General features: G+C 41.4%; 96 protein-coding genes and 1 riboswitch (1 of these 97 running past the window's edge). Of the genes, 44 read left to right on the top strand and 52 right to left on the bottom strand.

The genetic code is table 11. The features are described from left to right. The 4 genes from J8M01_RS13350 to J8M01_RS13335 all read left to right on the top strand — a co-directional run. On the top strand, positions 1 to 2955 hold the 3' portion of the coding sequence (locus J8M01_RS13350; protein WP_211058332.1) for an efflux RND transporter permease subunit. Its footprint begins 147 nt before the window's first position; 2955 of the gene's 3102 nt are visible here — the last part of the coding sequence; its start codon lies beyond the left edge, outside the window; it ends in the stop codon at positions 2953 to 2955. After that, a complete protein-coding gene (gene msrA / locus J8M01_RS13345; protein WP_211048052.1) occupies positions 2948 to 3478 on the top strand; it encodes a peptide-methionine (S)-S-oxide reductase MsrA in 531 nt (176 codons plus the stop codon). Before J8M01_RS13350 ends, msrA begins: the two co-directional genes overlap by 8 nt. A gap of 195 nt (positions 3479 to 3673) precedes the next feature. Beyond that, positions 3674 to 3844: riboswitch (cobalamin riboswitch) on the top strand. 87 nt (positions 3845 to 3931) lie between these two features. Then, positions 3932 to 5923: a TonB-dependent receptor gene (locus J8M01_RS13340; RefSeq protein WP_211058330.1), complete on the top strand. Its 1992-nt coding sequence runs from the start codon at positions 3932 to 3934 to the stop codon at positions 5921 to 5923. A gap of 3 nt (positions 5924 to 5926) precedes the next feature. Further along, the gene (locus tag J8M01_RS13335) at positions 5927 to 7408 is read left to right on the top strand and encodes a cadherin repeat domain-containing protein (RefSeq protein WP_211058328.1); all 1482 of its coding nucleotides are present in this window, start codon (positions 5927 to 5929) and stop codon (positions 7406 to 7408) included. A 46-nt stretch (positions 7409 to 7454) separates the two neighbouring features. Here the strand turns inward: J8M01_RS13335 and J8M01_RS13330 are convergent, their stop codons facing one another. After that, positions 7455 to 7937 carry a YajQ family cyclic di-GMP-binding protein gene (locus tag J8M01_RS13330; protein WP_192505844.1) on the bottom strand — a complete coding sequence of 161 codons (483 nt, stop codon included), beginning with the start codon at positions 7935 to 7937 and terminating at the stop codon, positions 7455 to 7457. Between the two features lie 138 nt (positions 7938 to 8075). On the opposite strand from J8M01_RS13330, the gene J8M01_RS13325 reads away from it, so the two are divergent. Next, complete coding sequence (locus J8M01_RS13325; protein WP_192505845.1) at positions 8076 to 8426, top strand: VanZ family protein; 351 nt, start codon at positions 8076 to 8078, stop codon at positions 8424 to 8426. After that, a complete protein-coding gene (locus J8M01_RS13320; protein ID WP_211058320.1) occupies positions 8419 to 9321 on the top strand; it encodes a 2-dehydropantoate 2-reductase in 903 nt (300 codons plus the stop codon). The genes J8M01_RS13325 and J8M01_RS13320 overlap by 8 nt, the downstream gene beginning before the upstream one ends. 50 nt (positions 9322 to 9371) lie before the next feature. Here J8M01_RS13320 and thiI read toward each other — a convergent pair whose 3' ends face one another. After that, positions 9372 to 10832 (bottom strand): tRNA uracil 4-sulfurtransferase ThiI, encoded by a 1461-nt coding sequence (thiI, locus tag J8M01_RS13315; RefSeq protein ID WP_210996540.1) that lies wholly within the window; start codon positions 10830 to 10832, stop codon positions 9372 to 9374. A 106-nt stretch (positions 10833 to 10938) separates the two neighbouring features. Next, the gene (locus J8M01_RS13310) at positions 10939 to 11595 is read right to left on the bottom strand and encodes a TetR/AcrR family transcriptional regulator (RefSeq protein ID WP_192505848.1); all 657 of its coding nucleotides are present in this window, start codon (positions 11593 to 11595) and stop codon (positions 10939 to 10941) included. Between the two features lie 188 nt (positions 11596 to 11783). On the opposite strand from J8M01_RS13310, the gene coaD reads away from it, so the two are divergent. Both coaD and J8M01_RS13300 read left to right on the top strand, forming a co-directional pair. Then, positions 11784 to 12266 (top strand): pantetheine-phosphate adenylyltransferase, encoded by a 483-nt coding sequence (coaD, locus tag J8M01_RS13305; RefSeq protein ID WP_210996539.1) that lies wholly within the window; start codon positions 11784 to 11786, stop codon positions 12264 to 12266. After that, the gene (locus tag J8M01_RS13300; RefSeq protein WP_211058318.1) at positions 12263 to 13648 is read left to right on the top strand and encodes a capsule assembly Wzi family protein; all 1386 of its coding nucleotides are present in this window, start codon (positions 12263 to 12265) and stop codon (positions 13646 to 13648) included. Before coaD ends, J8M01_RS13300 begins: the two co-directional genes overlap by 4 nt. 1569 nt (positions 13649 to 15217) lie before the next feature. Here the strand turns inward: J8M01_RS13300 and J8M01_RS13295 are convergent. The 6 genes from J8M01_RS13295 to argC all read right to left on the bottom strand — a co-directional run bounded on the left by J8M01_RS13295 (position 15218) and on the right by argC (position 21394). After that, the gene (locus J8M01_RS13295) at positions 15218 to 15376 is read right to left on the bottom strand and encodes a hypothetical protein (RefSeq protein ID WP_192505851.1); all 159 of its coding nucleotides are present in this window, start codon (positions 15374 to 15376) and stop codon (positions 15218 to 15220) included. Positions 15377 to 15558: 182 nt separating this feature from the next. Next, positions 15559 to 17424 (bottom strand): argininosuccinate lyase, encoded by a 1866-nt coding sequence (gene argH, locus J8M01_RS13290; RefSeq protein WP_211058317.1) that lies wholly within the window; start codon positions 17422 to 17424, stop codon positions 15559 to 15561. Between the two features lie 34 nt (positions 17425 to 17458). Next, positions 17459 to 18667 (bottom strand): argininosuccinate synthase, encoded by a 1209-nt coding sequence (locus J8M01_RS13285; RefSeq protein ID WP_211058315.1) that lies wholly within the window; start codon positions 18665 to 18667, stop codon positions 17459 to 17461. An 8-nt stretch (positions 18668 to 18675) separates the two neighbouring features. After that, complete coding sequence (locus tag J8M01_RS13280) at positions 18676 to 19596, bottom strand: ornithine carbamoyltransferase (RefSeq protein ID WP_210996535.1); 921 nt, start codon at positions 19594 to 19596, stop codon at positions 18676 to 18678. Between the two features lie 11 nt (positions 19597 to 19607). After that, positions 19608 to 20381 carry an acetylglutamate kinase gene (gene argB, locus J8M01_RS13275; RefSeq protein ID WP_211048041.1) on the bottom strand — a complete coding sequence of 258 codons (774 nt, stop codon included), beginning with the start codon at positions 20379 to 20381 and terminating at the stop codon, positions 19608 to 19610. Next, the gene (gene argC / locus J8M01_RS13270) at positions 20378 to 21394 is read right to left on the bottom strand and encodes an N-acetyl-gamma-glutamyl-phosphate reductase (RefSeq protein WP_211058313.1); all 1017 of its coding nucleotides are present in this window, start codon (positions 21392 to 21394) and stop codon (positions 20378 to 20380) included. Before argC ends, argB begins: the two co-directional genes overlap by 4 nt. A gap of 181 nt (positions 21395 to 21575) precedes the next feature. Here argC and argE point away from each other — a divergent pair, with 181 nt between their 5' ends. Continuing rightward, the gene (argE, locus tag J8M01_RS13265; protein WP_211058311.1) at positions 21576 to 22724 is read left to right on the top strand and encodes an acetylornithine deacetylase; all 1149 of its coding nucleotides are present in this window, start codon (positions 21576 to 21578) and stop codon (positions 22722 to 22724) included. 52 nt (positions 22725 to 22776) lie between these two features. Here argE and J8M01_RS13260 read toward each other — a convergent pair whose 3' ends face one another. Beyond that, positions 22777 to 25206: a zinc-dependent metalloprotease gene (locus J8M01_RS13260; protein WP_211058309.1), complete on the bottom strand. Its 2430-nt coding sequence runs from the start codon at positions 25204 to 25206 to the stop codon at positions 22777 to 22779. A 157-nt stretch (positions 25207 to 25363) separates the two neighbouring features. On the opposite strand from J8M01_RS13260, the gene J8M01_RS13255 reads away from it, so the two are divergent. Further along, positions 25364 to 26332 (top strand): class 1 fructose-bisphosphatase, encoded by a 969-nt coding sequence (locus tag J8M01_RS13255; RefSeq protein WP_211058307.1) that lies wholly within the window; start codon positions 25364 to 25366, stop codon positions 26330 to 26332. 38 nt (positions 26333 to 26370) lie between these two features. Here J8M01_RS13255 and J8M01_RS13250 read toward each other — a convergent pair whose 3' ends face one another. Further along, positions 26371 to 26868: a hypothetical protein gene (locus J8M01_RS13250; RefSeq protein ID WP_211058305.1), complete on the bottom strand. Its 498-nt coding sequence runs from the start codon at positions 26866 to 26868 to the stop codon at positions 26371 to 26373. A gap of 29 nt (positions 26869 to 26897) precedes the next feature. Beyond that, on the bottom strand, positions 26898 to 27227 hold the full coding sequence (locus J8M01_RS13245) for a hypothetical protein (RefSeq protein ID WP_192505861.1): 330 nt from the start codon (positions 27225 to 27227) through the stop codon (positions 26898 to 26900). Between the two features lie 294 nt (positions 27228 to 27521). Here J8M01_RS13245 and J8M01_RS13240 point away from each other — a divergent pair, with 294 nt between their 5' ends. After that, entirely contained in the window at positions 27522 to 27707 is a 186-nt protein-coding gene (locus J8M01_RS13240; protein WP_211058303.1) for a DUF5522 domain-containing protein, read from the top strand. A gap of 20 nt (positions 27708 to 27727) precedes the next feature. Here J8M01_RS13240 and J8M01_RS13235 read toward each other — a convergent pair whose 3' ends face one another. Further along, positions 27728 to 28585 (bottom strand): sulfurtransferase, encoded by an 858-nt coding sequence (locus J8M01_RS13235; RefSeq protein WP_211058302.1) that lies wholly within the window; start codon positions 28583 to 28585, stop codon positions 27728 to 27730. Between the two features lie 87 nt (positions 28586 to 28672). Here J8M01_RS13235 and J8M01_RS13230 point away from each other — a divergent pair, with 87 nt between their 5' ends. Beyond that, entirely contained in the window at positions 28673 to 29680 is a 1008-nt protein-coding gene (locus J8M01_RS13230) for a glycosyltransferase family 9 protein (protein ID WP_211058301.1), read from the top strand. Between the two features lie 30 nt (positions 29681 to 29710). Next, positions 29711 to 30487: a glycosyltransferase family 25 protein gene (locus J8M01_RS13225; protein WP_247671131.1), complete on the top strand. Its 777-nt coding sequence runs from the start codon at positions 29711 to 29713 to the stop codon at positions 30485 to 30487. Here the strand turns inward: J8M01_RS13225 and J8M01_RS13220 are convergent. From J8M01_RS13220 to J8M01_RS13200, 5 genes are all read right to left on the bottom strand, one after another. After that, on the bottom strand, positions 30474 to 30908 hold the full coding sequence (locus J8M01_RS13220) for a group 1 truncated hemoglobin (RefSeq protein WP_211058300.1): 435 nt from the start codon (positions 30906 to 30908) through the stop codon (positions 30474 to 30476). The genes J8M01_RS13225 and J8M01_RS13220 overlap by 14 nt on opposite strands. Further along, a complete protein-coding gene (locus J8M01_RS13215; RefSeq protein WP_210996523.1) occupies positions 30908 to 31741 on the bottom strand; it encodes a DUF3034 family protein in 834 nt (277 codons plus the stop codon). Before J8M01_RS13215 ends, J8M01_RS13220 begins: the two co-directional genes overlap by 1 nt. Beyond that, positions 31728 to 34043: an EAL domain-containing protein gene (locus J8M01_RS13210; RefSeq protein WP_210996522.1), complete on the bottom strand. Its 2316-nt coding sequence runs from the start codon at positions 34041 to 34043 to the stop codon at positions 31728 to 31730. Before J8M01_RS13210 ends, J8M01_RS13215 begins: the two co-directional genes overlap by 14 nt. Then, on the bottom strand, positions 34033 to 34608 hold the full coding sequence (locus J8M01_RS13205; protein WP_247671130.1) for a methylamine utilization protein: 576 nt from the start codon (positions 34606 to 34608) through the stop codon (positions 34033 to 34035). Before J8M01_RS13205 ends, J8M01_RS13210 begins: the two co-directional genes overlap by 11 nt. A gap of 216 nt (positions 34609 to 34824) precedes the next feature. Continuing rightward, positions 34825 to 35925, bottom strand: a complete 1101-nt coding sequence (locus J8M01_RS13200; RefSeq protein WP_192505868.1) for a phosphoribosylaminoimidazolesuccinocarboxamide synthase — start codon at positions 35923 to 35925, stop codon at positions 34825 to 34827. A gap of 251 nt (positions 35926 to 36176) precedes the next feature. Here J8M01_RS13200 and J8M01_RS13195 point away from each other — a divergent pair, with 251 nt between their 5' ends. From J8M01_RS13195 to J8M01_RS13185, 3 genes are read left to right on the top strand one after another with little or no spacing between them, the layout of a single operon-like run. Further along, entirely contained in the window at positions 36177 to 36857 is a 681-nt protein-coding gene (locus J8M01_RS13195; protein WP_211058299.1) for an ABC transporter ATP-binding protein, read from the top strand. A gap of 1 nt (position 36858) precedes the next feature. Further along, positions 36859 to 38217 carry an ABC transporter permease gene (locus J8M01_RS13190; RefSeq protein ID WP_211058298.1) on the top strand — a complete coding sequence of 453 codons (1359 nt, stop codon included), beginning with the start codon at positions 36859 to 36861 and terminating at the stop codon, positions 38215 to 38217. A 16-nt stretch (positions 38218 to 38233) separates the two neighbouring features. Next, on the top strand, positions 38234 to 38713 hold the full coding sequence (locus J8M01_RS13185; protein WP_211058297.1) for a DUF3299 domain-containing protein: 480 nt from the start codon (positions 38234 to 38236) through the stop codon (positions 38711 to 38713). 66 nt (positions 38714 to 38779) lie between these two features. On the opposite strand, the gene J8M01_RS13180 is transcribed toward J8M01_RS13185, so the two are convergent. The 5 genes from J8M01_RS13180 to J8M01_RS13160 all read right to left on the bottom strand — a co-directional run bounded on the left by J8M01_RS13180 (position 38780) and on the right by J8M01_RS13160 (position 45663). Next, positions 38780 to 39394, bottom strand: coding sequence for a flavin reductase family protein (locus J8M01_RS13180; RefSeq protein ID WP_211058296.1), 615 nt, complete (start codon positions 39392 to 39394; stop codon positions 38780 to 38782). Between the two features lie 57 nt (positions 39395 to 39451). After that, the gene (locus J8M01_RS13175) at positions 39452 to 40312 is read right to left on the bottom strand and encodes a cupin domain-containing protein (protein WP_211058295.1); all 861 of its coding nucleotides are present in this window, start codon (positions 40310 to 40312) and stop codon (positions 39452 to 39454) included. Positions 40313 to 40700: 388 nt separating this feature from the next. After that, positions 40701 to 43292, bottom strand: a complete 2592-nt coding sequence (locus tag J8M01_RS13170; protein WP_211058294.1) for a M14 family zinc carboxypeptidase — start codon at positions 43290 to 43292, stop codon at positions 40701 to 40703. A gap of 43 nt (positions 43293 to 43335) precedes the next feature. Continuing rightward, positions 43336 to 44724 carry a hypothetical protein gene (locus J8M01_RS13165; RefSeq protein WP_211058293.1) on the bottom strand — a complete coding sequence of 463 codons (1389 nt, stop codon included), beginning with the start codon at positions 44722 to 44724 and terminating at the stop codon, positions 43336 to 43338. A gap of 3 nt (positions 44725 to 44727) precedes the next feature. Beyond that, positions 44728 to 45663 carry an ATP-grasp domain-containing protein gene (locus J8M01_RS13160; protein ID WP_192505876.1) on the bottom strand — a complete coding sequence of 312 codons (936 nt, stop codon included), beginning with the start codon at positions 45661 to 45663 and terminating at the stop codon, positions 44728 to 44730. Positions 45664 to 45833: 170 nt separating this feature from the next. Between J8M01_RS13160 and J8M01_RS13155 the strand changes: the two genes are divergently transcribed. Next, positions 45834 to 46976, top strand: a complete 1143-nt coding sequence (locus J8M01_RS13155; protein WP_192505877.1) for a M20 family metallopeptidase — start codon at positions 45834 to 45836, stop codon at positions 46974 to 46976. A 28-nt stretch (positions 46977 to 47004) separates the two neighbouring features. Here J8M01_RS13155 and mutM read toward each other — a convergent pair whose 3' ends face one another. From mutM to J8M01_RS13140, 3 genes are all read right to left on the bottom strand, one after another. Next, a complete protein-coding gene (gene mutM, locus J8M01_RS13150; protein WP_211058292.1) occupies positions 47005 to 47814 on the bottom strand; it encodes a bifunctional DNA-formamidopyrimidine glycosylase/DNA-(apurinic or apyrimidinic site) lyase in 810 nt (269 codons plus the stop codon). A gap of 17 nt (positions 47815 to 47831) precedes the next feature. Continuing rightward, positions 47832 to 48332, bottom strand: a complete 501-nt coding sequence (locus J8M01_RS13145) for a hypothetical protein (protein WP_192506072.1) — start codon at positions 48330 to 48332, stop codon at positions 47832 to 47834. Between the two features lie 83 nt (positions 48333 to 48415). After that, complete coding sequence (locus tag J8M01_RS13140; protein WP_211058290.1) at positions 48416 to 50263, bottom strand: peptide-N-glycosidase F-related protein; 1848 nt, start codon at positions 50261 to 50263, stop codon at positions 48416 to 48418. Between the two features lie 208 nt (positions 50264 to 50471). Here J8M01_RS13140 and J8M01_RS13135 point away from each other — a divergent pair, with 208 nt between their 5' ends. The 5 genes from J8M01_RS13135 (at position 50472) to J8M01_RS13115 (ending at position 54312) form a co-directional block, all read left to right on the top strand. Beyond that, positions 50472 to 51392 (top strand): manganese-dependent inorganic pyrophosphatase, encoded by a 921-nt coding sequence (locus J8M01_RS13135; protein WP_192505880.1) that lies wholly within the window; start codon positions 50472 to 50474, stop codon positions 51390 to 51392. A 59-nt stretch (positions 51393 to 51451) separates the two neighbouring features. Further along, positions 51452 to 52177: a helix-turn-helix domain-containing protein gene (locus tag J8M01_RS13130; RefSeq protein WP_211058288.1), complete on the top strand. Its 726-nt coding sequence runs from the start codon at positions 51452 to 51454 to the stop codon at positions 52175 to 52177. Positions 52178 to 52329: 152 nt separating this feature from the next. Continuing rightward, a complete protein-coding gene (locus tag J8M01_RS13125) occupies positions 52330 to 53121 on the top strand; it encodes a hypothetical protein (protein ID WP_211058287.1) in 792 nt (263 codons plus the stop codon). A 171-nt stretch (positions 53122 to 53292) separates the two neighbouring features. After that, entirely contained in the window at positions 53293 to 54015 is a 723-nt protein-coding gene (locus tag J8M01_RS13120; protein ID WP_211058286.1) for a transglutaminase-like domain-containing protein, read from the top strand. A gap of 18 nt (positions 54016 to 54033) precedes the next feature. Beyond that, the gene (locus tag J8M01_RS13115; protein WP_211058284.1) at positions 54034 to 54312 is read left to right on the top strand and encodes a hypothetical protein; all 279 of its coding nucleotides are present in this window, start codon (positions 54034 to 54036) and stop codon (positions 54310 to 54312) included. Between the two features lie 84 nt (positions 54313 to 54396). Here the strand turns inward: J8M01_RS13115 and der are convergent, their stop codons facing one another. The 9 genes from der to ndk all read right to left on the bottom strand — a co-directional run bounded on the left by der (position 54397) and on the right by ndk (position 64717). Beyond that, entirely contained in the window at positions 54397 to 55872 is a 1476-nt protein-coding gene (gene der / locus J8M01_RS13110) for a ribosome biogenesis GTPase Der (RefSeq protein WP_211058282.1), read from the bottom strand. Between the two features lie 72 nt (positions 55873 to 55944). Then, positions 55945 to 57126: an outer membrane protein assembly factor BamB gene (gene bamB / locus J8M01_RS13105; protein WP_192505886.1), complete on the bottom strand. Its 1182-nt coding sequence runs from the start codon at positions 57124 to 57126 to the stop codon at positions 55945 to 55947. Positions 57127 to 57135: 9 nt separating this feature from the next. Beyond that, complete coding sequence (locus tag J8M01_RS13100; RefSeq protein ID WP_192505887.1) at positions 57136 to 57756, bottom strand: tetratricopeptide repeat protein; 621 nt, start codon at positions 57754 to 57756, stop codon at positions 57136 to 57138. 9 nt (positions 57757 to 57765) lie between these two features. Further along, the gene (gene hisS, locus J8M01_RS13095) at positions 57766 to 59043 is read right to left on the bottom strand and encodes a histidine--tRNA ligase (RefSeq protein ID WP_211048013.1); all 1278 of its coding nucleotides are present in this window, start codon (positions 59041 to 59043) and stop codon (positions 57766 to 57768) included. Positions 59044 to 59194: 151 nt separating this feature from the next. Next, the gene (gene ispG / locus J8M01_RS13090; RefSeq protein WP_210996504.1) at positions 59195 to 60313 is read right to left on the bottom strand and encodes a flavodoxin-dependent (E)-4-hydroxy-3-methylbut-2-enyl-diphosphate synthase; all 1119 of its coding nucleotides are present in this window, start codon (positions 60311 to 60313) and stop codon (positions 59195 to 59197) included. A gap of 5 nt (positions 60314 to 60318) precedes the next feature. Next, positions 60319 to 61269, bottom strand: coding sequence for a RodZ domain-containing protein (locus J8M01_RS13085; protein ID WP_211058280.1), 951 nt, complete (start codon positions 61267 to 61269; stop codon positions 60319 to 60321). Beyond that, positions 61266 to 62846, bottom strand: coding sequence for a type IV pilus biogenesis/stability protein PilW (gene pilW / locus J8M01_RS13080; protein WP_211058278.1), 1581 nt, complete (start codon positions 62844 to 62846; stop codon positions 61266 to 61268). The genes J8M01_RS13085 and pilW overlap by 4 nt, the downstream gene beginning before the upstream one ends. 100 nt (positions 62847 to 62946) lie before the next feature. Next, a complete protein-coding gene (locus J8M01_RS13075; RefSeq protein WP_010364188.1) occupies positions 62947 to 64083 on the bottom strand; it encodes a bifunctional tRNA (adenosine(37)-C2)-methyltransferase TrmG/ribosomal RNA large subunit methyltransferase RlmN in 1137 nt (378 codons plus the stop codon). Positions 64084 to 64285: 202 nt separating this feature from the next. Continuing rightward, on the bottom strand, positions 64286 to 64717 hold the full coding sequence (gene ndk / locus J8M01_RS13070; RefSeq protein WP_192505892.1) for a nucleoside-diphosphate kinase: 432 nt from the start codon (positions 64715 to 64717) through the stop codon (positions 64286 to 64288). Between the two features lie 257 nt (positions 64718 to 64974). Between ndk and yegQ the strand changes: the two genes are divergently transcribed. Then, the gene (gene yegQ, locus J8M01_RS13065; protein WP_211058276.1) at positions 64975 to 66327 is read left to right on the top strand and encodes a tRNA 5-hydroxyuridine modification protein YegQ; all 1353 of its coding nucleotides are present in this window, start codon (positions 64975 to 64977) and stop codon (positions 66325 to 66327) included. 8 nt (positions 66328 to 66335) lie between these two features. Further along, complete coding sequence (locus J8M01_RS13060; RefSeq protein ID WP_211058274.1) at positions 66336 to 66587, top strand: YfhL family 4Fe-4S dicluster ferredoxin; 252 nt, start codon at positions 66336 to 66338, stop codon at positions 66585 to 66587. Positions 66588 to 66638: 51 nt separating this feature from the next. On the opposite strand, the gene J8M01_RS13055 is transcribed toward J8M01_RS13060, so the two are convergent. From J8M01_RS13055 to J8M01_RS13040, 4 genes are all read right to left on the bottom strand, one after another. Then, positions 66639 to 68597, bottom strand: coding sequence for a hypothetical protein (locus J8M01_RS13055; protein WP_211058269.1), 1959 nt, complete (start codon positions 68595 to 68597; stop codon positions 66639 to 66641). A gap of 5 nt (positions 68598 to 68602) precedes the next feature. Next, complete coding sequence (locus J8M01_RS13050; RefSeq protein ID WP_211048006.1) at positions 68603 to 69052, bottom strand: hypothetical protein; 450 nt, start codon at positions 69050 to 69052, stop codon at positions 68603 to 68605. A gap of 483 nt (positions 69053 to 69535) precedes the next feature. Continuing rightward, complete coding sequence (locus J8M01_RS13045; protein ID WP_211058268.1) at positions 69536 to 70465, bottom strand: porin; 930 nt, start codon at positions 70463 to 70465, stop codon at positions 69536 to 69538. 223 nt (positions 70466 to 70688) lie between these two features. After that, positions 70689 to 71534, bottom strand: a complete 846-nt coding sequence (locus J8M01_RS13040) for a LysR family transcriptional regulator (RefSeq protein WP_211058266.1) — start codon at positions 71532 to 71534, stop codon at positions 70689 to 70691. Positions 71535 to 72023: 489 nt separating this feature from the next. On the opposite strand from J8M01_RS13040, the gene J8M01_RS13035 reads away from it, so the two are divergent. Next, on the top strand, positions 72024 to 73259 hold the full coding sequence (locus J8M01_RS13035; RefSeq protein WP_211058264.1) for a response regulator: 1236 nt from the start codon (positions 72024 to 72026) through the stop codon (positions 73257 to 73259). Between the two features lie 30 nt (positions 73260 to 73289). On the opposite strand, the gene rarD is transcribed toward J8M01_RS13035, so the two are convergent. Together rarD and J8M01_RS13025 are read right to left on the bottom strand one after the other, a co-directional pair. Then, complete coding sequence (rarD, locus tag J8M01_RS13030) at positions 73290 to 74168, bottom strand: EamA family transporter RarD (protein ID WP_247671129.1); 879 nt, start codon at positions 74166 to 74168, stop codon at positions 73290 to 73292. A gap of 79 nt (positions 74169 to 74247) precedes the next feature. Then, positions 74248 to 74703 carry a thioesterase family protein gene (locus J8M01_RS13025; protein WP_192505901.1) on the bottom strand — a complete coding sequence of 152 codons (456 nt, stop codon included), beginning with the start codon at positions 74701 to 74703 and terminating at the stop codon, positions 74248 to 74250. 104 nt (positions 74704 to 74807) lie between these two features. Between J8M01_RS13025 and recQ the strand changes: the two genes are divergently transcribed. From recQ to J8M01_RS13005, 4 genes are all read left to right on the top strand, one after another. Next, positions 74808 to 76625 (top strand): DNA helicase RecQ, encoded by a 1818-nt coding sequence (recQ, locus tag J8M01_RS13020; RefSeq protein WP_210996493.1) that lies wholly within the window; start codon positions 74808 to 74810, stop codon positions 76623 to 76625. Positions 76626 to 76643: 18 nt separating this feature from the next. Beyond that, positions 76644 to 76940, top strand: a complete 297-nt coding sequence (locus J8M01_RS13015) for a DUF3630 family protein (RefSeq protein WP_192505902.1) — start codon at positions 76644 to 76646, stop codon at positions 76938 to 76940. Positions 76941 to 77017: 77 nt separating this feature from the next. Continuing rightward, positions 77018 to 78724 (top strand): hypothetical protein, encoded by a 1707-nt coding sequence (locus tag J8M01_RS13010; RefSeq protein ID WP_211058257.1) that lies wholly within the window; start codon positions 77018 to 77020, stop codon positions 78722 to 78724. 82 nt (positions 78725 to 78806) lie between these two features. Further along, positions 78807 to 79352 carry a mechanosensitive ion channel domain-containing protein gene (locus J8M01_RS13005; RefSeq protein WP_247671128.1) on the top strand — a complete coding sequence of 182 codons (546 nt, stop codon included), beginning with the start codon at positions 78807 to 78809 and terminating at the stop codon, positions 79350 to 79352. A 221-nt stretch (positions 79353 to 79573) separates the two neighbouring features. Here J8M01_RS13005 and J8M01_RS13000 read toward each other — a convergent pair whose 3' ends face one another. Then, positions 79574 to 79789, bottom strand: coding sequence for a hypothetical protein (locus J8M01_RS13000; protein WP_211058251.1), 216 nt, complete (start codon positions 79787 to 79789; stop codon positions 79574 to 79576). Between the two features lie 107 nt (positions 79790 to 79896). Here J8M01_RS13000 and J8M01_RS12995 point away from each other — a divergent pair, with 107 nt between their 5' ends. Next, positions 79897 to 80760: a hypothetical protein gene (locus J8M01_RS12995; protein ID WP_211058250.1), complete on the top strand. Its 864-nt coding sequence runs from the start codon at positions 79897 to 79899 to the stop codon at positions 80758 to 80760. Between the two features lie 292 nt (positions 80761 to 81052). Here the strand turns inward: J8M01_RS12995 and rpmG are convergent, their stop codons facing one another. The 3 genes from rpmG to radC all read right to left on the bottom strand — a co-directional run bounded on the left by rpmG (position 81053) and on the right by radC (position 82404). Next, positions 81053 to 81208: a 50S ribosomal protein L33 gene (rpmG, locus tag J8M01_RS12990; RefSeq protein WP_010364212.1), complete on the bottom strand. Its 156-nt coding sequence runs from the start codon at positions 81206 to 81208 to the stop codon at positions 81053 to 81055. 11 nt (positions 81209 to 81219) lie between these two features. Continuing rightward, positions 81220 to 81456 (bottom strand): 50S ribosomal protein L28, encoded by a 237-nt coding sequence (gene rpmB, locus J8M01_RS12985; protein WP_010364213.1) that lies wholly within the window; start codon positions 81454 to 81456, stop codon positions 81220 to 81222. 273 nt (positions 81457 to 81729) lie between these two features. Then, positions 81730 to 82404: a DNA repair protein RadC gene (gene radC, locus J8M01_RS12980; RefSeq protein ID WP_192505907.1), complete on the bottom strand. Its 675-nt coding sequence runs from the start codon at positions 82402 to 82404 to the stop codon at positions 81730 to 81732. A gap of 154 nt (positions 82405 to 82558) precedes the next feature. On the opposite strand from radC, the gene coaBC reads away from it, so the two are divergent. The 8 genes from coaBC (at position 82559) to J8M01_RS12940 (ending at position 93077) form a co-directional block, all read left to right on the top strand. After that, positions 82559 to 83752 (top strand): bifunctional phosphopantothenoylcysteine decarboxylase/phosphopantothenate--cysteine ligase CoaBC, encoded by a 1194-nt coding sequence (gene coaBC / locus J8M01_RS12975; RefSeq protein WP_211058248.1) that lies wholly within the window; start codon positions 82559 to 82561, stop codon positions 83750 to 83752. Positions 83753 to 83870: 118 nt separating this feature from the next. Beyond that, positions 83871 to 84461 carry a nucleoid occlusion factor SlmA gene (slmA, locus tag J8M01_RS12970; RefSeq protein WP_192505909.1) on the top strand — a complete coding sequence of 197 codons (591 nt, stop codon included), beginning with the start codon at positions 83871 to 83873 and terminating at the stop codon, positions 84459 to 84461. 215 nt (positions 84462 to 84676) lie between these two features. After that, a complete protein-coding gene (locus J8M01_RS12965) occupies positions 84677 to 87424 on the top strand; it encodes a prolyl oligopeptidase family serine peptidase (protein ID WP_211058246.1) in 2748 nt (915 codons plus the stop codon). Positions 87425 to 87599: 175 nt separating this feature from the next. Then, positions 87600 to 88223 (top strand): guanylate kinase, encoded by a 624-nt coding sequence (gene gmk, locus J8M01_RS12960; RefSeq protein WP_211052253.1) that lies wholly within the window; start codon positions 87600 to 87602, stop codon positions 88221 to 88223. A 90-nt stretch (positions 88224 to 88313) separates the two neighbouring features. Further along, complete coding sequence (gene rpoZ, locus J8M01_RS12955) at positions 88314 to 88589, top strand: DNA-directed RNA polymerase subunit omega (RefSeq protein WP_010364220.1); 276 nt, start codon at positions 88314 to 88316, stop codon at positions 88587 to 88589. Positions 88590 to 88793: 204 nt separating this feature from the next. After that, complete coding sequence (spoT, locus tag J8M01_RS12950; RefSeq protein ID WP_192505912.1) at positions 88794 to 90896, top strand: bifunctional GTP diphosphokinase/guanosine-3',5'-bis pyrophosphate 3'-pyrophosphohydrolase; 2103 nt, start codon at positions 88794 to 88796, stop codon at positions 90894 to 90896. Positions 90897 to 90904: 8 nt separating this feature from the next. Then, on the top strand, positions 90905 to 91297 hold the full coding sequence (locus tag J8M01_RS12945) for a RidA family protein (protein WP_192505913.1): 393 nt from the start codon (positions 90905 to 90907) through the stop codon (positions 91295 to 91297). Positions 91298 to 91463: 166 nt separating this feature from the next. Then, positions 91464 to 93077: a FapA family protein gene (locus J8M01_RS12940; RefSeq protein ID WP_211058244.1), complete on the top strand. Its 1614-nt coding sequence runs from the start codon at positions 91464 to 91466 to the stop codon at positions 93075 to 93077. A 14-nt stretch (positions 93078 to 93091) separates the two neighbouring features. Here J8M01_RS12940 and asnA read toward each other — a convergent pair whose 3' ends face one another. Further along, positions 93092 to 94090 (bottom strand): aspartate--ammonia ligase, encoded by a 999-nt coding sequence (gene asnA, locus J8M01_RS12935; protein ID WP_211058241.1) that lies wholly within the window; start codon positions 94088 to 94090, stop codon positions 93092 to 93094. 187 nt (positions 94091 to 94277) lie between these two features. On the opposite strand from asnA, the gene asnC reads away from it, so the two are divergent. Genes asnC through recG form a run of 3 tightly spaced genes read left to right on the top strand, consistent with a single transcriptional unit; the run spans position 94278 to position 97583 of the window. Continuing rightward, entirely contained in the window at positions 94278 to 94736 is a 459-nt protein-coding gene (gene asnC, locus J8M01_RS12930) for a transcriptional regulator AsnC (RefSeq protein ID WP_211058240.1), read from the top strand. 45 nt (positions 94737 to 94781) lie between these two features. Further along, entirely contained in the window at positions 94782 to 95480 is a 699-nt protein-coding gene (gene trmH / locus J8M01_RS12925) for a tRNA (guanosine(18)-2'-O)-methyltransferase TrmH (RefSeq protein WP_211052256.1), read from the top strand. Positions 95481 to 95495: 15 nt separating this feature from the next. Further along, positions 95496 to 97583, top strand: a complete 2088-nt coding sequence (recG, locus tag J8M01_RS12920) for an ATP-dependent DNA helicase RecG (RefSeq protein ID WP_211058239.1) — start codon at positions 95496 to 95498, stop codon at positions 97581 to 97583. A gap of 83 nt (positions 97584 to 97666) precedes the next feature. On the opposite strand, the gene galE is transcribed toward recG, so the two are convergent. Continuing rightward, positions 97667 to 98683 carry a UDP-glucose 4-epimerase GalE gene (gene galE, locus J8M01_RS12915; RefSeq protein ID WP_211058238.1) on the bottom strand — a complete coding sequence of 339 codons (1017 nt, stop codon included), beginning with the start codon at positions 98681 to 98683 and terminating at the stop codon, positions 97667 to 97669. A 73-nt stretch (positions 98684 to 98756) separates the two neighbouring features. Beyond that, the gene (locus tag J8M01_RS12910) at positions 98757 to 99620 is read right to left on the bottom strand and encodes a hypothetical protein (RefSeq protein ID WP_247671126.1); all 864 of its coding nucleotides are present in this window, start codon (positions 99618 to 99620) and stop codon (positions 98757 to 98759) included. Between the two features lie 127 nt (positions 99621 to 99747). Here J8M01_RS12910 and J8M01_RS12905 point away from each other — a divergent pair, with 127 nt between their 5' ends. From J8M01_RS12905 to yjjG, 3 genes are all read left to right on the top strand, one after another. Next, on the top strand, positions 99748 to 100647 hold the full coding sequence (locus tag J8M01_RS12905; protein WP_211058237.1) for a phosphoribulokinase: 900 nt from the start codon (positions 99748 to 99750) through the stop codon (positions 100645 to 100647). A gap of 454 nt (positions 100648 to 101101) precedes the next feature. After that, positions 101102 to 101641 carry an inosine/xanthosine triphosphatase gene (gene yjjX / locus J8M01_RS12900; RefSeq protein ID WP_211058236.1) on the top strand — a complete coding sequence of 180 codons (540 nt, stop codon included), beginning with the start codon at positions 101102 to 101104 and terminating at the stop codon, positions 101639 to 101641. Between the two features lie 8 nt (positions 101642 to 101649). Continuing rightward, positions 101650 to 102327 (top strand): pyrimidine 5'-nucleotidase, encoded by a 678-nt coding sequence (gene yjjG, locus J8M01_RS12895; RefSeq protein ID WP_211058235.1) that lies wholly within the window; start codon positions 101650 to 101652, stop codon positions 102325 to 102327. Between the two features lie 73 nt (positions 102328 to 102400). On the opposite strand, the gene rlmB is transcribed toward yjjG, so the two are convergent. The 4 genes from rlmB to J8M01_RS12875 all read right to left on the bottom strand — a co-directional run. Further along, complete coding sequence (gene rlmB / locus J8M01_RS12890; protein WP_138591017.1) at positions 102401 to 103141, bottom strand: 23S rRNA (guanosine(2251)-2'-O)-methyltransferase RlmB; 741 nt, start codon at positions 103139 to 103141, stop codon at positions 102401 to 102403. Positions 103142 to 103146: 5 nt separating this feature from the next. Continuing rightward, positions 103147 to 105624 (bottom strand): ribonuclease R, encoded by a 2478-nt coding sequence (gene rnr, locus J8M01_RS12885; RefSeq protein ID WP_211058234.1) that lies wholly within the window; start codon positions 105622 to 105624, stop codon positions 103147 to 103149. A gap of 132 nt (positions 105625 to 105756) precedes the next feature. After that, entirely contained in the window at positions 105757 to 109839 is a 4083-nt protein-coding gene (locus J8M01_RS12880) for an OmpA family protein (protein WP_211058233.1), read from the bottom strand. After that, positions 109832 to 115343 (bottom strand): SdrD B-like domain-containing protein (locus J8M01_RS12875; RefSeq protein ID WP_211058232.1); only part of this gene is annotated, 5512 nt, incomplete at its 5' end. The genes J8M01_RS12875 and J8M01_RS12880, both read right to left, overlap by 8 nt.

The following is a 115343-nucleotide window of genomic DNA, read 5'->3' as shown; positions in this document are numbered from 1 at the left end:
AACTACACAGGTGCATCAAGTGAGGTCGTTGAAGCAAAGATAACGCAGGTTCTGGAAAACAGAATTTCCGGTATAGAAGGCATTAAAAGTATCAATTCATCTAGTCGGAATGGTCGTTCAAACATCACCATTGAGTTCGATATCGACCGAGATATAGACGCTGCCGCGAACGATGTAAGGGAACGAGTTTCACGTGCACTCGACAGACTTCCAGAACAAGTGAGACCGCCTGAGGTTTCCAAATCTAACTCAGATGAAAGCCCAATAGCATGGTTTGTACTAAATAGTGAAAGTATGGACACTTTGCAACTGTCGGATTATGCCCAACGCTTCATTGTGGATAGATTGGCTGTGGTTGATGGAGTGTCTAATGTCCGTATTGGTGGAGAGCGCCAATATGCGATGAAGATATGGTTAAACCGACAAGCAATGGCAGCGAGAGGAATCACTACAAATGATATTGAACAGGTACTACGTCGTGAAAACGTCGAATTACCAGCAGGTGAAATAGAATCTCTAGATCGCGATTTCGCAGTCAGAATTGCCCGCAGTTATAAAAGCCAAAGTGACTTTAATAATTTAGTAATAAAGCGCGGAGAGCAAGGTTATTTAGTTCGTCTTAATGAAGTCGCTAACGTAATACTCGAAGCGGCAGACAACGAAAGTACTTTCAGGGGGAATGGAAAAAATATGATTGGGCTCGGCATTGTAAAGCAAGCCAAGGCCAATACACTTGACGTCGTAGACAACGCACGTCAAGAACTCGAGAAAATCAAGCGAAACCTACCCGAAGGAACAACGATTCAAGACAGTTACGACTCATCTATTTTCATTCGCGAGTCCATTACGGAGGTATACCGTACGCTCGCGATTGCGATGGCTTTGGTTGTCACCGTTATATTTTTATTTTTAGGCACGGTCCGAGCCACGCTTATTCCTGCGATTACAGTGCCTGTAGCACTTATTGCAACCTTTATGTTTCTACTGTCAATGGGCTACTCAATTAATTTACTGACCCTGCTCGCACTCGTATTAGCTATCGGACTAGTGGTAGACGATGCCATTGTTATGTTAGAAAATATTCATCGTCGTATTGAAATAGGGGAACCGCCATTACTTGCAGCCTACAGAGGCGCTAAAGAAGTCGGATTTGCGATTATAGCGACAACACTGGTTCTTATTTCAGTATTCGTTCCCTTGGTATTCATGGACGGTCGTATTGGCGCACTCTTTACTGAGTTTGCTATGGCGGTCAGCGCCGCCGTTTTATTTTCAAGTATAACAGCTCTCACTCTGGCGCCGGCGCTCAGTTCAAAAATACTAAAACCTACTAGCAGTAATAATAGATTTAGCCAATGGATGGACGCTCAGTTCTCACGTTTAGAGCGAGGCTATCGTAACGTACTAACTGCTAACCTGAAACGCCGTTATAGCCTTATTTTTACTCTTATCCTAGCAGGATTTACCAGCTTTACTTTATTTCAACAGATCCCATCAGAACTCACCCCCAAAGAAGATCGTGGTACCTTTTTTGTGATGATGAATGGCCCCGAAGGTGCAAGCTACGAGAACAATGAACTAAATATGGCTCAAATAGAACAACGCTTACTGCCTTATGTGGAGACGGGAGAATTGAGCAGAGTGCTTGTTAGGGTTCCAGGCTGGGGTGGCCAAGGCGGTGTTGCGATCATAGGCATGCCAGATTGGGATGAGCGAAAACGTTCAACATGGGAAGTAATGGGTGAGATAAGCACTAAAATGCGCGAAGTAACTGATATTAGAGCTTTTGCTATTATGCGACGAGGAATTGGTGGTGGTGGTCAATCTCGGCCTATTGAATTTGTGCTACAAGGTAATGACTATCAAGAACTAGCACAATGGCGAGATAAGATCATTAATCGAGCTCAAAAGAACAAAGGGCTCGTTCGACTCGACCATGACTACAAAGAAACTTTTCCACAATTTTTAATTCAAATAGATAAAACAAAAGCGGCTGATTTAGGTGTGTCTATCAGTGATATAGGTAATACGCTTGAAACAATGTTGGGGCAACGCAGAGTCACCACTTTTATCGATCGGGGTGAAGAGTATGATGTCATACTAAAAGGTACAAAAGCTGACTTTGGCGGCCCCAATGATATCGCAAATATTTTTGTCAAATCACGTACTGATGAACTGATCCCTCTTGACAGCTTGATCAGCATCAATGAAGCGGCCACCGCGTCACGTCTAAATAGATACAACAGAATGCGTGCTATAACTATCACGGCAAACTTAGCAAATGGCTATACGTTGGCTGAAGCTCTGGATTTCTTAAACACTGTTGCAGCTGAAGAAAATAATATTGATGGTGCAATAGACTACAAAGGTGAATCACAACTGTTTTATGAAGGTGAATCAGCCATGACTTACGTCTTTATCTTAGCACTAACCGTGACTTTTTTAGTGCTCGCAGCACAATTCGAAAGCTTTATTCACCCACTAGTAATTATGTTAACTGTGCCACTTGGCCTCGTTGGTGCGATGTACGGACTTTACCTAACCGATAGCTCGCTCAATATATATAGCCAAATTGGTATCGTCATGTTAATTGGTTTGAGTGCCAAAAACGGTATTCTGATTGTTGAATTTGCCAATCAACTGCGTGACAAAGGTATCGCATTTGAACAAGCCATCGTAACGGCATCGGTCCAGCGCTTAAGGCCTATCATTATGACTTCACTTACGACTGTAATGAGCGCAATTCCACTCGTTATGGCTGTTGGCCCCGGTTCTGAGAGTCGAATGGTGATTGGTGTCGTGGTTTTTGCTGGGGTGAGTGTATCCACATTACTCACTTTATTTGTGATCCCTTGTGCGTATAACTTATTGTCTAAAAACACACAATCACCAGAGTTTTTAGCGCTACAATTAGAGCAACAGGCTACAGCTATAAAAAAGGTTGAACATGACTAGTATAAAAAAAGCCACATTTGGTGGCGGCTGCTTTTGGTGTATTGATGCTGCATTTCGTCGCGTTAGAGGAGTTACATCGGTTCGCTCAGGCTATACAGGTGGACACACACCAGAGCCAACTTATAAAGCTATTTGCCAAGGTGATAGCGGCCACGCAGAGGTAGTGGAAGTAAGCTTTGACAGCACCATGGTTAATTACGACACTTTACTGGCTATGTTCTTTACGTTACATGATCCAACCCAGTTAAATCGCCAAGGTAATGACATTGGTACACAATATAGAAGTGTGATTTATTATCACGATGAATATCAGCATCGCACAATCAGTGATACGATCACAAACATTCAGCAACAAATATCAGCACCTATTGTTACCGAAGTCAGCGAAGCACAAACATTCTACGCGGCAGAAGACTACCATCAAGACTATTTTAATGAGAACCCTAATCAGGGGTATTGCAGTATGTTAATTGCGCCAAAAATAGCAAAGTTTGAACAACGATTTGTGAATAACATAGATTAAAACCCCCGACTAATAAATGGGATGCCATAGAAAGCTTGCTTTCGAACATCCCAAAAAAAACATAACCCTTTGATTTTTAATAAACAAAAATCATCCACCTTCTTTTTTCGCCATCAGATATAATTTAAAAATCGACATAACACAATTATCAAGACACCGTATAGACTTTGACATTTACCTATAAAGACCTCAGACTACGCGTCAAAATAGTGAGGTGCTTAATCCTCTTGTATCGGATAAAGATAATCGGGAAATTAGTGCCGTAACCACCTTGGTTAAATAGTCTAATACTGCCCCCGCAACGGTAATGGCTGAGCAAACATGTTCACCAAAGTCCGGAGACCGGCCTCACTATAAAATCCAGTTTATAATATTGCGGTGGGCAATATGGGATATATCGTGATGCTTTAGCATGACTGTATTTCTCATTGCTCCCCTAATAATGAGATACTTATGCAACTATTTATATTTTTTGTGTTCGCTTTATTGGTCATACCCACAGTATCAAGCAAAGAGGTCGCGCCCAGTGACAGCACCAACATAGAAATTTTAGAAGTTGAACATACAGGCAGCTATTCACCCTCTTATAAAATTTTCCAGCGTCATGAGTTTATTAATAGTGCTCAAACCTTGTCCGATATTCTAAGCTCTATAAATGGCATTCAAATACGCCAAATCAGTGGACTCGGTAACCCAGTTGCAATTTCTATTCGAGGTTCAAATAGTAAGCAAGTACAATTTTACATTGATGGGCAGCTCGTCAACGACAGTCAATTTGGTGGATTCGATTTAAATCAAATCCCAACAGAGCAAATTCAGAGCATAGAAATAAGTAAAGGCCAGGCAATTGGGACTGGGGCTACTCCCATTGGTGGTGTTGTAAGGATCAATACGTACAATCCAGATAGCTCACAAAAAAAACTATCAGCCGTCGTCGGATCTTTTGGTCATATCGAATTAAATGCTACGGTCAATACGATTTTTGACCAGCATACTTTAACGCTCGGCGCACAAACGCTAAATACCGATAATAATTACAAATACTTAGTGCCTCAAACGTTTAACAACCCTTCTATTTCTGAAAAACAGTCATTGCTTAACAATGGCTACAGTAAAAATACACTCTATATCAATGATAATATAAAATTTGAAAACAACAGAGTTAGAATTCACGGGCAATATTCAGATCAAACAAAAGAGTTACCGAATTATAGAAATAACTCACCTGAAACCACATCCAATTTAGCTACTAAAACATGGCGTCTCGGCTATTTGCATACGTTGCATGATATACATGCTTATGTACCCAGCATTGAGCTGGATAGCTATTATCAAGATAAGAGTGAAATTTATTTAGACGCCCCCAACGGAGTTTCAGAGCAAAGTTATCATTATAACTCTGATAAAAAACATGTGAGCGTAAAGCCAACGGTTATCTGGGACAGTTATACATTTACACCTTTTATTACCCTCACCGACCACGCCTTTCAGTCCGAACAATTCATAAATGGTCAAGCAAATCCATGTAATGGCATCAGCGAATGCGATATCAAAGCGCAATTGCAGCAAACAAGCTACGGCACACGTATCGAGTGGCAAGGAAATACACTACCTATTAATATATATGGGTTGTACAACAAGCTACACAACAAATCGAGTAATGAACCTCTCAAAAATACAACTGCGCAAACGCTATATGCTAACGACCAGTTCGATACACATGAGTTAGGAGCTACCTATCAATGGCGCGAAGTTGTTGCTGAATTCGTTTTCTCTAAAGGTGTCAGAACCCCAACATTGTTTGAACTTTATGGTAATCGTGGTGCTTTTAAAGGTAACGCAAACTTATTACCTGAGCGCTCTAAAACAAGGGCTATCAACTTTGCATATAAGCGTAAAGCTCTGGTGCTTAATGCTTCTAGCTATATAAAAAAACAAGAGAACAGCATCGTCGCTATTTTTAATTCCAGCAATGTGGGAAGCTATACAAATGTCTCTGAAGCCACTTTAAAGGGCTTAGAGTTACAAACTAATTATAAATTTAATACTCAATGGCTGTTTGCTCTACAAGGCACATTCATTCACTCAAATACACACTCAACCTTCAGCGCTTTTGACGATAAAAAGCTGCCAGGTGTTTATCATAAACAATATGGCGCAGCGCTCACTTACCAAATGAATAACCAGTGGAGTGTAAGCCTGAATCACAAAATAGACCGTGAGCTTTACTTTAATCGCAGTAATAAATTCCAAAGTGAAAAAAATCGAGGTAATGGCACGCCAGCCGATAGAGAGGTAACCGACCTGACATTCAACTGGTCACATAGCCAACATAATTTGAATTTGACGTTCAGTAACCTGTTTAATACTGAGTATCAAGATTTAGCCAATCGCCCCGCTCATGGGCGCAGTATCCAACTTAAATATTCTTTAAAGGGCATCTAAACCATGTTTCATACGCTAGCCAAAAAAAGCTTACCTTTGAGCCTTATTGCATCCGCTTTAGTACTTACAGGCTGTGGCTCAAGTGATAAAAATAATGCACCAACACTCACAGGTAATCAATCACCAACAGTCCTAGAAAACACCACTTTAGTTGGCTCATACACGGCAAATGACGTTGATGGTGATGCATTAATATTAAGCTTGAGCGGTGAATCAAGTGCACTATTTAACCTTGAACAATCAGGAGAACTGAGCTTTAAAGACGCACCCGACTTCGAAGTGGTTGGAGACACGACATTTAGTGTCACAATAACCGCAACAGAGCAAACTAATGATAAGCTCAATGCATCATTAACAATTTCTATTTCTCTTGATGATGTAAAAGATACACCTGATTTTGCTGTTGTCCAAACCGTTTCCCCCGACTTTTTGGGCTCAGAAGTGGTTTACATCGATCCTGTCCAACAAAGTGTTGAAACCGGCTTTTATATAAAAGATGCCTCAGACTATACGCTCAGCACATACAAATCAGATATATACCATATTGGTCGCTTTAATATTGATGAAATCACAAAATACAATCGTGCGGCACCTGACGTTGCGCTTTGGTCATATTCAACACAAGACAGTCAAGACTCGGTGAGTCGAAACCCGTACTCATTAGTCTCATTAAATGACAATAAAGCTTATCTTATCCGCTATGGTTCTGGAAAAGTGTGGATAGTAAACCCGCAAGCCACACAAGCTGAAGACTTCAAAATCGGGGAGCTAGATATTTCTCACTACGCACATAATAATGCGAATAATACCCCAACCCCTTCATCAGCTGCAATACTGGATGGTAAACTGTATATTGCCATGCAGCGTATTGATGACAATTGGACGCCGGGTATTGCTTATGTTGCAGTATTTGACACCTCAACTGATACAGAAATAGAAACCAATGCATTAGCTGATGATGAATTTAAAGGCATCCCGCTTGTAGGGAGAAATCCATTAGAGAATAGTGTTGTCACTGCTAATGACAAAGTATATGTCACGTCTCGAAGTTCATATTCTGGGACTGATTTATCATTAAGTCGAATTGAAGAGATCACCCCTGAGGACTATTCAGTACGAAACATTATTGACGCACAAGCCATCCCAGAAAACGAATCAGCCGTTATCAGAGCGAGTGTTATCGTGTCTGAGGAAAAAGGTTATTTTTATAGTAATCAAACCTTTTTTAGCCCAGAGTACCATGTAAAATCAACCCTGCATGAGTTTAACCCAACGACAGGCGCAGTGATTGCGAGTAACATTGCCAACACTGGCGATGATGCAATAGTACAGCTAGCTTTGGATTCAGCAAACTTTTTATGGATGGGGATCAACAACCCAACAACACCTGGTGTTGATATTATCAATACTGCAGATAATATCCCTGAGGGTACACGCTTACTAACTGAACTGACTCCGTCAACGATTCGCTTTGTGGAAAAGTAACAGTTCTAATAAAAAGCCTGCAAATGCAGGCTTTTTTATAGAAAAATCAATCTCGGAAATTTTTAAATTGAAATGGTTGACCTAGCTCCCCGCTGCGCACAACCTGCATTGCTTCTTGTAAATCATCTCGCTTTTTACCCGTTACACGCACTTCTTCACCTTGAATAGAGGCTTGCACTTTAATTTTTGCATCTTTAATTACTTTGACCACTTTTTTAGCCATCTCCTTGTCAATGCCCTGCTTCAAAGCCACTTTACGAGATACATATTTCCCAGAACGCTCAATATCTTTGAGTTCTAAACTTGCGACATCGAGACCACGCTTTGACGCCTTACTGGCTAATATATCGAATAACTGCATCACTTGTGGATCCGCCTCCGCTTTTAACGTGATCGTTTCATTAGCAAGTTCAATTGAAGCATCTACACCACGAAAATCATAACGGGTTTCAAGCTCACGTTTGGCATTGTCTACTGCATTTTGTGCTTCTGTAATTTCAATTTCTGACACGATGTCAAATGACGGCATAATAATTCTCCTAATAGATATCCATCAATTATATCAATCTAAAATTAAGTTTGGACAGCTTTTTATATTCACCCAACAGCCAGTTTTCAATGATATACTGACCGCACTCTTTAACACACCAACAATCTAGGATGTTTTGTGACCAGACGTATTTATCAAATTGTTTTGCTTATCACCTTGGCCATTTGTACCGTATTGTTTGCGAGAGAAATCCAGCATTCAGGCATACAGATAGAACACCTTGATAAAATTGCTCACTTCGGCATATTTTTCATACTCGCTTTTATTATGCAGCATGCTTTTAAATGGCCTATGTGGTTACAAATTACTTTATTAGCAAGCTATGGAGTTGGCATTGAATTAATGCAAGGCATGCTACCCCATCGTCAAGCATCTTTTGCAGATTTTATCGCCGATGTACTTGGGGCTGTCAGCTATTACGCAAGCTATACTTTATGGCGTACTTGGTGCGGTAAGAAATATGGCTAATATACACATTCTGGGGGCCGGTGCTATTGGCTTATCCCTTGCCAATGCTTTTAGTCGCGCTCACCATACGACTTTGCTAGTAAGGCGCGAATACGCGACCCCATTTACTTTTTATCACGATCAAAAAAGCCATGTTCTCCCTGTTGAGCACATCAACATTTATTCACCAACACAACGCTCCCTCGTTATTAGTAACTGCTTTATTTGTGTCAAAGCATATCAATTAGCGCACGCTTTTTATTCAATATTCCCGTACTTAACAGAGCAAGCAAATGTATTTATTAGCCACAATGGCATGACTAACCTCAATGAATTTAAACAACACCTAAGGCCAAAACAAGCACTTTTCTTTTTTAGTACGTCAATGGGAGGATTAAAAATAAATGATACGACGGTACAGGCAACAGGAGTCGGAGAAACCTATTTAGGTGTATCAAATGCAACAGCCTCAGAACGATTATCATACTGCTTTAGTGAGTTTTTTTCTTCGCTCTTACCTCATAGCAGGATCCACCCTGATATTGAGCAACTAAGGTGGCAAAAGCTACTGGTGAATATCGCCATAAACCCTTTATCTGCAATCCACCAAATAAGAAATGGCCAACTACGCCAACCAAAATACGCCAGTACCATTTTACAATTATTGAATGAAGCATGTGCCGTCGCGCGTGCAGAAAAAATCGATGTTGAGCTTAGCGAAGCACTAGCAACAGCCTACCAAGTAATGGCTCGCACACAAAATAATTCCTCATCTATGGCGCAAGACATTCTGAATAATAGAAAAACCGAAGTAGAGGCAATTTGCGGATATATTGTACAAAGAGGTGAACATCACAGCATTGACACGCCTTTTAACCGAAAGATGCTCATTCAATTATTGGATTCTCACAATTGATGAAAAAAGCTGAGTATGCGTAACTCAGCTTTATCATAAGTGCACTCCCCCTATTCAGGCTTGTACACTTTTACGTTCATAAACCCATTCTCATGCAAGATAAGTGCTTGCAACTGACTCATTACGCCTTTTTTACAGTACAGATAATATTCTTTATCTTGAGGTAAATCCGCAAACTTGGTACTTAAACGGAAAAATGGTAGGTGTACAACTTCCACATTATCAACTTCAAGAGGCGATGCATCTTCCTCATCGGGCGCACGAATATCTAAGATCACGCCATTTTCGGGTAACTGACTTACACTCTCAGCTTCTTTTACTTCTTCTTTTGCTTCAGCTTCTATATCTCTAATGTCTTTCACTGTGGCATTTTTAATGACCGTGTCTAATACATCAAAATCAAATTTAGCTTCTTCGGCAATAATTGTATCAAGTTTGGCTTTTACTGTTGGTTTCTTAGAAATAACACCACAGTATTCAGGCATTGCTTCCGCCATTTCAATGGTGCCTATGTCTCTTGCTATATTGATAATTTCGGCTTTATCATGTTGAATCAGCGGTCGAATAATCAACGTTTCCGTCACTCTATCAATGACATTTAAGTTCGCAAGCGTTTGGCTCGATACCTGCCCAATACTTTCACCAGTGACTAAAGCCGGAATATTTAATCGCTCTGCGACTTGGCTACCCGCACGCATCATCATGCGTTTGAGCACCACTCCCATTTGACCGTTTTCAACATTTTCAAGGATTTCAGCAACAACAGGTTCAAAATCAACAGTAATAAATTTAACCTTATGTGTGGAACTGAAACGATTCCACAAGTAATGACTTACCTGTTTTACACCGATTTCGTGAGCTGCTCCCCCAAGATTGAAGAACAAAAAGTGTGTACGAGCGCCCTTTCTCATCATTTGATAAGTTGCGACCCCAGAATCAAACCCACCAGAAATGAGCGAAAGTACATCTTCTTGAGTTGGAAGTGGAAATCCTGCAATACCGTAATGGGTATGGGTTACAATGTAAGCTAATGCACCCTTAATTTCTATTTTTACAGTCACTTCGGGTTTGCTAAGCTTTACCTTTGCACCTGATACATTTTGATTTAAGCCACCGCCAACATAACGTTCAACATCAGAGGACGTAAACGCATGTTCCCCTTTTCGTTTAACTCGAACGCAAAAAGTTTTATTTTCAATACTGTGTCCGGCAAGCTCTAATGTACGTTGATAAATATCATCAAGAGTATCAAAGGGTGTCTCCTGTACTTCAATAAACTGTACAATGCCAGGTACTCGTTTTAAGTTATCGATAAATAACGCGTGAATTGTTTCATCAGTACTTTGACTCTCAACTGAAATATTGTCCCAGTTATTTTTTACTCTGACATTTTCATCAAAACGACGCAAAATAATTTTGATATTTCTTTCAAGCACTTGTGTAAAGCGCTTACGAACAGATTTGCTCTTGATTGCGATCTCAGGATGCAGTTTGACGATAAGTTTAAGCATAGAAATAACTCTTTAGACTGGGCGAATGCGCGCCGGGACAACTGGCGCGCGATTATAGCAAATTTCTACACGACTAGGAAATAACCACTTGGCTAAAATGACCTAATTACGCAATACTCGGTAATGATTCATCAGCCAATTGCTGATAATGCGCTTGTAATAAACCTATTTTTTGTGTACTTAGGTCAGTACAATAAGGCTTAAATAACATCAAAACTTTAACTATCCCATTGTAAATATCTTGCTGCTCTAACACCCCAGTTAAACGACGCGCTTTCACATAAGGCGTCCAAAAACTCACTGTCATTTTCAGCATATGTGCGACTTCAACTGCATCCTCATCGCTAATATCAATCACTTTGCTGGTTCTTAAGCCAATCACCACTGATCGAACTTGTTCAAACAAGTCTGCTTGAAAAGAAATGTACTCCTTTTTCAACACTTCATCCCTCGCTAAAATATCGGTTAAGTTGTCATAGAAAAAATGATAACGCCACATCAGTTCAAACAATGAATCTAAGTACTTAGTTAGTTGTTCTAGCGGTTCAAACTCCGTATTCAAAGGTTTAAAATGAGTACTTAAATGCTCTCGATATAATGTAAAGATATTACGGATAATGTCTTCTTTGTTTTTAAAGTGGTAATACAAGTTCCCCGGACTTATTCCCAAATTAGAAGCTATGTGGTTGGTGGTTATTGCTCGTTCTCCATGTAAATTAAACAAAGCAATACTGGTACGAATAATTTTTTCCTTGGTATTCATATCCTGTTCTCTCTAACACGCAATTTTTATAATGTAAGTAATATATAACCAGCTAAGTATAGCTAATTAGAATAACTGAAAATAGCATTAATCAGTTTTAGATATAAGCAAAAATGCATCTAAGCAGACCAGTGAAATATAAGCAGAACACTGGTATTATGACGCAAACTCATCGAACTCATTGATTTATGAAAGTAACTGCCCTATACCCAGGAACATTTGATCCATTAACAAATGGTCACTCTGATCTCATTAAACGAGCAGCTAAAATGTTTGACGTTGTGTTGCTGGCCATAGCCTACAACCCAAACAAAAAACCCTGTTTTACGCTCGATGAACGTGTGGCGCTGGCCGAACAGGTACTTAGTGAATATAAAAATGTGCAAGTCATTGGATTTTCTGGTTTACTCGTCGATTTGGCACAGCAGCACAATGCCAGTGTACTTATCAGAGGTATTAGAGCGGTATCTGATTTCGACTATGAATTTCAATTAGCAAATATGAATAGACGATTAAACCCCGATTTAGAAAGTGTTTTTCTTACTCCTTCAGAACGAAACTCCTTTATCTCCTCTACTTTAGTTAAAGAAGTTGCGTTACATGGTGGAGATGTAAGTGAATTTGTCGACCCTATCGTCGCTCATGCATTAAAGGAAAAACTACACGGATGAAACATTTACCGTTAACACTCGCAGTCTGTTTGTTCACCAGTACACATGCTATAGCAAGCCCTTGGATCACATCGGACGAAAGCGCGCTCAAGCACTCACTCGACTTACTCGCAAGCCATGGTGTAATCAATCGTCCAATTAATCAATACCCACTTTTATGGCAAGGTATTGTACAAGATCTCTCTCGCGTTGATGAAAGTACACTCAGCCCACAAGCGCATTTTGCCTTACAGCATGTTCAACATGCTTTGCAACAAGCAAAGCGAGCACAATACTCAAGCATTAAGGCGTATTTTGATGACGATCCTTCGCTGAATAATGACTTCGGTTCACGACAAGCTGCTCAGTCAGGTATAAATACATATAGCATCATCACTGGCACTAACGTCAGCGCTAAAATACAAGTGAATTATGCTGACAAAGCAATAGATGAGAAAAAGATTAATCACTATGGTAGTCACTTAGCAATACTATATGGAAATTGGTCCCTCAGCGCGGAACGTTTGAATTATTGGTGGGGTCCAGCCAATGACAATGCGATGATGTTGTCGAACAATGCCGCCCCAATGAAAGCAGTACGACTCAGCAGAGCCAACAGTGATTATGATGGCCCTCGTTTTCTATCATTTATCGGCCCTTGGCAAGTCACAGCGATTGCGGCTAAGCAAAAACCTCTTTTATCGCAAAAACATACAGGAGACTTTTGGGGAATAAGGCTATCAACTACGCCAATTAGTGGTTTAGAGCTGGCTTTTAGTAGTACAAGTAGTGACTTTATTTTCTCTGGCCCAAGTAATTTAAAGGATACAGATAAAACAACAACACAACGCCGACTGACCAGTTTTGATTTTAAATATTCAACCCTCATTGCAAATCGAGCATTGTCTTTTTATGGTGAAGTGATGGGCGATAACGATAAAGGTCTCGCGCCACAAAATAGTATGCATACTTTTGGTGCCGAAACATTTTTTAGTAACGCCCACTATCGTGCCAAAGCCTATATTGAATATAGCGATAGTACAACTGACTGCAAGGCACAGCAAGCAAGCTTTCAATGCAACTTTGCTGAACCTTCACAAGGCTCCGATTACAAAGAGCGTGATCAGTGGCTAGGCGCAGCAATTGGGCCTCAAGCTAAAAGCATTACCCTTGCTGCAGATTACTATCAAATGTCTGGCATCGGTGCTTATGCCAAATTAAAACACATCGAATTTGAACATATCAAAACCAAGCGCACTTTATTGGAAGTAGGCTATCAACACGGCTTGCTGGGAGGACTAGGTAAAATAAGTACTTCTGTTTGGCAAGATAAAGATGAAAATAAAAATGGGAATGATGATGTGAACAGTGCAGTAAAATTAAGTTGGGAGTTCCAGTTTTAATCCGAAGAGCATAAAAGTATGTATAGGTAAGTTTCATCAAGCTGGTCTTATACTACTTTTATATGCTCACTATGTCACCTCATGCCAGAGAGTAGATGTTTAGCACGCATATTAAGTATCAATGATACTCGAAAAAAGTAAAACCATGGATACACCTAATAATAGTACGGGCATAGTTAGCCGTGAATGATTCAAAACATAGGTATCTTCTCATTAAGCCCGCCCCGAAACACAGGCCTCCTACTAGATTTAATAAAGCAGTTATTTAACATATACAGCACTGATAAAAGATCGTACCCGGCTTTTAAATTTATATAACCAAGAAATCTCTATGTATAATTAAAGAGAGCACTACTATTAAATCTAGTAAACTAATAGACTTGATATATAGATTAGCCAGCCACACGGGGTAATAGAAAATCTCCTCTGCCACACTTACCAGGTGTAAGAGTAAGAAAAGTAACCCACTCGATGCGACACATAAGATAAGGTAAAATCTTGATATTCTCCATTTTTTAGAATTAATTTCATAAACTTATAAATTAACTAAAAAATCAATTATGCAATACAAAAAACCGAGTACCCTAATAAGGATCAATAAAAAATCAGTGAATGATACTAAGAGTTGTTATTATAGGAACGAAATTGTAGAAAACTCACAAACGTAGATTCAAGCGGGTAGTGCTTTTCATCAGCTTTAAAAGCACTTGGCTCAAACATTCGCGCAAAACTCAGCCGTGTAGTGATTAAAACCATCCATAGCATCAAACTATTTATCAAATCACTCAACAATGGCAAGAAACTAAGTGATGAACTAAACAACTCTAACTTATACGATGACTCTATTAAGGCTGTGGATATTAAAACTTTTCTTTGAAAGGGTATGATCAGACCAACTGTAGCTAGAAAAGTAGTTATATATTATGACAATGATAATTCCCGGTTAAATCATGGGATTTCAATTACACAAAAAACCTAAAATACACAGCATTAATTTAAAAAGAGCATAAATATAAAAATTTATTACCTATATATTAGCTAAGAAGAAAACCTTTTCTTTATTGCAAAAAAACCAAGTAAATCCCGATTTAAAATAAGAACTGAAATCATTAAGATATCAACAGAATTCACTAAAATAGTATATAAGTGCCAAAACCACCAAGAATCTTTATTTTCAAAGAAATGGAGATCAATGAACATTATAAAGAATAACATTGAATTTATTGACAAACCTAAAAACACGTAAAAAGATGCTGTACAGAACTCTATTTTTCTTAGTTTATGAATTAAGTAAATAAGAAGTATAACGAGTAAATCATATGCTATCCATTCCAGATAAACCCAATAGCTAAAACTTAACTTTACTAAATGATTACTTATAAAATAAGAAGTCGCCATAACAGCTGAGGTAATCAGCAGAGAGAGTTGTCTATTAATTCCAGATACATAAAAGAAAAGGTTAAGTAGAAAACTCAACCCCATTCCAATAACGATAATAGTATCAAAGTGTAAAGATAACTCCGATAATGCATTACTCAGCTGGACTATAATATGTACTCTCCCAAACCTCTAATCTTTAGACTTAGGCCTCGCGCCACCGCCTCGAGCCCCAGAAACAGAGCCTAGAATTGACTTACTTATTATGACCTTACCAGAAAGCTCTCTATTCTTACTAGCACTTTTCGCTGGTTTGCTTTTTTTTGCTAACATTTCAATTGATATAAACATAATTTCCCTCAGTTCCAATATTAACTCTTTGACACTTCATGCCCGAAGTGTCAAAAAGCCATGACCATTGAAATTAGGCAAATACCAAGCCACAATGTTAAAAAAATTAACAACAAAACCAAGAACAGCAACACAATCCCAAAAAACAAAACAAAAAAACTATTGAGTATCGATTAAGAAGCCTACGCAACATACCTACACGATATAAATTTACTGGATTTATTGGTTAACATAAACTCCATTGCAACTTCATCACAATTGTCCTTTCTTAAACACAACTCACAATCCTTCATGACTTTTTCAGGTAAACTTTCTTTAGTGCAATCAATAAATCCTTGCTTTGTAAAAAAACCAGGCACCCTTGTTAACACAATGATGCGATGTAGCGCCAATTTTTTAGCTTTAGACAATAAATAGTCAACTAATTGCTGCCCCTGACCTTTGACGTCAACGCTTGGGTTAATACCTAATGAGCGAATTTCGGCCAAACCAGTATCATAAATATACAATGAAGCACATCCTGTTACTTTTCCATCCACTTCTGTCACTGCAAATTCATTGATTGAATGTACCATGTCACTTTTGGCCCGCGGTAGGTTCTCTCCGACCTTAGCCCAGTACTGCACAAGCCCAGCAATTGCTTCTACATCATTTAACGTCGCATCTCTTACCGTAATTTGCCGTTTTTTTTTCGCAGTTTTAATCGCATCACTTACTTGCGGCAAAGATGTGCCGCCTATCGCTTGCCGTGCGGCAATACATGCGTCAATTTCTAATACCGGATAAACATCTTCCTCAATGGCATCACAAACAGCTTTAAACTCCTCAATAGGAAGCTGTTCAAGATTTTTCTGCTTCGCAATTGCTACTTGAACTAGCTCACCAACAATATGATGCCCTTCTCTAAATGGGATCCCTTTGGCCACTAAATAATCAGCAAGTTCAGTGGCATTGGCGTGTCCCCCTCGCGCCGCTAATAATGTGCGTTCAGAGTTGACTTTCAGCCCGTTTAAACACGCTTGCGCCATATGAATACAGGCTAACCAAGTTGGCATTGCATCAAACAACCCTTCTTTATCCTCTTGCATGTCTTTGTTATATGCAAGTGGCAGCGCCTTTAGAGTCATCATCATGGCACTAAAAGCACCAAATACTCGCCCAGTTTTGCCTCTTATTAACTCTAAGGCATCAGGGTTTTTCTTCTGAGGCATCAGTGATGAACCTGAGGTAACACTGTCGCTGAGTTCGATAAATCCAGCTTCTCCTGAATTGTAAAAAATTAAATCCTCAGCGAAGCGCGATAAATGAATCATTGAAATACTGGCACAGCTCAGTAATTCTACGACGAAATCTCTATCTGAGACTGAATCTAAGCTATTTCTTGATGCTTCAGTAAAACCGAGTGTAGACGCCAGAGCTTGCCGATCTATGGGGTAAGCTGTGCCAGCCAAGGCTCCACAACCAAGAGGGCACACATTCAAGCGTGCAATTGCATCATTGAGCCGTGACTCGTCACGTTCAAGCATCTCGACATAAGCCATACACCAGTGACTAAATAGTACTGGTTGTGCACGTTGTAAATGCGTATAGCCAGGCAGGATAGTACCAAGCTCACGTTCTGCAACCGCTATAAAGGCAGCTTTCAAGCTACCGATTGCGGTCAATATTTGCTCCGCGCTTTGACGACTCCACAACCGGAAGTCTGTTGCAACTTGATCATTTCTACTGCGCCCAGTATGAAGCTTCTTCGCCAAGTCACCCACTTTGCCGATAAGCTTAGCCTCAACGTAAGAATGAATATCTTCAAACCCTGATGTGGCAACTGCAGTCGGGTTTTCCTCAACCTCAGATTGTAGCTGCTGTAACGCGTTGACCAACTCTTGATGCTCATTACCAGTTAAAACATCAACTTGCTGTAATGCGCCTGCCCATGCAATTGAACCAATTATGTCCTGCTCTGCCATTTGATAATCAAATGGCAATGAGTCATTAAATTGCTTAAATGCAGCGTCAGGGCCTGATGAAAACCGGCCACCCCATAATGCCATGTCTATTCTCCAAACTCAGTACAATTAAATCTGACTATTTTGCTTTACTATTCAATGTTGCTATTCTGCTTGATAATGAAAACAAGCGAATAAAACCTTCAGCATGAGACTGGTCATACACATCGTCATCCCCAAATGTTGCAAAATCTTCACTATATAAGCTATTCACCGACTGCTTTTGTACCGCATGAACCTGACCTTTATACAGCTTAAGTACAACTTCGCCCGTCGCCAGATCTGATAACGCTTCTGCGCCAGCTAAAATGGACGCTTTTAATGGTGTAAACCAACGACCGTCATAGACCAAATGCGCAAACTCATTACCTAATGTTTCTTTCCATTTTCGACTAGATTTATCAAGTACCAGTTCATCTATCGCTTGTAATGCAGCCATCATGACTGTGCCACCCGGTGTTTCATAGCATCCTCGTGATTTCATACCAACTAAGCGATTCTCAACAATATCTATACGGCCTACGCCATGCGGTGCAGCCAAGTTATTTAATTGAACTAAGCAATTATACGGGCTATAACGTTCACCATTTACGGCAACCACTTGTCCTTTCTCTACAGAGACCGATATGTACTCAGGCTGATCAGGGGCCTCTTCGGGAGAGTTAGTCATAGTCCAAACTTGTTCACTCGGTTGGTTCCACGGGTCTTCAAGTTCACCTCCTTCATGTGAAATATGCCATGCATTTGCATCTCGACTATAAATTTTTGTCGCAGATGCGGCACACGGAATATCACGCTGCGCTAAGTAGTCCAATAAAGACTCACGACTGGTCAGGTCCCACTCTCGCCAAGGTGCAATTACATCAAGATCTGGTGCTAAAGCCGCAAAGCATGCTTCAAAACGTACTTGATCATTACCTTTGCCAGTACAACCATGGGATAACGCATCTGCGCCAACTTTACGTGCTACCTCAACCTGAGCTTTTGCAATAATAGGTCGAGCCATAGAGGTACCTAACAAGTAAGTGCCTTCATAAATTGCACCTGTTTTTAAGGTCGGGTAAATGTACTCACTGACCATTTCTTCTTTTAAGTCAACAATGTGGCATTCAGATGCACCTGATGCTATGGCTTTCTCTTCAACACCCGTTAGTTCATCAGCGCCTTGCCCTACATCAGCCACAAATGCGACAACTTCACAGTCGTACGTTTCTTTTAACCAAGGTACGATTGCCGATGTATCTAGACCACCTGAATATGCCAATACTACTTTCTTAAATTTACTCATGATCTTCCTTACAGATAATTTGGGTTTAACAACGAGACCAATAATGCATTTTGCGCATGCATCCGGTTTTCAGCTTGTTGAATAATTTTTGAATGGGTGCCATCCATCACTTGTGACGTAATTTCATACTCTCGGTGCGCGGGTTGGCAGTGCAATACACAGCTGGCACCGGTTTGATCTAATAAAGTTTGATTAACTTGATAAGGCATAAATGTCTGTTTTACATGTTCAAGTGGTGTATTGTCGCCCATCGAAACCCACGTATCTGCATACAGAACATTTGAACCAGCGGCTGCTTCGACCCTGTCGCTAATCAAAACAGACGCCCCATTAACAGCCGCAATTTGCTCTGCTTGTTTTACTATCTGCGCATCGGGAGAGTGCCCTTTGGGGCACACCACAACGAAATCTGTTCCAAGGGTAGCCGCCAGCAACATCAACGAATGTGTTACATTATTGCCAGCTCCTATAAATGCCAGCTTAAGTTTACTGACATCTCCATAAACCTCTTGCAAGGTTAAAAAGTCTGCTAGTGCCTGACATGGGTGATACAAGTCACATAAACTATTTACAATGGGAATGCTCGAATTTTCTGACAACGTCGTCAATGTGCTGTGATGATTCACTCGCGCTACCAAACAATCAGCCCAAGTGGCAATATTCAACGCAAAATCACGCACAGACTCTCGACTGCCCATCGCGCCATTTTGTTGATCTAAATAAACAGCATGTCCTCCGAGTTTATTAATGCCAATATCAAAAGATAATCGCGTTCTTAAACTTGGTTTCTCAAATAGTGTAACGACTGATTTTCCGGCCAGTGCCTGACTATATTCTTGAGGTTGTTGCTTAATATTTAGCGCTAAATTAAGTAATTGTAAGGCTTGGTTTTTATTCAATTCCAAACCTGTTAAAAAATGTGTCATCATCGTATTTATTCCTAAGGTGTAACTTGTGTTCCAGCATGTTTTCCGCCAACCAGAAACGAGAGGTTTTCTGGCTTTTGCCAACTTGAAATGTACACTCCTCGTCGTAAATATTGGGCTGCGCGAAGGCTGGTCTTTACTTTGACCTCCATTCCACCCACGATGACTCCTGTTTCAATAAGCATGTTAATCCCCTCAGCATTCAGATGCCGAATAGGCTGCTTATTTTTATCTAATACGGCTTCTACATCAGTCATAAAAACGAGTTCAGCACCGAGTGCACTTGCGATAGCTTCCGCAGCTTCGTCTGCATTCACATTATATAACTGCCCATCAGGACCAATACCTATTGAACTTACAACCGGTAAACGGCCCATTGCCAACAACTCTGGGAGCACACCGCTTTTCCCAACTTGGCACTGGCCAACTTGGGCTAAGGCTTTTAACTTTTGCGTGACTGTTATGCCTGCTTCATACAAACTACAACCGAAAGGTTGCAAATTTGCGACAATAGCTTGTGCCATTAGCTGCTTATTTGCGCACCCAGACAACGCACCAATAATATATGGCATTTGCTCTTTTGGACTGATCCGTAACCCTTGATGCTTTGCCGTTGCAAATCCAGCATCACTTAACCACCTATCAACTAATGCCCCCCCTCCATGGACCAATATGAATTGGTTGCTTGGGTGACATGTTGCAATTTTAGCCATTTCTTTAAACAACTCTGTCGCTGCATCATCTTGATTTAAAACTGCACCACCCACTTTAATTACCCAGGTCTTCATACGTTATTTTCCTTTAAACCGAGGTAACTAGGCTGTTCATTGACAATATTCATGCACTGAATTGCTTGTCCCGCAGCCCCCTTTAGTAAGTTATCGATGGCAACCACCACGATAAGCTGCTCACCTTGTTGCTGCCACCCAATGTCTACGTAAGGCTGTTTAGCTACCCCTTTAATTGAAGGCAAAACACTGCCTTTTAAGCGAATTAAAGGCTCATCAGCAAGCACTTGATACGCTTGTTCAACATGCGCGGCACTCGTATTAGGCTTTAACTTGATATAAATTGTTTCTAAAATGCCTCGCGCAAAGCAGCCCAAATGTGGCGTAAATAAAACAGGGTGTTCAAGGTATTGGGATATTTCAGGGGTATGGCGGTGATTAAACAACCCATATGGCGCAAGTGAAACCTCACAAAAATGCGTCGCCATATTGGCTTTTCTACCCGCCCCAGTAACACCCGACACCGCATTGATAATGACGGGCTCATCCGAAATTAAGTTGTTATCTTTCAAGGGCTTCAGTGCATTAAGAGCTGCAGTAGGGTAACACCCAGCTACCGCGATCAATTGTGCCTTTTTAATCTCCGGTGCATACCACTCAGCTAAGCCATATTGCGCTTTTTCCAGCCAACCTGGGGATGGGTGCTCAAATCCATAATAGTTATCATAATCATCACTGTTTGCTAACCGGTAACCACCAGACAAGTCAAACACCTTTTTTCCTAGCGCTAAAAACTTAGGTGCTAACTCAACGCTCACTTTATGATCTGTGCACAAACACACATAATCAGCTTGATCAGAAATAACGTTCAATGCCTGCTCAGTTAGCGGTAATAAAAAAGTGTCGAGCAAACCTGTATGTTCTGGATACAACTCACTCAATAACTTGTTTTTATCCAAGCTTTGCTCTGACACATAACAACCCTTCAGGGAGAAGTGGGGGTGTTTGGCTATTAAACTGGCAAGCTCTGCGCCGCTATATCCACTGGCGCCAATAATCACTACATTCTTCATCTTTTGTACTTTCTCTTAATATCAATTGCGTTTTTACATCGTTATAGAATTAAATAGTGAATATTTATCGTCGCATGCCAGCCCTTAAAATATATTTATGCTGAAAAAGTGAATTGATATTCATCTTAAACAGCTTTACATTGTTATGCAATTACTTTGAATAAATATTTTGGAAAATATTATGCAAAACCCAGATTTTTTATCTATGTACCAACAATTGATCGCCAGCCCTTCCATTAGTGCTCTCGATGAATCTCTAAACATGAGTAATCTAAGCACCATTAATTTGCTGGCCAGCTGGTGTGAAAACTTAGGCTTTAATATTGAAATAACTGAGCTGACAAGTGCCCCGGGGAAATACAATTTACTTGCAAAGCGCGGTGAAGGTGATGGTGGTTTAATGCTTGCTGGTCATACGGATACGGTCCCATTTGATGATAGCCGCTGGAGCCAAGACCCTTTTAATTTAACGATCAAAGACAATAAGTTATATGGTCTTGGTACAATTGACATGAAAGGCTTTTTTTCCTTTGTATTAGAGGCTATTAGTCAGCTAGATACAGCAAAACAAACTGCCCCGATTTTAATTTTGGCCACCGCAGACGAAGAAACAACCATGGCTGGCGCACAAGAAATAGCAAAACATCCAACCCTAAAACCTGAGCGCTGTATTATTGGAGAACCGACCGATATGACACCCGTTTTTATGCATAAAGGCCATATGACTTCAGCGATTAGAATAATTGGTCGTTCAGGGCATAGCTCAGATCCTGAGCGAGGGCTCAATGCGATTGAAATAATGCACACCGTCATTGCAAAGCTATTACAGTTAAAAGAAAAGATAAAGAATAAATATTCAATTGAGGATTTTGCAATCCCCTACCCAACACTTAACCTAGGACATATTCACGGCGGAGATAATGCAAACCGGATTTGTGGCTGTTGTGAATTACATATTGATATACGCCCGCTCCCAGGGCTTAGTATCCAAGAGTTACAACTGCTGTTACTTAATTCTATAAAATCCATCAATGATGAGTACCCCAATAGCGTCTCGGTGATTGATATGCATGAGCCAATTCCGGCTTTTAATGGTGTAAAAGATAGTGCGTTAGTTAGCCTTGCTGAAAAAATATCAGGGGAAAAAGCGGTTGCGGTAAATTATTGCACGGAGGCCCCCTTTATTCAGCAATTGGGATGCGAGACGATTGTGCTGGGGCCAGGTTCGATTAAACAAGCTCATCAACCCGACGAGTACCTTGCCATGGAAAAAATAGCGCCTTCACAACAGATAATCACGCAGTTGATCAAAAGCTGCTGCTTTGAATAATGTGATATGACAAAAAAGCGCCGAATGACGCTTTTTTAGTCGTTATTTAATACTAAATCGGTGAACCTGGTGGGGTTTTGATGGCTTTAAAGCTACCTAACCATTTACCTGAAATTAAAAAGTGCTGTACTTGCTCTGACAAATAATGCTTAAACGCACTATCGCCTTTACTAACATCATTAAACAATCCGCTCTGCGTATAATCAGCCACTAGCTGCGCTAGATAAAAACGCAGCTGTGCCTGAACCTCTGGGTCTACTTTATCACTCAAGCTTAATTCAGCCAATTTCTTAGCCGTTAAATACTGCACACGCTGTGCTAGTTTCTCGCCCATTGCGGTGTCTGAACGGTGGCCAAATACATATCCATATGTCTGACTCAGTAGGTCATCTAAGCTAAACGCTGCTGATGTTCTTGCTCCTTGCTGCGCAACACGATTTAACCTCTGAGTATTGAATAACAAATTAAGTGTATGGTTAACTGATACTTCAGGTAATGCCATAGCATCAAATGTTAAACCAGTACGTCCATAAACACTTTCTCGTGTTTTAGACTCCCCATAAGCTTTGGGGGGTAACAACGCCAAAATTGATTCTGGTATTTGCAGTGTCTTTACATCAAGGGTTGCCAACATCGCCTTTAGTGCCTGTTGTTGCTGTGCTTTTGCAACAACTTGTGCCCCTTTTATGGGATGTTCACCACGTATTTCGTAATCATAATCAACGCCGCCAATCAATTTAACCGCTGACTCAACTTGAAAACGATGAAATAAATATAATGGCACTAACTTTTCTTCCAATTGTGATAGCGCTTCACCCGTTTGCAAATTATTAATCCCAAACGTGCTCAAAGCTTGGCTACGCACATCTAACACCCTTAATAACTCTAAAGATGGATCATTACCATTATCCCAAAGATGCGCTGTCGGGTGAGCACCGCCTTTCGCTCGCGCATCTCTATCAGAAATAAACTCCAATCCTTGGGTGCGATTTTCAGCCAAAATAGCTTTCAACCCTTGTGCTTCATTAGTCGCAGTGAAGTCACTGTACCCATACTTTATAACTTGCTTATCCCATGCTCCCATGCCTTTTGCATAGCCCTGAGTAATATCCAACTTACCTTCGTTATTAAAGCTCACTAACGGATGTGGATAGTCCATTACTGACGCCCTATCTTTAATCGATGCCGAAAAGTTATGTGCAATACCTAAAGTATGCCCTATTTCGTGTGCACTTAGCTGACGAATACGGTCAAGTGCCATGGCATGTAAACGCTCAGTTACTTCATCACCCTTAACAAAAGGTGCAGCTAATGCTTGAGCAATTAAAATATCCTGTCGAACACGCAAAGAACCCAGCGTAACGTGTCCTTTAATAATTTCACCGGTTCTCGGGTCTATGACTGACGCTCCGTAAGACCAGCCTCGTGTTGCTCTATGCACCCATTGAATAACGTTATAACGAATATCCATAGGATCGGCATTTTCTGGTAATATCTCTACTCGAAATGCATTTTTGTATCCTGCGGCAATAAACGCATCATTCCACCATGTTGCGCCATCTAATAATGCGGTTTTCACAGGCTCTGGTACACCTGGATCAAGGTAGTAAATAATAGGTTTTATTGGCTCACTCACGGCAGCCACAGGATCTTTTTTTGCTAAACGATGACGCGGAATATATCGTACATACATCGACTCCCCCAGTGGAGCCGAGTAATCTTTATGCTCAATACTCCAATACCCTGACTGCGGATGAAATTGACGAGGTGTGTAATTGCTATCAGGCAACTTTACCAAAGAATGGTGCTGATGGACCGTGATAGCATATGGGTCTGCACTGACTTGACGTACAAATTCACCCGGTTTATTGCCTTTAAATGTCAATAAAGCTTCTAATTCGGTATTATCAACAAATGCTTTTGAACGTGGCATAAATACGGCACTTCGTCCGCTATCTAAACTAAAATTCCCTTGCTTACGTGCTGCAAGGGTTCGACTTACGCCGTGTACATCACTTAAAAGATAAGGGGTATAGTCAACCAATACACTGTCATCATCTTCAGCAACCACTTTAAAGCCATGGAGTATGCTCGATGCAAATGCCTCTTTCACACTTTGTTGTTCTGCTGCATTGTCTGAACTGGCTTGATAATACGAGTTTAAAGCACGTAACATCACTTTATTTCCGAAACGTTCAAATTGCACCATATACGTGCCGCCTAGCTGACCTCGGTCTAAACCAATGTCATTTGAGCCAACACCGTATGGCAAGCTATGCTGTAATAGGAATGGCTGTTTAAGTTTATCAATGTCTAAGTAAATTTTGCCACTGTTGTTATCGGCAAAAAACGTATAATAGCCAGGAAAATGATTAAGTTTATCGGTAAACTCATCAATAGACTTAATTGCTGCGTGCGCTTGAGTTATCATAGCGCCTAGCAAGGTGCAGAGAATATAAGGTAGTAACCTAAATTTTTGCATATTCTTACCTTTGTTATTAGTGGTTTTAATGGTCATCATGAGCCAAGTATATAAAATTGTATACAAAGTTCAGCCATTTTAAGACGAAATTCAGCGCGGTTGCTGTTATCTCTCACATTAATTGACTGCAACCAAAACGTTATCAGGATCCAAAACTATGCGTAGACTGCCCCCAGTGTTAATTGAAGATGGTTGTTCTAGAGAATTACTTTCACTTATTCGTACTATTTTAGCTGCATGTAAAGAAATTTCATTTCGTGTTGGTCAAGGCGCGCTGTCTGGCGTACTGGGCTCAACATTAGATGAAAATATTCAAGGTGAAACGCAAAAGAAACTTGATGTGTTATCAAACCAACTTCTAAAAGACATTCTACTTGAATCAGGTTACGTTAAGGCGATTGCTTCTGAGGAAGAAGATTATACCGTTGCGGGAAACCCTGATGCAGACTATATCGTGGCTTTCGATCCACTTGATGGCTCATCCAATACCGATATCAATTCATTGGTTGGCACTATTTTTTCAATAATGGTTGCCCCAAAAGATTCTGATCCCGCGGATCCTGCTATTTTTATGCAACCGGGTCACCAACAAGTGGCTGCTGGATATGTCTTATATGGCCCCTGTACCACATTGGCACTGACAATTGGTAAAGGCACGCGTATTTTTACACTTGATAAAACACATGGCAGTTTCTTACTTACTGAAGAGTTTGCGCGTATTCCTGAAGAAACTCAGGAATACGCTATTAACGCCTCGAACCAGCGCCATTGGCAGCCAGCCATGCAGAACTATATCAATGATTTACAAGCAGGAAGTACGGGGCCACGCGCAAAAAACTTTAACATGCGCTGGATTGCGGCAATGGTAGGTGATGTGCATCGCGTGTTATGTCGTGGTGGTCTATTTACCTACCCTGCCGATACTAAAAACCCAGAAAAACCCTATAAACTGCGTTTACTTTATGAGGCAAACCCGATGGCTATGCTTGTAGAGCAAGCTGGCGGCGTTGCTCATACAGGTGAAGAACGTATTATGGATATCGAACCGGATGCTATCCACCAACGCGTAGCAGTGATCTTAGGATCGAAAAGTGAAGTAGAAACCTGTTTAAGTTACCACAAGTAAATTATTCAGTTAAATAAGAAAAATAGCGGCTCTTGCTGCTATTTTTCACAGGCTGCAGACTCGCGAATTAATTGCAACCACGTCTCAAGCGCAATCGAACGTCCAACCAGTGCTATTTTTGGCAATCCCCATGCGTGTTCAATCCAATCACAAATGCTTTTCTCTAGCGTTGCTTCTAGCTCTAAATACCCTGCATCCAACCAATAATACAGCTCACAATCGAAATCGTCACAGCGGCTCGCATCTAAATAAACACTACCAATACATTGGTCATTACTTACCGAAAAGACACTAAATGCAAATGCAATTTGCTCTTTAAATTCCCGATGATGCTGGGCAAGTGAGGCACGATTTTCCTCAAGTGTCATATCTGCTTTAGGCCAGTCCATAATGCCTTTAAAGAAGGTGCTCAAGCGCGTTTGGTTACGCATAACAACCGCATAGTCAGCCTCCGCAACACTAGGCTCTAAAATCACGAGCTTAAACTGGTTATCTTGATAACCATTGAAAATAATTTTTGGTGTCAACCCATTCACTTAAAGCACCTTATCTTTGTTCTTACTTGCTATTCTATCAATGTCTGCAGCGTACGAACTTTCTCTAACGTTAATGATCCCATTTGCTCTGGGTTCGCTAGCGCATACAATGCCCCTTCAATTTGGCGATGATCTATATCGCCTCGTATCTCTAACAAGCCAGCCCACAATTCTAACTCATCAATGGCAATATCCAATGATAGAACACGTTGTAAAACATAAGCTAAGTCCTCACGAGTTAACGTATAAACAACTTTATCTTGCGCAAAGTGTATTAACGCCGAATAAGCGTTTTCTTGCTGCTCAGTAAAACGTACAACAGCAGTAAGTGCATCTAGGTGGGAGAGAGAGTTAACCATAAGTTCCTGTATCTATTAAATCTGTTGTGCAATTTAGTCACATAATGAGCAAAGCATATATTTGCTCAATAACACCTGCCTTCCCAAAGTTATGGTAGTATCTGTGCCTCTTTAAGCATTTTATCTATATGGGTCAAGCTTATGCACTGTGATGACTGCCAACAAGTTTTATCTTGCACCACAGATGAAAAATGCTGGTGTATGACGCTACCAAACATTATGCCTCTACAATCAGATAAAAACTGCTTCTGCCGCAGCTGCTTAATCAAAAATACACGTAATTATATTGAAAATATGGCAAATCAACCTATTCAACAGCAACTCAAGCTTGCACAACAGCACGCCTCTTCCCACTCATTTTTAGAAGGGCTTGACTACGATATAGAAAATGGCTTGATGGTCATGACCCGATGGGCACATTTAAAGCGCGGTAAATGTTGTGGTAATGGCTGTCGACATTGTCCATTTTCAAAAGCTTAGTGCGGTTATATCATTGTTTATCACTTTAAGTTACTTCCACTTTCACACCTAATGGGCAATTCGTTACAAAATTGCATACTTCCCCATTCATTCCATGAACCATCATATACCCCCAGCTTAGTATAGCCACATTCATCTGCTGCCAACGCCAATATACAAGCGGTTACTCCAGAACCACAGCTAAACTGTAAAGCTTTCCCTTCACACCCAAGCAACCTGAATAGCGCCTGCAGCTCCCCTATGGAACGTAATAAGCCTCGTTCAGTTAATAATACGTTATAGTATAAATTTTTACTATTGGGGATATGACCACTACGCATACCTGTTCGCGGCTCTTGTTCACAGCCCGAAAAACGCAATGGGCTTCGTGCATCTAACAACAGACTAGACTCGTCTAAAATCGCTCTAAGCACTTCATAACGTTCAATAAACTGCCAACCATCAGCTCCTTGGATAACAGTAAAGTTCCCCATTGAGTTAGGCGTACTGTGTTGCTGTTGAACAGGAAAACCATGGAGTAGCCACTCTGGCAGTCCGCCATCCATTATAAATACGTGTTCGAACCCCATGTTCTTGAGCATCCACCAGCCTCTCGCAGCTGAAAAAAGCCCAGAATCATCATAAAGTACCACCGTATCATTTTGATTCACGCCTAATTGGCGCATGTGTGACTGGAACTGTTTCGCATTACACATCATATTTGATAATTGCGTTTTTGGATCTGATAGTGCATCACTAATATCAAAGCGACCAGCACCTCGCACAACGGCACAAGGCTTGTAAGGGCCTGCCATTCCTGGCTTCACAATCCCAGCATCAAACACAGATACTTTATTTAGATTCTCTGCAACCCAACTACAACTTTTCACATTTTTCATAAGGGCTCTATGTTATAATTTAACTTCAGATATCACGTACTCTAGTACTAAGCCGAATAAAAACAGTAATATACTTTACCCATTGCTATGAAAATAATAAATAACAAAAAAATTATTGGTCCAATATTAATCGTATTACCCAAATTTATTGGGGATGTCATTAATACGCTGCCCGCATTAGAATTATTGAGTAAACTGTATCCCAAGCAAAGCATTTGTGTACTAGCACGTCCCTACTTATGTGAATTATTAGAAAAAACCACCATATCCAACCTCCAAATTATTGAAGACAAGCGTGATGCCGCTTTTCAAAAACAATCTTTATTGAGCTTGGCCAAATATCTAAAATTTTATAATTTCTCACTGGCAATACTGTTTAGAGGCTCATTACGAGAAGCTATTTTATGTAGATTAGCGCGTATAAAACTTACCGTCGGATATGCACAAAACTTGCGCTCAGGGCTACTGAGTCACGCGCTTAAACTCAACCCATGCCATCACTATATTCATAGATACTGCCGATTAGTCAACGATACTCATGGTCAGCCTTTTAATGATTACTCTCTACCCACATTAGTACCGAGCCCATTAGAAAAGGCCCTGCCTTCAAACTCAATCTTAAAAATCGGACTCTATTTTGGTGGTGAGAACAAAGGCAGTCGTCACTACCCCATTGGGTTATCTCAGCAAATACTCACTCAGTATGCCGATCAGTTTCCGTGTCACTTTTATCTCTTTGGTGATAAAACCGAAAGCACAGATAATGCACGCTTACAACAACGGTGTACTGATAAGAGTATACAGCTGACAGACCTAAGTGGTGCCACTACTTTACCCGTACTTATCGATTATATTGCAGTCATGGATTTAATGATTAGCATCGATTCCGGCCCGATGCATATGGCTTGTGCTGTTAATACCCCCTGTGTCGCGCTTGTCGGTTTCGGCACATCAGCTTGGTCCTCTGTAGAACCCAAAAACAACGCCTTCGAAGTAATTAGAAATACGAGTAAGAGCCTAATTGAAGCCAATATCATCACGTCAATTACACCAAAAAGCGTGGTGATTGCCGGCAAAAAACTGCTGGAGCGCTAACATTCCCAAACTCGCATAGTTTTTGGTATTATGCTTAAAACTTCTTTTACTTATACTGATATGTCATTACCTATATTTGTTATCAATATGAAGAACAGCGTTGAACGCTGGCAGAAAACGTATAACCGACTCCAGACCTTAGGTCTTGAATGTCAGAGATTTGAAGCCACTGTTGGCAAGTCACTCGATGAAACAGAAACCTCACATTGGTATGATCCCACCGCCAATTTAAAAAAGCATCATAGAAATATGACCCCTGGAGAGATTGGCTGCTATGTCAGTCATATGAGAATTTGGCAACATATACATGATAAAAATATTCCAGCCGCTATCATTTTTGAAGACGACTTGCTCATAGAAAATCACTTACAAGAGAATATTAATAACCTGTCCAAGCTTCAGGATTGGGATATGATCAAGCTTTCAGATAATCGTGCTAACCCATTTATTCATACTGAGACTTTATCAAGTCAAGTGGTTTTAGGTAATTACCTGAAAGTGCCTAATGGCGGGCAAGGTTATATAATAAGCCAGCAAGGTGTCAAAAAGCTGCTTTGCAGAAAACCTTTTTTTAGACCAGTAGACGTTGATTTCCAATTCCACAGTGAAATTGACTTGCAAGTATTCGGTATGAAACCTTATCCAGTTAGTGAAGATTTATCATTTCAAAGTGAAATTGCTGCTATTAATGCCGGCAGGCATTCAAATCACAGTACCTTTTTACGAAATGCAAAGCACCGTTTAGCTATGTATTTGCAACGTAAAAAAATCTCTGGGGATTTGAGCAAAGTCATTAAATCTCAATGATTTCGCTACGTAAAGGCGCCATTCTTGCTAATATTTGGTTCTGTAGCACATGAGAAACACCTGCTTCATTCATTGCTGTAATAAGTAGCTCAACGACTATGTTAAAGTCTCGAGTGGTAATATCCATACCTGTGTGTATTTGCACCATAGAATCCCCAGTATATTTGCATGGGCCATCCAACAATGCACACATATGCTGGATAAAACCAGTACGAAAGTGCATAACATTGGCCTCTTTAAAATACTGAATGATTGTTGGGTGTCTTCCTATTTCATTGATAAATGAGTCGATAATTCGCTCAATAGTAGGTTCACCACCGAGCTGATGGTACAAACTGACGTTCGCTTTAGGCGTAACACACGCATTTAACAATATCACAATGCAAAGCAGCCCTGTAACACGACCAAATAACCTCCCCATCAAAAGTTACCTGCTAAAGACAAGTACAAACCCTCTTGTGATGGCACTCCTGCAATCGACCCCAAATCTAACCACGCAGCTGTCACGTTCAGTGATTTCATAGGAAACCACGCAATAAATAAATTACGCCAGTGAGATTCGCCAAGTCCTAAATTGTGTGGTTTTTCTCTAAATTCAAACCCCAAAGCAAGCTGTGGAGCAACAAAAACAGCGGAGCTCATTTCAATATGCCAGCGCTTTGAAGCATATTTTCCACCAAAACCAAGCAACCCAATCTGATTTGCTTGTGTGTATCGCGCAGTGATATTCCAAAACCAATTGCGCCCATACAATGCGCCAAGGTGCAGTTTACTGGCTGAAAAATAAACGTCATTTCCTTGGCTAGCATCTGCGCCTAACGCACGAGCAATCGCACTATCACCTAATGACTTGTGCATCAGCCCCACACTCAACTGTGGCCAGTCACTATAAATTACATCACCATATAAACGTATTTTTGCCCCGAGTACCGATTGCTCAATCACACGATTAGACACCGCGACCGTAAAATTTTGTTCTGCGACACTTAGTTCCAGACGATCAAAAAAATTAACTTGTGCACCACAAACGTCTAATTGATAGTCTTGTAATTTAGCCCCACTGCAAAACGCACCCAAACTCCATTCGTCTTCTGTTGCATATCCTGATAATTGAGCCCACGGCACAATGCCGCCACCGCCACTCCCTTCTAATTGAGAAACACCTGGCGTTGCTAACAGCTTTCCTCCAGCATATAACATAGAGTGATACATCAAACATGCAATAACTACAACCCAGAAGCTAGCCCACTTCATGATATCGACCTAGCCAATCAGAAAAGTCCGTTGCGGTCAGTGGTCTGCTTAAATGATAACCTTGTGCATAATCACACTGCATGTCTTGCAATAAAGTAAGTGATGGTTGATTTTCCACCCCTTCAGCTACCACACAAAATCCAAGCTGATGGCCAAGTGTGATTGTCGAATGAACAATACATTGGTCTTGGTGCGATTCATCTAACTTTAAAATAAAAACTTTATCTAATTTTAACTCATCTATTGGCAGCATTTTTAAACGGCCTAATGACGTTTGCCCGACGCCATAATCATCTAAAGAAATCATCACACCGAGTGCTTTCAATGCTTTTAGTACCGCAATACCTTTTGCTTCATTTTCAATCATATCGCGCTCAGTCAACTCAACGGTAATTAACTGTGCTGGTACATTATTGTCAAGAAGCACTTGTTTTAAATGTGGTAGAAATCCGTCATCTGCAATATCTTGTGCCGACACATTAATGGCCGCTTTCATCGTCAACCCTTCAGATAACCAGTTACTTACCTGCTTAACTACCGTTGCCACAACCCACTGTGTCAATTCAACAATAAGTCCTGACTGTTCAGCTAAATCAATAAATAATTCAGGAGACACCCAGTCACCGTTAGTTCTTTTCCAGCGTATCAATGACTCAACTTTGTCTATTTGCTGATTGATTAAATTCAACTTCGGTTGATAAGTCATAAATAATTGGCCATCGTCTGCAACCAATGCCTGTTTTAACTCATCTATAATTTGCAAACGCTCTAAATGCTCTTCATCTTCCCCATCTTGGTAGTAATAAATCTCTTCACCCGTTTGCGCTGCCGTGTCTACCGCAATTAACGCTCTACGAATTAAATCATCCGGTGTTTGCGCCTGCGCAGGGTAACACACAACCCCTACACTAAAGCGTAATGTAATGTCTAAACCTTGAATGGTATAAGAGCTTGTCAATGATTGCAGCAATTGGCTTACGCATGCTTGCTTAGTACTATCCGGCTTTGCTGCTAGCACGGTTAAAAACTCATCGCCTCCTAAACGTGCATTAAAGCCATTCAATGATTCTGTCGCTGTTTTCATTCGCTCAGCAACCGCTTGAATACAACTGTCCCCAACTCTTGGGCCCAACTTATCATTGATATGGCGCAAACCTTTAATATCAATCGCCACCAAATAAAATTGCTGTGACGCCGATAAATGCTTACTGAGCAAATCGAGTGCCGCACTGCGATTATAAAACCCGGTTAAATTATCATGACGAGCTTGAAAGCGAATTTGCTTCTCACGAGTTTGAATATCCTCCCCCATCTCGTGAAACGCATCAACCAGCTCACAAATTTCTTTACTGGGTCTCGTCTCGGTTAATGATGCTAAATAATTGCCCTGAGCAAACTGTTTGGCCATCACGGTGAGCTGTTGAAGCGGGGTCGTCAGATTATTCGCCAATATGCCACTGGTAATGAAACCAATTAAGATTGTGCCACAAGACAAGAAAATAATGGTCAGCACTAATTGATCAAACTCGTGATAATGGCGACTCAGGTCGGCACTCAATACAACACTAATAGGATTATTCGATAAGGCTGCTAAGGGCACCTCGGCACTGATAAATACAGGATGCTCTTTAAACCAGCGATTAATTCTCTGGCCATGAATATAACCTAGTAAATCCTGCTCCGCAGGATGTTCAATAATCGAGCTTGCCTTTAGTCCACTCCCATGCCCAATAAAGCTCATTTCCATGCCTGTTAGCTCTTTCAACTCCAAAGCCACTTTTTCATCAATGGCAAACCCAACAATACTAAAAGCAATGGTCCTAGGCGCTTTGATAGGTAAAATAATTGCTTGATAAAGCTTGCCGCTGATCACAATGAAAGTAGAGCGCTCACCATTCGCTAACAAATCCTTCATCAATTCTCGGCTATCATCTGGTAGCACAATATCAGTTTGATTTGCTGAAATGAGCTTTCCTCGTACATCCAATAACAGCATTAAGTCAGCATCAATTCGCTGACTATGGTTAAATAACACACTGCTGATTGTATCTGCGTCTCGCGTTGCAACCGCTTGCTTAAACCCAAAATCCGCGGTAAGTACCGTTGCAGCTGTTACCAATAAGCGCTCTTTTGCTTTTAAATACTGTTGGTATACATTCTGTGCAACTTTAATATCTTGCTGGACTCGCCGCTCATTAAAATGGCTAGTTGACCACCAGAAGCTGACTAAACTTGCCATCGAAGTTAGTAACACTAACCCCACACACAATAAAATAATTCGATTCTTTAGACTAGTGCCCATGATGTTCCTTAAATACTTCACCAAAGGTGTTGCGAGGCAAAGGTGCTAACGTTGTTATTATAGTTATTTGTTGCTGTTTTCGCGCTGACCATTGATGCTGTTCACGCTGATTAATATCACCTACTTGTGTCTCATGCCATACTGTATAATCTTGCGTAAAGTCAGGTAATTCAACCAATCCTTTGTCATTACTGATATATACATGAGGATGGTTAGCTACATATATATAGCCAACCATTGAATCATGAATATTGCAACCTAGCACAACAATCCCACTTTGTTCAAAAATGATGGGCTTTTTAGGAGTGCCAGCATACAATTTTAATTCAAATGACTTCGCTTGCGAGAAAGAATAGACATGATGACGGATATCGTCACTGTTTGGAAAGCGCACTGATTGCCCTTTAGAGATTGCCAATAACCGCGGCGCAAAGCGTTTGCCTACTTGATCCATCACAGCAACCTCTGATGGCACAACTTTTATCATATCACCATCAAGCAGCTCAACAACAACGCCTGAAAGCGGTTTATGATGCTGATCTGTTAGCAGCAGTGTTTTCGCCAATAGCGCCTGCGGGCTCAAACAGCACAATATACATAAAATTATAAAAGTACGAATAACAAACATGAAAGGCGGACCTTGCCATCAAATTTTTACTTTAATTACTCTAAGTAAAAGTGACAGCCAGTCTAATTGCAAGGTATTTGCGAGATAACCCCCAATAAACAACATAAAGTGCTGTTTATTGGGCGAATAATATACTCTATGAAGAATAAATGTTTAGATAATTAATCCATAGTCAGTATCAAGAATCGCAATGACTTCTGCACGAGGGTCTGCTGGTATCTTTAACGGTCGCCCAACAATTTTACTCGCAATGCCCACATAGGTATCAGACACCGACATCATTACGTCTACTGGCAGTTTGTAGCCATGTGCGAGCGCTTCTCGCTCAGTCATACGATCTTTATTAAGCAGCACATCGCTGTCTGGCACGTTATTGATCAATAACTGTCGGAACCCTTCTTTTGAGTTTTCAACAATTTTACCATCACGGTACGCCGAGCCATCCCAAATTCGGCTTGAATCTGGAGTACCTACCTCGTCGATATAAATCAACTTTTGGCTGCCATCTTGCTGCTCTACATAACCAAATTCAAATTTGGTATCTACAAAAATTTGATCGAGCTTGGCCAACTCATCACTAATAAGCGCAAAACCTTCACTAAGTAGTTGCTCATATTTAGCAACATCTTGCTCAGTGTTAAAATTGAATGCAGCTAAATTATCAGTAATATTTTTGCGAGTAATATTCACATCATCAACGGCTGGTACATCAGCAATACCGGTAATGATCCCTTTCGTTGAAGGGGTGATCAAAACATCGTCTAGCTTTTGATTCGCTTCTAAACCTTCAGGTAAATCAATACCACAGAAATTACGTACACCTTTGCTATAGTCGCGCCACATGCTACCAGTAATGTATTGCCGGGCGATTGCTTCTACTTTCACTGTACTGGCTTTTCTCACAATCCACACATATGGGTGTGGAATATCAACAATATGATTGCCAGCAAGACCTGCATCATCAAATAGCTTAAACCAATGCGCTGCTACACTGTTTAACGCAATACCTTTACCTGGTACACCATTCAAACCATTCTCACCTTGCCAAATACAGTCAAAAGCTGAGATACGATCTGAAATAACCATAATCGCTAATTCAGTTCCATGGGGGACATCATACTGTTTATCTGTAATTAAACGGGCACTGTCTTCATCAGTTAACCAATACACTGAGCGTACCTTGCCACTATGTACAGCACCTTTAGTGCGAATTGGCAGATCATCATTTATGTCTAAAACTTTGTAGCTACTCATTATTACTCCAAGGCCGGATGCACCTTGCTAAAGGGCACAAAAATATGAGGGGGTTAGGAGGCGCTATAATAAGCTTTTAGGGCTTAAATCACAATCTATAGCCGCAAAGTTCGTACGAAAAGACAGCCACTCGCCAGAATTCCCTCATGTTGGTGTTTCATCGCCAAAAGCCGGCGATTAAACCAAACTCAGTGTTGCTAAGACGAAAACTGTAATATTATCTCATTGACATTAGCCCGCTTGGTTTCATTATGATCACAATCACAGACCTTATTCATACTTGGCCTACTCAACCTCAACCCACGCTCAACATTCAAGCGTTGCACATAAACAAAGGTGAACGCGTTTTCCTACACGGCCCAAGCGGTTGCGGAAAATCGACGTTGCTCGGGTTGCTAGCAGGTATCAATATGCTGCAATCGGGTCAAATTAAAATATTGAATACTGATTTATCAACTTTAAACAATGCACATCGAGACCGTTTCAGAGCCGATCATATTGGCACTATATTTCAAAGTTTTAATCTGCTTCCGTATCTGAACCCGCTCGGAAATGTAATGTTAGGATGTGAGTTTTCTAAGCTGCGACGCAAGCGTCTAGCTGATAAAAAAACCGATGTTACAACTGAAGCGACTCGGCTGTTAAAGGCACTGGGGTTAAAGGACATAGTGCTAACACAGCACGTGTCAAAACTGAGCATTGGTCAACAACAGCGTGTTGCCGCCGCCCGAGCCTTTATTGGTGAACCCGAACTGATCATTGCCGATGAGCCCACCTCATCACTCGATGCCGACAACCGCCACACCTTCATAGAAACACTATTTAACCAAGCTAAAGATTATCAAGCCACGGTGCTATTTGTTAGTCATGATAATAGCCTAGCTTCCTTATTTGATCGTCAGATCAGTTTGTCTGATATTAATGGGGTATAAAATGACATTGCTTAAACTCGCGATTAAAAGCAGCTTAAACCGTAAAGCCAGTGTTTTGCTCACACTCTGTACCATCGCTATCAGCGTCATGTTGCTGTTAAGCATCGAACGTGTAAGACAAGATGCGAAAAGCAGTTTTAGTAATACGATTTCAGGCACTGATTTAATTGTTGGCGCCCGAACAGGAGATATTCAATTACTACTATCGAGTGTCTTTCGCATCGGACATACCAACAATGCAGTCTCATGGCAAAGTTATCTCGACATCAGAGAAAAAAAAGGAGTCGCTTGGACCATCCCTATCAGCCTAGGAGACAGTCATAAAGGTCATGCCGTACTCGGCACCGATGCAGCGTACTTCACGCACTATCGCTACGGGAAAAAACAACACTTGGCGTTTCAACATGGTCGACCTTTTCATAATGCCCAAGAGGTGGTGCTTGGCAGTGAAGTGGCAAACACGCTGCATTATCATATAGGGCAACAAATTGTCATATCCCATGGCATGGGCAATACCAGTTTTCATCATCATGATGATAACCCAATGACCATTGTCGGTATATTAGCACCAACCGGAACCCCTGTAGATAAAACACTGCATATTCCTTTGATTGCTGTTGAAGCAATGCATGAACAAAATCATAAAAAGCCGATGATGATTGGCAAAAAGCCACAACAAAGCAGCCAAGTAGAACATCAATATGGCAACGCACATAATCATGATGAGGGTGACGACAAACCTCATGATAATCACGACCACCTTCATGCTACTCTAGACTCAGAGCCAAGTGATTTAATTGGAACACCGCAACAAATAACCGCTTTTTTAATGGGCTTCGACTCCCCCTTATATACCCTACAAGTCAGACGTAATATTAATATGTATAAAGCCGAGCCTTTGCTGGCTATCATGCCTGGCCTCACACTCCGAGAACTATGGGAAATGCTCGATATTGTAGAAAAGATCCTACTGTTATTCTCTATCGTGGTGGTACTCGTGAGCTTATTGGGTATGTTAACGACATTACTTGCTACACTCAGTCAGCGCCGCAGAGAGTTGGCTATTTTACGCTCAGTAGGTGCTCGTCCAGCTCACATCTTTGCTTTAATGAGTAGTGAAGCCATTCTTATTACGTTTGTTGGTTGTCTCGTTGGCTGTATCTTATTTTATGCACTCTTGATTGTTGCAAATCCAATATTACAAAGCCAATTTGGTATTGGTTTAACCATTGGCTGGCTGACAAACTATGAACTCACACTTTTAGGCGCTATTATGGCCGCCGGAACATTAATGGGGTTGCTCCCCGCCGCCAGAGCCTATTTTTATTCATTGGCTGATGGCATGAGTATAAAAATTTAGGAGCACAATAAGTACTATGAGATTTTTGACGTTAATACTGTTCACTTTACTCAGCTTTTTAGGGTATGCAGCCGCCCCAAAAGAAATTTTTTGGGAAGACTTAATCCCTAAAGGACATGTACAAATCAGCAACCAAGATGCTGCCAGTCATGATGGCGCAGACCAAAACTGGGTGCAACCTGATCTAAACGCACCCATCGTAAAAAGTTTAGATGGCCAATCAGTAAGCTTACCTGGTTTCGTTGTGCCGCTTGAAGGCGACAGTGAGATCATTACTGAGTTCTTGTTAGTACCCTACTTTGGTGCTTGTATTCATGTGCCTCCACCGCCACCGAATCAAATAGTGCATGTGAAAATTAAAAATGGCGTCCCTATTGATAGCCTTTATGATGCCATTACAGTTACTGGCATAATTAAAGTAGAAACATGGAAAGGTGAATTAGCGCAAACAGGTTATACCATGCAGGCTGTGGGTGTGGCCCCTTTTCAGCTATAAACGCAGCACGTAATAAACAACTCAATAATAAGTGCAGTAAGTATACCGTTTTACTGCACTACTTTCTTATGCTGGACGGGTGATTTTAAAAACTTCCCCTAAACTTGCATACTCACCACCTCCTAAGCGCGCAATCGGATCTAACGCTAGCGCATCGACTTTACTACGCCCTTTGTGGTCAGTTTCGACTATCTCATCATCGATATACGCATGGGTCACCTGTACAAACATCAACTTCATGGGCAATTCTCCCATTTCCACCACTTTATGCAGTTTACACGCAAATGCAACTTTACATTGCGCGACCCTTGGCAAAGTTGATCCGGCAAAGTCGGTGAGCGTCAAATCCAATGTATCCAGTTCAGACTGATCGTTCGGTAAAGTTGCTGCTGATAAAGTCACTTCATCTGCTAGGCGACTATCTGCAATATGAATCACCAGCTCTTCTGTTGCTTCAACATTTAGCGCCGAGTCTTTATATTCGCCACAAGGTTTTACCCCTACCGCATACATCAACACTGCTGGATCGGAGCTTACCGCCGTAAAGTACGAAAATGGTGCTAAGTTTAATGTGCCTTGGGTATTTTCAGATAACACCCATGCAACAGGACGAGGCACCACAGTTTGCGTTAACGTATGGTATACCTTATTTGGAGACAAACTATCAAAATCAAGGATCATAAAACACTCTTACTTAAAATTAAAAACTAAAATCATTAATTCATTACTTTTCAAAAATTAAGTCGCAAATCCTTCTGGCATCGTCGTTTGATGGCCATTCACGGATAATTTTTTAATGACCTTCTCTTCATTTGGGTAGGCTTCAATCAGCGCGTCGGCAATCCCTGCTGTAAAGCAACTCCCCGTGAAGCCTGGTGCCATTGTACAGCCAAATAACGCATACTGGCCGCCCTCGACCAAACATCCTCCCTGCCAAACCCCCGCAGGTATCAAGTACTGACAAACCTGACCATTGGTAAAGTCAGTGCCGAGCACGACTTGCTCCGAATCTCCATTCGGGTATAGAAGCGTCAATTCTAGCGGATCACCACCATAAAAATGCCATACCTCATCGAAGGTCAATTTATGAAAACAGGATACACTGGTTAAGCTATCACAGTACAAGCCTATCATCGCAGTACCCACTGGTTCACCGTGCGTATTGTTACGGCTGGAACGCCATGTACTTTTAAAAAGTGTACTTTCGACAGGTAATCGTTCAAAACGATAATGTCGTAATACCGCCATTATTTCCGGCGTTATAGGTTGATGTTTAAAATGCACTAAGTCACACACATCAACAATCGCATCTGTGTTTAACGCCCCATAAATATGGGGGAAAAGGGCTGGTGAAGACATTGTGGTACTTGGTGCTTCATAACGTAACGGTGAGTTGATTAAACTCACATCAACAACCAACACAGACAAGGCTAAGTGATTATCAAAAAAACGCGATACCACTTCAGCAACTTGGTGATACTCACAAGCATGGATAAACCCTTCACTGTTTAATGATGCGGGTACATAATTTAATTCAGAAGTAACCGATGTAACATCGGCTGTAGGAACAATAATAAATATCGCACTCGTATCAGTCATCTCTGTTCTCAGATAAAAACCACAAAGCACGTATCATGGCATCATAACCCTTTATAGAACATCCTTATTTCTAAAAAGCGATAATTTAGGTGACTTTATCTAGAGGCTGTTGATTTTTGCGGTTCTATTTTTTGTTCTCTTTGAGCATGCTTTTATCGTGGCGTTTAATATGTGGCCTAGTAATCTAAGCGAATATTAAGCAACAAAGAGAAAGGGCTGCTCAAATAAACCGGTAGGCAGCGCTTGATTGGCTTTTCTACTGTGTTATCGGCTGACTCACATGGAATAACCATGCTATGCAGCCTCCATCTTGTATGAAACCCAATCAAATTGCTGCAAAAATGAACCTAACAGATCAACAGCCCCTAATATCAATCAAATCATTAATTTACTTATTGCCCTTACCTGAGTAATAAATCACCACAGGCTCAGAGTAGTTCGGCGCATGATCGTAACTAAATACACCATAATACTTACTCAAATCGGCATTGCCAAAATTATCCAGTGTATACGTATCTGGCCCGCCATATAGCTTAACGCCATCAAAAGGAGAACGCGGCGGATGAAAGCGATTTCTGACCACAAAGCAACCCACTAAATCGCCGCTATCTGGATTATCCCAAGTTAACTTAACAACCCCATTCTCATTGTGTGTTTGTAAATTAGTGGGGGAAGGCAGCGGCTCATTACGACGTTCAATATACTGAATATTCAATGTCGTCGCTTGCTCTGCGTGGCAATCAGCCCAATTTATTAAAGCATTGCTCGCTTGTGATTCTGCGGTTGCGCGAATAATAAAGTAATAAGGAGAATTTGCCTTATGCAATCGCGCCAGCTCTTGCAGGCTGTAGCTGTCAAAAATAAAGTTATGTGCAGTACGCTCTTTCAGCTGCTCATTACTCACTTCATAGCCTATGTACTCTATTTTTTGTCGCTGCTTTACATGCTTAAAGTCAACATCTTTAAGCTCGACCAATTCAACCGTAAACCGCACATCTTTCGCTGACGACAAACTATTACGACTATATAAAGTTAAGCAAGCTTGCGTGAACACCGTCTTTAGTGGGTCTAGATGCTGCAAATGCTCAAATGCCAATTGTCCGTACACGATTTCACCTTGACCATCAAATCCAGATGCCAATTTGTCTGCGACTACTTTGTCTTGGTAAATCGTATTACACGCAGACATTGTCAATGCTAAGCGTTGCTCCGGTAACTGATAAATAAGCTCTAAATTAGGCCGATAATGTAAACCACTACCAAATGGACCGTAGCCGATATCAAACTGCATTACTTGTGAATCATTACCTAACGGCAAAGTATCTGGGCCTTGTATCCGTAATAATAGCGTTTTATCCGCTAACAACTTGTTTAAAAGCGTACGTTCTACGCCATTGAATGACCATTTTAGCCAAATTCCTTGCGTCATTTTATCTGATTCAATGGTTTCACCTAACGTATGTAACGGCGTCGCTTCCATCACTTTATCAAAGTCATAAATGTCTTCTATCAAAGAGGCATCTAAAACAGAAATTGACCACTCACCATACTTCTCTATTTTTGTGGCAACACGATTCATCGGGTATAGGAAGAATTGTGCGGTCTCAATACGTGAGCCATCCTCTATCGTACTTAAATCATAAGCGACTACACCTAAACTCACGCCCCGGCCTTTATCCACTCCGATAAACATGGAGTTATATCCAAAATGTTCTTTATTCTTATTACTAAAATTTTGTGATAAATATCCGACATGCTCTCTCGCTGGAAATAATGTACGGCCGCATTGGTGCGAGGCTAATGTGGTTTTCAATCGTAATTCAGGTCTAAAAGGGGATTTTATCTTGGTGACTTTGTCAACTGCGCGAATATTATAAAAATAGAACTGGCCGCTATTGAGTTGTGTATCTACAAACTCAAGTGACTTAGTAATTGCCACCAAATTCGCTTCCGTACACGGACTTTTATTATGCTCACTGCGATATACTTCAAAATATATATCCTCTCGTGCTTCATATTGCCATTGCAACTCTACGCTGTCATGCGTGACGTGCCCTATGGTAAAGTCACTCACTCGACTTGGCGCCAGTGGAGAATAATTAATTGCTTCACTTAAAGCATGTAACACCGCAGGAATATTTTCCGCGACACTTTGTGACATATTTTTCATGTAATCTGGAATATTGCGCGTACCCACTTCAACAACAGTTGCAATAATCCCTTTACGATAATAATACTCTCGGCCACTCCCATTAATGAGCTGCGCCGGTGGCTTTCCGCGATGAATGCCATATTGTCGCCCTGTCACTTTGCGAATTTCGTTGTTCATGTTCGCGCAAAGCACATTGAGATCAGTGCCTTCAATTTCAACTTCATGGTTAAACTTATGCGCAGGGAAAAATACATTCCCTTGTGAATGGTAATCTAAAGCAATACGAATATTGTCATGTGCTTCTACAAAATCGCGGATGGCACAGGTTTCCGGTTCAGAAAAAGCATGAGGGCCACCATAAGTATTAGTATGGGTATTGTGGTTGCGCATAAATTTTGCGTCGAAGTTACGATTCAGATCAACACCAAATGTACCATCTCCGTTATTACGACGGTTCTTTCGCCAAAATGAAAAATGGTTGCGTGAGTACTCAAAACCATCGGGGTTTAAGCACGGTACCATATATAAAGTATTGCGCGTCAAGGCTGTTTGTAATTTCGGGTTGAAGCGGTAATTATCTATAACATACTCAATAAACTTAATTGCCAATTCATTACCAATCCATTCTCGCGCATGAATTGAACCGGTATAAAGTAAAGCGGGTTTGTCGTCTGCATAAGTGACATCGAGCGATACCGTGACCAACATGATGGGCCTATTTTCCCAAGTATTTCCGATGCTTTGTAAGCGAATTAAATGTGGGTGCTCACTCATTGCCTGCTGTAAAAAATCAATGGTATCTTGATACGATGCATATTGGATTTTCATAAATATCTCTTTGGCTAAAAAGTTTAAGACAAAAAACCCGTGCTTAATGGCACGGGTGAGCTGTGGCTATTTGCTGCCAGTGAGAAACTATTTTCTGCAGCTTTTTGTCTTTTAGATTTTTAACAACACACAACTGCTCCGGATCGCTATTGAGTACATCCACCACGCCATGGGCGCCAAATGTGTGCATGATGTCATCAATCATTTTTTGACCAATACCTTTTACTTCAGCGAGTATGGCACGAACTTGTTCCTCGCTATAAACGGGTAAATGCACGTTATTATCATTCGCCGCTTCATCACTGGCAGGTAAGCTTTGTGGCTGTTTACCTGTGCTTATTTCTGATGACGTCAGCACAAAATTATCCTGCAGATTCCAAACTTCACTCGGCCACTCTTCTTTGCTCAAGTAACGAGTATCTAAAATAGGATAGTTTTGTTCATCTAAACCATTGAATACTTCTCCACTGTCTTGGCTGGGTGTATAACGAGAAAAGCCTATATGGCGCATGGTTCGTAATAATCGCGTATCAATTTTCCCAAGCTCCTCCCAATTATAAATGGGTATATTTGGCTTGCTAAACCGGCCATCTCCAAGTAACCACATGAGATATTGCCCAATCCAGTCTCGAATATACGGAAATGCAGCAAAAGCAGTGGCACATTCTAAGATACGCAACTTACCATCTTTACCTAGAGCAATATCACATGCCCAATATTCCGCATTCGCCGATTTTGAAGTGCGAATAGCCAACTCTAATACGGCATCCGGTACGCCTTGATAATCCATGCTACCCCCTTGACTGGTATTAGTTAACCATTCACCTTCGGGGGGTCTGCGCCAAAATGCACACACAGGTTTATGGCCAATAAGCATCACTCGAATATCCGCTTCCATCGGCACAAAATCTTGTACATACACAGGGTAATACTTTTTTTCACTCAAAAGCTGCTGGGCTTGTGCTTCACTATCCACTTTATGTACGAAATACCCACCATAGTTAGAAGGCCCATATGAGCGCTTAATGATTTTTGGATAAGTTGCTTTCGCTAAAAATGCTTGCGCTTTTTCTGGTATATAAAAAATTTCGGTATGTGGGGTTGGCAAATCATATTTACGACAAAAGTGGGTCACATTTTCTTTCGATTTATTTGAGAACTGACTGTCAAGCGACGGTAAAAAACGGACATTAGGGAGTGCTCTGGCAATATCTCGAAATGCTTCATAAGCAGTAGCCGGAATATTACCAATGAGTACATCGATTTTTTTCTTTTTAACTTCATTAATAAAGCGCGCTTTATCGTCTCCCCAATGATAAGTCACTTGCTCTATTTTATCCGGCCAACCTTTAAAGTTTGATTTATCAAAAAAGCGTAATACATAATCTAAATACAGTAATCCAATCTTTGGTAGAGGTGTATGTGTTGTCATTATTTAGGCCACCTTGGCTGAGTGAAGTGCGAGTTTGCGTTGTACTGTTTTATCGATAAGGTCGACCATAGCGTCGAGCTTGTTTTGATTAAAATTAATCCCAAGCGCTTCTTGCTCTGGGGTTGCAAATGCTGGGATAGTGTTGATTTCTAGGACGACATACTCTTCTTTTTCACGATCATAAATAAGATCTACACCCGCAATCTCAAGCCCTAATAACTGAGTAGCTTGTATCGCTAAGTCTATGACTTCTTGTCCGGGCTCACGTACAAACACCGAGCCACCACTGGTAATATTTGTTTTCCAATCATCTTTAGGCGCTTTTCGACCATAGCACCCAACACACTTACCATCGACAATATCAATCCGATAATCGGTATTGTCATAATTAATAAAGCGCTCGACATAAAAGTACCGAAGATCTGTTCGACTCAAAAAGGGCAATAACATATCAAGTGCTTGTTCACCATCTATTTTAACAATACCCACGCCTCCCCACCCATCCGTTGGTTTGTAGACTAACTTACCGCCAAAATCTCGAATCGCACCTTTTAAGCCGTCAATATCATTTTTATGGCATAGACGATAATCTGGGGTTGCAACACCATGACTACTCAGCAAATGGGATGTGCGAAACTTATCTTCTGCAAGTGAAAATGCATTGAAATTATTAAGTGTCGGAATTGCTTGGCTAAGCACTTGATATAAATATAACTGGTATTGAGTTTGCTGCCCGGCGTTATAACTTAAAAAGACATCAAGCTGCTCCATGGCGACACCATTGCATATCACTTCACCACCTTGTGCTCGCGCATCGCGTAAATTTAACCCGGTACTGGTTTGGATCCCTCGCTCTGCCAATGCATGAACTAGTTTTCTCTCGATGGCCGATCCCCCACCATTTTCATACATCCAAATACCCACATGTGGTGCTGTCACTTTTTTCTCCTTGGTAAGCTGTATTGTTTTTAAACTGAACGCTAATTTAAAAGGATCTGTATGACATATTTTTGACCAAAACCGACGGACAAAATTTGTTCATAAAAGCTTCACTGAAATGCAACCCGATATCGCGAGGATCTGCCACAACGAAATTCAGGGAGTTGATAATGACACAGATAAACTTTGATGAATTAGCGAGCCTAATTCGTTGTAATTCTCATAGTAAAAATAAAGTAAATGTAGACTTACATGGGGAGCAAATGATTGAGCTGCTAGGGCCGCTCGGCTTTTCGCTGACACGTTACCAAAGGGAGCATATAGGTGATCATTTATTATTTCATACTCCAAAGAAAACGGGTCGAAAAGTCTTGCTGTTAGGCCATTTAGATACTGTATTTCCCGATGGGACTTTTAATGAGTTTCATCAAGATGACGAGTGGGTGTATGGCCCTGGCGTATGTGATATGAAAGGCGGAAACTTTGTTGCTTTGAATGCGCTGAGACAATTGCGTCAACAATGTGGCCCCCTTTATAACATAGACTTTTTACTCGTCAGCGACGAAGAGATTGGTAGTGATGACAGCAAAGCATTAACAACCGAGCTCGCCACGCATTATGATGCGTGTTTAGTTTTTGAAGCAGCAGGGAAAAATCATGAAGTTGTGGTTGCTCGCAAAGGCATCGCAACTTTTGATATCTGTATAACAGGCAAAGCGGCGCATGCTGGCAACCATTATAGTGAAGGCATTGATGCCAACTTTGCTTTAGCCAACTTATTACTGGAAATGACCAGTCTCAGCGACTTAAAGCGCGGTAGTACCGTCAACGTTGGGAAGATTTCTGGTGGATTAGGGGCTAACACTATTTCACCGAAAGCCAACATGTTAGTCGAAGCGCGGTTCACATCAAAAACAGAACAACAACGATTACTCAAAGGCATTGAGAATATTTGTTTGGCGGTTGAAATTACGGGCGTAGAAATCGCTATCAATGGCGGTTTACAACGTGGTGTCATGGTACCAAACGACGAGCAGCAGTATCTACTCGAACAAATATCAAAGATTTTAGGCTCCCCACTCGCTGTAGAACATCGTGGTGGCGTCTCCGATGCCAATACAGTCTCCGCTGCTGGCACAGCCACACTAGATGGCTTTGGCCCTTATGGTGATGGTGATCACACCATTCATGAGCGTGCGCTAAAATCAAGTTTTGCACTGCGTATTGAACAAGTCAGTAAAATTCTATCCGCTTGGTGCTTTAATACACCTTTTGAATCGATTAATACCTCTGAGCAGGTGGTGACCCCTTAGATCTAAAACTCACACAGCGCATGCACCATTACTTCTGACACTTATGACAAAAAATGGTGCTTCGCTGACCAAGCCTAATTTCTTGTAATTGGGTATCGCATGTAAAACACGGCTCACCTTTACGTCCATAAACAAGCAGCTGTTGAGCAAAATAACCCGGTTTTCCATCCGTTTGTGAAAAGTCTTTCAGTGTCGTGCCACCTTGCTCAATCGCAGCTGAGAGTGTGTCTTTAATGATTGGGGTTAATGCTTGAAAACGCTTTAACGATACTTTTCCTGCTTCTTTTTTAGGGTGTATTCCTGCTTTAAATAAAGATTCATTCGCATAAATATTGCCTACACCTACCACCACATGGTTATCCATAATAAATTGCTTAATAGGTATTTTTTTACCTCGAGAACGCTCATATAAATGTAGCGCAGTAAACGCCCCCGTTAATGGCTCTGGTCCGAGCTTTGCAAATAATGTATGGCTTGTACCTAGTCCCTGCCATAAGCATGCACCAAAACGCCGCGCATCATTTAATCTTAACGCCTTACCATTCTCAAAGTGAATTTCCACATGATCATGCTTTTTCAATGGCTCCTCGATAGGTACTATCCGCAAATGTCCAGACATACCTAAATGTAAAATGACGCTACCGACCGCCGTATCTAATAACAAATATTTGGCTCTGCGCCGTACATTCTCAATCTTCAAATTAACAATGGTCGTTACATCATCGGGTATCGGCCATCGCAGGCTTGGGTTATGAATAAGCACTTGTGTTACCGTTTGATCTTGAACGTGTGGGTGTATGCCTAAACGGCTCACTTCTACTTCTGGTAATTCAGGCATAAAATACTCTGTAATAATTAATTCGCAAATCCCGTGTTTTCAGACTTGCCAATTTCTAAAGGTAAAAATAATTGCGGTACTAATTCCATCGGCACCGATAACCAGAGGTGCTGCTGTTTATCAAATAAGTAGTACTGCTCATTATCCAAATATAGTTGATAACTTAACGGTAATTCTTGCCCGGCTAGCCAAAACCGTGCAACTGTTATGGCTTTATCTGCACTTAACCTTATGTCGACAACTTCTAGCTGCAATGATAACCATAAGTTTACCAAAGACTGCATTTTCTCTGGCTTTGCTTGCCAAGGTCCATCTATACGCCACGACGTTCCTATACGCTCAATTTTATAACCTGGAAACGCTAACGTCAGTACAAAGCTTTGCGCTGGTAACAAGGCTTTTGGCCCGGAAACCTGACTCTCTGGAGCCAATTTATGGTGTACACCATTGAGAAAAAAAATCATCAAAAGCATCGAGAAAATCACAACGTTATTCCACGCTTTACGACTTAAGCCCATAGCAGTTTCCTTCATAAATATAGCTCGCAGTGTAGCTACATTTAGCTACATACACAAACCCAACTATACTAATATTAATTCTTTCAATCTGTTAGCTCACTGCCATCACAATAACTGTATGCCAGCCAAGCATCATAAGGGCCAGCCTTATCTGGTTGGAAGTTATAGCTCCAATGTTTTACTTTATAAATAATTCCTTGAAAACCCACTTTCTCAGCAATGGCTGAATAAGCTCTATTTGGTTGCCATTGCGGCGCGGCACACTCACCTAATCGATAGCCAACGGTAAAAGGGACAGACAATTTTCTGCCAAAATCAGCTTGTAAAGCTTCCACCTCTACGACCCCGTCAACGAGTGACGGATCATGAATAGTGATACTTCCTTGCCCTTTACGCTGATTTAAAAATGGAAATGCTAAACCATCTTGCGCTGTATCATTCACTTCTAGATTGTAACAGCCTACTGGCAAATCCAACTCTAATATATGCTCAGACGAGGCGTTAAACTGATGCCATTGTTTAACAAGATGATGATCTCGATCTTTGATGCTTACGCTGGTTTCGTCTGCAAACTTACCGGTCGTTAAATACAATTTTGCCCGATTACTAAAAGTCTGAGGTAAATCAAAGTTACTCACAGCAAAATCATTACGACTATTTTCATCCTGTGCCGTGATCGCCTGTACTGTTAAGCGTGCATTGGACGATGTGAATTCTCCCCAATAACGAGCAGGTAAGGTAACGATTTGGCGTTCGCCTGGATTTAACTCTCCATGCCATAAATAATGCTGCAGCTTAGTGACTCCATACCAAAAATCAATGTCTGTAATATCCGTTTGCCCTTGATTTACCACCGCAATGCTTACCTCGCCACAACGCGTATTTGTTCGGCTATCTATGTCATTATTTGGTGCTAAAATCTGCTCAATAGCCAAATCTGTATTCAGCCTGACAGGTCCATATGTCACCAATACAGCACTCACAATATACCTCGGTGCATCAGACCCATATTGTGATGGCTGCCAAGTATAAGTCTGCCAATCGATATCTAACATAGACTGGGCGCGGCGTGTATCAAGCTCATAACTAAATGGCTCAACCACTTCTCCTGGGCACCAATTTGCTCGGGCATAAATATAGGTGCCACCTTGTGGGAATGTTGCACTTTGATCGCAATCGGTACGCCAAAGCGGTGTACGTGCTAACACACGCTCATTTTGTAATAGCTCAAAATAACGCTCGCACCACTCGCCACATAACTCCGCCTCTTGCGCTGGGTTATCAAAAGAAAGCGCGTGACCATGTGCGGAAACAATGACCTTCAATTGAGCTTTGATGTCATCAGCAGAAAAAGTCACTTCTTTTGCAGGTAAAAACGACGAAAATTCATTCGCCGATTTATAAGGCCACCCGGCTGACGCTGAATAATACATTGGTACAACTTTATTTACCCGCCTTGCAACAGTACCTCGCGTTATCAATTTTGCGCTAAAGCCAAATGCTGACTTTTTGACGCCCCAGCCACCATAATGCACATTCAAAGTTCCCTCTCCTTTGAGTACCGGCGCCAAATGTGAAATCTCAAAGACATACTTTCGCCTCCAGCTACGGTTAAAACCATGCATTCCCCTTTGCATATAGCCCGCATAAGGGGTAATTAAACGACCGAATTCATATCGATGCCCGTCTTTTAACCATTCGAAACGCACTGTGTAATCCCAATCACTGCACCCTTGCACTGCACAACCTAATTCAACCTCTAAAAACTGCTGCTGCTTAAAATTGGCTTCACTTGGAAGCGTAAGTAAATAAGCATGATCGCCATGGTGGTCAAACGATTGATAAGAAACTAGCTCAGTCTCTACAGCGTATAAAACACACGTAAATAATGAAAATATACTGTATAAAAAACCATATTTAATGAATACCATTACATTTCCTTGTTAATTAAAGGTTAAACAATATCAACAAAAAATAAAAATACCATCGAACAAATACGCCTTATTCACTTTCATAGCACCTGAGATATTTTAAATCTCATGCTCGGAGTAACACTTATGTCTAATTTAACGATACAAGGCTATTTTATTACCAGCAGAGTTTGATAGAATATCGGCCAAAATTTAAGGAGCTCCGTCCATGGCAATGTATGTAGTGGGTCATAAGATCCCAGATTCAGATTCTATTTGTGGTGCAATTGCACTTGCGTATTTAAAGAACCAAATTGGTGAAGCAGCCGTACCTACACGTTTAGGTGATATTTCTCCTGAAACACAATTTATTCTTGATCGTTTTGGCTTTGAAGCACCTGAGCTGAAGCTTAGCTATGCAGGTGAAGAAGTATACATCGTTGATCATACTGAAAAAACACAAGCCCCTGATGATATAGACGAGGCAACAATTGTTGGCGTTGTGGATCATCACAAATTAGGTGATTTAACCACCTCTACACCGCTAGAGTGCTGGATCCGCCCTGTTGGCTGCAGTAATACCATCATTAAAATGATGTATGACTTCTATAATATCGAGATCCCAAAAGATATCGCTGGCTTAATGTTATGTGCAATATTAAGTGATACTGTTATTTTTAAATCGCCGACTTGTACTACAGCGGATATCAAGTGTGTTGAAGCTCTTGCTGAAATTGCTCATGTTGCAGATGTTAAAGAACTAGGTATGGATATGTTCAAGGTGAAATCTGCCGTTGAAGGTACACCAGCTCGTGATCTAGTAATGCGAGACTTTAAAGATTTCAACATGAATGGAAAACTTGTTGGTATTGGCCAATTAGAAGTCATTGACCTTTCTGTATTTGACGACATCAAAACTGACTTAGAAGCTGATATCGCTAAACTGAAAGAAGAAGGTGGACGCCACTCTGTATTATTACTCCTGACAGATATTATGAAGGAAGGCTCGCAAATGCTTATTTCATCTGATGATGAAGGCATTATTGAAACAGCCTACGGGGTTAAACCAGAACACAGTCGAGTTTGGCTTGATGGCGTATTAAGTCGTAAAAAGCAGGTAGTACCGCCACTACAAGATGCCTTTGCGTAGTAACCTCAGCGCGTAAAAAAACCGAAGCAATTGCTTCGGTTTTTTGTTAGTTTAATTACATGCCTATACTTTTCATCGAACCCGGTATTTTGGCGGTCCATACGCAAGTATTAGATACCACCTCACATCAGCATGCCTTGCAACAAGTTACACTCCCTATGAGTCACATGAGCTTGACTATTCAATTAGATCAACTCACTACCTATCGCTGTAACAGCACTGCATTCATACTCAAGTCTCATGTCTCACATCAACTCTCGATGCAATCAGGCTGGGTCATTCTTATCGAACCCAGCAGTGCTTTAGGTCAATGTATTGATACACGATTGGCGCAAAACTCCTTAATTCAATGTCCACTACAAACAATGCCCACAATACACAGTGATTTAAAAGACTTACTGGCGCTTTGCCATTTAAAATACGTGCAAAACAATCGTCATTTAGATGTGCGGATCCAATCACTTTTAGTCCAGTTAGATCAATGCTTCACAACCAGCTGCATTAAACCAGAACATTGGCTTGCAAAAGATATTGCTACACAGTTAAATTTATCAGAGAGTCGATTTTTGCACTTATTCAAACAAAATATGCAACTACCTTGGCGCCCATATTTACTATGGCGACGACTAATCTGTGCTATTAAGGTTATTAGTAAAGGTGGAAGCGCGACTCAAGCTGCATATATTGCGGGGTTTTCAGACAGTGCTCATCTAAGCCGCACTTTCAAAAAGCAATTTGGTATTACTTTACAAAAACTTCTTTCCAGAAAAAACACTCAACAGTAACTTGCAAAATACTGTATAAAAATAAAATCAAGTTCAAAAATCAATCAATTAATTGACTTCCTGTTAAATTTTAATCAACATAATGGGCCACAAGGTCTTGTGGGTAGTAAATTTGGACTCTGTCCCTTTCAACCATTTAAAAGGATTAATTTATGAAGAAAGCACTCATACTTGCTCTGTCATTATTTTCAATGAGCACCTTCGCCAACACGAATGACTTCATGATTGAAGCACAAAAGTCAGGTATTCAAGGTTCATTCTCGGATCAGGCATATTCCACAAGTAAAGTCGGGAAAAATAACCGTATTAACTTTAAGGCATCTGGCTCTGCGGCTGATGTCTTTAATGCAACCATTGAATATAAAGATAATGTATTTCTCCTAGCGCTTGATAATGTTAATAAACAAGTTGTAATTAACGGCTTTACTAAGCAAAAAGCGGAGCTTGTTGTTACCAAAGAACTGCAATCTGATATCAAAAATATGCTTCATAGTGCACAACTGCATGCTGAAAAAATTAAGGGCTTTCAATCTACGCTCGATAATGAGTCTAATACTACTTTATTGAAGTTTTTCGAATTTTTAGCAACCTACCCAATTGATCAGCCAATCCAACAAACGCTGAGTGCATCTACGGGTCCACGCATCCAGGGGTGGACAGATATTTGTTATGCAATGGGAAACAGAAAAACCGCTGTTTGGGACCTTGATAATGGTTCTGTGAAAACAAAATCCTACATTGTTGGTGGTCACGGGTTTTGTGCTGGTCGCTGTGGTGCGGGTTGCCCAATGTTTGGTGATGGGCAATACAGTCAAGATTGCTTAAATCACGACGCATGTGCAGATGTAGAAGGTGAGCAACTTGGTAATTGCAGTGATGAGTGGGTCTCTGCCTCTGATGATTTCTGGTTTTCACCAGACTGTGAAACACCGCATTCATCTTAATAATCTATACGCTTTATACAGAGAGAAGTTACTCTCTGTATAAAGTTAAAAAGCACTCTTAGCACACCATGTGTTGTTCAATTAAATACGTCCTTCGCTCCTATAGCCAGTTTATTCAATTTTTATTGCGCGTATTCAGTCATAGTGCCTTTCTAAAAAAGAGGGGGTACTATGCACAATTACTTATCAAATACTAAGCTTTTAAATTATCAACACATTCAAATCCAAACTCTTATTACCAACAAAAATTGGTTGGTAATAAATCAAACTCAAGCTCTAAAGTCTATCTATGACTTTGTTATGAATGACATAAAATTTGCCTACAGCAGCGAGGATTGTTTAAGTGCATCCACAGTTTTATATCAAGGCTATGGCCAATGTAATACCAAAGGAACCTTACTGATGGCACTATTAAGAGCGGTGGGTATTCCCTGTCGATTACAAGGCTTCACCATTAGTAATAATTTAAAACAAGGTGTTATTCCTAATTGGATTTTAACGTTAGCACCTGCGCAAATTATTCACAGTTGGGTTGAAGTATATCTAGACGATAGATGGCTAGAGTTAGAAGGTTACATTATCGATCAGGATTATTTAAATGCAATTCAATCGCGTTTTAAAACGCACCTTGGCAGCTTTATAGGCTACGCAATTGCAACGCCCTCCTTGCAAAACCCCAATAATCAATTTAACGGACAAAGTACTTATATTCAGCATAAGAGCATTATTGCATCTCTTGGCCACTTTGATAATCCAGATGATTTTTATCAACAACATCATAATCTATCTGGCGTGAAAAAGTGGCTATATAAATACTTATTACGGCATATAATTAACCGGAGAATAGCTGGGATTAGACACTCAATAACATCGAACGTCAAATTGGAATCGTGAAATATAAGGAAATACAAAATGTTATGTAAAATAAAACTGCAAAGACTGGCGAGATACCTTGCAGTACTGGCCATGTTCCCCTTGCTCATTGTAATGAGTGCAGAGCTCACAGTAGCACTACTACAATGTACGGTGAAAGAAGCACTACCGACGGACTGTAGGATTTTTAATTATGATATTGGCATGATACTCGCCGTAAGTTACACCGCAGGTTGGGCTGCACTATTAACGCTGCCAACCGCTGGTGTGGGGGCATATATCTGTTACATTAAATCATTGAGGCTGAGAAAACCTTAAGCGTATCAGCATCGTTCACTTAAAATACATACACCACCAACAAAAATGGCGCTCAATGGCGCCATTTCATGGGTAATCAAATCATTATGACTTATTACGGTTTTCTTTAGTAAATGCTCTGAGCTTACGCTTTTGCGACAGCGTCATCTTATTTGTGCGTCCTGAGAATGGGTTGTCCCCTTCTCTAAATTCAATTTTTATCGGTGTGCCCATGATATTCAAAGCTTTTCGATAATAGTTCATCAAGTAACGCTTATAACTATCAGGCAAATCGTGGACTTGATTACCGTGAATCACGATTCTTGGGGGGTTATATCCCCCTGCATGGGCATACTTGAGTTTCACTCGACGACCACGCACCAGTGGCGGTTGGTGATCGGCCTGTGCCATATCCATTATACGACGAAGCATTGCTGTACTAATACGCTTAGTTGCAGACGCATACGCTTCATCTACCGATTCAAATAAATGACCAACACCTGTACCATGCAGTGCCGAAATGAAATGCAAGCGGGCAAAATCAATAAACCCTAGACGACGGTCAAGCTCAGTCTTAATTCGCTCTTTTACGTAATCATCTAGGCCATCCCATTTGTTGACCGCGATCACCAGTGAACGTCCTGCGTTTAACGCAAAACCTAACAAGCTTAAGTCTTGATCTGAGATACCTTCACGGGCATCCACAACAATCAACACCACGTTCGCATCTTCAATGGCCTTCAATGTTTTGATGACTGAGAACTTCTCCACAACATCGCTGACTTTCTTACGTTTTCGAACACCAGCGGTGTCAATCAAAACATACTCGCGCTCATTACGCGTCATTGGAATATAAACTGAATCTCGGGTCGTACCGGGCATATCATAAACAATAACCCGTTCTTCACCTAAAATACGGTTGGTTAACGTGGATTTACCTACATTAGGACGACCAATAATGGCAAGCTTTACAGGCTTGTCTTCAAAACCAGTTTTACCATCTTCATGCGCCGCTTCATCACCTTCGAGATATAAATCAGCCAAGTCAGCATCATCTTGCGCTAGTTCATCTTCTTCAGCCGCTAGCTCTGCAATCACAGGCTGTAAAGTGAGATCTAACAACTGGGTAATACCACGGCCATGCGCAGCAGCAATCTGATACACTTCGCCGATCGCTAGCTGGTAAAACTCTGCACAATTTGAATCGGCATCAATCCCATCCGTTTTGTTCGCAACAAGAAAACATTTCTTTTGCTGTTTACGCAAGTGCTGTGCAATAGCCTGATCTGCAGCGTTCATTCCTGCTCGAGCATCCACTAAAAACAGAACAATATCCGCCTCTTCAATCGCCAACAGCGATTGCTCAGCCATTTCCGTTTCAATGCCTTCTTCAGAACCATCAATACCACCGGTATCCACAACGATAAATTCATATCCATCGTAACTGGCTTGGCCATATTTACGGTCACGTGTTAGACCTGGGAAATCCGCAACCAACGCGTCACGAGTACGTGTTAAACGGTTAAATAGCGTGGATTTACCCACATTAGGTCGCCCTACAAGAGCGATCACAGGAAGCATAGACTACCTCTTTAATAAACAACAAAAGGCTTCGCAAAGCGAAGCCTTAACAAACTTAATAATAACTAAGTGTTATGGAATTTTAACGGCGCTAACTTCACCATCGCGGGTGTATACAATTAGCTTGTCGCCAGCAATCACAGGTTCAACAAAAAACCCAGAGCTATCAAAACTTTCTCTTGATACTAGCTGACCACTTTGTTTATCTAACCAGTGTAGATTACCTTCTTGGTCACCTACAACTAAATAGTTCCCAGCCACTGTAGGCGTCGTTAAGTACCACCCACGTAACGCAGGTTGACTCCAACGTTCAATGCCTGAGTCCTTATCTAGTGCATAAATAACACCTTCGCTATCTACAATATAGATGGAATTGGTTTCAATGCTAAAATCTCTATAACTACTGTACTCTCGTTTCCAAACGACATTGCCGTTTCGTACGTCAACAGCAGCTAAATTGCCATTATACGCAATTGCGTATACATTGGTGCCACTCACTAATGGTTTTGTATCAACATCAACCAATCGCTCAAACTCTGACGCACCTTTTGCCAAGGCAACATCAACGCTCCACGCGGAATAACCATTTTCAGCAATTAATACTGATAGTTTACCACTTTCTTCACCGAACAGCACTCCACCATTTGCACTCGTAGGTGAACTCAAACCTCTCAGTGTTAATGCCGGAACTTCTTGTTCATGCCGCCAACGCTCTTCACCGGTATCTGGGTGTAACGCAAGCAACTTACCTGACCCTAGGTTGACATAAATTAACCCATCGCCCGCCGCAGGTGAAGATAACGCTTCTCCAGGCACGGCTTTACGCCACACGATTGCACCCGTTTCACGGTCTAAAGCAATCACTTCACCATGCTCTGAGCCAATATAAATTTTACCAAAAGCTTGTAAGATACCACCTGAAAGCTTCGCACTATCGCTGTCTTCCCAAGGCCAAAAGGCTTGGTTTTTACGTGAATCGGTTTCCCAGAGTGTTTTACCCGTATTTACATCTAACGCTTTAACTTCACCATAGCGTTCAGCAACAAAGACGGTGTCTTCGTATACAGTCGGCGTTAACCGAGAAAAGTAATGCTCGACACCGCTTCCCACACTTTCTTGCCACTGAACTTGTGTTTCAAACTGGTTATTTATCTCAGGTAATACTAAAACTTCTTCATCTTCATCATTTGATGAACACCCACCCAACAACGACGCCATACACAGCGCTAAAGTGGCTATACTAAGCTGTTTCATTTTAGCTCCTTATACTGCGGTCTGCGCAATGGCTAAATCATCTAGCTTATTTTGTAGTAACGTATTATTGCCATCTTCACTTGCAGAAACAGCAGCTTGATAATGTGTTCGAGCCGATTGCTTATCACCTTTTTCAAGGTACACATCACCTCTAATTTCTGATACTTGGGCATTAAAACTAGTGGGCATTACGGCTTCTAAAGTAGCCAGTGCATCATCTAGCTTTTTATCTGCTAGTTGCACTCGTGCTAAACGAGTTAAAGCTGTTGCCTTTAATTCTGGATTCTTTACAGAATCTGCAGCAAAGCGCAATTTCTCAGCCGCAACACCGTATTGATTACTATCTACAGCTTCTTTTGCCGCAACAAACGCAGCCAACACCGCATAGTTTGACTCGGCATTATCTTTAATAAAAGAGTCTGCACTAGCTAAAATCTCCCCACTTTCAGCAATACTGCTATACGCACTAGACGCAGCTTCTGCATTGCTAATTTGGTTTTGGTTATATGCCTTCCAGCCATATAAACCACCAAGGCCAATCACAATACCTAGCGCTAAAGACACCCCATTATCACGGAAAAACTGCTTTATTGCTTCTGCTTGTTGTTCATCTGTTGAATAAATTTCCATTCTTACCTCTTATCCAGCCAAGTCTGATAGCAAGGCCTTAACCTCAGCTATTGACAAGGTAACTTGTTCTTTTTGTTCGCGAAGATATTTAACGGTTACTTTACCTTCAGCCAATTCGTCTTCACCTAAGATCAAAGCAACAAGAGCGTCACTTTTATCTGCGCGTTTTAATTGTTTTTTGAAGTTGCCGCCACCTGCGTGCACCATAACACGTAAACCCATTACGTCGCTACGCAGTTCCTCTGCAATCACCGGAGCCTGAATGCTGGCTTTATCACCCATTGCCGCAACGTATACATCCGCGTTACGACGAAGCTCGCCAACACACTCTAACTCTTGCAGCATCAACACTAGACGTTCTAACCCCATAGCAAATCCAACCGCAGGGGTTGCTTTACCACCGAGTTGTTCTACTAATCCATCATAACGGCCACCGGCACATACTGTCCCTTGTGCGCCTAAACTATCTGTCACCCACTCAAATACAGTGCGATTGTAATAATCTAAACCACGAACCAACTTTTCGTTAACCTGATATCTGACGCCAGCTGCATCCAAACGTTCACATAAATTTGCAAAATGTGTGCGAGATTCTTCATCTAAATGCTCTGATAGTTTTGGCGCATTAACTAAAATAGCCTGCACATCAGGGTTTTTACTATCCAATACTCGTAGCGGGTTTGAATGCATACGGCGCTTACTGTCTTCATCTAAATGCTCAATATGCTGTTCTAAAAACGCCACAAGCGCATCTCGATATTCAGCACGCGCTTCATTTGAGCCCAGTGAATTTAGCTCTAATCGTACATGTTCTGTTATACCAAATGCTTGCCATAAACGCGCTGTCAATAAAATAACTTCCGCATCAATATCTGCGCTGGCCATACCAAATGTTTCTACGCCAAACTGATGGAATTGACGATAGCGACCTTTTTGAGGACGTTCATGACGGAACATTGGACCCATGTACCACAAGCGTTGCTCTTGGTTATATAACAAACCATTTTGATTACCAGCACGCACGCACACCGCAGTCCCTTCTGGTCGTAAAGTAAGACTATCCCCACTGCGGTCTTCAAAGGTATACATTTCTTTTTCAACAATATCGGTAACTTCACCGATAGAGCGTTTAAATAAGTCAGTAGATTCTACAACAGGAAAACGGATCTCTTGATAACCATAAGACGCCACCGTTTGACGTAATGTTTGCTCTACTTTCTGCCAAATCTGTGTAGTACCTGGCAGACAATCGTTCATTCCACGAACTGCCTGAATTTGTTTCGCCACTGAAAATCCTAACTAAAAATTATTAAAACTGATACAAGCACGCTAAACGCACAACAATGCGCTGAAAATTAATCGCTCATTATACCGCGCTCGCTTAAAACGTAAACGACTCAACGCAGATAATCCCATATGAGTCGCTTAGTTATTACCATTATTCGACTATTTTTATATCTATCGCAGGCTGTGCTTCTTTCTTTGCGACAAAATCACGTACTTGCGCTTCTAACTGCTCAACAATATTATCATTATCAATACGCATTTTTTGACGTTCGCCATTAATATACAACCCTGAGCGTCGGTTTGCACCTGCAAGGCCAATATCACTGATTAAAGCTTCACCCGGTCCATTCACCACACAGCCGATTACAGAGACTGACATTGGTGTTACGATATCTTCTAAACGCTCTTCCAGTTGGTTCATGGTATTAACCACATCAAATTCTTGACGTGAACAACTCGGACATGCAATAAAGTTAATGCCTCGCGAACGAATGCGTAACGACTTCAATATATCAAAGCCCACTTTGATTTCTTGAACCGGATCCGCTGCTAATGATACCCGCAATGTATCACCAATACCTTCAGCCAATAACATGCCCAGTCCCACTGCTGACTTCACAGATCCAGATCTAAAGCCACCCGCTTCCGTTATCCCTAAGTGTAATGGCTGATCGATTTCTTTTGCTAACAAACGATAGGCCCCAACAGCTAAAAATACATCAGAAGCCTTAACAGATACTTTAAACTGATCAAACTTCAAACGTTGTAATATTTCTACATGGCGCATCGCTGACTCTAGTAACGCCTCAGGTGTTGGCTCACCGTACTTTTCTTGTAAATCTCGCTCTAGAGATCCGCCATTAACCCCAATTCGAATTGGGATATTGCGTTCACCCGCCGCATCAACCACAGCACGTATTCTGTCTTCGCTGCCAATGTTACCAGGATTAATACGCAAACAATCTGCCCCATATTCAGCTACTTTAAGCGCTATACGGTAATCAAAATGAATGTCCGTTACCAAAGGAATATCAACTTGCTCTTTAATACTCTTAAACGCTTCAGCAGCATCCATGGTTGGCACTGAAACACGTACAATATCAGCCCCGGCATCTTGAATTGCTTGGATCTGTGCAACCGTTGCGTCAACATCCATGGTATTAGTGTTAGTCATTGATTGCACGGCAATAGGGGCACCGTCACCAATAGGAACATGGCCTACGTTTATTCGGGTCGACTTTCTGCGCTTAATAGGTGATTCTGAAAACATGACGGTTACTCTACTAACGGTAATTTAAATTTTGCTAATCGGTTCTTCGGTAAAGATGTTAAATCAACACGTTGACCATCTAATTCAACATCTACCATCAAATGCTTGTTTAGGATCACAGCAAACGGTGCCTTACCCTGCACAGTCATAGTATACCCTGCTTTTTTAATCCCAAATGCTACGCGCTCTTGTGTTGCATCAAATATTTCTACCCAACAGTCATCACTGAATCTCATCACTATTGTGCTAACACCTTCTGGTAAAGCTTGCTCTTCGATGGTTGATGTCTCTGGATCTGCCACCGTATTTAATGGCATGTTTTGAGTCTCTAAAACAATGTCATCACTAACTATACCTGCTTCACCAAAGTTTTCTCTTGATTCCAACACAGCCTCAGCCTGATTTTGAACTTCAACTCTCTTTTCATCCACATCTTCATTTATCTGCTCGTTGATTGATCCGTCAATGCGCCCATCAGCACGCATTGCCGTGATAGCTTCAGTGTTTTCAAGTGCAGGCTCTGTGTTTTTGATATCTAATTGCGAAGTTGTATCCGTTGATTGCCACCACCAAAGACCAGAAGCGCCTAATGTCACTATCAAAATCACATAACTAATAATCATTAAACGATTATCGCTCGCTTCTTTTTCAGTGCGACGGGAAAAACTTTGCATTTTTTTGCTTACAGCTTGCTTTTCAGGGCTTTTAAATAAGCCCATCGTTTCTTTGGCCGGTAACTGTAAAATAGCGCAATAGCTCTTTAAATAACCTCGAATAAACGTTAATGGTCCAAGTTTATCGTAGTCATCTCGTTCAAGCTGATTTATTTGTTGTGGACTTAACTTTAAACGCTCAGCAATTTCTTCGATGGAAAACCCAGCAGCTTCTCGAGCCACTTGCAATGTATAGCCTAAAGTAGGTGGTACGTCTTGTTGTTCGGTAAGTTCTTGATTCATAAAATGTAACTGTTTGGATCTACAATTAGTAAACTATGACCTTCACTCAAGATCACGTCGGGTGTTAATTTGTTCCATCGCATTAAATCATCGATCTGCAATCCATGCTGAGTCGCAATATTATACAAGGTGTCATCTGACTGAATAGCATAGGTTATATGTGGATTATTCAAAAAGATTTTACTGCCTGCTTTCACTTTGTCTGAGGCTTTCAGGCCATTCCACGTTAATAATTTCGCTATTTTGATATCATAACGAACCGATAAACTAAAAAGGTTTTCAGCTACCTTCATTATGTGAAACGGCACATTCGGCATTACTACCTCACTGTTAAGCAAAGGCACAGTCATATTCACGGAATGATCTCGACGGCTTTCTTCTGCGATGATATCAGTCGAATGAGCGGCAGATTTTTTAAAAATCACCTTGCTTGGGTCTGGTTTATAAAACTTGACAGTGCCTTGGCCTGTGTCTGACGTCTCGGTACTTTCTCCAAATGAAATTACCCGTATACTGTCTTCATTAACGTGTGCTTTCACAGGTAATTGAGTACTTTTGACTGTGCTCGCTACAGGCGTAATTGTGGGTGAACTTCCCGTGTATTTCTCGGTGTTTTGACGTAAAGAAATACTCGCTTGTGAAACATCAGCGGCTTGTTTAACCACAGAGGCTGTTTGCTTCGCTACTTTTTTACGCGTAACTTTGATCTTGGGTTCATTTATGACACGCCCTGATCCCGTTTTAGTTATTTTCTTTATTTGCGCTTGACGATACTGCTCTGTTAATTTTTCAAACTCAGACTCAAGCACCTTTTCACGCAATAATAAAGCGGCTTGCCTTGAGTTAGGGTAGTTTTGAATTAAGGTTGTTGACAATGATTCTGCACGCTCTAAATGCCCCATTCTTTGATGCAGTAAGTGTTCTAATAGTAGGGCTCTAGCAGACATAAACCCCCTGTTGCGATAAGCCTCAAGAATATTTTCGGCTTGATGTAAGTCACTTTTTGCATAAAAAAGTGCAGCTAGTCCAATCAATGCCGACTGGCTTCTTCCATTATGCTGGACTGCATTTTCTAAATACTCTAAGGCCAAGTCAAACTTGTCTTGCTTGACAGCACATAGCGCTAAATTTTCATAACTTTGCGCAACTCTCAAATAACTTGGAATATTAATGGCTTTCAATAACTGTGCACGTGCGCCATCGTAATCCTCAATACGGCACAAAAAAGTGCCGTAGTTATTTAACGCATTTGGATCATCAGGGTTTAGTGCCAGTGCTTTTAAGTATGCTTTTTTGGCCCATTGTTGTTCACCGACTTTTTCATAATAATATGCCAGAGCATAATGGACTTCGGTGAGGTGAGGGGCAAAGGAAGCAGCCTTTTCTAGATTAAACTTAGCTTGAGTAGTATTGCCTGCATTTAAATACTGCATCGCGAGTGCAATCCGCGTTTTAGCAGCATCTTGACTACTCACTGTATTCTTGGCACTAGGATTGTTACGTGTGACCGAGCTCGTTTCAGTGACGCACCCAGATAAACAAAGCAAAGCCACAGATAATATTAAGCAAGAACGCATGCACCACCCATTATGTAATAACATCGAGCCTCTATATTACCTAAAAGCCCTTATGTTTCATCTGTTTTTTAGACAAAAGGGCTTTAATAAACTAATTTACTTAGCTGGCCTTCACAGAAACCGCAATCGCGTTATCTTCACGCATTTGTTTTTTCGCTAAACGTTTCGTTCTATCGACAACGTCCCCCACCAATTGGCCGCAAGCTGCATCGATATCATCGCCTCGTGTGCGGCGCACAATACAAGTCAAACCTGCGGCTTGTAATACTTTAGAGAAGCGGTCTATCCGGCTATTACTTGAACGACCATATTCGTTACCAGGGAATGGATTGAATGGGATCAAATTAATTTTTGATGGTGTCCCTTTTAATACTTTTACAAGTTCATGAGCTTGATCTGTGCTGTCATTAATACCTTGCAGCATGACATACTCAATAGTGACATCTTTATTGGCTTTAGAACCATCAATATAACGACGACAAGCCGCTAAAAACTCTTCAATTGGGTACTTTTTATTAATTGGCACCAAAACATCACGTAAATCATTGGTTGGTGCGTGCAGCGAAATAGCCAGCGCCACATCAATACGCTCTTTCAAAATGTCGAGTGCCGGCACTACCCCTGACGTACTCAAAGTGACACGGCGCTTAGATAAACCAAATGCCCAATCATCCATCATCAATTCCATCGCAGGAACAACATTGTTCACGTTAAGTAGTGGCTCACCCATCCCCATCATTACAACGTTCGTCACTGGGCGCTTAGTGCTATCACCATCATGTAAACCAATATCTTTTGCCACTCGCCATACTTGACCAATAATTTCAGATACTTTTAGATTGCGATTAAAGCCCTGCTGAGCCGTCGAGCAAAATGTACACTCAAGTGCACAACCAACTTGTGAAGACACACATAATGTGGCTCGGTCTTTATCTGGGATCCACACAGTTTCAACTTCCTGCCCACCTTCAAGTACCAAAGCGTACTTGATGGTGCCATCGCTGGCTTCTTGTCGAACTGAGATCTCTGGCGCGACAATCTCACAGTCAGCAGATAATTTTGCTTTAAGCTTTTTGTTGATATTGCTCATTTGCTCAAAATCATCAATACCAAAATGATAAATCCATTTCATCACCTGATCCGCGCGAAACGGCTTTTCTCCGTACGATGCAAAAAGTTCGCGCATCCCCTCGCGATTAAGATCAAGTAAGTTAATTTTTTTCTCAGTGGTGGCCATGAAACAACCTCAATTCAGGTGACGGTATAACAACGATAAGGTAGCCGCGCATTGTACAAAAAACAGGCAAGCTTAACAATCATTGTTGATTGCTTTGCAAAAGGTTCATACCAAAGGCTGGTTAAACATTTTGCAAAACAGACTTTAAACAGAGACAAAAAAAGGGCTCGAAAGCCCTTCTTTCCTTTGCTTACACTCGATATTAACGAGTGCGTGCGCAAAGCTCTTCTTCAGCGAAGAAGTAAGCGATTTCACGTGCAGCAGACTCTGGAGCATCTGAACCGTGTACCGCATTCTCATCAATGCTGTCTGCGTAGTCAGCACGTAAAGTACCAGCTAGTGCTTCAGCAGGGTTAGTAGCACCCATGATTTCACGGTTTTTAAGTACTGCGTTCTCACCTTCAAGAACCTGAACCATTACTGGACCAGACGTCATGAAAGAAACAAGTGCGCCAAAGAAAGGACGTTCTTTGTGCTCTGCGTAGAAACCTTCAGCTTTCTCTTGAGAAAGGTGAACCATTTTAGAAGCAACGATCTTAAGACCAGCTGATTCGAAACGGTTATAGATTGCACCGATGTGGTTTTTAGCTACCGCATCAGGCTTGATGATTGAAAAAGTACGCTCTAAAGCCATCTTTTTTGCTCCAAAATAGTTTATGAATATTAACGGCCGCGAATTATACGCTTTTTGCTAGAAAAAACCTACTAGATTCGCCCGCTATCTTGACAAGGAAAAAGAGAGGCAAAGTAAATGGTCAGTCAATGAAATAATGATCTGCATCAAATAGCCGCAACCAAGTGGCTATTATACTGCGCCGCTTTTCACTTTCACGTCAATTTTTGGCCCCAACAGCTGGTTTGTACCCAGTTCTATGATGAGGTTTATTTACTATGTTTATACCAGAACTCCTTTCACCTGCAGGTAGTATAAAGAATATGCGTTACGCTTTTGCGTATGGTGCAGATGCAGTTTACGCAGGGCAGCCGCGTTACAGCTTGAGAGTACGTAATAACGAGTTTGATTTAGACAACCTATCTCTGGGTATCAATGAAGCACATCAACAAAATAAAAAACTGTATGTCGTATCAAATATTGCCCCACACAATAGTAAAGTAAAAACCTATCTAAGAGATATTGAACCCGTTATTGCTATGCAGCCAGATGCGTTGATCATGTCGGATCCGGGCTTGATCATGTTAGTACGAGAAAAATGGCCAGATATGCCGATCCATTTATCTGTGCAGGCCAATGCCGTTAATTTTGCCAGCGTAAAGTTTTGGGCACAACAGGGGATAGAGCGCGTTATTTTGTCTCGTGAATTATCCCTTGATGAAATTAACGAAATTCGCACTCTGTGCCCTAATACAGAATTAGAGGTTTTTGTACATGGCGCTTTATGTATGGCGTACTCTGGTCGCTGCTTGCTATCGGGATACATTAATAAGCGCGATCCAAATCAAGGGACATGCACCAACGCGTGCCGCTGGGAATATGATGCAAAGCCTGCTAAAGAAAATGAAACCGGCGATCTTGTACATCAAATTGACCCCAATGCTGTGGTCCCAACACTCGGCTTAGGTGCGCCCACCAATTCGACCTTTATGCTAGAAGAGCCTGGTCGACCAGGCGAATATATGCCCGCTTTTGAAGATGAGCATGGTACTTACATCATGAATTCAAAAGATTTACGTGCGGTACAATACGTCGAGCAACTTACAAAAATGGGTGTACATAGCCTCAAAATTGAAGGCAGAACCAAGTCTTTTTACTATGTTGCCCGCACGGCACAAGTCTATAGAAAAGCAATAGACGATGCGGTAGCAGGTAAACCTTTTGATCCGACATTAATGCACACACTAGAGAACCTAGCACACAGAGGTTACACCGAAGGTTTTTTAAAAAGGCATGCGCATCAAGACTATCAAAACTATGAATACGGCCATTCAATCAGTGACAAACAACAATTTGTGGGTGAAATCCTTGGCAGACAAAGCAATGGTCTAGTTAAAATAGATGTTAAAAACAAATTTTGTACCGGCCATAGTCTTGAACTCATGACCCCAAAGGGCAATATTGCCTTTAATTTAGCGCATATGGAAAACAAAAAAGGACAGCGTATTGAAGATGCAAAAGGGTCTGGTCATATTGTACAGATCCCACTTCCAGAAGACATTAACTTAGATCATGCTATTTTAATGCGTAATTTGGGTGAAAACCAAGATACACGAAACCCATTTAAATAGGATTAACGATGGCTTTGTTAATTAATAATAAATGTATTAACTGTGACATGTGTGATCCGGAATGTCCGAATCAAGCCATTAATTTTGGTCAGAAAATTTATGAGATAGACCCAGATAAGTGCACTGAGTGTGTCGGCCATTATGATACACCAACTTGCGTAAGTGTCTGCCCAATTGATTGTATCAAGCCTGATCCCAATAGGCAGGAAAGCCTAGAACAATTGGCCGAAAAGTATTTACACTTAACGAATCAAGCATAATGTAGTTATGCTAAATTAGCCCTCTACAGCTAATTTAGCAATGAACTGATTTTAAGGTCCTAAATAACGACTAACCTCGTACGACTCTACATCTTGTAGCTGAGAGTATTTCCTTGTTAATTTACTAAAATAAATAGGCATTTTGAGCTTAAGTCGATGCAAACGCTGATAATGAAATTTATCTAGTATCGTATTATTTAATAAGTGCTCAAAAATAACTTCTTGCTTTTTATTTAAATAACCGACTTTGAAAGGAATCACTCGATCCAAAAATAAATGGAAAGTATCTCTCCCGAATTTATAACCATTTAAATACGGAAACCTCTCAATTAACTCTAATGCATGATCATAATTGCGCTCTGATATGCTTTTGTACAGCAAAGAAGGCGTTATTTTCCCAGCAGCTCGATAGTCTACCAAAAAGTGATGATATTCACCTGTTATAAGCTCCTGTGAAGGAAACTTATAAAAATCGATATACCAAGAACTCTTCATTGCGATATCAAGTACTTTCTGGCCGATGCTAATGTACAACTTGTAAGTCAAATAGTTTTGTTCATGAGGAAGAGATTGATTACCTAGCTGAATAATCTCCGGCGTTATTTCATTGAAATTCTTCACACTACTATCAATCTTTGCAAAATCCTTAGTATCTCCTTTTGATATTAAATCCAAAATAAAAATTTCAGATAACACCGGGGATATATTAAAAAGAAAAGATACTTTCTCAGCATTACTATTGGCTGTCTTCCCTATCAAATATTCATCAGGCCTAAAACTATGAAAGTTGGGTTCAATTTTTTCCAATGCTTGCTTCAGCTTTTGACAGCGATATCTGTCTTCACTTAACTGCTCTTTCTTGTCTAACACCCCTCTCATTTCATCGACTAAAAGCATTTCTCTATCAATATTTCCAACTGTGCTCTGTATTTCAAATTCAATAGAATGTCTTAGCTCTATTGGCAGTTGAACACCTCCCGTCCCTAAAAGAGTACCTTTTTTATCTACGATGGGAACAACTCCGTGCTTTGCTAACTTTTTTAAATAAACTATATTATTTTCAGTAATATTATTCGCAAGTAACTTATCTTTAATATACTTATTAGCTGGTGGAGTTAGCAGGTTATCCCTTTTAAATTTACCGCTTCTTTTTAGTACGATAGTTAGCTCAATGTTCTCTGACAATACTGAAGCTGTTAGCAAATCACCTAGATGACCATCTGAAAGCAATAATGGAGTTGTTAATTTATTACTATTATCAACAATGTCTTGTAAATTCTCAGGCTTAACATTTGCACCAATGGCTCCGTATAAAAGCGAAGAGCTTAAATTATTTGTTCTAAAAAAATAATCCCTGCTACTCTGTTGTATTTTTTCCCAATACAGTCCAAAAATAATTTCACTTGAAATAATTGAAAATTGATCGTTTTCACGCCAAAAAAAATGTTCATCTAACAAATGCAAATTAGATTCAAGCCAAGTATTGACACTATTTTCATCATTACTTTCTATTGAAGTAACTAATTTTTTATTTCGCTCTAACAGTCTTTCCCGTTCTTGGCTTTTTAAAACATCGTCACTCTTAACAATTTTCCTCTTAATTTCTTTATTTATATAATAATTCTTGTATAAAGAAATGGATTCATCGCCACTTATAATGTTTGCTTTTCGCAACTCATATAATGATTCTTCTATATCATTTCGCATCAGAAACGCGTCTAGTAATACAGCTTTCTCTGAATTAAACAACTTCAAATTACTAGCCAATTCAGAGTGACATTGTTCAGAATCATAAGCCAACTGAATCAGTTTCTCATCAAAAAAGATTACATCTTCTGTTGACGAGTTAATATTTTCGCTCTCAAATAGTTCTTTCTCTTTTTTAACCACCGAAGCTGAAGCTTCTTCATATTGCGTTTCATTAATTATATTTAAGTGACTTAGGCTCAACTCATAAAACAAAAAAAACACTGCACAACAAAAAAAGGTAATAAGACTTCTTCTCAACATACCGTTTATCTACTATTCTTTTCAATGATCACTTTTTTATTATCGCTATAAAAATCAAGCAATTCTTTATAATCCATATTCAATTTATAAAACCCTGAAAAATCACAATACCTTCCGTCTACATATTTATAGAAAACTTTAACTTTCCTCACCCACCCCATTGATTCAAAAGAATAAAAAATATAAACATTAACAAACTCAAGCTCCTTCATTTTTATTTCTTCATCGTCTAAAGACAAATAATCTTTATCCAAAACAACATGGCTGTATGATTTAAATGAGAAGACAAGAGAGAAAATAAAATATACAAAAAACATTGGCGTTAAGAAATAAAGTATCCTTATTTTACTCTCATCAATAAACTCAGGGTTAAAATGTAGAAAAACCCCATAAATAGAAAAACAAAGTGACACAACCACTTCATGATTAAGCAGTTTCTTTTTTAGCTTAAGCATAAGCTTCCTTAAATATAAAATGGGGATTTCCCCCCAAACGTTAAATCATATATGACTAAGGTATTTCACGATTTCTACAGTAAGGATCTGGAGAAATAACTTGATACATACATCTCAAGCTCCTCAATATTTTGTGCCTCATCAATGAGCAAGTTCAGTAAGAGTCCTCCTTTAGGTTGATTTTTCCACATTTTTTCTACTGGAATATCAAAACAGTCCCCATTAACATAACACTATCATATTCGTTATGCGTTCAAATTCCATATTTATTATTTTCATTTTATAAATAATGGAATTTTAACTTTATTTCCGTTTTTATGAAGGGTATGTTCGCAAGACGAGAGGGTATTTCACTTAGAAGTACAAAAACTGATGGGTTATCAATAACGTAGTTGAACTTTTAAAATGTCACTAAGTAGTTAATGTTAGTAAATACAAAAAAAGCTCATATGATGAGCTTTTTTTCTGAGGTTACTCTTGTTATTAGAACTTATATTCAATACCTGCGGCAACATAATCACGTTCAACTTGATTATCACCATCAAATGTTGAGTAGAAGCCATATAGCTTGGTGACTTTATTCAATTTGTGGTCAATGCCCACAGAAATACCGTCAATTTTGTCACCCTGATCAAAATCAATCACTTGATATTGGGCTTTGAATGTATTTGCACCCACACTGTAAGCCGCGTTTAGCATATATCCATCAGCTTCATCTGAGCCATCTGAACGTTCCTGCATTTGGTAAATCGCGCCCACTTTAATATCAGAGAATTTACCATGGATTGCAAAACGAACTGCATCATAGCCTTTTACTTCACTGTCTACAGCAATTGCTGCATAAACCGAACTCTTCTTCAGTTTACTGTCACCATATGTTAGCGCGGTTGAATAACCATTCTTACCGTCGCGGTCATCTTCAGCAATAAAAGTCCCTAGCAATTTAAAGCCACTAAAACTGTTCGACTTATATGAAATAGAATTTCCGAGTCTATTTTCACCTTTAAACAAATTTTTAATGTCGCCTTCAAGGTCATTGAATTGATCTAGTTTGCCTTGAGATTGTTTGTAAGCCGTATCATTTCGACCTATCACTACCTCACCGAAGCTGCCCTTTAAACCAACATATTGATTACGTGCTGTAATGTTATCTTTATCACCTTTTGAATCCGCATCAGACAAATCTACCTGAAACTCCAGCTTATAGATAACTTCTAAATCACTTCCTAGTTTTTCTGATCCCTTAAAACCAAAACGCGATGCGTTGCTTTTAATTTCAGTTGCAGAACCTTCACCTTCATCTGTTGATTGCACAGATACGTTTGCTTTACCATACACCTTAACATCAGCGTGGGCGTTGAATGATAGTGCACTTAATACAGACAGCAAAAGCGTTGATTTAACTAGTTTCATGTTTATATTCCTCAATATCGCAACACGTAATTTTTAGACAGGCGCAGTGTGCCAGCTCATAATGACAGAAATATTACATGGGAAATATTTTGGTAAAAAAGACTACTTGCAAATGAAATTAAAATGACATCAAGCTGACACAATAACCATAGATTCAATGATAAATAGCGAAACCAATATAAGACGATGAAAAAACAACGCCCCCTATTACACAGAAAAACCGCTACATAAATGCGGCCAATGAATCTACAGCAACCTCAATGGCAGGTAACTGACCACTGTCTTTGTGATAGACCGCAAACACCTCCTTAGATGACCCAGCCACAACATTAATATGGTACACCTCGCCACTTTTGAGCATGTCAGAAATTAGGTTCTGTGAAATAAAAGCACCGCCACCACGATTCATCATCAAATCAAGCGCAATTCGCCCAGTACTTGTTTTAAAGTAATAAGGCATCTGACCCTGGAACTGCTTTGCATGCCAAGTTGAAAATGTCACTCCCCAATCAACGTACACATATTGAGTATCAAAAAACATCACAGCATCCGAGCACTCAAATGTACTAACGGGTAGGATGCTTAAGTGGCCGATAGATTTAACCACTAATCCATCGACTTTAGGCGGATCAAATAATACTGCTACATCTAAAGCTCGATCCAATAGCAACCGGGTACACTCTTGCAATCCTTTCACTTCAGCAGTTAATGACACATCAGGCAATGCAATAACCAGTTTACCCATGTTAGACTGCAAAACTGCATCCCAGATATTAGCCGTCCCAGCGATTGATAATTGTGCCACCATATGATTGGAAAGCGTCACTTCTGCTTTCACACGTTGCATACCTGTAAGTATCATCTGCGCATGAGGCAACAAACGCTCCCCTGACGCCGTCAATTGAATGTTATTTCTTTGCCTAATAAAAAGCGTGGCACCAAGACTCTGCTCTAACTGCCGAATTCTAAAGCTGACTGCCGACTGTGTAATATATAAACCTTCCGCAGCACGACCAAAATGCCGTGTATTGACAACTTCTACAAACGTCCTCAATAGTTCAGTGTCCATTGCTTCTCCTCAATATAAAAATCCGTAATGTAGCTTTCTGGCTCGCAATTTACATTGCCGACTTGGGATTGATATGCCATAACCTGTGGAAGTGTAGTCCACTTGTGGTGCAATTTGAGTATTATTAAAACTTAGGGAGTTAGGAGGTAAATTACGGGGTATTTAATTACCCAGCAGCGGGAAAATAAGAGACACTCTCGCAATGCGTCACCAAAGAAAATACCATGAGCCTACAAGTTAATAAGCGTGTATCGCGATACACTGCGCGCCTCACTACCAATTTCGGAATAACATACTGGCAGTGATATATCCTTCTAAATTGAGGAATTGCGTTCCTTACTTGTTATCGTCATTATTTCGTCTAGTATTATTACAATATAACGAAAAACAATTAGTTATAAACCTGTACCCCACATTAGTCATTGCTTTTTTGGCGAGATAGGTTTACAACTATGTTGTGCGTATTAGCGAACGACTAGGCTTATATAAGTGACTCGACGAATACTTATCATTGAAGATACACCCACAATTGCCAAAGTACAGAAACACATCGCAGTGTCTTCTGGTTATACGGCTGATATTGCCGGTTCACTCGCGGAAGCTAAAGCGCTTGTAAGCCAAAATCAGTACTTTTGCGCCGTCGTTGATTTCATTTTACCAGATGCCCCCAACGGAGAAGCAATTCCGTGCACCATTAAGGCAGAAATTCCAACCATCGTTATGACGGGAAATTTAGACATCAAAACACGGGAAACCGTCGAAAAATATCCCATTATTGATTACATCACAAAAGAAAATAAGCAAGCCTACCAATATTTAAAAAGACAACTACAACGTTTACCTCGTAATGAAAATGTACAAGTACTCGTTGTTGATGACTCTCGACAAACAAGGCGCTATATCAGCGCACTTCTAGAGCGACATAAGTATCAGGTCTTGGAGGCAAAAGATGGTCAAGAAGGGCTTGAGGTACTACAAAACAATCCCGAGATCTCGGTGGTTATTACCGATAATGAAATGCCACGAATGAGTGGTGTTGAGCTGTGTGGTGAAATTCGTCGACTCTACAGTGACGATGATATTGCCATTATTGGTATTTCTGGATCTAATGCATCTCATTTATCTGCGCGCTTTTTGAAAAATGGTGCGAACGACTACCTCCGAAAACCCTTTAATGCCGAAGAGTTTTATTGCCGTTTGAGTCAGAACGTAGATATGCTCGATAATATCGCAACTATCCGCCTTCAAGCTAATACGGATTATTTAACCAAATTACCTAATCGGCGTTATTTTTTCGAGCAAACCACTAAAGTACTTAAGTCAAAAGCGCTGAAGCAACAAAGTAGTACCTTGGCAATGATTGATATTGATCATTTTAAAAGTATTAATGATCAATATGGCCACGATGCGGGAGATGATGTGCTCAGTGCACTCGCGGTCTGCTTCAAGAAATTCTTCGAACATGATTTGGAGGCACGCTTAGGCGGCGAAGAATTTGCCGTTTTCTTCCTCCAAGGCAGTGTAGAAGAGAACTTGAAACAACTAGAACTCTTTAGGCAGTATTTAGATGCAAACAGTGCCTCTATGACTCCCCACAAAATCCACTTTACTATTTCTATTGGATTTGTATCTATGGCAGAGCAAAAGGTAGATGCACTTTTAAAAGCCGCCGACGTAAAGCTCTATGATGCAAAAGAGGAAGGTCGAAATAGAGTGGTAAGTTAGGGCATACTGATTGCCCTAACCAGTTATTCGTTATTTTGATGAACGATATGTATCCCAACTAAATAGCGCCAATGCACTCCAAATACATGCAAAAGTCACTATACGCTCAGTAGAAAAAGACTCCCCATATAATGCTACAGCCAATACAAACATCAAACTAGGGCCTATATATTGAAACAAACCTAATGTTGAATAGGCTAAACGTTTAGCCGCAGCAATAAAGCACAATAATGGCAAAGTGGTGACTATGCCCGCACTAATCAAAAGTAGATTAATTAAATCTGAATTTTGAGCCATATTCGTGGTTGTTGATGGTTCACTGACCCACCAGTAAATAATGGCTGCGGGTAATAAAATTAAAGCTTCGAGCAATAGCCCAGGCAAAGACTCTACAGGCATTTTCTTTCGCAATAAGCCGTAAATCGCAAATGAGCTAGCCAGTGAAAATGCAATAACAGGGAAAGAGCCAAAACTAATCACTTGTAACGAGACACCGGCTACAGCGAGCCCTACAGCAACTTTCTGCCATTTTCTCAACCGTTCCGCTAAAAAGACCACACCCAAAAGGACATTAAGTAATGGGTTAATATAATATCCGAGACTCGCATCTAGCATATGTCCATTATTGACCGCCCATATAAATAAGCCCCAATTAAAACCCAATAAAGTGGAGCTTAAGCATAATAACAACACTAATCTTGGTTGTTTTATGACCGGGGCTACTTTATGCCATTGCTTCATTAGCGCAATAATCGCCAGTAAAAACAATACTGACCATACAATTCTGTGAGTTAAAATCTCTAAAGCATCGATATGATCGAGTTGCTTAAAGTAAATCGGTGCAAGCCCCCACATTAAAAATGCAAGTACTGCGTAAATGTACCCTTGTTTGTTAAGACTATTTGGCATATGTATCATATCTGATGCAAAGAGGTGGGCATTATACGTGCTAATTATGAAATAATGCAGTTTCAGTGATATAAAATATTTAGCCGACTAAATAGGTCCCTGTACCAAAGGCGATTTGTATTCCTTCATCATTATGAAGCTCCATTCTACACACACATACTTTGTTGCCAGCACGAATTAGACTGGCACTTGCTATGAAGTACTTCCCGCGGCCTGGCCGTAAAAAATCAGTACGAATGTCTATTGTGCCAAGGGTTGCTAACTTTTTTGGCACTGTATGGAGTACGTCAACCTCAAGTTTATCAACAATCGATGCTGCTGCCAGCATGCCACCAACATTATCTAATACGGCAGAAATAACACCGCCATGTAGAATCTTTTGTGACGGATTACCAATTAACTCATCTTTCCAAGGTAATTGAATTTCTGCACATTCCGCATCTAAATGATTAACCCTAATAGCCAAAAACTGATTAAATGGCATTTTATCAACAAAAATTTCAGCTACTGTAGTTATGATTTGTGACTTATCCATACTCACCCCTCTCCTCTGACCAGTTAACGTTACGCGCAATTGCGTATTTTTTCAAGGTTGGAAAGTTACAGACAAGTGGGTTAAAAACCTCTAAAATGCTCGCGATGGATAATCTTGCACACACCAATACACAACATGATGCTAAATCTGTACTCAAAAATATTTTTGGTTATAGTGAATTTCGAGATGGCCAACTCGCCGTTATCGAAGCAGCCCTAGCGCGTCAGGATAGCTTAGTTCTACTTCCCACTGGAGGTGGAAAATCGCTATGTTATCAAGTTCCTGCATTGGTTCTTGATGGTATTACCCTCGTTGTTTCACCCTTAATTTCTTTAATGCAAGATCAAGTTACGCAATTGCAAGCACTGGGTGTTGCTGCTGAATATATAAATAACAGCGTCCCAAAAGAACAACAACAAGCCATATATCAACGCCTGCATCACGATGAAGTCAAGCTACTTTATGTTGCACCCGAAAAAGTGTTGCAGTACGACTTTATCGAACGTATGCGACATTTAAAAATCAGTTTATTTGCCATTGATGAAGCGCATTGTGTGTCACATTGGGGACATGACTTTAGACCTCACTACTGCCGCCTCAGCGAGTTAAAACATCACTTTCCAACGATTCCAATGATGGCATTAACGGCAACAGCAGATACCGCAACGCGCCATGACATTGTTAGCCAACTCAGTTTACAAAACCCTTATGTGCATACTGGTAGCTTCGATAGACCCAATATTCGCTATACTATAGAAGAGAAATTCAAGCCATTATCGCAGCTAATGCGCTATTTAAAAGAGCAAAATAATCAAAGCGGTATTATTTATTGTACGAGTAGAAAGCGCGTTGATGAGATCTCTGAAAAGCTGGCTGATGCCGGTTTTAATGCCGCGGCATATCACGCTGGGATGAGCAATGAACAGCGTCAATTTGTACAAAGTGCTTTTGCGCGAGATGACATACATATTGTAGTTGCAACGGTTGCATTTGGGATGGGGATTAATAAACCCAACGTACGATTTGTGCTGCACTACGATATTCCTAAAAGTATTGAAGCGTATTACCAAGAAACAGGTCGCGCTGGGCGTGATGGTTTAGCTGCCGAAGCCATTATGTATTTCGATCCTGCTGATATTGGTCGCGTAAAACGCTTTTTTGAGGACATTGAAGATGAGCACCGCCGGCGCGTTGAAGAGCAACGCTTTAACGCGATGGCAAGCTTTGCAGAAGCACAAACTTGCCGTCGCCAAATACTGTTAAATTATTTCAGTGAATATAAAAGAGAGCCATGTGGCAACTGCGATATTTGCCTAAATCCACCCACGTGCTTTGATGGCACTTTAGTGGCCCAACAAGCGTTATCCTGTGTATACCGCGCCGAGCAACGCTTTGGCTTAGGTTATATTGTAGATGTGCTACGCGGTGCCAATACCAGTCGCATTCGGGATAATCAACATCATGAGTTAAGTACTTATGGGCTAGGCAAAGACAAAAGTAATGAGTTTTGGTTAAGTGTACTAAGGCAACTCATCCACCATGGACTTCTGAATCAAGATATTACTCAAGGAGCAAGTCTGAAACTCACTGAAGCTGCACGTTCAGTGTTAAAAGGGGAATACGCCTTACAATTGGCTGAACCACGTTTACAGGCGAAACACGTTTATCAAGATAAACTCGCCCAATTCAATTACGACAAGAAATTGTTTGCTAAGTTACGCAGTCTACGTAAACAGTTAGCCGATGAAGACGATGTACCTCCTTATGTGGTATTTAATGATAAAACACTCGCTGAAATGGCACAACTCACCCCGACGACTGATGGCGAGTTCCTATCGGTGTCTGGCGTTGGTTTTACTAAACTCAGTAAATATGGCGCGCCGTTTATGCAACTTATCCGTAATTACCTTGCCTCATGCTAATCTAACTTAGGGCCATTTATGACACAAATAACATTCGATGCCGCCTACAATGTGCTCTTAATTCATGTTCCGGAAATACCAGAAGCAGATGAATATTTATTTTGGGCAAAACTATTTTTGCATCAAGAAGCGCTCACTATTATTGAAGAACTCGAGGGGGCCGATCGTCATCAAACCCGCTTTAGCTATGGAAATAGCACATTTAATATGAACTTCGAGCATTATACAGACAGTATTTGGATAGCGCCTGAGGGCACCGAATCTGAAGAGCAACTCGTTAATTTATCTAAATATTTACTAACAAGTTTTCAATAATCAGATAGACTTAAGAAATAGATTATGGTCATAGTGATCATAATAAATTTCAGTCAATTGATTGTTTGTGGAGCTTTATGCTAGCGAGTATAAAAACACAACTTGCACTCATACTGTGCTTAGTTGCCTCATTTTCTGGCTACAGTGAAACTTCTGTGTTCGCCCACACTGACTCAACTCAATGTGCAAATAAGGGCGATAATGTCGTTCACGATATACCATTGACTCGGCAACTTGATACTCACGCACAATTACCTGTGCAGGCTCCGGGGAAAACCATAACGGCTATCAAACTACAGCAATTGAATGTTTTTGACACTAACCTGCCCGAAGAAGATAACCCCGTATTTCGCTTTGCAAACCGCACGCATATTACCACCAAACCAAACGTGATCATGGCGCTCCTATTGTTCGAGCAAGGTGGTGACTATTCAATAAAAAAAGTAGTGGAGTCGGAGCGCTTATTGCGACAGCAGAGCTATCTGTATGATGCTCGAATTTACGCTGATGAAAATTGTGATGGCACTATAAATATCACGGTCGTCACGCGCGATTTATGGACGCTCTTACCTGACTTAAGTTTTAGCCGCAGTGGCGGTGAAAACTCATCTCGTATCGGCTTTAGAGAGAGTAACCTATTTGGTTGGGGAAAACGCCTGTCACTCACCCATACTAAAGATCAAGACCGTTCTGGTTACCTATTTGTATACGATGACCCAAACATTTTATCTACGCGTTATCGTGGCCGTGTTGAATATGCTGATAATGATGATGGTTCACGGCATTATGTTGGTATCAATTACCCCTTTTTTTCTACCGATACGCCATACAGCTACGGTATATTAAATTATAAAGATGAACGAAATGAGTCTCTATATCAAGATGGAGAAACCATTTCTGAGTTCTCACAGCACAGCGATGTTAGCCAAATTTACTTTGGTCATGCCCAACAGCTTAATAATAACTGGACACAGCGCCTTACTCTGGGTTATCAATACGATCAGCAAACCTTTAAAAAGTTAGCCAATACCACTTTGCCGCTGGCCCACAATCGCACATTGAGTTACCCCTATATACAAGGTCAATGGTTAGAAGATAAGTTCATAAAGGTCCGTAATTTTGATTCGATATATCGTACTGAAGACTTGAACCTAGGTTGGAATATTAATGCACTGCTTGGTTATTCAGATAAAGCACTCAGTGATAATGACAATCACTTTATCTACCAATTTTCCGCGAGCAAAGCCCATTACACTTCAGATCACAGTTTGTGGCGTATCAACCTATCACTGTCTGGTCAGTGGAATAGCCAAGCAAATACCGCAAGAAACTTTGTTACCCAAATCGGCGCCCAATATTACTTAAATACCACTATCCAAGACTCATGGTATGCCAATATACAACTGAGATTTGCAAAAAACTTAACAGCAGATCAACAACTTACCTTGGGCGGAGAAACTGGCTTAAGAGGCTTTCCCATCAACTACCAGCATGGCAGCAAAAGCGTACTCGTAAACATAGAGCGGCGCTATTATTGGGAATATGATTTACTGCAACTCTTTAAAGTTGGCGGAGCCGTTTATTTTGATATTGGTCGAGTTAGGGGTAACACACTGGTTCATAGTGATCCTAATTATTTGAAAAACATTGGAGCGGGACTGCGCTTAGCTCCCAGTCGTGCCAATGCCGGACTCGTCTTACATTTAGATGTCGCAGCCCCCCTTAACGGCCCCGATGACGTAGACAATGTACAATGGCTTTTTACTGTCAAAAACCGCTTTTAAAGGTTTAAGGTACCACTATGGCTATACATATTTAACGAACACTTTTATTTTGACTGACCTAACGCTATTTTTAGATTTTATTTTGGCACAATACAAACTGGTCATCACTGGCCTAATCATCCTACTTTTTCCTATATTAATGCGCTTGAGCATACATTTACTTACCCAGCTCACTCGCGGAAAAATTGATATGCACCGCCAACAAAGAGCCAAGCTTTTACTGCGTGTCATTGTCGCAGTTTTGTTAGTTTGCCTATTGCTTATGTTTTGGGGGATCGAACTAAAAGGGTTATTGGTGCTAGGTTCTTCGTTGTTTGCCATGCTCGGTGTAGCCTTGTTTGCAGGGTGGTCGTTACTGAGTAATTTAACGTCCTTTCTCATTCTGTTTATTCAAAATGACTGCCGTATAGGGTTTTGGGTACGGGTTATTGATGGCAGCAACTTTGTTGAAGGTCGTATTTCTGAAATGGGCTTAATGAATGTGATTCTAGAACATATTGACGGCCATAAAGTTATTTACCCGAACAATATATTTGTCACTCGCCCTGTTATGATTTTATGTAAAGCGCCGAACAAGCGCAGTTCATTACCAGAAAAGCGTCTATTGAGGCCAAAAAAATCAAGGTAGGCCACATGATCGAAGCCACCTTATTATTGAACCTGCACTTAACTGATAAATGTTACAAAGCACCTACAAATCAAATAACTAACAACTCAAACCTGACAAATTAGTCATTTTTTATAGTGCAAACCGTCAGTGCTAACAATCGTTGACTATGACTAAAAAATTCAATGTAGTCATATCTAAAAGTAGCGGTGTCGAATTATTTCACTCACTGTGCCTTTAGATTACTTATCCTCTTTTAATATTACGGATACTGCCATGCTTACCTTATCTGGGTATTCAAATAACACTTGGTGACTCGCATTTTCTAACGGAATGTGCTCACCTTCTGTGTTGCTCGCTATCATCCTACTCCACTCAGTACCCTGTACTTGCCATCGAATCAATGCAGCTTGCTCTTCCCTTCTGCCTTTGCTATATCTAAACGCTCGACCATACACTCAATGCCATCACATGGAGCGCCAACAACAATGAGCTCTACCTTGCTAATAAAAAATCACTGTTTCTTTTTGATTTCAAAACCAAACAATCACATCTTATTGCACAAATGAGCAGCCCAATTCACTCGTTGGCTACGAGCTTAATCAATGATCACAATAAACTCTTTATTAGCTTGTTTGATATCAGCACTAAATTACAAACATTCAATATCAAACAAAAATCGACCCAAACTTTTTATAGTAATGCTGCATTAAACCGATTGCCACAGGCCCTCCACAACAATACCATGATGTTTATTTCAAATGCTGCCCATCAGCACGATCTATGGCTATATAAAAATAAGCAAGAAAAACGCGTCGTTTTACCTTTTGAGTTTGGCTTCACACGCTACCAACCTAATTTTGATCATGAATATATCACTTTTGAAAAATTCGGAGCGGTCTATGAATATGAGATTAAAACTGGAAATACCACTAAAATATTTGAAGAATCACATCAGGCATACGTCATAAATTACGATGAAAATAGTCAAAACCTAATATATAGCAGCAATAAAAGTGGCCAATGGCAATTGTGGCTATTCGATCGTCAAGACAACGGTCATAAACAATTGACGACTAAAGGAGGGTATAGTGGTTATGCATACAATGGAAAGGTATACTTCAGTAAAAGAAATCACTCGGGCCTTTGGGTTCTAGAAAATCAAACTGAACAACTTATCATTAAAGATTTCAGTAATATAAATTGGCTCAATTGGCAGTTAATTGACGGTAAAGTTTTTTTCTATCGCGCTGAGTCCGGCGTTTGGAAATTTGATTTAAATTCAAACACTGAACAGCTTGTTATGTCCGCTCCACCCAATTTTACTCATCAATATACCGTCCATCCAGACCAGAGCGCAATCACCTATGTACAGGCACAGCCAATGCAAAGTGATATACATATTTTAAGCTTAGATAAGAACCAATAACTAACCTCAGGTTTGGATAAGGGTTTTGGAATAGAAAATGTTTTGAAAACAAACTTACGTACAATCCAATGATGATACCTTGCTCAATATCAAGGCGCTTTTATGCAGTAATAGCGGGCTATTACAAATGAAAGCAACGTCGAGAGTGAGAAAAATAGCTTTATTGGGCAAATTCGCTTATCCAGAGCTGAGGTTAACTAGCTATACTGCGAAATACTTAAGTGTCATCACATATCGCAGAAACAAAAAACCCAGCCTAAGCTGGGTTTTTAATATTCTTTCAAAAGCAAAATTACTTGATTTTTGCTTCTTTGAAAATCACATGTTTACGAACCTTAGGATCGAACTTTTTGATTTCCATTTTTTCAGGCATGTTACGCTTGTTCTTGTCGGTAGTGTAGAAATAACCAGTACCAGCAGTAGAAACTAAACGGATCTTATCACGCATATCCCAGCTCCTTAAACTTTTTCGCCGCGAGCACGGATTTCAGTAAGAACCGCGTCGATGCCTTTTTTATCAATAATACGCATACCTTTAGTGGTAGTACGTAGTGAAACGAAACGTTTTTCGCTTTCAACCCAGAAACGGTGAGTTTGTAGGTTAGGTAGGAAGCGACGCTTAGTAGCGTTGCGCGCGTGTGAACGGTGATTACCAACCACTGGGCGCTTACCTGTAACTTGACAGACTTTAGACATGTCTATGTATCTCCAATAACTTCGCTCGAGCTTTTAATTTCCCCTTGGACAATACTGTGGCCCCAGGGTAAATCAGAGGGCGCTCTTTATACAGCATATACAGGTAGAGATCAAGGATCTGATCCTATCTAATCAGCTCATGTGTAAATTTGATAGCGGCCAATTATAATGATCGAATGCCGTTAGGGAAAGTAAAAACTGCATTTAAATTAAACTATTTTACAAAAAGGCCCACAAAGCGATGTTTTTTACAGCTTTATAGTGTCAACCCAGCTAAATTAGGCCTCTTTGCGCAAAAGAAACACACTGCTCAGCTGCAACAATCAAATGATCCAAAACCGCAATATCAACCAAAGCCAACGCTTTTTGCAATTTTTGGGTAATTAATTTGTCTGCTTGGCTTGGTTCAGCCAAGCCACTGGGATGATTGTGGGCAAAAATAATCGATGCAGCATTATGCTTTAATGCTGCTTTAACCACTTCTCTTGGGTAAACTGATGCAGCATTGATGGTGCCTCTAAACAAAATTTCATCTGTGATTAATCGATTTTGATTATCCAAATAGAGCACCATAAATACTTCATGGTCGAGTCCTCTTAGCTGTATCGTTAAATAATCATTAACTGCATTTGGTGAGTCTAAAATATTGCTACGATGGCACTGCTCTTTTATATAACGCTTACTTAACTCTAGCACAGCTTGTAGTTGTACATACTTTGCTTCTCCTAGTCCTTTAAAAGCAGAGAAGTCTGCCAAGTTAGCATTAAAAAGGTTATGAAGTGATTTACTCTGTACTAATAAATAATCAGCCAGCTCAATGGCATTCATCCCTTTTATGCCGGTACGTAAAAAAATAGCAAGTAATTCTGCATCGGTTAGCCTACTGGCTCCTTGAATTAACAACTTCTCTCTTGGGCGGTCATGCTTTGGCAGCATTGTTAGTTGCATTTTCTATCCTTAGTGATGCACCTGTGTAAACAAAAGTGTAGTCAGTCATTGATGAATTTCAAAGACGCGTGTACTGCTTGCCTAAACAGCACCGCTTCTGTGTGGTATCTTTAGCACCATCGTGAAATTAAATTATTCTATGGTGAGCTAAGTTATGGGCCAACCAATTAAAAATATTGTCCTCGGGATCAGTGGGGGTATCGCAGCATATAAATGTGCAGAACTTGTCAGAAGACTGAGTGAACGTGGCTGTCGCGTCAAAGTCGTGATGACCGAGTCAGCCAAACACTTTATTACCCCACTGACAATGCAAGCCGTATCGGCAGAGCCCGTCGCAGATTCATTACTAGACCCAAGCGCTGAAGCCGCAATGGGCCACATAGAGCTGGCAAAATGGGCTGATTTAATTTTAGTCGCTCCAGCAAGCTGTAATATTCTAGCAAAAATGGCGCAAGGTATTGCCGATGATTTACTCACCACTTTACTATTAGCCACGCCCGCCAAAGTGGCTGTTGCACCGGCAATGAATCAGCAAATGTATGCCCATGCAGCGACACAAGCAAACTTGGACACACTGCAGACACGAGGAGTCGAAATTTGGGGTCCAGGTAAAGGAGAGCAAGCCTGTGGTGATATCGGTGCGGGGAGAATGCTTGAGCCACTAGAGCTCGTAGAACATTGCTTAACAGTATCTCACGAACCTCTTTTTGCAGGGAAAACCATTACCATCACTGCTGGGCCAACCAGGGAAGCGCTCGACCCGGTGCGATTCATTAGTAATCATAGTTCCGGAAAAATGGGGTATGCAATTGCACAAGCTGCACTCTCATTAGGCGCAAAAGTGAACATCATCTCTGGCCCCGTCGCCATTGCTCCCCCTTCGCACGCAAAAGTCTTCCCAATAGAAAGTGCAGAAGACATGTTAAAATCGGCCATGCATTTAGCACCTCAATCTGATATTTTTATTGGCTGTGCAGCGGTTGCAGACTACCGAGCAGCGACGGTCTCACATCAAAAAATTAAAAAACAAGGTGACGAAATCACACTCACCATGATCAAAAACCCCGACGTGATAGCACACGTGGCAGCGCTTAAAGCACAGCGCCCGTATACCGTTGGTTTCGCAGCAGAGACTCAAAATACCTCGGTCTATGCACAAGATAAACTCAAAAATAAAAACTTAGATATGATCTGTGCCAACGATGTGTCTGTGCAAGGTCTCGGGTTTAATGCAAACAACAATGCGCTCACTCTATACTGGCCTGATGATAATCTAAATTTACCAGCTACGAGTAAACAGCAGTTGGCAATGCAACTCTTACACGCATTAGCCAAACGTCTTAAGTAAGTGGTTTTGAAAATACTGGCACGAAACTGAATAAAACATTAACATATGGATCCAAGTATATGTGTAAACAGCTTGGGGTTTGCACTGACCATAATAACGATAATATAAAGGAAGGTTCATGCCAGCGACCAAACGCAGTAACCGCAAAGAGCAAATACTTCAATCTCTCGCACAAATGTTAGAAACGAGCCCAGGTCAACGCATCACTACTGCAAAATTAGCTGCTGAGGTGGGCGTTTCAGAAGCCGCACTATATAGACACTTTCCCAGTAAAGCTCGGATGTTTGAAGGCTTGATTGAGTTTATCGAAGACACTTTACTCTCTCGTATTAATTTGATCTTAGATAATGAGAAAGAAACTCAGAGCCGTGTTTATAACATCTTGGTACTCTTACTGACATTCTCAGAAAAAAACCCAGGGATAACCCGCATCCTAACAGGTGATGCACTGCAAGGTGAACAAGAGCGTCTGCGTGAACGCGTGCAAAGTTTCTTCGAAAAGCTAGAAACACAATTTAAACAAGTGTTACGAGAGCGAAAATTACGAGAGGGTAAAACCTTTTTAATTGATGAAGCTGCTTTGGCTAATTTTTTTCTCGCCTACGTAGAAGGTAAAATGAATCAATTCGTGCGCAGTGACTTTACTGCGCGTCCAAGTCAACAATTTGAAACTCAGTGGCTTGAGCTTCAAAAGATCTGGTTAAACTAAAATGCCCTACTCACTCGAGTAACTTGAGTGAGTAGGGGTATCTCCTCTAATCTACTTTTTTCTTAAATTCACGCGTTATCGCGCCTTTAGGGTTTCTGCTACTCTGTGACACGCTATCTATCTGGTTAACCTGCACGCTAAACGCACGGCACTTTATTTACCATACAAAAAAGTGCTAAAACTGACCATAAGTCTAAAAATAAAGAATATAACTCATGATGAAAGTTACTTCGTTTGCCATTGCCTCTGTGCTTTTAAGTACCGCAGCATATGGTCAGAAGCCGTTAGAATTTAAAGATGTATTTGACTTTAAGTATGCTAAAAATACACAGTTGTCTGAAAATGGAGCATGGCTATCGTTTTCTGCAACCCCGTATCGTGGTGACGCTGTCGGCCATATTTATTCACTCAAAAACAATAAGCTATTAACGACCGTCGAGCGTGGGACTAAACCGCAAATCAATAAAAATGCACTTTGGATTTCATTTACCAAAATACCGTCTTTATTAGAAACTGAAACTGCCACAAAAAAACAAAAAAAAGCACTCACGAATGATCTAGTACTCATCAATACCACCACAAAAGAACAACAAGTATTCTCTAAAGTAAAAGACTATCAAGTGTCTGACGATGGTCTTTGGCTTGTATACCGTGAAGTACATCAGGACGAGCAGAAAAAGAAAGATGAAACAATAGATGCAGAGATTGCAGCAGATAAAAAAGACGAACATCACACACTGGTGATTGTAAACCTCAGTACAAACACCACACATCGTGTTGCACAAGTTGGCAAATATGCATTAAGCCCCACAAGCCATGGTGTTATTTTTGCTACCCATAATAGTAATGGTAGTCAAAACCAAATTGGCTTTTTTCATCTGTCTAACGCTAAGCAAACACCCCTTATCAGTGAACCGGGTGTCACACTAAGTCAAGCAACATGGCATCCAACAAAGCCACTTGTCGCGTTCAATATGGGCAACTATGTAAACGACGACCCTCGCCGCCGCAATTATCAAGTAACACTCTGGGACGCTGCGACCAACACACTTAAGTCGGTAAAAAACTCTGACGGATGGTTTACGGCTAAAACAGCCAAGTTGACGTGGTCTGAACATGGGGAACGTCTGTACTTTCAAAATCGTCCCGAGCTCAACGTAAAAACCCCTGAGTTAAAGTACCTCGAGACAGACTCACTTTATGATTATGATACTATTCGCGCTCAAAAAGGCCTAAAAATTTGGCACAATGACGATGCACAAATTAAACCTAGAGAAGTTAAAACGTGGCAAGAAACCAATAAACATCGTCATTATCAAGCGGTGTACCATATAAATAATGAAAAAGTAGTGCAACTTTCCGGTCCTCAGGTTCAAGATCTCACACTGCATACGGAAGCTCAATTCTTATTAGGAAGTGATAATACCGCCTACCTAGAAGAAATCATGTATAACGGCTTTTTCTACGACTACTACGCTGTTAATGTAAAAAATGGTAATAAAAAAAGCATTACAACGCGAACACGCTTTAAACCGTCACTCTCACCAACAGGTCAATTTGCGGCATACTTTCAAAACCAGCAAATTTGGCTCAAAGACTTGACCACGAATACCCGTACATCGCTCACTCATAATATTAATCATGCTATTTTTGCCGATGATAGGCATGATTACCCCAGTGAACAAGCTGGCTATAAATTCGCAGGATGGCAACTGGATGGTAAAACGCTATACGCCTACAGCAAATATGATATTTGGGCCTTTGACGTAACCACAAAAACAGCCGCTCGCTTAACTCAAGGCAGAGAAACCAAAACACAGTATCGTGTGCGTCATCTTGACAAGTTAGCTACTGGCTTTACACCGGGTCAAACGCTTACATTAAGTGCCCATAACTTGAATAATAAGCAAACGCACATTGCAACTCTATCGTTAAAAGACAATAAACTCACTACAGTGCTCAGTGATGCCGCGCGTTTTGATGTACTAAAAAAAGCCAAACATAGCGATACATTACTCTTTACCAAACAAAGTTATCATGAGTTCCCGGATATCTGGCAAACCAATAGTACCTATCGCAATCCGAAAAAAGTCACTAATCTTAATCCTCAAGCAGCTAAATTCTCATGGGGCCAAAAGCCTGAACTTATCAAGTACAAAGGGTACAATGGTGAAGACTTACAAGGCGTATTAATCAAGCCTGAAAATTACCGTGCAGGCGACAAATTACCGGTGGTGATTTATTTCTACCGTTATATGAGCCAACGCATGTATGACTTTCCAAAAATGGAGCTAAATCATCGCCCTAATTTCCCGATGTTCACTTCTAATGGTTACGCAATATTTTTGCCTGATATTCGATTTGAAATTGGCAAACCAGGGCCATCTTCTACGCAAACTATGATTAACGCAGCACAAAAGCTCATTGATATCGGGGTTGCGCACCCTGATAAAATAGGATTACAAGGCCATTCTTGGGCTGGCTATCAAAGTGCGTATATGATCACACAAACCGATATGTTTAAAGCCGTTGTGTCTGGTGCACCAGTGACCAATATGACATCCGCATACAGTGGTATAAGACTGAAATCAGGCCTCGCACGACAGTTTCAATACGAAACCGGTCAAAGCCGTATAGGTAAGCCTTTACATCAAGCGCTCGATTTATACATTGAAAACTCCCCTGTCTTTTTTGCTGACAAAGTCAACACCCCTATTTTAATGATGTTTGGTGACAAAGATGGCGCCGTCCCTTGGCAAGAAGGTATTCAATATTATTTAGCATTACGACGTTTGGGAAAAGATGCCACTTTCTTGCAATATGAAGGTGAGCCTCACCATTTGAAGCAATTCCCTAATCAAGTCGATTTCTCAATTCGTATGATGGAGTATTACGACCATCATCTAAAAGGACACCCCGCCGCCGATTGGATTTCCAACGGAAGTCCCTATCAGAGCGAATAACCATTCGCCGGTGCTTCTAGTTATTTAGAAGCACCTTTGTGGCGTTGCGTCACCTCAAAAGCGTTGAATTCATTTGCACCGCTGGTAACTCAAGCCAGTAAAGTTTAAAATACCTGACTCTATTAATTTTCATGGGCAGGTCACGGCATCTGCTCAAATAAACTGGCGATTGACGATGACCGAAACAGCTCGCGGTAACTTATTTATTTTATCAGCCCCATCAGGTGCTGGGAAATCAAGCCTGATCAAAGCATTACTAGATAAACATAATGACGTGAAAGTCTCTGTTTCTCATACCACCCGCAACCCTCGACCGGGTGAAAACAACGCCGAACATTACCATTTCGTAAATGTTGAGCAATTCAAATCACTCATCGAGAAAAATGATTTTTTTGAATGGGCGCAAGTGTTTGAAAACTATTACGGTACTTCAAAAGCCGCCATCGAGCAGCAACTCGCCGCTGGTATAGATGTGTTCTTAGACATTGATTGGCAAGGTGCACAACAAGTCAGAAAGCTCATGCCTGAGGTTAAAACCATTTTCATTTTACCTCCATCAAAAACTGAATTAGAGCAACGCTTAAATAATCGTGGGCAAGACTCACAAGAAGTTATCGCCAGCCGAATGGCACAAGCCAAATCAGAAAGCTCACACTATAGTGAATTTGACTACGTGCTCATAAATGATGACTTTGCAGCAACACTAAAGCAACTTGAACACATAGTCATCGCTGCTCGATTAGAGCTGAAGGCACAAAATATTCGTTACCAGTCACTCATTTCTGATCTTTTAAAGTAAAATAGAGATAAATTTTAACCACCCACTTGGCGAAATGGCTTGTGTGCAGTAAACTAGCCTTTTGGAAATGAATAACTTTGGAGTGCTTCGATGGCTCGCGTAACTGTAGAAGATGCAGTAGATGCAATTGGTAACCGTTTTGATTTAATCTTGGTAGCAGCGCGTCGCGCTCGTCAAATCGCTGTAGGTGGTAAAGATCCTATGGTTGATCCTGAAAACGACAAACCAACGGTTATCGCTTTGCGTGAAATTGAAAAGGGCTTGGTTGACAGCTCTTCACTTGATTTAATTGATCGTGAAGAACAACAAAACCAAGAAGCAGCTGAACTTGCAGCTGTAGCAGCAATTGTTGGCGGAAACAGCTAATAACCTGCAACAAAAATACGACAATGCCAGCACTTTTGCTGGCATTGCTGTTTTTATTAGACAAGAATTACTTTCGATTACCTTGAATCCCTCATATTTTTATTTATGTAATCACCATAAAGTCCCAACTAGCCGTTGGTTTATCTTGAAATTCATCGTATATTCGTAACATATCTATTACTTCACTGGAACATCGGAGTGTGAATGTACCTTTTTGAAGGCCTAAAAAAGAAAATCTCTGAGTATTTACTTCCTGCTGACGTTGAGCTCGTGCAAAAAGCTTACGTTGTAGCCCGTGAGGCACATGAAGGACAAACTCGCTCAAGTGGTGAGCCTTATATTACTCACCCTGTTGAAGTAACCCAAATTCTCGCAGGAATGCGCCTTGATCATGAAACGCTCATGGCCGCGTTAATGCATGACGTTATTGAAGACACTGATTTTAGTCAACAAGACCTTGCTGAGATATTTGGTAATACCGTCGCAGAATTAGTCGAAGGTGTAAGTAAGCTTGATAAGTTAAGCTTCAAAGATAAAAAAGAATTCCAAGCTGAAAACTATCGAAAAATGATCATGGCAATGACACAAGACATTCGTGTCATTTTGATTAAGCTGGCTGATCGTACTCATAATATGCGAACTTTGGGAGCATTACGCCCAGACAAACGCCGCCGAATTGCGAGAGAAACGTTAGAAATATTTGCCCCGATTGCTAATCGTTTAGGTATTCACGATATCAAGAACGAATTAGAAGATTTAGGGTTTCAAGCGCTTTATCCAATGCGTCACAGAGCACTGAAATCGGAAGTTGCGAAAGCACGTGGTAATCGAAAAGAAGTCATCAGCAATATACAGACTGAAATTGAAAGCCGCTTAAAAGAATCCGGTATTGAAGCATCGGTTAGTGGCAGAGAAAAACATCTCTATAGTATTTATCGAAAAATGTTAAACAAAGAATTATTGTTTAATGAAGTCATGGATATCTACGCATTTCGCATTAATGTAAACAGTATGGATACTTGCTATCGCGTATTAGGTGTCGCACATAATCTCTACAAACCGATAGAAACACGATTTAAAGATTATATCGCAGTACCGAAAACCAATGGTTATCAATCACTGCACACGTCACTCGTCGGCCCTCATGGGATCCCTGTAGAGATCCAAATACGAACACTCGATATGGATCAAATGGCAGATATGGGGGTCGCGGCCCATTGGATGTATAAAAAATCGGGTGACAGCGCAGGCAATACGGCACAACAACGTGCACGTCAATGGATGCAGAGCTTACTGGAGCTTCAACAAAGTGCCGGTTCATCATTTGAATTTGTGGAAAACGTCAAAACAGAGCTATTTCCTGAAGAAATTTATGTTTTCACGCCTGATGGCCGTATTGTAGAGCTGCCAATGGGTGCAACGGCTGTTGATTTTGCTTATGCAGTGCATACCGATGTAGGTAATACCTGTGTTGGCGCCCGAGTAAACCGCAAACCTTACCCACTCAGTAAGGCACTAGACACAGGGCAAACGGTTGAAGTAATTACCAGCTCTGGTGCTCACCCTAATGCCACTTGGTTAAACTTTATCGTCACCGGTAAAGCACGACTTGGTGTGCGAAATTACCTTCAGAGCCAACATCAAGAAGAAGCTATATTGCTAGGCCGCCGATTGCTCGATTCAGCATTAGGCGAGCAAAAGCTCGATGATATCGCCCCTGAACAAGTCGACTTGGTACTTGAAGAACAAAACCTCTCTAGTTTGCTGGAACTGCTGGTTGAAATTGGCAGTGGTAATATCATGAGTGTGCTCGTTGCAAAAAGATTATTGCAAGCAGAGGAAGGGCTTGAAAATATAGCACAACAAGCCAAAGCCGCGATCATCGGTACTGAAGGCATGCTTGTGAATTACTCCAAGTGTTGTCGCCCGGTACCTGGCGATGCAATTACCGCGTATGTAAGCCAAGGCAAAGGATTGACGGTTCACCGCCAAGAATGTAAAAACATTAAAGGATGGCAAAGTGAGCGTTCAAAATATGTCATCGTAAAATGGGAAGATAACCCAGAAAAAGAATATATCGCCGCCTTGCGTGTAGAAATTATTAATCATCAGGGTGCATTAGCTAAACTAACCAACGTAGTTGCAACAACCAATGCCAATATCGTGGAAATTGCAACAGATGAAAAAGAAAGCAATTTGTACATCATTGATTTAGGTGTCACAGTAAAGGATAGAATACATGTCGCTAATATTATGCGTCGTATTCGCGTGATGCCTGATGTACAACGTGTATATCGGAAAAAGTAGGACACACAATGAATAAAGTGATTATTTCCACAGATCAAGCTCCGGCTGCTATCGGTACTTACAATCAAGCTGTTAAAGTAGGTACTGCGGTTTATTTATCAGGACAGATCCCACTCGTGCCTGAAACAATGGAAGTTATTTCTGAAGACTTTGCAGAACAAGCACAACAGGTATTCAAAAATTTAACGGCTGTGTGCGAAGCCTCAGGTGGTCAATTACAAGACATGGTGAAAGTTAATATTTTCCTAACGGATCTCAGTAATTTTGCAACCGTAAATGAAATAATGAGCCAGCACTTTGCAACGCCATACCCTGCTCGCGCAGCCATTGGTGTACGCGAGTTACCAAAAGGTGTACAAATTGAAATTGATGGAATTATGGAGTTACCGTCAACAAATTAATTTGTGTATGAATGAAAAACCCACCTTTTGGTGGGTTTTTTATTGCCGGAACTTTGACCTTAAGCACTTGACTACATACTATTAATTTAGCACTCTGTGAATATCCAATGATTTGTTCAATGTTTGAGCTAATCTCTCACAATAATAACAGTAAAGGATGATACTCGTGTTTAAATTGGCACATAATGGCAATATCCTTCTAAATGTCGCGGAACTTAATCCGCCCAGCGCTGCATTTATTGTGGAAGCGCTTGAACGCTCACCTTATGCGGATTGTGCAGTCGATCATGAATCTATCAAAGCGCATTTCACTAACGAATATCCTGAACAACAACTTGTGGTTGCCAAGCAACATGATGCTTGCTTTTCAGTGCAAGTTTCTGACGATCAAATGCAAGCCATTGGTAATTTAACGACAGCCCAAGGGGGTAAGTCGGTTACTATTGAAGATGCAAAAAAAGAAATTGTCAAAGCAGGTGTCAGTAGAGGCTATAAACAAGCTTATCTAGAACAAATCCTTACCAAGCAACTTGAATTAGAACCAGGGGTTGAAGTCTCAGGTATCGTAGCACAAGGCCGCCCATCTGTAGATGGACAACCTGCAAAAATCATACAGCATGTGCAAACCGTAAAAGAAAGACTCAAACAGCCTAAACTAAGGGAAGATGGTACGGTTGATATGCGTGATTTTGGGGCACTATCAAGCGTAGCACCAGGGACCGTCTTAATTACGCAACGCCCAGCCACACCTGGCAAAGAAGGTTTTAATGTCGTCGGAGATTCAATCATTCCACTGCCAGGTGAATCTTTTCAATTGATGGCAGGTGAAGGCACACAAATATCACCAGCTAATCCTCTTGAGCTCGTTGCCACTATTGCAGGCTGCCCTTCCAGTATTCAAAATGGCATGCGAGTAGATGATGTATTTACCATTGGTGAAGTCAACGTACGAAGCGGGCATGTCGATTTTAATGGCAGTGTTATCGTTACTCAAGGCGTTGCCCCCGGTATGAAAGTCACGGCTAAAGGTGACATTACAGTGATGGGTTCTGTTGAATCTGGAGAGTTAAAAAGCGGTGGCAGCATAGAGGTCAAGCAAGCCGTGATAGGCCATCTTGACCATAAAAATAATGACGAAGGACTCACTTGCCGACTGATTGCTGAAGGAGATATTCATCTCTCTCACGGCCAATATACCTATATAGAAGCCGACAACGTCTTCATTGATAGGCAAAGTAACCACTGCGATATAAAAGCCAACAAGCTCATTCAAGTCGGTATTGATGAACACCCGAAAGGGAAGCTGCTCGGTGGAGAAATATTAGATGCTAAAATGGTCATTGCTGGAGAGATAGGCAGTGAATCTGGCGCTAAAATGTCTATATACTTAGCCCGTAGTGGGATGAAAATAACGAAAGAATCAGATGACTGTTTAAAAGCACTTAGTCAAACTGATGAGCAGTTAAGCACACTACAACAAGCAATCGAAAAAGCTGATATGCTAAAAGATGTAGAAAAGAAAAAGCAGCTGATGGCAAAAATAGGTGCAACCCAGCAACATTATTGCCATCAAGCTGAAGAACTAGAACAACAACTCTCACAACTCGAATTAAACTTACATGACTTACTTGAACAAACAAAGTTAACAGCAAATCAAGCGCTTAACCCTGGAGTCGAGATCCATATATTTGATAGAGTGTATAAAACCAATCGAAGTTATCCACCCTGTACTGCTAGTTTACAAGATGGAAAAATAGAGATTGATTTCAAAACGAGTTAATTCGTACCCTGTTATTATTTAAGTGTTCCTTCCACTTGCGTAACGATGTCATTCGTCCAGACACCCACCTGCACCTGCGCAATATGCTGTTTTTGTAATAACAACATAACTAAACGTGATTGTCCGATGCCTCCCCCAATGGTTTGCGGCATATCACCCGCTACCAATTGTTGGTGCCAGTCATGTGCTAAACGCGCTGTATCCTGAGTTATTTCCAGTTGACGTTTTAAAGCTTCAGGACACACTCGAATACCCATTGAAGAAATCTCAAATGCATCTTCTAAAATAGGATTCCAAACTAAAATATCACCATTTAAGCCACTGTATTTATCACAGGTTGGTGTCGACCAATCATCATAATCAGGCGCACGAACATCATGAATTTTACCATCACTCAATGCACCGCCAATGCCTATGAGAAATACTGCGCCATATTCTTGGGCTATGGCTTTTTCACGTTGTTTCGCAGTAAAGTCTGGGTACATTTTCAGTAAATCTTCACTGTGTACAAATGTAATTGATTCAGGTAAGAATGGCGTTAATCCAAACTGGCTCGCAACACTTTGCTCAGTCGACTTAATAGCCTCATATAACTCGGTGACAGTTTGCTTTAAACCCACTAAAGAACGATCCACCTCGGTGCTAATTACTTTTTCCCAGTCCCACTGGTCTACATATACTGAGTGAATAGGTGAGAGCCTATCTTCATCCGGGCGCAGTGCCTTCATATGCGTATAAAGTCCCTCTCCAATTGCAAAGCCATAATCACCAAGTGTTTTGCGCTTCCATTTAGCCAATGAATGAACCACTTCGAAGCCTGCATCAGGGATCGCTTTAACCGACACTGAAACAGCTTTTTCGGTGCCACTTAAGTTATCTTGAATGCCATCACCGACTTTAGCCAAAATAGGTGCTTGCACTTCCATTAAGCCTAAACGGCTTTCTAACTGTTCAGAAAAAATACGTTTTACGCTGCTAATTTGTTGCTGTGTTTGCTGATAAGTTGTTTTCATAACCGGACCTCATTCCCAATTTAAACCTGTTGAATTTTTATTGCCCTGCTCTGCATGGCTTAAACACATCGTCAACAAAATCGAACCAAAAATCAACATACCTCAACAAAAATAACAAAAACCTATATTAATACCCAAAAAATACCGTTATATTTTATATAATCAATAAAAAACAGTGGTAAATCTATTGGAAAATTATCAAATCGATAATCTCGATAAATCCATTTTGAATGCACTCATGGAGAATGCAAGGGCTGCGTATGCAGAATTGGCCAAGCGTTTTGATGTAAGTGCAGGAACCATTCATGTTCGTGTAGAAAAAATGAAGCAAGCAGGGATCATTCAAGGGACTCGCGTCACCATAAATCCTAAAAAGTTAGGCTTCGATGTGTGCTGCTTTATTGGCGTCAACTTGAAACATGCCAGAGATTACCCTGATACAATAATGCAGTTAGAAGGTTTTGAAGAAGTTGTAGAAGCCTATTACACCACAGGTAATTACAGTATTTTCATCAAGGTGATGACACGCTCCATCGAACATTTACAAGATGTATTGATCAATAAAATTCAAACTATTGAAGCCATTCAATCAACAGAAACCTTGATCTCACTACAAAACCCTATCGCCCGTGAAGTTAACCCATAATTTCGGTATAATCGCCAAAATTTTGATTCTGTGAGCTGTATAACGATGGACAATAAACGCTACCATCGCGTGAAACGCGTCTTAGATAGGCGACAAACTGATTTAACCGTCTGTTTAGATGAGGTACATAAACATCATAACCTATCAGCAATCGTGCGTACTGCTGATGCTGTCGGGTGTCACCATGTCCATGCTGTTTGGCCGCAAGAGCAGCGCCGCTTAACCAACAATACCTCTGGTGGCAGTAAAAACTGGGTAGAAACCCATATGCACGATGACATTCATGATGCCGTCGGCGCCATTAGAGCGCAAAACCCAGACATTCAAATACTGGCTACTAACCTCAGCGACAGTGCGGTCGATTTCAGGGAAATTGATTACACCAAGCCTACCGCAATTATCGTCGGCCAAGAGCGCACAGGTATATCAGATGATGCTTTGGCACATGCCGATCAACACATCGTGATCCCAATGGAAGGCATGGTGCAATCGTTAAATGTATCGGTGGCTGCTGCACTCATTTTATATGAAGCACAAAGACAACGAGAAGCCGCTGGCTGCTATCAACGTAATGATATGCTTGATGAAAGTATTAAACATCGCTTATTGTTTGAAGGCTGTCATCCGATTATCGCAGAGCGTTGTGTGGAAAAAGGCTTACCTTACCCTGAGTTAGATGACGATGGCGAAATTGTTGCAGATGAGACCTTTTGGAACACGCTTAAGTTTAGCAACCCCAAATAAATCACAAGGAAAAGTATGTCGAACCCCACTCTGTCAAGCTACCCAATCACTGAGTTAAAAGGTGTCGGCCCTAAAGTGGCTGAAAAACTGGCTAAGTTGGGTATTCGTAGTGTCCAAGATATGCTTTTTCATTTACCCCTGCGCTACGAAGATCGCGCCAGAACATACTCAATCGCACAATTGAGTGCCCATAGTCACGTGAGCATTGAAGCGGAAATTGAACATGCACAAATTACCATTGGCAAACGTCGCATGTTGGTCTGCCAAGTCAATGACGGTACTGGCCGTTTAACGCTGCGGTTTTTTAACTTTAACGCCGCACAAAAAAATGCCATGGCGACGGGAAAAATCATTCGCTGCTTTGGTGAAGTACGCAGGGGCCGCACAGGCTTTGAAATGGCGCACCCTGAATACAGTATTAGAGAGTGTCAAAGTGAACCATTAGACCCAGAACTAAGCACCTTAACAGCGGTTTACCCTACCACTGAAGGGCTGAAGCAGCTCAGTATTCGGTCTATCGCTAATAAAGCTCTGGCTCTATTAGAAAAATATCAAATAGAAGAGTACTTACCCAGCCAATATCGCCCCTCACAACTGAGTGTCACTGAGGCGGTACTTCTGCTACATAGGCCACCGCAAGACATTAACCTCTGCGAACTTGAACTAGGTCAACATCCTGCTCAGCAGCGTCTAGCATTTGAAGAACTGCTGGCACAAAACCTCAGTTTGTTACAATTAAGGCAAAAAGGCCAAGCAGTTAAAGCTGTGTCTTTACCTCCAACGAATACATTCGAACCCCTATTCTTGGCTGAATTGCCTTTTTCGCCTACCAATGCACAAAGCCGTGTTGTGGCAGAAATTAAACAAGATTTACAACAACCATTTCCGATGATGCGACTCGTGCAAGGTGATGTTGGCTCTGGTAAAACCTTGGTTGCAGCCCTAGCGGCACTCACCGCGATTGCCAAAGGGTATCAAGTGGCCTTAATGGCCCCCACAGAAATACTGTCAGAGCAACATGGCATTAATTTTACCGCTTGGTTTACTCAGCTTGGTATTGAAGTGGTTTGGCTCGGCGGTAAAACTAAAGGCAAAGAGCGTGAAAAAGTACTGGAGCAAATTAGCTCTGGTAAAGCGCAAATGGTCATTGGTACCCATGCTTTATTTCAAGAACAAGTGCAGTTTTATAACCTGGCATTGATCATCATTGATGAACAACATCGTTTTGGTGTTCATCAACGACTCGCATTACGTGAGAAAGGGAAATTTAATGACTGTTACCCCCACCAACTAGTCATGACAGCGACGCCTATTCCTCGTACTTTAGCAATGACCGCCTATGCCGACTTAGAAACCTCAGTCATTGATGAACTGCCTCCAGGACGAACCCCTATTATGACGGTTGCCGTGCCTGACACCCGTAGAGAGCAAGTTATAGAACGTGTCAAAAAAGCCTGTGTAGATGATAGCCGCCAAGTATATTGGGTATGCACACTCATTGATGAGTCAGAAGCATTACAATGTCAAGCCGCTGAAGATACCGCACAACAGCTCACTGAGTTATTGCCTGAACTCAAAATTGCCTTAGTGCACGGCAGAATGAAAGCCAAAGAAAAACAAGAGATCATGGCAGCCTTTAAACGCGGTGACACACACGTTTTAGTGGCTACCACGGTTATAGAGGTCGGTGTAGATGTACCAAACGCCAGCCTGATTATCATTGAAAACCCTGAAAGACTGGGATTAGCACAGTTACACCAATTACGTGGTCGAGTGGGCCGAGGGGCCATCGCATCCCACTGCCTACTTTTGTATCATGCACCTTTGTCTGTCACTGCACAAAAGCGCTTAGCCGTTTTACGTGATAGTAATGACGGGTTTGTAATTGCTGAGCGTGATTTAGAAATTCGCGGCCCAGGAGAAGTACTTGGTACGAAACAAACTGGCCTTGCCGAATTTAAAATTGCCGATTTAAACCGCGACAAAGCCTTATTGAATCAGGTACGCCCACTGGCATTTACGCTGATGAAAAGCCACCCAGATATGATTGAGCCCTTAGTCAGGTGCTGGCTTGGTGCCAAGTCTGAGCTGGCCATGGCATAACCACGTTAATTCCAATAAAACCACCAAAAATGAAAAGCCCCAACATAGGGCTTTATTTGAATTGTCGACCTGCAAAAATACGTTTATGCGCTATAGCCTTGTGGGTTACCACTTTGCCAGCGCCATGTATCTTGCATCATCTCGTCAATACCACGCTCAGCTTGCCAGTTAAGTTCCGTACGAGCTTTCTCTGGGGCTGCATAGCATGCCGCGATATCACCTTCTCTGCGTGGTGAAATCGTATAAGGTACCGCTTTATCTGAAGCGGTTTCAAATGCCTGCACCATTTGTAACACTGAATAGCCATTGCCTGTGCCTAAATTATAAATATGCACGCCACTATGACGGCTTATGTGTGTCAGCGCTTTTAAATGCCCTAAAGCCAAATCAACCACGTGAATGTAATCGCGTACACCCGTGCCATCCACTGTGTTATAGTCGTTGCCAAACACCCCTAAGCTTTCTAGCTTACCTACGGCTACTTGCGCAATATACGGCAGCAAATTATTTGGGATACCATTAGGATCTTCACCAATGCGTCCAGATTCATGTGCCCCAACAGGGTTAAAGTAACGCAATATAGCAAAAGCCCAGCGCGAGTCTGACTTCGCCACATCTTGTAAAACCATTTCAACCATTAATTTAGACGTACCATAGGGGTTAGTCGTGCCTCCCACCGGGAAATCTTCACGAATTGGCAGGCTTTCAGGATCACCGTACACGGTAGCTGATGAACTAAATACCAACTTAAATACCTCGGCATCACGCATTGCATCCAATAACGTTAATGTGCCCTGTACGTTGGTTTGATAATACTCAACCGGCTTACGAACAGACTCACCCACCGCCTTTAACCCCGAAAAATGGATTACCTGATCAATAGCGTGTTGTTGAAAAACAGTATCTAGAAAAGCTTTATCTAAAATATCACCTTGATGAAACACCACTTCTTTACCCGTGATATCTTTTACGCGGGTGAGCGACTCTGAAGATGAATTACACAGGTTATCAACCACCACAACCTGCTCACCTTCATTCAAAAGCTCTAACACTGTGTGTGATCCAATATATCCTGCGCCACCCGTTACTAAAATAGCCATACTTTGCCTTTACCTTTACCATTCATGATGCTTGCTGCGCATTTTAGCCAACAAGTCTGTTCTTGCGCAATAATTAAAGCGTATTACATACAAATGCTAACTTGCCATCATTATAACTCAATCGTGAAATCTGTGTTTTACAATATTGGGTTAAGTTCATCCATTGAGACACTACTTTTGGTGACGTAATTTCACGGGTAAAAATGCGATTATTTAACGCGTATGCAACTGTCTCATCATCTAGCCAAGTATAATCTCGTACTGACTTTGGCAAAGCAAAATGGGACGTAACCAGCTGCGTTTTTGGTGAATACGTTGCAAACCATAACTGTTGACTTTTATTGTAGGTAAATGAGTAAACTTGTTTGGTTTTATTAAATGCCAAACTTCTATCAATGTCTTTAGCAACTAACTTAGGTAAATGACCATTGGTATCTGTGAAGTGCAGTTCATGTGGCGTGCCCAACACAAATAACATCACATCTTGCTGTTCACCCCACACGTGATAACCCACAGGATCTATATGTGCCAATAAAGGCGTTGCTTTACGAGCACTATCAAATGGGTAAAACCAAAGCCGCTGCTTACCTGTACTTTCAACCACAATGGTTGATAGACCGTCATCGTGAGGGTATAAAGTCGGTGAGTATTCCGAGATGGGGGAATTTGTGAGGTTACGCGTTTGCTGCGTGGTAAAGTCATAGAAAAACAAATCTGTTTGACTGCCCTCCAGAGTGCTTAACTCTTTGGTAAAATACACACCGCTATCAGTTGTAAGTGGCTGGTTATGGTAACTACCATCCGATGTAATGGCTTGAACTTTAACACCTTGCGCCGTTTTTTCAGCCACAAACAATTGGCTACTTGGCATGGCTGAAATGGCATGCATACTGGTAAATGCACACCACAGTGTGCTGATAAAAACTAGAACCTTCATAATATTCCCTGTCTTTTTTTGCCTATGATAACCACTTGCTAAACAAAGCACAAAGCTTGCTATCTTGTCGGCATCAGGTAACATCAATTTCACAAACGTTCCCAATTACTGAGTTCATGAGGCGAATATGTCGCAAAAACATCCGATAATAGCCATTACAGGTAGCTCTGGTGCAGGAACAACGACCACCACCAATGCTATTAAACATATTTTTCGTAGCCTTGATGCCAATGCCGCCCTCATTGAGGGAGACAGTTTTCATCGATATACTCGCCCAGAAATGGACAAGCTAAAACGTGAAGCTCTACAAGAAGGCAAACATATTAGTTACTTCGGTAAAGAAGCTAACGACTTTTGTGCTTTAGAAGAGTTATTTGACAATTATGGACAACAGGGTAAAGGTCGAGTACGTCGTTACCTACATACTTTTGATGATGCAGTACCTTATAATCAACTACCGGGTACGTTTACGCCCTACCAACAACTTGAGAAAAACACAGATATGCTGTTCTATGAAGGGCTACACGGGGGCGTAGTAACACAAGAACATGACGTTGCTAAACACGTCGATTTACTCATCGGTATGGTGCCAATTATCAACCTTGAATGGATCCAAAAAATGATCCGTGACACCAACGAACGCGGCCATTCACGTGAAGCCGTGATGAGCTCGATTGTACGTAGTATGGATGATTATATTACCCACATCACCCCCCAATTCTCACGTACCCATATCAACTTTCAACGAGTGCCGACAGTCGACACGTCAAACCCATTTAGCGCCAAAGATATTCCCTCTTTAGATGAAAGTTTTGTGGTGATCCGCTTTCGTGGTATCGACGACGTTAATTTTCCTTATTACCTGCAAATGATAGAAGGCAGCTTTATGTCAAGAATGAACACCCTTGTCGTACCGGGCGGAAAAATGGGCTTAGCAATGGAGCTGGTATTAACCCCGCTTATCAAAGATCTATTACTCAAAAAGCGTGCTTTAGAAAGTATGGTACAAGTCGACTTACCTATTTAACCTCAGCTCTGGATAAGCGAATTTGCCCAATAAAGCTATTGTTCTCACTCTCGGCGTTGCTTTCATTTGTAATAGCCCGCTATTACTGCATAAAAGCGCCTTGATATTGAGCAAAATATCATCATTGGATTGTACGTATGTTTGTTTCCAAAACACTTTCTATTCCAAAACCCTTACTCAAATCTGAGGTTAATTAACCTCAGCTCTGGATAAGCGAATTTGCCCAATAAAGCTATTGTTCTCACTCTCGGCGTTGCTTTCATTTGTAATAGCCCGCTATTACTGCATAAAAGCGCCTTGATATTGAGCAAAATATCATCATTGGATTGTACGTATGTTTGTTTCCAAAACACTTTCTATTCCAAAACCCTTATCCAAACCTGAGGTTATTTAACTTGCGGGCAAATAACACCAAGCTTACACTGTTTGCTCTTTTGTACAGCACGAGATTTCAATGACACAGTTAAGCATCTTAGTCGGCTCGCAAAACCCAATAAAAATAAATGCTGCAAAGCAGGTTTTTAGCAATTACTTTCCTGATAAGACTATCCATTGCGAAGGGCTGCAAGCGCCTTCCTTGGTGCCTGAGCAACCGTTAGGGGAAGAACAAACACGACTTGGCGCACAAAATAGAGTCAAATATTTAATGCAACACCACAACGCAGACTATTATTGCGCAATGGAGGGCGGCGCACACCAGTTTAGCTATGGCCCTGCAACATTTGCCTATGTCGTAATAGCAAACTCACAACACACTAGTGTAAACCGCAGCAGTAACCTGCCGCTCCCTCAAGTTATTTTCGACGCACTGATCGCAGGAGAGGAGCTTGGGCCGGTAATGGACAAAACTTTCAACACCACCAATATAAAGCAAAAAGGCGGTGCGATTGGTTTGCTTACTAACAACTTAGCAACCAGAGAAAGTACCTACACGCAAGCCTTAACGCTTGCTATGGCACCTTTCATTCATGCAGAACTGTTCAACAATCAATAAAGGGTACTATGAAATACACACATATTTTATTTGATGCCGATGAAACCCTATTTAGCTTTAATGCATTTGCGGGGTTGCAAGTCATGCTCGCACAATATGGGGTCACATTTACTGCTGAGCACTTTACAGAGTATCAGCAGGTCAACGCACCATTATGGCTAGATTATCAGGCAGGTCATATCGATGCTAAAACATTGCAAGTTACTCGCTTTTCTCAGTGGGCCAACAAGCTTAATGTGCCTGCAGAGCAGCTCAACGAGGGGTTTTTAACGGCAATGGCAGCCATTTGTGAACCTTTACCCGGCGCGCGCGAATTATTAACCCAATTACAGGGTAAAGCCAAGCTAGGGATCATTACCAATGGGTTTGCAGCATTACAGCAACGCAGATTGGCTCACACCGGTCTTACTGAACACTTTGAGCACTTGGTTATTTCTGAGTTGGTCGGCATTGCCAAACCAGACCCCAAGATTTTTCAACACACTTTATCACTTTTTGGTGAGCCAGATAAATCTAAAGTACTGATGGTCGGTGATACCCCGAGTAGCGACATTTTGGGCGCTAACCAGTTTGGCATTAACAGCTGCTGGTTACAGCACCAGAATCAATCATGCCCAGCTGACATAAAGCCTACTTATACTGTGCGCTCATTGAACGAGTTAGCCCGTTTGCTGGCTGAGGAATAGTGAGGTAACACAAGGGGAAAAAGATAATGAGGTCAGAGTAATCTCTAACCTCATAAATAACACTGTCAGTGAATTAGACCGCGTTACGTTGACGCAACACTTCAAATAAACAGACCCCAGTTGCCACAGACACGTTCAAACTTGACACCGTGCCAACCATAGGAATTTTCACCAAAATATCACAATGCTCACGGGTTAAACGGCGCATACCGTCTCCTTCTGCCCCCATGATGATTGCAATTGGACCCGTTAAGCTTGCATCAAACACATGCGTGTCTGTTTCACCCGCCGTACCAGCAACCCAAACACCCGCCTCTTTAATATCACGTAGAGTACGTGCAAGGTTGGTGACTTGGATCAACGGCACCGTTTCTGCAGCCCCACAAGCAACTTTACGAGCCGTACCGGTTAATTTAGCCGACTTGTCTTTTGGTACGATCACGCCATGTACACCCGCAGCATCAGCACTACGTAAACAAGCACCAAGGTTATGCGGATCAGTTACACCATCTAATACTAAAAAGAAGGGATTGTCTTCTCTGGCAATGATGTCATCTAAATCACGTTCGCTGTAAGTACGTGCCGCTTTCACATTGGCAATAATACCTTGATGTTGCTCGCCTTTTGATTTGTTATCTAACGCTTTACGCTGCATAAACTGCACCGAAATACCAAATCTACGTGCTTCATTAATGATTGGATTTAAGCGTTTATCTTCACGCCCTTTTAATGCGTAGATCTCTAAAAAGCGCTCAGGCTCTTTGTTTAAAATGGCTTCAATAGAATGAAAACCATAAATTAATTCATTACTCACTGCGTTTATGCTCCAGTGCTTTTACGTTTACGGGCGTTTTTACCAGGGCGCTTTGCTTTGGCTTTTTTGGCTTTAGGTTTTGCTTTGCCTTTAGTCACTTCAGCACTCGACGATTTCGCTTTTTTCAGCTTACCTTTCGGCGTGGTCTTTTTACCCTTACTCGGCTTTTTAGACGGCTTACTCTGCTCATCTTGCTGGTCTTTGCCGGGGATTTTACCTGCTTTTAGCTGTGAACGCACACTACTTGGCGCATGTTGTTTTGATTTAGTCTGTGGTTTTGCACGTCGACGTGCGTATCTATCAGGTACCGTCTCTCCCGCCAATACCAAGTTAACTCGACGCTCGTCTAAGCTCACAGACACAACGGTCACAGTAAGCTTATCACCCAACCGGTAAACTGAGTGAGAGTGCTCACCAATGAGGGTATGTTTGGCCCCATCATATTGGTAGTACTCTTGCCCCAAGTTAGAAACATGAATTAAGCCATCAATTTGTAAGTCATCTAAGCGAACAAATAACCCAAAGTTGGTCACTGACGACACCACCCCAGAGAATTCATCTCCTACATGATCTTGCATATATTCACATTTGAGCCAATCAGCCACTTCTCGGGTCGCATCATCAGCACGTCGTTCAGTGGTCGAGCATTGCTCACCTAACCTATCGACTTCATCATTTTCGTAAACATAGGCACCCGATGTTTGCTGGCCTTGGCTTGCTAATATGCCTTTAATCGCTCGATGAACCACTAGATCAGGGTAACGGCGGATAGGCGATGTAAAATGCGCGTACGCCGACAGCGCGAGTCCATAGTGTCCAATATTATCAGCCTGATACACGGCTTGCTTCATAGAGCGTAATAACATGGTCTGGATCAATTCTTTTTCTGGGCGATCACCCAATTGTGCCAGCGCCGCCGTTAATTCTTTTGGCTCAGGCTCGTTAGGCAGTAAACTTTCAATGCCTAAGTCATTTAAAAATTGTCTAAAGTGACTGAGCTTTTCTTGATCCGGCTCATCATGAATACGATAAAGCGCGGGTGCTTCATGTTTTTCTAATAATTTAGCCGCTGACACATTGGCTAAAATCATACATTCTTCAATCAGCTTATGCGCATCGTTACGTACCAAGGGCACAATAGACTCAATTTTGCGATGGGCGTTAAACACAAAGCGAGTTTCAACGGTTTCAAACTCTATGGCACCTCGTGTCTGACGTGCCGACTTCAATGCCATATACATTTGCTGTAAATCAGTCAAATGCGGCACAACCGCGGCATATTGTTCGCGCAGTATTTCATCACCTTGCAATATAGCATGTACTTTGGTGTAAGTGAGGCGTGCATGTGAGTTCATGATCGCTTCGCAAAAACGATAACCAGACAACTTACCCGCTTCAGAGACCGTCATTTCTGCCACCATGCATAAGCGGTCGACTTCTGGGTTCAGTGAACATAGTCCATTCGACAGCACTTTAGGAAGCATCGGGATCACTTGCTCAGGAAAATATACTGAGTTACCGCGTTCAATGGCTTCTTTATCCAGTGCACTGCCTTTTGGTACATAATGAGACACATCGGCAATGGCGACCCATAGGCGCCATCCACCTGACTTTTTACGTTCGCAATAAACGGCATCATCAAAGTCGCGGGCATCTTCACCATCAATGGTGACTAACGGTAGCTCGCGTAAATCAACCCGCCCGGCTTTATCAGCTTCTTCAACAAACTCACCATGTTTCGCTACTTGTTCTAACACTGCTTCTGGCCATACATGCGGAATGTCGTGATTACGCAACGCCACTTCAATTTCCATGCCTGGCGCCATGTGGTCGCCAAGCACTTCAAGTACTTTACCCACCGCGTTCATTTGTCGGCTTGGACTCTGTGTGATCTCAACCTGCACCATTTGATTATGACGCGCACCATTTTCACTGCCTGGTAATATAATAATGTCTTGGGTAATGCGCGGATCTTCTGGCACCACAACCGCTGTGCCATGCTCAACGAAATAACGTCCAACAATTGGTGCACGCTCACCTGCAAGTACTTTTATAATACGGGCTTCGACTTTACCGCCAGAACCACGGCTTGCTGCTTTGGCTAAAACAATGTCGCCGTGCAAAACCATATTCATTTGATGTTTTGCAACAAACCAGTCTTTAGGTTCGCCTTCCACCACCAAAAATCCAAAGCCATCACGATGCCCGATCACTCGACCTTTAACCAACCCATCATCGGTTGGGATCACATAACGTTTAAACTTATTGAAATGTAATTGACCATCACGTTCCATTGCGCGCAAACGACGTTTAAAGGCTATTTGCCGCTCTGATTCGAATACATTCAAATCACTACAGAGGTGACTAAAGGTGGCCGCTTTTGCTGACACTTTTTTAATGTGCTCTAAAATAAATTCACGGCTGGGAACTGGGTTTTCGTATTTATCTTGCTCTCGGCTAAGGTAAGGATCCTGTTTTGACATTCACTATCTTGTTAATGGAGTTATGTCGTTATTTTAACCCAAAATCGAACAATGAGACAGCCGCAGACAATGAAAGTTTTGTGTAGCCCAATAGCACTGCTAACATACCGACTGGGCCAATGCGTTTATTTGTTAAAATTTTCCGGTTAAATTTATAAACCAACCTTTTGAGTCATAATCAAAATCCGTTAAATCATCAGAGAACTCGGTAAAATTATAACCAATACCCACTTTCATATGCTCGCCGACATGGCGATGAATGGCTGCAAGTGCACCACTACGCTCGTCTTGCGCACGATCGACAGCTAAATTACGCCACTCTATGGTTGCATCCCAGTTATGTGCTAAGTGATAGTCTGCTCTGAGTACATGCAACTGAGCAGTTGAGTCAAACCAAGGTCCTGCGTCGCGCCCTAATCGCACCTCTCCTATACGCTGAGCAAACTTAGCACCCACTCGCCAACGCGAAGTTAAGCGGTAATTCACATCAACTGACCATACCGTACTACGTTGCTGTGGGGTGTTATCTAAGCCAATGCCATTGAGTTGCTGCGCGGGTGCTAAATCTTCTAAATAAGTCACACTCGCCATCGCGGACCAAGGGCTTGCTTCTATAGGACGATAAGCAAATCCTAACTGAAACTCCGTAAAGTCACTGTTTAAGCCACTATTTTCAGTTTCAGCATTACTCTCACTTATTGCCGTATCAAAACGTAACTGCGCTCGCCAATCAGGTGACAACTTAGCGGTAAAGTTATGCCGCATCAGCCAGTTAGTACGCTGCTCATCATCAGTGCTGTCTTGGCGGTATTCTAGCGCGCCCGACCAGCGCAGGCCTTGGTGTAAATACCCTACCCCTAACGTGACACTGTCTCGCGCCAATTGACCTTGTTCAAATAAATCTATGTCGCCATTTTCAAAGCCAACCTGCACTTGCCAACGTTCGTTAATGCTATGATCAACGCCATAAGCGTGCGTGATGCCCGTTTGACGATCATCTTTTTGGAATTGTTGCTCACCATACACACTGGTTGAATCACTAAAACGATGCCGAGCGCCCGTTACCCATTGACGCTGTTGCCGAGAATTGAATAAGTCATCTCCATCAGGGTCTAATTGATAATTGAGATATACATTGCCTGACGCACTGTAAGCATAATCAACCCCAGCAACAGCGGCAAAGCCTTGCTTTCCTTGAGATGTTTCGCCTTTGAGTGTGATCGCTTCAGAAATCTGAACCTCTCCCCCAAAGCCAACTCGATCATTAGCCTTTCGCGTTACTTCTTTATCGAGTGTACCTTGCACAAACCCATACGCTAACCAGTCTGTTTTAGGATTATATTGCAGTTGTAAAGCTACATCCGTGCGCTGACCTTCATCTGCTTGCCCTACCACAAGTGCATTTGCAGATGATATAGCATGTAGCTGCTCACGCTTATCCATGCGGATCCCTGTGCTCACTTGCCATTGCTCAGTCAATTCATGTGCAATGTCTAGCTCAGCCGCTTGGCGATGATAACGTGCTTTCACCTTATTTTCGTCAGCTTTAAGTTTAACCTGCGTATCTGCTGTTGCTTGCCAAGTTAATAAAACCCCTGCGGTTTGTGCTTCATCAGCGTTGACTTGACCAAGTCCCGCAAAGCCTTGTTGTAGCTTTTGCCAATACACATTGACCTTGCCATCGTTATTTAACCCTAATTCGTGCCATGTAGAGGCCGCTTCAACACGTACTCCTTGTGCATTCGTTGGCGTGTCAGCAGACTGCGTATTATCAAAACTAAAGCCACCATTAAAAGTGCTTAACGCACTCGCGATACCTTGTGTTTCAGCCGCTTCAACTTTCACATAACTGTGTTCACTGTGCCGATATATCGCATCCAAACCATATAAGTTATCATCATATTCATCGAGCTTTTGCTGACGTACTGTTGCGCCGATTTGCACTTTGTCGTTTAACCATTGGCTAATACGGCCACCATAGGTCAAATTATTCAGCTGCGAAAATCCTGCGCTGTATTCATAATTGGCGATTAAATAGGTGGGGTTATTATCTAAGCTTGCGGCACGAACCAATAAATCATCAAATTCAAATGACGACAAAGGTTTGGTGAGTAATATACGCCCTTGCAAGGCATCAATATCATAGTCTTGACCAGCCACTAATGCTCGACGTACTAACACTAACCCTGAGATTTTATCTCGTACTTCAACGGCTATTTGCTCAGAACCAATGACAATATCTTGATGTTGAAGGTAATAAAGCGAGCCTCCGGTGGCCCTATGCGTTTCATAGGCTGGTAAGGTTTCAGCTTCAGCGACAAATAACTCGGCACCCGCGGTACTTTCACCAAACTGTGTTACATCAGCACTCACATACTTTGCCTGTAGACCGTATAAACCACGCTCTACTCGGCTTAACTCTGTATCGCTTATTTGCGTGTTAAAGTTACCCCATAAAACCTGATTATCATCTTTGGCAATTTTTAAATACAGCTTACCATTACTGGGCGCATCATCTCGTGTGGTTGAGTCATCACCAAATTCACTCGGATGGGCTTGCTCTTCCAAACGCCTGAATAAGCTTTTAGGATCTTTTTGATGAATGTTCGAAAATAGCTCGTTAAGAGGCGCTTCACGGGTATCGATTCTTGCTGTGACTTGGTACTCGTCTTGCCATTTTCCTGTAATGTAGCCAGCCAAACGCCCGTCAGCAAATAACTCACCATCTTTATGTTGAGTTTTATTCAGTAAATCAACCGGTCCATTATGGCTATTTTGTCCAACCGTTAAATCAGCCATCGCTACATAAAACCAATCACTTTTTGGTAGCGCTAAATCACGGTGGATCAAAGTGCCATTGCCATCATCATCCAAAACAGCCACTTCAGCACGATGAAAGCCGGAACGAACAATTTGCTGATGGACAAATTTACGCTCGCGGGTGATAGCCACCACACGACCTAAAAAGAACACATGGTGCTGCTCTGGCACTTGCTCGCCATATAACGTCAGCGTGCCTCCTGCTACTTTGATATTTTGCTTTTCTAATTGAGACTTGCCATAGCTTGTCAGTAAGTAGCCTGTTACTTTTTCTGGCTCTACCGCAAATTTAGGCCGAAAGTCTGCACTATTGAGCACTGTTTCGTCGAAGCGGCCGCTATTGTCATACACTCTCAATCGGTACGCTAAGCTCATCCCTAATAAGTTACCGGGTAAACGCCACTTCCCCTCCAAATTATCATTGAGTGACACCTTACTGAGTACCTGCTGATCATCCGGCGCCATAACCAAGACTTCTGCATATTTTATAAAGCTGCTGTAATTACTGTAACCCTTTAAATGCATCATCAAGGTATTACCCGATTGGGTTAATGCATGTTGAATACTGAGCTTAGGCAGTGCCTCAAGTGGATCGTATTTCAATTGCAGCTGCATTTTTTTAAGCGCCACATCTGCACAGCGTTGTTGATCAGCATTATTGGCGCTATCACCAGACGCAAACGGTTGTCCATCCAGCGTAATGGCCATTGCGGGCTGTGGTAACATGGGGTTGTCACATATTAGCTGTCGTTGTGGCCCAGCTTGTATCACTATTTTGGTTGTGGTTTTTTCTTCAACATACACCGCTATCACTTCAACGCGGCGATTTCGCGCCATACCCGCTAAAGTGGCGTTACTGGCAATAGGTTCGCGGTTTGAGCGCCCAACAGTGGTAGTCGCATCACTTTTTAGCCCTAATTGCTGGCGGAAGTAGCCAGCCACAATATCCGCTCGATGCTCTGACAGGCCCTGATTGGTTTTATAAATTTTCTTCGCATTAGAGCTGAGCCGTTGGCTATCGGCATGGCCAATAAAATGGAGCTTTAGCTGTTTTTTACCGCGAAGCTGACCAATGATAAAGTCCATTTCTTGTTTTGTTGAACCGGTGAGAAAATGCTTACCTGACACAAAGCGAATCGCAGAATCTTTCACGTAATTGGCTTTTTTTGCCACTTGCTCAGTGTGTGGTTGTTCTACCTCTTTGTCACTGACCGGCACCAGCGCGTGTAGCACAAAGTGTTTTTGTACTAATTGCTGTTCAGTATTGCTGCCGATGCCAGTACTTCGCACCATGTTATATTCTAAGCTCGCTGCCAAAGCGACACTGCTCATGTTGCAACTCAGTACTGCGATTACTGAAACCGATACAGGGTTTAAAGCACGTAACTTAATCATGGGGAACCCCTTTTTTCGCGCTCTGGGGCTGCGAAAATACCGATTCGACAATTTCTTCTTCCACTGTCAAGGTGTGATCCTTATTGCTGTCTTGCCATTGCTCAACAAGCCATTCTTTTAGCTGCGTAACACGCTGTTGCGCTATCTCATAACCTTCATTTTTAGCATCACGGTATGCCAGTCTTATCACCACATCTGTTGATGCAACGGTATTCAGTAGTTGATTTAACTGCGCCCGATAATTTGCTTTGATCTGTCCATTTTCAAATGCTTCATCACTTAATTGAATACGTGCCACACGATGAATGCTGGCAGCAAAATTAGCTTCCACATTTTTACCTCGCGTAAGGCGTACCACTCGAGGGTTTTCTGTCGTCACCCGATACCCAGACGGTAAGCTTCGCGTATCAACTTTAATGATGAAGTTGCTACCACGACTTTGATGTGGCACATCGGCACACGCAAGGTGGTAACGACCATAGTGATCTGTGGTGATCCAAAGCCCTTGTGCTGTGGCTAATTTAACGGCTGGTAAGCCGGGTTCTTGGGGATCATGAATGCCATTACGGTTCATATCGTCAAATACTTGCCCGGTCAAATCACTACAGTCCATGATTGAATCAGGGATCACACGCACTGTTGCACTGGCTATATTTGAAATGCGCTTAGTATTTAAACCATTAAATTGACCACCACTAAACTCAGCCCATGCTTGGTTTACAAACTTGCCTTCACTCACACCAGCACCAACGACAACCAGTAAATCAATCAGCACACTTTGCTGGGGTGACAAAGTGCGCCCATTCCAACGCAACTGACGTCCCATTTGTTGTGGTTCCATGAATTGCCCGTCAATGCGAGCGCTTCCTGCGACATATTTAAACCCAGCGGGAAGCTGATCAATAAAATCAACTGGGTTAATGCTTATTTCTGTACGATTATGAATGGCAATGTGATACGGGATCAGCTCACCAATCACCACATCTTGTTTCAGTGCTTTTTTACTCACTTGCACCATACTTTCATCATAAGGGTCTAATGGAATATGGTTGTTTACCACATTACCTGATGGCAGTTTTGGCTGGATGAAAAAACGGGTATAGTACTGCGTAGAGTCCATTGAGGCATAGATGCCTTGTGAATCGCTAGGACATGCCAAAGGATCATGTTTTACCGCCGCTAATGTCGGCGCGGTATTTACTTTATGTACCGTCACAGGTAATTCATGGGCACCGACTTTAAGCTGCACATCACATACCGGTAATTGCTTTGACAGGCCGCTGTAATAACCACTTGGTGAAGTCACCTCTAAACGGTATTCTCCAGCGGGCGCTTGTGCAAATAATAAAAATTGATAGAAACCATCATCCCCAGTGGTTTGTTCCACATTCGGCTGCCCCCCCACCAAATGTAAATCAGGATCAAACCCAACTGGACCTATGATCTCAATTTTTGCACCTTGTATGGGCGTACGTGAATTGACATCGTAAATCACCCCTGATGGGTCAACCGGCAGTGACTGTTCTGGCACATGCTCTCCGGCGCTGAGCACAATGTTTAAAATAGTGCCTTTGTCTGTATTGGTGTCTGGATCTCCAGATACAGGAATACCGTAAATCACGCCCCCTTGAGGATGACGAAAACGTACTTCGTATACGCCAACCGGTAAACCTTCAAATTGGTATTTGCCGTTTTGATCTGACTCAACCACAGCCAGCGGTTCGGAATCTAATTCGTTAGCTTCACCATTTAATTGATCAGGTAATAACTCAACTAACCAACCAGCTTGGCCGTTACCATCATCATCAGAACGGTTATGGTTATTGTCTTGCCACACGGCACCGCTGATCGCAGCCGGATCCATTAACTGCTCGCCAAAGTTATACGCTGTTGCATCGGTAATATGACGCTCTATGATGATTTCACTGATTTGGTCATCACCAATTCTCGGGGCAACCACTCCCCCAATACTGCCAGCAGCTTCTTTACCATCTTGGGTATTGTCGGGTTGTGTTTCTGTCAACTCAAAGCCATTTTGATCTGACAGGGGTAAATTACGGATCTGATAACGACCATAACGATCTGTGGTTGCGGTACGTGACACACTTTGATTGTTTAAATCAATACCTGAAATATGAATCGCAACATCACTTAAACCAATTTCTGAACGCTGTTGCTCGCCATCATCGTTTAAATCAACATACACCGTACCGCCAATATGACTGCCACGCTCAGCAAAGTTGTACCCAACACCCTGCTCTCCAAGCGCTAGGGCAATCTCTAAAAAACCATCATTGATCACTTCGCCGCCAAGAGACCCCACTTGCTCTTGTCCATCGAGCCAAGCTGTTGGATGTGTTTGAATTACCTGATAAACACCCGGGCGTAAATAGTCGAACAAAAAGACCCCTTGTTCATTACTGGTCGTAACTAATTCTACCGCTTCATTATCCGTTGTTACTCCTGACAGTGTCAGGGTAACACCACTAATACCGATAGTTTCACTGTCATCAAGCAGGCCATTTTCATCACTGTCTACCCAAACGGAGCCGCCAATTGACGCCTTTGGTAATTCAGCAAAATCGAAATACGCATAGTTTTTTGTGCCTAACAACGGAGGTGTGGTGATAATATCTTGGCCTTTAGAGTTGGCAACCAATTGTGTCATCGCCATTTCTTGGCCATCCACGTACTGCTCAGGTTGTAGCTGTTCAATCACATAGCCTTGTGCTGAGCTCGGGGCTAAATCAGTAAATTGATATTCACCCAATTCATTGGTTCGTGTTTCTTGCTTAACTGCTTCACCGCGATAATCATTCCCCGATAGCGTGATCAACACCCCACTAATGGCAAGCGCTTGATATTCATTTTTACTTAATAGATCTGGTAGTTTGGCATCATCATCCATATCAACGAATACTCTCCCTTGCAATTCAATTGCATAACGCTCAGTAAAGTTATTGTTAATTAAATCGCTGTCAGGCCATACCTGACCAAGTAAAATCACATCAGTTTGATCACTGTCTGCAATACGCTCACCGCCTAAGGCATCAAAGTTATCAGCGTAATTATTAGGTTGAACTTGACTTAGTTGATAGCCTTGATGATTACTTGGTGGTAACTCAGTGAATTGATAAAAACCGCTTGCATTGGTTTGCACTGATAATTCAATGACTTCGCTATTGATACTGATACCACGTAACGTTATAGCGACGTTCGAAATACTGCGCTCCTCTGAGCTAAGTAATAAATTGTCGTCAGTATCAACAAACACAAAGCCACTGACTTGCGATAACGCTAACTCAGCGAACACTAAACTATCAACATCTTGTGAGGAGTCGAGCACAATATTAAACACGTCATTCTCACTGGTTTGAATTTGACCTGCGAGAGACTCTAGGCCGTCATACCAACCATGAGGCTGTATTTGCTTAATTTGATAGCCACGAATATCACTGGCAGGCAAATGCTCAAAAATAAATGTCCCATTTGAATCACTGCTTACACTGTGGTTAACAACCTCGCCATAACGTGAGGTCCCCGTCAGTGTGATCTCCACTTTGGCAATACCCAGTTCGCCATTTTGCACCAAGCCGTCATGATTCAAATCACTTATCACCACACCGCTGATACTTGAATTAGCTTGCTCTAACTCAGTAAATAAGTAGCCGCTTTGCTGAGCACTTTGTGCAACAACAATATTGCTAATTTGATCATTCTCAACAGTTATCGCGCCTTGTTTATAATCAAGACCATCCAAATACTCCGCAGGCTGAGACTGGACCAAACGATACCCTGTTGGATTCGAAGCATATAACTGCTCAAACTTAAACTCACCATTGTTGTTGGTTACGCCCGTTGCTTGTACTGCACGGTCAAATATATCCGCCCCTTGCAAAGTCACAGTTACATTTGCTAACCCACTGTCTGTTGCCTCAAATTGACCATTTTGTTGTTGGTCAACAAAGACGCGCCCAGTTATTACCGCATCATTAACGGGTGCTAACTCCGTAAACACTGCAGTTAATACATTGCTGCCCGTTACACGCAACTGAGCAATAATATCGGTATTGTCACTGTTGCTTATTAAGCTGTCTTGCACATAATCTTTACCATCAAAGTGATATGCAGGTTGTATTTGGGTAAGTGAATAACCTTGTGCATCAGACGCATAAAGTTGTGTAAATGACGTTCTGCCTTGACTATCTGTCAGCGCACTGAGATTTATATTTTCACCCAGTATATTCTTACCCGATAAAGATACTTCTGTATTCGCCAAAGCTGAATCTATCATATCCAACTGACCATTTTGATTTTGATCTGCAAACACAATGACATTGATAACACTGTCGTTAGCAGGTAATTGTTCGGTTAAATCAACATGTGTAGTACTTGAGGTACTAACACTGACTGTAACAACATCATCAGGATTGGTTTGTTTGGTATGATTCAGGTAGTCTGCACCATCAACATATACGTCAGACTGTGTATGAGTGAGTCGATATCCCGCAGTATTCGCCGCATATAACTGAGAAAACTCAAACTGACCCAGACTATCTGATGTTGTATTCAATGATACTTCATTATCAAATAAATCTTTGCCTGCCAATTTAATTACATAGCCAGAAAGCGTTTTGTCATTAGCACTAAATTGACCATCTTGCGCTACGTCGACAAAAATAGTGCCTGTAATTTTGGCATCATTAGCTGGTAATTGCTCAGTAAAATCTAACCGTATATGCGCTGAAGTCGCCAATGCCATATTATCAACGACATCACTTTTTTGGCTATTGGTAATGGCCTTAGCAGCTAAGTAATCAATACCATCATTGTACAAGGCTGGGTGAACCTGTCTTACAGTATACCCTTGGCTATTCGAGGCAAATAAGTTATCAAATGCATAATTCCCCAGCTGATCGGTAGTGGTTTTTAAATTCACCTCACGACCTAAAACATCTTGCCCTGAAAGGACTAGTTCAACGCCAGAAATATGTCTATCTTGTGACTGCTCAGTTCCATCTTGCGCGACATCAACATAAACTCGGCCACTGATCTTTGCCTCATTCTTAGGATACTTTTCAGTAAATAAAACCGCGCCTTTCGCTAACGCAACCTGATGTAATTTAATTCCATCTTGCTCTTTAACCACAGCGCCCGATAGGTAATCTCGCCCATCTAAATAAACATCGACCTTTCCTTGCGACAGCCAATAACCGTCAGGCGAGGGCTGGCGTAACTCTGTAAATACAAACTCGCCATTATTATTTGACGTTGTACTTAATTTTATATCAAAGCCAAATTCATCTTTCCCTGACAACTCGAACGAAATATTTGCCAAGCCTTTATCGCCGTTACCAAATACTTTGTCTTGATTAACATCTAAAATCACTCGCCCTTCAAGCTGTAAACTTCCAGCATTCGCTTGCTCGGTAAAGACTACCTTACTTGGTTTACCAACCTTGATGGTCTTAACGACGTTCTTACCCGCATAGGTATTCTGCACA

This window comes from Pseudoalteromonas sp. MMG005, from assembly GCF_018101015.1.
Taxonomy (GTDB): Bacteria; Pseudomonadota; Gammaproteobacteria; order Enterobacterales; family Alteromonadaceae; genus Pseudoalteromonas; species Pseudoalteromonas aurantia.
Note: the sequence above shows the minus strand (reverse complement) of the source record. Positions and strands in the feature narration are given on the sequence as shown.

Excerpts from the sequence above, each read along its gene's own strand:
- msrA (WP_211048052.1), top strand. The coding sequence starts at position 2,948 with ATGACTAGTATAAAAAAAGCCACATTTGGTGGCGGCTGCTTTTGGTGT.
- J8M01_RS13340 (WP_211058330.1), top strand. The coding sequence starts at position 3,932 with ATGCAACTATTTATATTTTTTGTGTTCGCTTTATTGGTCATACCCACA.
- J8M01_RS13335 (WP_211058328.1), top strand. The coding sequence starts at position 5,927 with ATGTTTCATACGCTAGCCAAAAAAAGCTTACCTTTGAGCCTTATTGCA.
- J8M01_RS13330 (WP_192505844.1), bottom strand. The coding sequence starts at position 7,937 with ATGCCGTCATTTGACATCGTGTCAGAAATTGAAATTACAGAAGCACAA.
- J8M01_RS13320 (WP_211058320.1), top strand. The coding sequence starts at position 8,419 with ATGGCTAATATACACATTCTGGGGGCCGGTGCTATTGGCTTATCCCTT.
- thiI (WP_210996540.1), bottom strand. The coding sequence starts at position 10,832 with ATGCTTAAACTTATCGTCAAACTGCATCCTGAGATCGCAATCAAGAGC.
- J8M01_RS13310 (WP_192505848.1), bottom strand. The coding sequence starts at position 11,595 with ATGAATACCAAGGAAAAAATTATTCGTACCAGTATTGCTTTGTTTAAT.
- coaD (WP_210996539.1), top strand. The coding sequence starts at position 11,784 with ATGAAAGTAACTGCCCTATACCCAGGAACATTTGATCCATTAACAAAT.
- J8M01_RS13300 (WP_211058318.1), top strand. The coding sequence starts at position 12,263 with ATGAAACATTTACCGTTAACACTCGCAGTCTGTTTGTTCACCAGTACA.
- J8M01_RS13295 (WP_192505851.1), bottom strand. The coding sequence starts at position 15,376 with ATGTTTATATCAATTGAAATGTTAGCAAAAAAAAGCAAACCAGCGAAA.
- argH (WP_211058317.1), bottom strand. The coding sequence starts at position 17,424 with ATGGCATTATGGGGTGGCCGGTTTTCATCAGGCCCTGACGCTGCATTT.
- J8M01_RS13285 (WP_211058315.1), bottom strand. The coding sequence starts at position 18,667 with ATGAGTAAATTTAAGAAAGTAGTATTGGCATATTCAGGTGGTCTAGAT.
- J8M01_RS13280 (WP_210996535.1), bottom strand. The coding sequence starts at position 19,596 with ATGATGACACATTTTTTAACAGGTTTGGAATTGAATAAAAACCAAGCC.
- argB (WP_211048041.1), bottom strand. The coding sequence starts at position 20,381 with ATGAAGACCTGGGTAATTAAAGTGGGTGGTGCAGTTTTAAATCAAGAT.
- argC (WP_211058313.1), bottom strand. The coding sequence starts at position 21,394 with ATGAAGAATGTAGTGATTATTGGCGCCAGTGGATATAGCGGCGCAGAG.
- argE (WP_211058311.1), top strand. The coding sequence starts at position 21,576 with ATGCAAAACCCAGATTTTTTATCTATGTACCAACAATTGATCGCCAGC.
- J8M01_RS13260 (WP_211058309.1), bottom strand. The coding sequence starts at position 25,206 with ATGCAAAAATTTAGGTTACTACCTTATATTCTCTGCACCTTGCTAGGC.
- J8M01_RS13255 (WP_211058307.1), top strand. The coding sequence starts at position 25,364 with ATGCGTAGACTGCCCCCAGTGTTAATTGAAGATGGTTGTTCTAGAGAA.
- J8M01_RS13245 (WP_192505861.1), bottom strand. The coding sequence starts at position 27,227 with ATGGTTAACTCTCTCTCCCACCTAGATGCACTTACTGCTGTTGTACGT.
- J8M01_RS13240 (WP_211058303.1), top strand. The coding sequence starts at position 27,522 with ATGGCAAATCAACCTATTCAACAGCAACTCAAGCTTGCACAACAGCAC.
- J8M01_RS13235 (WP_211058302.1), bottom strand. The coding sequence starts at position 28,585 with ATGAAAAATGTGAAAAGTTGTAGTTGGGTTGCAGAGAATCTAAATAAA.
- J8M01_RS13230 (WP_211058301.1), top strand. The coding sequence starts at position 28,673 with ATGAAAATAATAAATAACAAAAAAATTATTGGTCCAATATTAATCGTA.
- J8M01_RS13225 (WP_247671131.1), top strand. The coding sequence starts at position 29,711 with ATGCTTAAAACTTCTTTTACTTATACTGATATGTCATTACCTATATTT.
- J8M01_RS13220 (WP_211058300.1), bottom strand. The coding sequence starts at position 30,908 with ATGGGGAGGTTATTTGGTCGTGTTACAGGGCTGCTTTGCATTGTGATA.
- J8M01_RS13215 (WP_210996523.1), bottom strand. The coding sequence starts at position 31,741 with ATGAAGTGGGCTAGCTTCTGGGTTGTAGTTATTGCATGTTTGATGTAT.
- J8M01_RS13210 (WP_210996522.1), bottom strand. The coding sequence starts at position 34,043 with ATGGGCACTAGTCTAAAGAATCGAATTATTTTATTGTGTGTGGGGTTA.
- J8M01_RS13200 (WP_192505868.1), bottom strand. The coding sequence starts at position 35,925 with ATGAGTAGCTACAAAGTTTTAGACATAAATGATGATCTGCCAATTCGC.
- J8M01_RS13195 (WP_211058299.1), top strand. The coding sequence starts at position 36,177 with ATGATCACAATCACAGACCTTATTCATACTTGGCCTACTCAACCTCAA.
- J8M01_RS13190 (WP_211058298.1), top strand. The coding sequence starts at position 36,859 with ATGACATTGCTTAAACTCGCGATTAAAAGCAGCTTAAACCGTAAAGCC.
- J8M01_RS13185 (WP_211058297.1), top strand. The coding sequence starts at position 38,234 with ATGAGATTTTTGACGTTAATACTGTTCACTTTACTCAGCTTTTTAGGG.
- J8M01_RS13180 (WP_211058296.1), bottom strand. The coding sequence starts at position 39,394 with ATGATCCTTGATTTTGATAGTTTGTCTCCAAATAAGGTATACCATACG.
- J8M01_RS13175 (WP_211058295.1), bottom strand. The coding sequence starts at position 40,312 with ATGACTGATACGAGTGCGATATTTATTATTGTTCCTACAGCCGATGTT.
- J8M01_RS13170 (WP_211058294.1), bottom strand. The coding sequence starts at position 43,292 with ATGAAAATCCAATATGCATCGTATCAAGATACCATTGATTTTTTACAG.
- J8M01_RS13165 (WP_211058293.1), bottom strand. The coding sequence starts at position 44,724 with ATGACAACACATACACCTCTACCAAAGATTGGATTACTGTATTTAGAT.
- J8M01_RS13155 (WP_192505877.1), top strand. The coding sequence starts at position 45,834 with ATGACACAGATAAACTTTGATGAATTAGCGAGCCTAATTCGTTGTAAT.
- mutM (WP_211058292.1), bottom strand. The coding sequence starts at position 47,814 with ATGCCTGAATTACCAGAAGTAGAAGTGAGCCGTTTAGGCATACACCCA.
- J8M01_RS13145 (WP_192506072.1), bottom strand. The coding sequence starts at position 48,332 with ATGGGCTTAAGTCGTAAAGCGTGGAATAACGTTGTGATTTTCTCGATG.
- J8M01_RS13140 (WP_211058290.1), bottom strand. The coding sequence starts at position 50,263 with ATGGTATTCATTAAATATGGTTTTTTATACAGTATATTTTCATTATTT.
- J8M01_RS13135 (WP_192505880.1), top strand. The coding sequence starts at position 50,472 with ATGGCAATGTATGTAGTGGGTCATAAGATCCCAGATTCAGATTCTATT.
- J8M01_RS13130 (WP_211058288.1), top strand. The coding sequence starts at position 51,452 with ATGCCTATACTTTTCATCGAACCCGGTATTTTGGCGGTCCATACGCAA.
- J8M01_RS13125 (WP_211058287.1), top strand. The coding sequence starts at position 52,330 with ATGAAGAAAGCACTCATACTTGCTCTGTCATTATTTTCAATGAGCACC.
- J8M01_RS13120 (WP_211058286.1), top strand. The coding sequence starts at position 53,293 with ATGCACAATTACTTATCAAATACTAAGCTTTTAAATTATCAACACATT.
- J8M01_RS13115 (WP_211058284.1), top strand. The coding sequence starts at position 54,034 with ATGTTATGTAAAATAAAACTGCAAAGACTGGCGAGATACCTTGCAGTA.
- der (WP_211058282.1), bottom strand. The coding sequence starts at position 55,872 with ATGCTTCCTGTGATCGCTCTTGTAGGGCGACCTAATGTGGGTAAATCC.
- bamB (WP_192505886.1), bottom strand. The coding sequence starts at position 57,126 with ATGAAACAGCTTAGTATAGCCACTTTAGCGCTGTGTATGGCGTCGTTG.
- J8M01_RS13100 (WP_192505887.1), bottom strand. The coding sequence starts at position 57,756 with ATGGAAATTTATTCAACAGATGAACAACAAGCAGAAGCAATAAAGCAG.
- ispG (WP_210996504.1), bottom strand. The coding sequence starts at position 60,313 with ATGTTTTCAGAATCACCTATTAAGCGCAGAAAGTCGACCCGAATAAAC.
- J8M01_RS13085 (WP_211058280.1), bottom strand. The coding sequence starts at position 61,269 with ATGAATCAAGAACTTACCGAACAACAAGACGTACCACCTACTTTAGGC.
- pilW (WP_211058278.1), bottom strand. The coding sequence starts at position 62,846 with ATGCGTTCTTGCTTAATATTATCTGTGGCTTTGCTTTGTTTATCTGGG.
- J8M01_RS13075 (WP_010364188.1), bottom strand. The coding sequence starts at position 64,083 with ATGGCCACCACTGAGAAAAAAATTAACTTACTTGATCTTAATCGCGAG.
- ndk (WP_192505892.1), bottom strand. The coding sequence starts at position 64,717 with ATGGCTTTAGAGCGTACTTTTTCAATCATCAAGCCTGATGCGGTAGCT.
- yegQ (WP_211058276.1), top strand. The coding sequence starts at position 64,975 with ATGTTTATACCAGAACTCCTTTCACCTGCAGGTAGTATAAAGAATATG.
- J8M01_RS13060 (WP_211058274.1), top strand. The coding sequence starts at position 66,336 with ATGGCTTTGTTAATTAATAATAAATGTATTAACTGTGACATGTGTGAT.
- J8M01_RS13055 (WP_211058269.1), bottom strand. The coding sequence starts at position 68,597 with ATGTTGAGAAGAAGTCTTATTACCTTTTTTTGTTGTGCAGTGTTTTTT.
- J8M01_RS13050 (WP_211048006.1), bottom strand. The coding sequence starts at position 69,052 with ATGCTTAAGCTAAAAAAGAAACTGCTTAATCATGAAGTGGTTGTGTCA.
- J8M01_RS13045 (WP_211058268.1), bottom strand. The coding sequence starts at position 70,465 with ATGAAACTAGTTAAATCAACGCTTTTGCTGTCTGTATTAAGTGCACTA.
- J8M01_RS13040 (WP_211058266.1), bottom strand. The coding sequence starts at position 71,534 with ATGGACACTGAACTATTGAGGACGTTTGTAGAAGTTGTCAATACACGG.
- rarD (WP_247671129.1), bottom strand. The coding sequence starts at position 74,168 with ATGCCAAATAGTCTTAACAAACAAGGGTACATTTACGCAGTACTTGCA.
- J8M01_RS13025 (WP_192505901.1), bottom strand. The coding sequence starts at position 74,703 with ATGGATAAGTCACAAATCATAACTACAGTAGCTGAAATTTTTGTTGAT.
- recQ (WP_210996493.1), top strand. The coding sequence starts at position 74,808 with ATGGATAATCTTGCACACACCAATACACAACATGATGCTAAATCTGTA.
- J8M01_RS13015 (WP_192505902.1), top strand. The coding sequence starts at position 76,644 with ATGACACAAATAACATTCGATGCCGCCTACAATGTGCTCTTAATTCAT.
- J8M01_RS13010 (WP_211058257.1), top strand. The coding sequence starts at position 77,018 with ATGCTAGCGAGTATAAAAACACAACTTGCACTCATACTGTGCTTAGTT.
- J8M01_RS12995 (WP_211058250.1), top strand. The coding sequence starts at position 79,897 with ATGAGCAGCCCAATTCACTCGTTGGCTACGAGCTTAATCAATGATCAC.
- rpmG (WP_010364212.1), bottom strand. The coding sequence starts at position 81,208 with ATGCGTGATAAGATCCGTTTAGTTTCTACTGCTGGTACTGGTTATTTC.
- rpmB (WP_010364213.1), bottom strand. The coding sequence starts at position 81,456 with ATGTCTAAAGTCTGTCAAGTTACAGGTAAGCGCCCAGTGGTTGGTAAT.
- radC (WP_192505907.1), bottom strand. The coding sequence starts at position 82,404 with ATGCAACTAACAATGCTGCCAAAGCATGACCGCCCAAGAGAGAAGTTG.
- coaBC (WP_211058248.1), top strand. The coding sequence starts at position 82,559 with ATGGGCCAACCAATTAAAAATATTGTCCTCGGGATCAGTGGGGGTATC.
- slmA (WP_192505909.1), top strand. The coding sequence starts at position 83,871 with ATGCCAGCGACCAAACGCAGTAACCGCAAAGAGCAAATACTTCAATCT.
- J8M01_RS12965 (WP_211058246.1), top strand. The coding sequence starts at position 84,677 with ATGATGAAAGTTACTTCGTTTGCCATTGCCTCTGTGCTTTTAAGTACC.
- gmk (WP_211052253.1), top strand. The coding sequence starts at position 87,600 with ATGACCGAAACAGCTCGCGGTAACTTATTTATTTTATCAGCCCCATCA.
- rpoZ (WP_010364220.1), top strand. The coding sequence starts at position 88,314 with ATGGCTCGCGTAACTGTAGAAGATGCAGTAGATGCAATTGGTAACCGT.
- spoT (WP_192505912.1), top strand. The coding sequence starts at position 88,794 with ATGTACCTTTTTGAAGGCCTAAAAAAGAAAATCTCTGAGTATTTACTT.
- J8M01_RS12945 (WP_192505913.1), top strand. The coding sequence starts at position 90,905 with ATGAATAAAGTGATTATTTCCACAGATCAAGCTCCGGCTGCTATCGGT.
- asnA (WP_211058241.1), bottom strand. The coding sequence starts at position 94,090 with ATGAAAACAACTTATCAGCAAACACAGCAACAAATTAGCAGCGTAAAA.
- trmH (WP_211052256.1), top strand. The coding sequence starts at position 94,782 with ATGGACAATAAACGCTACCATCGCGTGAAACGCGTCTTAGATAGGCGA.
- recG (WP_211058239.1), top strand. The coding sequence starts at position 95,496 with ATGTCGAACCCCACTCTGTCAAGCTACCCAATCACTGAGTTAAAAGGT.
- galE (WP_211058238.1), bottom strand. The coding sequence starts at position 98,683 with ATGGCTATTTTAGTAACGGGTGGCGCAGGATATATTGGATCACACACA.
- J8M01_RS12910 (WP_247671126.1), bottom strand. The coding sequence starts at position 99,620 with ATGAAGGTTCTAGTTTTTATCAGCACACTGTGGTGTGCATTTACCAGT.
- J8M01_RS12905 (WP_211058237.1), top strand. The coding sequence starts at position 99,748 with ATGTCGCAAAAACATCCGATAATAGCCATTACAGGTAGCTCTGGTGCA.
- yjjX (WP_211058236.1), top strand. The coding sequence starts at position 101,102 with ATGACACAGTTAAGCATCTTAGTCGGCTCGCAAAACCCAATAAAAATA.
- yjjG (WP_211058235.1), top strand. The coding sequence starts at position 101,650 with ATGAAATACACACATATTTTATTTGATGCCGATGAAACCCTATTTAGC.
- rnr (WP_211058234.1), bottom strand. The coding sequence starts at position 105,624 with ATGTCAAAACAGGATCCTTACCTTAGCCGAGAGCAAGATAAATACGAA.
- J8M01_RS12880 (WP_211058233.1), bottom strand. The coding sequence starts at position 109,839 with ATGATTAAGTTACGTGCTTTAAACCCTGTATCGGTTTCAGTAATCGCA.